Annotated in this window: 92 protein-coding genes, 4 pseudogenes and 1 riboswitch; of the genes and pseudogenes, 34 read left to right on the top strand and 62 right to left on the bottom strand. The window is 69.2% G+C overall.

The genetic code is table 11. The features are described 5' to 3' along the window. Positions 1–118: 118 nt before the first annotated feature. The 3 genes from OC490_RS44110 to OC490_RS44120 all read right to left on the bottom strand — a co-directional run bounded on the left by OC490_RS44110 (position 119) and on the right by OC490_RS44120 (position 1,659). On the bottom strand, positions 119–319 hold the full coding sequence (locus OC490_RS44110; protein WP_262063703.1) for a hypothetical protein: 201 nt from the start codon (positions 317–319) through the stop codon (positions 119–121). Positions 320–460: 141 nt separating this feature from the next. Further along, entirely contained in the window at positions 461–1,024 is a 564-nt protein-coding gene (locus OC490_RS44115) for a DUF6082 family protein (protein WP_262063704.1), read from the bottom strand. Positions 1,025–1,260: 236 nt separating this feature from the next. Further along, entirely contained in the window at positions 1,261–1,659 is a 399-nt protein-coding gene (locus OC490_RS44120; protein WP_262063705.1) for a winged helix-turn-helix transcriptional regulator, read from the bottom strand. 89 nt (positions 1,660–1,748) lie between these two features. On the opposite strand from OC490_RS44120, the gene OC490_RS44125 reads away from it, so the two are divergent. From OC490_RS44125 to OC490_RS44135, 3 genes are all read left to right on the top strand, one after another. Further along, entirely contained in the window at positions 1,749–2,603 is an 855-nt protein-coding gene (locus OC490_RS44125; RefSeq protein WP_262063706.1) for an NAD(P)H-binding protein, read from the top strand. Between the two features lie 134 nt (positions 2,604–2,737). Then, complete coding sequence (rarD, locus tag OC490_RS44130) at positions 2,738–3,745, top strand: EamA family transporter RarD (RefSeq protein ID WP_262063707.1); 1,008 nt, start codon at positions 2,738–2,740, stop codon at positions 3,743–3,745. Positions 3,746–3,790: 45 nt separating this feature from the next. Then, positions 3,791–4,273: a VOC family protein gene (locus OC490_RS44135; protein ID WP_262063708.1), complete on the top strand. Its 483-nt coding sequence runs from the start codon at positions 3,791–3,793 to the stop codon at positions 4,271–4,273. A gap of 43 nt (positions 4,274–4,316) precedes the next feature. Here the strand turns inward: OC490_RS44135 and OC490_RS44140 are convergent, their stop codons facing one another. Continuing rightward, positions 4,317–5,690: a tetratricopeptide repeat protein gene (locus tag OC490_RS44140; protein WP_262063709.1), complete on the bottom strand. Its 1,374-nt coding sequence runs from the start codon at positions 5,688–5,690 to the stop codon at positions 4,317–4,319. A gap of 206 nt (positions 5,691–5,896) precedes the next feature. Here OC490_RS44140 and OC490_RS44145 point away from each other — a divergent pair, with 206 nt between their 5' ends. Both OC490_RS44145 and OC490_RS44150 read left to right on the top strand, forming a co-directional pair. Next, positions 5,897–6,451 (top strand): DUF6668 family protein, encoded by a 555-nt coding sequence (locus OC490_RS44145; protein WP_262063710.1) that lies wholly within the window; start codon positions 5,897–5,899, stop codon positions 6,449–6,451. 62 nt (positions 6,452–6,513) lie between these two features. Next, entirely contained in the window at positions 6,514–7,137 is a 624-nt protein-coding gene (locus tag OC490_RS44150; protein WP_262063711.1) for a flavodoxin family protein, read from the top strand. Here the strand turns inward: OC490_RS44150 and OC490_RS44155 are convergent. From OC490_RS44155 to OC490_RS44165, 3 genes are read right to left on the bottom strand one after another with little or no spacing between them, the layout of a single operon-like run. Continuing rightward, a complete protein-coding gene (locus OC490_RS44155) occupies positions 7,127–7,999 on the bottom strand; it encodes an ABC transporter permease (protein WP_262063712.1) in 873 nt (290 codons plus the stop codon). The two genes, OC490_RS44150 and OC490_RS44155, sit on opposite strands and share 11 nt — an antisense overlap. Next, positions 7,986–8,969, bottom strand: a complete 984-nt coding sequence (locus OC490_RS44160) for an ABC transporter ATP-binding protein (protein ID WP_262063713.1) — start codon at positions 8,967–8,969, stop codon at positions 7,986–7,988. The genes OC490_RS44155 and OC490_RS44160 overlap by 14 nt, the downstream gene beginning before the upstream one ends. A 37-nt stretch (positions 8,970–9,006) precedes the next feature. Next, on the bottom strand, positions 9,007–10,236 hold the full coding sequence (locus OC490_RS44165) for a LolA family protein (protein ID WP_262063714.1): 1,230 nt from the start codon (positions 10,234–10,236) through the stop codon (positions 9,007–9,009). Positions 10,237–10,550: 314 nt separating this feature from the next. Here OC490_RS44165 and OC490_RS44170 point away from each other — a divergent pair, with 314 nt between their 5' ends. Next, complete coding sequence (locus tag OC490_RS44170) at positions 10,551–11,075, top strand: hypothetical protein (RefSeq protein ID WP_262063715.1); 525 nt, start codon at positions 10,551–10,553, stop codon at positions 11,073–11,075. Between the two features lie 7 nt (positions 11,076–11,082). Here OC490_RS44170 and OC490_RS44175 read toward each other — a convergent pair whose 3' ends face one another. Next, positions 11,083–12,093, bottom strand: a complete 1,011-nt coding sequence (locus OC490_RS44175; RefSeq protein ID WP_262063716.1) for a polyprenyl synthetase family protein — start codon at positions 12,091–12,093, stop codon at positions 11,083–11,085. A gap of 206 nt (positions 12,094–12,299) precedes the next feature. On the opposite strand from OC490_RS44175, the gene OC490_RS44180 reads away from it, so the two are divergent. The 3 genes from OC490_RS44180 to OC490_RS44190 all read left to right on the top strand — a co-directional run bounded on the left by OC490_RS44180 (position 12,300) and on the right by OC490_RS44190 (position 16,720). After that, positions 12,300–13,805, top strand: coding sequence for a peptide MFS transporter (locus OC490_RS44180; protein WP_262063717.1), 1,506 nt, complete (start codon positions 12,300–12,302; stop codon positions 13,803–13,805). Positions 13,806–13,821: 16 nt separating this feature from the next. Continuing rightward, on the top strand, positions 13,822–15,816 hold the full coding sequence (locus OC490_RS44185) for a CocE/NonD family hydrolase (RefSeq protein ID WP_262063718.1): 1,995 nt from the start codon (positions 13,822–13,824) through the stop codon (positions 15,814–15,816). A 231-nt stretch (positions 15,817–16,047) separates the two neighbouring features. Then, positions 16,048–16,247, top strand: a riboswitch (cyclic di-AMP (ydaO/yuaA leader). A gap of 5 nt (positions 16,248–16,252) precedes the next feature. Next, positions 16,253–16,720, top strand: a complete 468-nt coding sequence (locus OC490_RS44190) for a transglycosylase SLT domain-containing protein (protein ID WP_262063719.1) — start codon at positions 16,253–16,255, stop codon at positions 16,718–16,720. A 92-nt stretch (positions 16,721–16,812) separates the two neighbouring features. Here OC490_RS44190 and OC490_RS44195 read toward each other — a convergent pair whose 3' ends face one another. The 5 genes from OC490_RS44195 to OC490_RS44215 all read right to left on the bottom strand — a co-directional run bounded on the left by OC490_RS44195 (position 16,813) and on the right by OC490_RS44215 (position 22,000). Next, a complete protein-coding gene (locus OC490_RS44195) occupies positions 16,813–17,619 on the bottom strand; it encodes an HAD family hydrolase (protein ID WP_262063720.1) in 807 nt (268 codons plus the stop codon). 106 nt (positions 17,620–17,725) lie between these two features. After that, the gene (locus OC490_RS44200) at positions 17,726–18,754 is read right to left on the bottom strand and encodes a LacI family DNA-binding transcriptional regulator (RefSeq protein WP_262063721.1); all 1,029 of its coding nucleotides are present in this window, start codon (positions 18,752–18,754) and stop codon (positions 17,726–17,728) included. 50 nt (positions 18,755–18,804) lie between these two features. Beyond that, complete coding sequence (locus OC490_RS44205; protein ID WP_262063722.1) at positions 18,805–19,683, bottom strand: carbohydrate ABC transporter permease; 879 nt, start codon at positions 19,681–19,683, stop codon at positions 18,805–18,807. Continuing rightward, positions 19,680–20,669, bottom strand: coding sequence for a carbohydrate ABC transporter permease (locus OC490_RS44210; protein ID WP_262063723.1), 990 nt, complete (start codon positions 20,667–20,669; stop codon positions 19,680–19,682). Before OC490_RS44210 ends, OC490_RS44205 begins: the two co-directional genes overlap by 4 nt. After that, on the bottom strand, positions 20,666–22,000 hold the full coding sequence (locus OC490_RS44215) for an ABC transporter substrate-binding protein (protein WP_262063724.1): 1,335 nt from the start codon (positions 21,998–22,000) through the stop codon (positions 20,666–20,668). Before OC490_RS44215 ends, OC490_RS44210 begins: the two co-directional genes overlap by 4 nt. Before the next feature lie 177 nt (positions 22,001–22,177). Between OC490_RS44215 and OC490_RS44220 the strand changes: the two genes are divergently transcribed. The 4 genes and pseudogenes from OC490_RS44220 to OC490_RS44235 form a co-directional block, all read left to right on the top strand. Then, positions 22,178–24,178, top strand: coding sequence for a beta-galactosidase (locus OC490_RS44220; protein WP_262063725.1), 2,001 nt, complete (start codon positions 22,178–22,180; stop codon positions 24,176–24,178). A gap of 72 nt (positions 24,179–24,250) precedes the next feature. Then, positions 24,251–25,402 carry an arabinogalactan endo-beta-1,4-galactanase gene (locus tag OC490_RS44225; protein ID WP_262063726.1) on the top strand — a complete coding sequence of 384 codons (1,152 nt, stop codon included), beginning with the start codon at positions 24,251–24,253 and terminating at the stop codon, positions 25,400–25,402. Positions 25,403–25,530: 128 nt separating this feature from the next. Next, a pseudogene (locus OC490_RS44230) lies at positions 25,531–26,200 on the top strand (Scr1 family TA system antitoxin-like transcriptional regulator). Beyond that, a pseudogene (locus OC490_RS44235) lies at positions 26,197–26,358 on the top strand (DUF397 domain-containing protein); the annotation flags it as partial. The pseudogenes OC490_RS44230 and OC490_RS44235, both read left to right, overlap by 4 nt. 144 nt (positions 26,359–26,502) lie before the next feature. On the opposite strand, the gene OC490_RS44240 reads toward OC490_RS44235, so the two are convergent. Beyond that, positions 26,503–26,973, bottom strand: a complete 471-nt coding sequence (locus OC490_RS44240; RefSeq protein WP_262063727.1) for a pyridoxamine 5'-phosphate oxidase family protein — start codon at positions 26,971–26,973, stop codon at positions 26,503–26,505. A gap of 90 nt (positions 26,974–27,063) precedes the next feature. Next, positions 27,064–27,579, bottom strand: a complete 516-nt coding sequence (locus OC490_RS44245; protein ID WP_262063728.1) for a hypothetical protein — start codon at positions 27,577–27,579, stop codon at positions 27,064–27,066. Positions 27,580–27,663: 84 nt separating this feature from the next. Here OC490_RS44245 and OC490_RS44250 point away from each other — a divergent pair, with 84 nt between their 5' ends. Together OC490_RS44250 and OC490_RS44255 are read left to right on the top strand one after the other, a co-directional pair. After that, positions 27,664–28,302: a hypothetical protein gene (locus tag OC490_RS44250; RefSeq protein ID WP_262063729.1), complete on the top strand. Its 639-nt coding sequence runs from the start codon at positions 27,664–27,666 to the stop codon at positions 28,300–28,302. 3 nt (positions 28,303–28,305) lie between these two features. Beyond that, positions 28,306–28,980, top strand: a complete 675-nt coding sequence (locus OC490_RS44255; RefSeq protein ID WP_262063730.1) for a formylglycine-generating enzyme family protein — start codon at positions 28,306–28,308, stop codon at positions 28,978–28,980. A gap of 31 nt (positions 28,981–29,011) precedes the next feature. On the opposite strand, the gene OC490_RS44260 is transcribed toward OC490_RS44255, so the two are convergent. Both OC490_RS44260 and OC490_RS44265 read right to left on the bottom strand, forming a co-directional pair. Beyond that, positions 29,012–30,262, bottom strand: a complete 1,251-nt coding sequence (locus tag OC490_RS44260; protein ID WP_262063731.1) for an FAD-dependent oxidoreductase — start codon at positions 30,260–30,262, stop codon at positions 29,012–29,014. Between the two features lie 27 nt (positions 30,263–30,289). Then, complete coding sequence (locus OC490_RS44265) at positions 30,290–31,543, bottom strand: ATP-grasp domain-containing protein (RefSeq protein ID WP_262063785.1); 1,254 nt, start codon at positions 31,541–31,543, stop codon at positions 30,290–30,292. Positions 31,544–31,758: 215 nt separating this feature from the next. On the opposite strand from OC490_RS44265, the gene fahA reads away from it, so the two are divergent. The 3 genes and pseudogenes from fahA to OC490_RS49670 form a co-directional block, all read left to right on the top strand. After that, the gene (fahA, locus tag OC490_RS44270; protein ID WP_262063732.1) at positions 31,759–32,973 is read left to right on the top strand and encodes a fumarylacetoacetase; all 1,215 of its coding nucleotides are present in this window, start codon (positions 31,759–31,761) and stop codon (positions 32,971–32,973) included. A gap of 174 nt (positions 32,974–33,147) precedes the next feature. After that, on the top strand, positions 33,148–34,086 hold the full coding sequence (locus tag OC490_RS44275; protein ID WP_262063733.1) for a M56 family metallopeptidase: 939 nt from the start codon (positions 33,148–33,150) through the stop codon (positions 34,084–34,086). Positions 34,087–34,249: 163 nt separating this feature from the next. Further along, a pseudogene (locus OC490_RS49670) lies at positions 34,250–34,459 on the top strand (HEAT repeat domain-containing protein); the annotation flags it as partial. Between the two features lie 27 nt (positions 34,460–34,486). Here the strand turns inward: OC490_RS49670 and recQ are convergent. Next, complete coding sequence (gene recQ / locus OC490_RS44280) at positions 34,487–36,517, bottom strand: DNA helicase RecQ (protein ID WP_262063734.1); 2,031 nt, start codon at positions 36,515–36,517, stop codon at positions 34,487–34,489. 253 nt (positions 36,518–36,770) lie between these two features. On the opposite strand from recQ, the gene OC490_RS44285 reads away from it, so the two are divergent. Then, positions 36,771–37,319 (top strand): hypothetical protein, encoded by a 549-nt coding sequence (locus OC490_RS44285; protein ID WP_262063735.1) that lies wholly within the window; start codon positions 36,771–36,773, stop codon positions 37,317–37,319. A gap of 58 nt (positions 37,320–37,377) precedes the next feature. Here OC490_RS44285 and nuoN read toward each other — a convergent pair whose 3' ends face one another. From nuoN to OC490_RS44355, 14 genes are read right to left on the bottom strand one after another with little or no spacing between them, the layout of a single operon-like run. After that, positions 37,378–39,033 carry an NADH-quinone oxidoreductase subunit NuoN gene (gene nuoN / locus OC490_RS44290; protein ID WP_262063736.1) on the bottom strand — a complete coding sequence of 552 codons (1,656 nt, stop codon included), beginning with the start codon at positions 39,031–39,033 and terminating at the stop codon, positions 37,378–37,380. Then, entirely contained in the window at positions 39,030–40,601 is a 1,572-nt protein-coding gene (locus OC490_RS44295) for an NADH-quinone oxidoreductase subunit M (protein WP_262063737.1), read from the bottom strand. The genes nuoN and OC490_RS44295 overlap by 4 nt, the downstream gene beginning before the upstream one ends. Positions 40,602–40,606: 5 nt before the next feature. Beyond that, on the bottom strand, positions 40,607–42,502 hold the full coding sequence (nuoL, locus tag OC490_RS44300) for an NADH-quinone oxidoreductase subunit L (RefSeq protein ID WP_262063738.1): 1,896 nt from the start codon (positions 42,500–42,502) through the stop codon (positions 40,607–40,609). Positions 42,503–42,516: 14 nt separating this feature from the next. Next, complete coding sequence (gene nuoK / locus OC490_RS44305) at positions 42,517–42,816, bottom strand: NADH-quinone oxidoreductase subunit NuoK (protein ID WP_019074282.1); 300 nt, start codon at positions 42,814–42,816, stop codon at positions 42,517–42,519. Further along, a complete protein-coding gene (locus tag OC490_RS44310; RefSeq protein ID WP_262063739.1) occupies positions 42,813–43,658 on the bottom strand; it encodes an NADH-quinone oxidoreductase subunit J in 846 nt (281 codons plus the stop codon). The genes nuoK and OC490_RS44310 overlap by 4 nt, the downstream gene beginning before the upstream one ends. Then, positions 43,655–44,257, bottom strand: coding sequence for an NADH-quinone oxidoreductase subunit NuoI (nuoI, locus tag OC490_RS44315; protein WP_262063740.1), 603 nt, complete (start codon positions 44,255–44,257; stop codon positions 43,655–43,657). The genes OC490_RS44310 and nuoI overlap by 4 nt, the downstream gene beginning before the upstream one ends. Further along, entirely contained in the window at positions 44,250–45,617 is a 1,368-nt protein-coding gene (gene nuoH, locus OC490_RS44320; RefSeq protein WP_262063741.1) for an NADH-quinone oxidoreductase subunit NuoH, read from the bottom strand. Before nuoH ends, nuoI begins: the two co-directional genes overlap by 8 nt. Then, a complete protein-coding gene (locus OC490_RS44325) occupies positions 45,614–48,118 on the bottom strand; it encodes an NADH-quinone oxidoreductase subunit G (RefSeq protein WP_262063742.1) in 2,505 nt (834 codons plus the stop codon). The genes nuoH and OC490_RS44325 overlap by 4 nt, the downstream gene beginning before the upstream one ends. Continuing rightward, positions 48,115–49,461, bottom strand: coding sequence for an NADH-quinone oxidoreductase subunit NuoF (gene nuoF, locus OC490_RS44330; RefSeq protein WP_043682568.1), 1,347 nt, complete (start codon positions 49,459–49,461; stop codon positions 48,115–48,117). Before nuoF ends, OC490_RS44325 begins: the two co-directional genes overlap by 4 nt. Next, positions 49,461–50,315: an NADH-quinone oxidoreductase subunit NuoE gene (nuoE, locus tag OC490_RS44335; RefSeq protein WP_262063743.1), complete on the bottom strand. Its 855-nt coding sequence runs from the start codon at positions 50,313–50,315 to the stop codon at positions 49,461–49,463. The genes nuoF and nuoE overlap by 1 nt, the downstream gene beginning before the upstream one ends. Further along, positions 50,312–51,649 carry an NADH-quinone oxidoreductase subunit D gene (locus OC490_RS44340; RefSeq protein ID WP_262063744.1) on the bottom strand — a complete coding sequence of 446 codons (1,338 nt, stop codon included), beginning with the start codon at positions 51,647–51,649 and terminating at the stop codon, positions 50,312–50,314. Before OC490_RS44340 ends, nuoE begins: the two co-directional genes overlap by 4 nt. Next, positions 51,646–52,386: an NADH-quinone oxidoreductase subunit C gene (locus tag OC490_RS44345; protein WP_262063745.1), complete on the bottom strand. Its 741-nt coding sequence runs from the start codon at positions 52,384–52,386 to the stop codon at positions 51,646–51,648. The genes OC490_RS44340 and OC490_RS44345 overlap by 4 nt, the downstream gene beginning before the upstream one ends. Beyond that, entirely contained in the window at positions 52,383–52,937 is a 555-nt protein-coding gene (locus OC490_RS44350) for a NuoB/complex I 20 kDa subunit family protein (protein ID WP_007383964.1), read from the bottom strand. Before OC490_RS44350 ends, OC490_RS44345 begins: the two co-directional genes overlap by 4 nt. Positions 52,938–52,951: 14 nt before the next feature. Then, complete coding sequence (locus OC490_RS44355; RefSeq protein WP_007383963.1) at positions 52,952–53,311, bottom strand: NADH-quinone oxidoreductase subunit A; 360 nt, start codon at positions 53,309–53,311, stop codon at positions 52,952–52,954. Positions 53,312–54,056: 745 nt separating this feature from the next. Here OC490_RS44355 and OC490_RS44360 point away from each other — a divergent pair. Together OC490_RS44360 and def are read left to right on the top strand one after the other, a co-directional pair. Beyond that, on the top strand, positions 54,057–54,860 hold the full coding sequence (locus OC490_RS44360) for a C40 family peptidase (RefSeq protein WP_262063746.1): 804 nt from the start codon (positions 54,057–54,059) through the stop codon (positions 54,858–54,860). 194 nt (positions 54,861–55,054) lie between these two features. Further along, positions 55,055–55,681, top strand: coding sequence for a peptide deformylase (def, locus tag OC490_RS44365; protein WP_262063747.1), 627 nt, complete (start codon positions 55,055–55,057; stop codon positions 55,679–55,681). 30 nt (positions 55,682–55,711) lie between these two features. On the opposite strand, the gene OC490_RS44370 is transcribed toward def, so the two are convergent. Beyond that, positions 55,712–56,995: a geranylgeranyl reductase family protein gene (locus tag OC490_RS44370; protein ID WP_262063748.1), complete on the bottom strand. Its 1,284-nt coding sequence runs from the start codon at positions 56,993–56,995 to the stop codon at positions 55,712–55,714. A 97-nt stretch (positions 56,996–57,092) separates the two neighbouring features. Between OC490_RS44370 and OC490_RS44375 the strand changes: the two genes are divergently transcribed. Both OC490_RS44375 and OC490_RS44380 read left to right on the top strand, forming a co-directional pair. After that, a complete protein-coding gene (locus tag OC490_RS44375; RefSeq protein ID WP_262063749.1) occupies positions 57,093–57,599 on the top strand; it encodes a GNAT family N-acetyltransferase in 507 nt (168 codons plus the stop codon). Between the two features lie 120 nt (positions 57,600–57,719). Beyond that, entirely contained in the window at positions 57,720–58,034 is a 315-nt protein-coding gene (locus OC490_RS44380; RefSeq protein WP_200711435.1) for a PASTA domain-containing protein, read from the top strand. Between the two features lie 47 nt (positions 58,035–58,081). Here the strand turns inward: OC490_RS44380 and OC490_RS44385 are convergent, their stop codons facing one another. From OC490_RS44385 to OC490_RS44400, 4 genes are all read right to left on the bottom strand, one after another. Beyond that, positions 58,082–58,786 carry a demethylmenaquinone methyltransferase gene (locus OC490_RS44385; RefSeq protein WP_262063750.1) on the bottom strand — a complete coding sequence of 235 codons (705 nt, stop codon included), beginning with the start codon at positions 58,784–58,786 and terminating at the stop codon, positions 58,082–58,084. Between the two features lie 73 nt (positions 58,787–58,859). Next, a complete protein-coding gene (locus tag OC490_RS44390; protein ID WP_262063751.1) occupies positions 58,860–60,227 on the bottom strand; it encodes an acyltransferase family protein in 1,368 nt (455 codons plus the stop codon). Then, entirely contained in the window at positions 60,227–62,626 is a 2,400-nt protein-coding gene (locus OC490_RS44395; protein WP_262063752.1) for a bifunctional polysaccharide deacetylase/glycosyltransferase family 2 protein, read from the bottom strand. The genes OC490_RS44390 and OC490_RS44395 overlap by 1 nt, the downstream gene beginning before the upstream one ends. 19 nt (positions 62,627–62,645) lie before the next feature. Beyond that, positions 62,646–62,954, bottom strand: a complete 309-nt coding sequence (locus OC490_RS44400) for a hypothetical protein (protein ID WP_200711439.1) — start codon at positions 62,952–62,954, stop codon at positions 62,646–62,648. Between the two features lie 401 nt (positions 62,955–63,355). Here OC490_RS44400 and OC490_RS44405 point away from each other — a divergent pair, with 401 nt between their 5' ends. Further along, the gene (locus OC490_RS44405; protein ID WP_262063754.1) at positions 63,356–64,402 is read left to right on the top strand and encodes a chitinase; all 1,047 of its coding nucleotides are present in this window, start codon (positions 63,356–63,358) and stop codon (positions 64,400–64,402) included. Between the two features lie 39 nt (positions 64,403–64,441). Here OC490_RS44405 and OC490_RS44410 read toward each other — a convergent pair whose 3' ends face one another. The 5 genes from OC490_RS44410 to OC490_RS44430 all read right to left on the bottom strand — a co-directional run bounded on the left by OC490_RS44410 (position 64,442) and on the right by OC490_RS44430 (position 69,461). Further along, positions 64,442–64,846 carry an imidazolonepropionase-like domain-containing protein gene (locus tag OC490_RS44410; RefSeq protein ID WP_262063755.1) on the bottom strand — a complete coding sequence of 135 codons (405 nt, stop codon included), beginning with the start codon at positions 64,844–64,846 and terminating at the stop codon, positions 64,442–64,444. A gap of 7 nt (positions 64,847–64,853) precedes the next feature. Next, the gene (mqnC, locus tag OC490_RS44415) at positions 64,854–66,053 is read right to left on the bottom strand and encodes a cyclic dehypoxanthinyl futalosine synthase (protein WP_262063756.1); all 1,200 of its coding nucleotides are present in this window, start codon (positions 66,051–66,053) and stop codon (positions 64,854–64,856) included. A gap of 95 nt (positions 66,054–66,148) precedes the next feature. Continuing rightward, a complete protein-coding gene (locus OC490_RS44420) occupies positions 66,149–66,730 on the bottom strand; it encodes a hypothetical protein (RefSeq protein ID WP_262063757.1) in 582 nt (193 codons plus the stop codon). A gap of 7 nt (positions 66,731–66,737) precedes the next feature. Next, positions 66,738–68,552 carry a serine/threonine-protein kinase gene (locus OC490_RS44425; protein ID WP_262063758.1) on the bottom strand — a complete coding sequence of 605 codons (1,815 nt, stop codon included), beginning with the start codon at positions 68,550–68,552 and terminating at the stop codon, positions 66,738–66,740. Positions 68,553–68,612: 60 nt separating this feature from the next. Further along, a complete protein-coding gene (locus OC490_RS44430) occupies positions 68,613–69,461 on the bottom strand; it encodes a menaquinone biosynthetic enzyme MqnA/MqnD family protein (protein ID WP_262063759.1) in 849 nt (282 codons plus the stop codon). 287 nt (positions 69,462–69,748) lie between these two features. On the opposite strand from OC490_RS44430, the gene OC490_RS44435 reads away from it, so the two are divergent. Both OC490_RS44435 and OC490_RS44440 read left to right on the top strand, forming a co-directional pair. Then, the gene (locus OC490_RS44435) at positions 69,749–69,952 is read left to right on the top strand and encodes a cold-shock protein (RefSeq protein ID WP_003998944.1); all 204 of its coding nucleotides are present in this window, start codon (positions 69,749–69,751) and stop codon (positions 69,950–69,952) included. Positions 69,953–70,109: 157 nt separating this feature from the next. After that, positions 70,110–70,799: a class I SAM-dependent methyltransferase gene (locus tag OC490_RS44440; RefSeq protein ID WP_262063760.1), complete on the top strand. Its 690-nt coding sequence runs from the start codon at positions 70,110–70,112 to the stop codon at positions 70,797–70,799. Here the strand turns inward: OC490_RS44440 and OC490_RS44445 are convergent. From OC490_RS44445 to OC490_RS44470, 6 genes are all read right to left on the bottom strand, one after another. Further along, positions 70,776–71,312 (bottom strand): hypothetical protein, encoded by a 537-nt coding sequence (locus tag OC490_RS44445; RefSeq protein WP_262063761.1) that lies wholly within the window; start codon positions 71,310–71,312, stop codon positions 70,776–70,778. The two genes, OC490_RS44440 and OC490_RS44445, sit on opposite strands and share 24 nt — an antisense overlap. Next, complete coding sequence (locus OC490_RS44450; RefSeq protein ID WP_262063762.1) at positions 71,290–72,564, bottom strand: hypothetical protein; 1,275 nt, start codon at positions 72,562–72,564, stop codon at positions 71,290–71,292. The genes OC490_RS44445 and OC490_RS44450 overlap by 23 nt, the downstream gene beginning before the upstream one ends. After that, positions 72,564–72,866 (bottom strand): DUF6317 family protein, encoded by a 303-nt coding sequence (locus OC490_RS44455; RefSeq protein WP_262063763.1) that lies wholly within the window; start codon positions 72,864–72,866, stop codon positions 72,564–72,566. The genes OC490_RS44450 and OC490_RS44455 overlap by 1 nt, the downstream gene beginning before the upstream one ends. Further along, complete coding sequence (locus OC490_RS44460) at positions 72,866–73,354, bottom strand: SAV_915 family protein (RefSeq protein ID WP_262063764.1); 489 nt, start codon at positions 73,352–73,354, stop codon at positions 72,866–72,868. The genes OC490_RS44455 and OC490_RS44460 overlap by 1 nt, the downstream gene beginning before the upstream one ends. Before the next feature lie 235 nt (positions 73,355–73,589). Next, a complete protein-coding gene (gene kstD, locus OC490_RS44465; RefSeq protein ID WP_262063765.1) occupies positions 73,590–75,362 on the bottom strand; it encodes a 3-oxosteroid 1-dehydrogenase in 1,773 nt (590 codons plus the stop codon). Between the two features lie 105 nt (positions 75,363–75,467). Beyond that, complete coding sequence (locus OC490_RS44470) at positions 75,468–77,381, bottom strand: AMP-dependent synthetase/ligase (protein ID WP_262063766.1); 1,914 nt, start codon at positions 77,379–77,381, stop codon at positions 75,468–75,470. Positions 77,382–77,732: 351 nt separating this feature from the next. Between OC490_RS44470 and OC490_RS44475 the strand changes: the two genes are divergently transcribed. After that, positions 77,733–78,581, top strand: coding sequence for a MaoC family dehydratase (locus tag OC490_RS44475; protein WP_262063767.1), 849 nt, complete (start codon positions 77,733–77,735; stop codon positions 78,579–78,581). A gap of 207 nt (positions 78,582–78,788) precedes the next feature. After that, on the top strand, positions 78,789–80,081 hold the full coding sequence (locus OC490_RS44480; RefSeq protein ID WP_262063768.1) for a DUF6716 putative glycosyltransferase: 1,293 nt from the start codon (positions 78,789–78,791) through the stop codon (positions 80,079–80,081). A 4-nt stretch (positions 80,082–80,085) separates the two neighbouring features. Here the strand turns inward: OC490_RS44480 and OC490_RS44485 are convergent, their stop codons facing one another. The 6 genes from OC490_RS44485 to OC490_RS44510 all read right to left on the bottom strand — a co-directional run bounded on the left by OC490_RS44485 (position 80,086) and on the right by OC490_RS44510 (position 84,162). Continuing rightward, on the bottom strand, positions 80,086–80,745 hold the full coding sequence (locus OC490_RS44485) for a TetR/AcrR family transcriptional regulator (RefSeq protein ID WP_262063769.1): 660 nt from the start codon (positions 80,743–80,745) through the stop codon (positions 80,086–80,088). Positions 80,746–80,772: 27 nt separating this feature from the next. Further along, entirely contained in the window at positions 80,773–81,072 is a 300-nt protein-coding gene (locus OC490_RS44490) for a DUF4229 domain-containing protein (RefSeq protein WP_262063770.1), read from the bottom strand. 106 nt (positions 81,073–81,178) lie between these two features. After that, complete coding sequence (locus OC490_RS44495; RefSeq protein WP_262063771.1) at positions 81,179–81,703, bottom strand: GNAT family N-acetyltransferase; 525 nt, start codon at positions 81,701–81,703, stop codon at positions 81,179–81,181. 10 nt (positions 81,704–81,713) lie between these two features. Further along, positions 81,714–82,877, bottom strand: coding sequence for an aminofutalosine synthase MqnE (gene mqnE / locus OC490_RS44500; RefSeq protein ID WP_262063772.1), 1,164 nt, complete (start codon positions 82,875–82,877; stop codon positions 81,714–81,716). 41 nt (positions 82,878–82,918) lie between these two features. Then, positions 82,919–83,374, bottom strand: a complete 456-nt coding sequence (locus tag OC490_RS44505) for an Lrp/AsnC family transcriptional regulator (protein WP_262063773.1) — start codon at positions 83,372–83,374, stop codon at positions 82,919–82,921. Between the two features lie 101 nt (positions 83,375–83,475). Next, positions 83,476–84,162 (bottom strand): UbiX family flavin prenyltransferase, encoded by a 687-nt coding sequence (locus OC490_RS44510; RefSeq protein ID WP_262063774.1) that lies wholly within the window; start codon positions 84,160–84,162, stop codon positions 83,476–83,478. A gap of 91 nt (positions 84,163–84,253) precedes the next feature. On the opposite strand from OC490_RS44510, the gene OC490_RS44515 reads away from it, so the two are divergent. Then, the gene (locus OC490_RS44515) at positions 84,254–84,859 is read left to right on the top strand and encodes a rhomboid family intramembrane serine protease (protein ID WP_262063775.1); all 606 of its coding nucleotides are present in this window, start codon (positions 84,254–84,256) and stop codon (positions 84,857–84,859) included. On the opposite strand, the gene OC490_RS44520 is transcribed toward OC490_RS44515, so the two are convergent. Genes OC490_RS44520 through OC490_RS44530 form a run of 3 tightly spaced genes read right to left on the bottom strand, consistent with a single transcriptional unit; the run spans position 84,850 to position 87,822 of the window. Further along, entirely contained in the window at positions 84,850–85,422 is a 573-nt protein-coding gene (locus tag OC490_RS44520; protein ID WP_262063776.1) for a Uma2 family endonuclease, read from the bottom strand. The genes OC490_RS44515 and OC490_RS44520 overlap by 10 nt on opposite strands. Positions 85,423–85,468: 46 nt before the next feature. Next, on the bottom strand, positions 85,469–86,371 hold the full coding sequence (gene mqnP / locus OC490_RS44525) for a menaquinone biosynthesis prenyltransferase MqnP (protein WP_262063777.1): 903 nt from the start codon (positions 86,369–86,371) through the stop codon (positions 85,469–85,471). Next, positions 86,368–87,822, bottom strand: coding sequence for a menaquinone biosynthesis decarboxylase (locus tag OC490_RS44530; RefSeq protein WP_262063778.1), 1,455 nt, complete (start codon positions 87,820–87,822; stop codon positions 86,368–86,370). Before OC490_RS44530 ends, mqnP begins: the two co-directional genes overlap by 4 nt. A gap of 330 nt (positions 87,823–88,152) precedes the next feature. On the opposite strand from OC490_RS44530, the gene OC490_RS44535 reads away from it, so the two are divergent. Both OC490_RS44535 and OC490_RS44540 read left to right on the top strand, forming a co-directional pair. Beyond that, on the top strand, positions 88,153–88,452 hold the full coding sequence (locus OC490_RS44535; protein ID WP_262063779.1) for a PLD nuclease N-terminal domain-containing protein: 300 nt from the start codon (positions 88,153–88,155) through the stop codon (positions 88,450–88,452). 87 nt (positions 88,453–88,539) lie between these two features. Then, complete coding sequence (locus OC490_RS44540) at positions 88,540–89,967, top strand: purine-cytosine permease family protein (RefSeq protein WP_262063780.1); 1,428 nt, start codon at positions 88,540–88,542, stop codon at positions 89,965–89,967. On the opposite strand, the gene OC490_RS44545 is transcribed toward OC490_RS44540, so the two are convergent. Continuing rightward, positions 89,943–90,596: a hypothetical protein gene (locus OC490_RS44545; protein WP_262063781.1), complete on the bottom strand. Its 654-nt coding sequence runs from the start codon at positions 90,594–90,596 to the stop codon at positions 89,943–89,945. The genes OC490_RS44540 and OC490_RS44545 overlap by 25 nt on opposite strands. Before the next feature lie 61 nt (positions 90,597–90,657). Between OC490_RS44545 and OC490_RS44550 the strand changes: the two are divergent. Then, positions 90,658–90,744 (top strand): annotated as a pseudogene (locus OC490_RS44550) (Hsp70 family protein); the annotation flags it as partial. Between the two features lie 114 nt (positions 90,745–90,858). On the opposite strand, the gene OC490_RS44555 reads toward OC490_RS44550, so the two are convergent. Beyond that, entirely contained in the window at positions 90,859–91,746 is an 888-nt protein-coding gene (locus tag OC490_RS44555; protein ID WP_262063786.1) for an SDR family oxidoreductase, read from the bottom strand. A gap of 13 nt (positions 91,747–91,759) precedes the next feature. Beyond that, positions 91,760–92,098, bottom strand: a complete 339-nt coding sequence (locus tag OC490_RS44560; RefSeq protein ID WP_262063782.1) for an ArsR/SmtB family transcription factor — start codon at positions 92,096–92,098, stop codon at positions 91,760–91,762. 88 nt (positions 92,099–92,186) lie between these two features. On the opposite strand from OC490_RS44560, the gene OC490_RS44565 reads away from it, so the two are divergent. Beyond that, positions 92,187–93,161, top strand: coding sequence for a zinc-binding alcohol dehydrogenase family protein (locus tag OC490_RS44565; RefSeq protein WP_262063783.1), 975 nt, complete (start codon positions 92,187–92,189; stop codon positions 93,159–93,161). Positions 93,162–93,188: 27 nt separating this feature from the next. Here OC490_RS44565 and OC490_RS44570 read toward each other — a convergent pair whose 3' ends face one another. Together OC490_RS44570 and OC490_RS44575 are read right to left on the bottom strand one after the other, a co-directional pair. Beyond that, a complete protein-coding gene (locus OC490_RS44570) occupies positions 93,189–93,302 on the bottom strand; it encodes a DUF397 domain-containing protein (RefSeq protein ID WP_262063787.1) in 114 nt (37 codons plus the stop codon). After that, positions 93,265–94,209 (bottom strand): helix-turn-helix domain-containing protein, encoded by a 945-nt coding sequence (locus tag OC490_RS44575; protein ID WP_262063784.1) that lies wholly within the window; start codon positions 94,207–94,209, stop codon positions 93,265–93,267. Before OC490_RS44575 ends, OC490_RS44570 begins: the two co-directional genes overlap by 38 nt. Positions 94,210–94,326: 117 nt before the next feature. On the opposite strand from OC490_RS44575, the gene OC490_RS49450 reads away from it, so the two are divergent. Beyond that, positions 94,327–94,953 (top strand): hypothetical protein, encoded by a 627-nt coding sequence (locus tag OC490_RS49450; protein WP_315986732.1) that lies wholly within the window; start codon positions 94,327–94,329, stop codon positions 94,951–94,953. The last annotated feature ends 179 nt before the right edge of the window (positions 94,954–95,132 follow it).

Below are 95,132 nucleotides of genomic sequence, written 5' to 3' on the forward strand. Positions count from 1 at the left end.
AGGCGACCTCGCCGCACTGCTCACCGGCGGCGACACCTGGACAGTCACCGGCTGACGGTTCCGCTCCGGACATGCGAAAGGGCCTGGACGTCTCGCCCAGGCCCTTTGTCCGTTCCGGTCACGCGTCGGGGATGTCCCGCTTCGCGCGGAGCAATGTGTCACGGGTAATGACGACGATTCGCTCATAGTCTGCCCGGGCGGCGTCGGCCGGGAGAAGGGCATCGAGTTCTTCGGTGCGATCCGTACCAATAACGGCAAAATTACCGTCACTGAGTTCGAATAGATCGGGGCAGGTCTCGTTGGTGTGACTGCCTCTCATGCGAGGCGGGTCTCCGAGGCGACGGATGATAACAGCTGCAGAATGTTCGCTGAGCACTCGGAGAGCCTTCTGTTGGTCGGAACGGTTATTTTTCCGGCCATTTTAATTGTGCCACATCACATCGGGTGGTGATGCCGCACGTCAGGGGCACGGCGGCTCCCCTAAATGCCCGACAACCCACCATTCATCTGGATCATCGGCGAGTTCTTCCATAATGGTGTCAACGGCTTCACCCACCCGCCGTTCCACGGAGTCGGCCGGAAGACTTCTGCGATGCTCGCCCGTTCGGTCCCAATACTCCGCAAAAAGGGAATTCCTACAGAGAATCCTCAGGTGACCGAGGAGTTCCCTCCAGTCGAACGTCCCTATGCGATAGGACAGGAGGAGAGACGCGTACTGACGGTTGGCGAAGATCATCTGTCGACGCTTGGCCTCGGAGATCCCGCCCAGCGTACTCCGCGCATCGGCCAGCGAAGGGTCGTCCATCGTCCGGTCCATCTGTTCCATGGCGATGCGGTATTCCTGGATCAGGTTGGCGCGGCGCACCTCCTCGGTCATACGCGCCAACTGCCGCAGAAGTTCTGCGAAGAACTCGTCCTGATTCCTGCGCCGGGCGGCACCGCGGGCGAAGGGAGAACGCAGCCGGGCCAGCCCCGCCACCATTGCAGAACCGATACTTCGCGCGGCCGAATTCCGTGTGGGCATGTGACGGCATCCCCCTGATCTGACGGCCCGCGATCCGACCAGGGGGAACGCAGGCTGGGCACAGCAGTCGCGCACCCCACCCCAAGCGTGCCCGGGAACTCAAGGCGGCGTGGGAGGCGGAGAGGGGGCGCATGGATGGTTGGGTCTCACATGTCGACCAACGCCCTGACACCCGTGTGCCCCCTGGCGCCGTGCACATGCCCTCAGTCACCCGGGGCACACCACGTCGCTCCTGCTCAGAGCGCCCTCTTCCGCGCGTCGTAAACCTCCCGCGCCTTCTCCACCTCCCCCATCCGCGCCTCCGTCCACAGCGCCAGCCCCCGCACCTGTTCCGCCGCCTCGCGGCCCAGGTCGGTCAGGGAGTAGTCGACCCTCGGCGGGATCACCGGCTGCGCGTCGCGGTGGACCAGGCCGTCGCGCTCCAGGGTCTGGAGGGTCTGGGCCAGCATCTTCTCGCTCACCGGTTTCACCTGCCCGACCGCCCGGCGGAGTTCACTGAAGCGGTACGGGCGGTCAAGGAGCTCGATGAGGACCAGGACGCCCCAGCGGGACGTGACGTGTTCCAGGATCAGGCGGTACGGGCACATCGTCTCGCCGCCGGTGTACTTGCCCGCCACCTCGCTGCTTACTGCCATGCCAGTACCTTACTTCAAAGTGGGTACTTTCGCAGAGTTAGCGCACCACCTAGGGTTAGTGCCATCGCACCCCACAAGGAGCCGTCATCATGAGCATCGTCGTCACCGGAGCCACCGGACACCTCGGCCGTCACGTAGTGGAACAGCTGCTGGAGAAGGTTCCGGCCGACCAGATCACCGCCGTCGTGCGCACCCCGGAGAAGGCCGCCGACTTCGCGGAGCGCGGCGTGAAGATCGCGGTCGCCGACTACAACACCCCGGAGACCTTCGACTCCGTCTTCGCCGCCGGCGACAAGGTGCTGCTGATCTCCGGCAACGAGTTCGACAAGGGCCGGGTCGAGCAGCACAAGGTCGTCATCGCGGCGGCCAAGGCGGCCGGTGTCGCCCTCCTCGCCTACACCAGCGCCCCCGGCACCCTCACCGCCGCCCTGGCCGACGACCACCACGGCACCGAGGAGGCCCTGCTCGCCTCCGGGCTGCCGTACACCCTGCTGCGCAACGGCTGGTACAACGAGAACTACACCGAGCAGCTCGCCCCGGTCCTGGAGCACAACGCCGTCGTGGCCGCCGCCGGTGACGGCCGGATCTCCTCCGCCTCCCGCGCCGACTACGCCGCTGCCGCCGTCGCCGTACTGACCGGCGAGGGCCACGAGAACAAGACGTACGAGCTGGGTGGCGACGAGGCGTGGAGCCTGGCCGAATACGCGGCCGAGCTGAGCCGGCAGACCGGCAAGGAGATCGCCTACAACAACGTCCCCGGCGAGGTCCTCATCGGCATCCTCACCGGCGCCGGGCTGCCCGAGCCGTTCGCCGCGATCCTCGCCGGTGTCGACGCCTCCATCGAGAAGGGCGAGCTGGTCATCGCCACCGGTGACCTGTCCCGCCTCTCCGGCCGTCCGACCACGCCGATCACCGAGTCGATCGCGCTCGCGCTCAAGGGCTGACACCGCCCGCGCACGGGAGCTCCCCCGCTTGTCATGACCGTATGGCGATACGGGCATGACAGACGGGGGCGCTCGGCGCTACCTTCGTGCAGGTTGCACCGACGCAGCCGGGCAGGCGCGCGAAGGAGGGGCCCGTGAGCGGGAAGCCGAGCAGGCCGAAGGGCGAACAGCACCGCATAGGGCTGCTGAACGGCTTCGCGGCGTACGGCATGTGGGGACTGGTCCCGCTGTTCTGGCCGCTGCTGAAGCCGGCCGGCGCCGCCGAGATCCTCGCCCACCGGATGGTGTGGTCGCTCGCCTTCGTCGTCGTGGCACTGCTCGTGGTCCGGCGCTGGGCCTGGATCGGTGAACTGCTGCGCCAGCCGCGCAAGTTGGGGCTCGTCGCGATCGCCGCGGGCTTCATCACCGTCAACTGGGGCGTCTACATCTGGGCCGTCAACAGCGGCCACGTCGTCGAGGCCTCGCTCGGCTACTTCATCAACCCCCTCGTCACCATCGCGATCGGCGTCCTGCTCCTGAAGGAACGGCTGCGCCCGGCCCAGTGGGCCGCGGTCGGCGTCGGTCTCGCCGCCGTGATCGTGCTGACCGTCGGCTACGGGCAGCCGCCGTGGATCTCCCTCTGCCTCGCCTTCTCCTTCGCGACCTACGGGCTGGTCAAGAAGAAGGTGAACCTCGGCGGCATCGAGTCGCTGGCCGCGGAGACCGCGATCCAGTTCCTGCCCGCGCTCGGCTATCTGCTGTGGCTCGGCGCGCACGGCGAAGCGACGTTCGCACAGGAGGGCGCCGGGCACGCCGCGCTCCTCGCCTCCACCGGCATCGTCACCGCACTCCCCCTCGTCTGCTTCGGCGCGGCGGCGATCCGGGTGCCGTTGTCGACGCTGGGCCTGCTGCAGTACCTGGCACCGGTCTTCCAGTTCCTGCTCGGCATCCTCTACTTCCACGAGTCCATGCCACCCGCACGCTGGGCGGGCTTCGCGCTGGTGTGGCTGGCCCTCGTCCTGCTGACGACGGACGCGTGGCGCACGGCGCGCAGGGGCAGGGCGGCAGCGACGGCAGCTGCGACAGCGGTCCTCCAGGACAAGGCCGCGGGCGCGACCGCGAGTACGAACCCGGTGGACACGGTGGACACGGTGGAGGCGTAGTCCGGCGAACGCGTCCTGTCAGTGCCGGGTGCCACAGTGGAAGGCATGACACAGACTCCCGAGCCGACAGGCACCCCCGCCCCGGTCCACTGGAAGCTCGTCATCGATGCCGCCGACCCGCACGCGCAGGCGGACTTCTGGGCCGCCGCGCTGCACTACGAGGCCGAGGACAACAGCGCGCTCGTCGAACGGCTCCTGGAACTCGGCGCGTTGCCCGCCGCCGCGACCGTCGACTTCCACGGCCGCCCGGCCTTCCGCGACCTGATGGCCGTACGGCATCCCGACGACCCGTACGACAAGGAGCGCGGCACCGGGCTCGGCCGGCGGCTGTTGTTCCAGCGGGTGCCGGAGGCGAAGACCGTCAAGAACCGGCTGCACATCGATCTGCATCCGGGCGAGGGACGGCGGGAGGCCGAGGTGGCACGGCTGACGGGGCTGGGGGCGAGCGTGCTGCGCCAGGTGTCGGAGCCCGCCGGTGCGTGGGTGGTGATGGCGGACCCGGAGGGCAACGAGTTCTGCGTGTCGTAGGCCTTTCCCGCAGCCGTTCCCGCAGCCTTTCGCGCCCGGGGGTTCAGTCGGCGGCCCGGCGGGCGCGTTCGGTGAGGCGGCCCATGCGGGCGCGGGCGGACTCCAGTTGCTCGATGTCCTCGACGGCGGGGCCGTCCTCGGTGGTGAGTTCGGTCCACAGGTCGATCAGGGCGCGGCCGAGGGACAGGCCCTGTCCGGGATCGCGTACGGCACGCCAGGCGGTGGCCGCGCTCTGGACGCTGCCGTAGGCGCCCTCCGCGTCGTGGGCGCGGTGGCGGATGTGGGCGAGGTCGAGGGAAAGGTGGAAGGAGCGGACCGGGTCACCGGCCAAGTAGGCGATGTAGGCGGTGAGTTCGCGCAGCCGCTGCACTTCGAGGTGGTCCGGCCCGAGGGCGCCGGCCGCCTCGTCCACGGTCCGCTCCGCGAGCCCCGCCGCCTCCTCGATCCGCCCCGCCTTCACGGCCTCGTTGATCCGCGCCATCGGCTCCGCGAGAAACGCGACGCCTTCTCCGGCGGTCACCACCGGATCGTCCCCGAGCACGGCCTCGGCCACCGCGTCGAACCCACGCGCGGGCGTCGGCTTGGGATCCGGTTCGGGAGCGGTGAGCACCAGGTCGGGGATAGGGGCCGGGGTGGATACGGGTACTGGCGTGGGGCTGAGGCTGGAGCTCGGTGCGGACGTGGGGATGGCCTGCGGTGAAGCGTCCATGCTCGGCGGCGGACCGAACTGCCCCGTCGGGGCCTGGACCGAGCCGAGCGGTGTGCCGGTCTGCGCCGACTCCGGCACGGCGGCCAGCGGGAACGTGGGTGCCGACTCCCCCGCCGACTCGGGCACCGCCCGCAACGGAAACGTCGGGACCACCTGCCCCGCCGCCCCTCCCTCGTACTCCGACACCGGCACCGGCACCGCCCGCAGCCGATGCGTCGCCGGGTCGTCGCCCGACCGACGGTCCTCAGGAAGCGCAGGTGAGAGCGAGGGCGGAAGCGCAGGCGGGAGCGCAGGCTGCGGCGGCGGATAGCCCGCCGGAGCACCCGTACCCGAGGGCGCCACAAGCTCACCCCGCACAGCCACCTCCCCAGTTCCCGCACCCGCTGCCGTCCCCGTCGCCCGCGGCTCCGCCGTGAAGTGCGTAGAACCGTCCAGGTCTATCTGGAGGGGGACGACATAGCCGATGCGGTCGTCGTGGATCGTGGCGTGGACGGGGTGGCCGGTGGCCGTGGCGATGCGGTGGAGGTGGGTCAGGACCACCTGCTGGATCTCCTCGCCCGGGGGCACGGTGACCGGCACGCCGCCGATCGACGCGCCGCCCGCGCCCGGGCCGTCCACGGGGACGCGTACCTCGAAGGGTGACGCCGCGGGTGCCGAGCGTGCCGCTCGCTTCTGTTCCCGCTTCTTCTCGCGGCTGAGTCGAGACATCGGTTCCCTCACTCGCATGCGCCGGAGAGCCGGCCGGCGCTCCCCAGCGTCAAGATCCGTTCGTACGCGTACTGTTGAGTCTCGCCGTTCCCTTCCGGTTCTCAGGTCACCGCGACGTCACAGCCTCGTCCCAGGAGTTCCCGGACCCGTCGCGCCCGTTCGGAGGCCGTGAGGATCCGGCGGGGCCACGAGGGAGGAACTCGGTCATGCAGACAGGCGGACGGCGGGGGCCGGAGATCTGGCTCCGCGGACCGGTGGACGACGGTCCACGCGCGGGCACACCTGCGGCGCCCGAGCGCATCTCCAGTATCCCCGCTTCCCGGCGCCGCTTCTCCTGGGTCGCCACCCACGGCGGCGCCGGCGTCACCACCCTCACGACGGTCTACGGCGGCCAGGACTGCGGACGCGACTGGCCCGGGCCCGAGGACCCGCCGTCGGTGCTGCTCGTCGCCCGTACGCACGCGGCCGGGCTGGCGTCCGTCTCGCGGGCCGTGGAGGTGTTCCGGCGCGGGGCGGCGCCGGCCGGGCTGGACCTCGACGCGGTGGTCCTCGTCGCGGACGCGCCGGGGCGGCTGCCGCGCGAGCTCGCCGCGCATGTCAGGGCGATCGAGTCGGTGATCGACGTGTACCGGGTGCCCTGGGTGCCGGCCTGGCGGCTCGGCGATCCGAGCGGTGAGCCGCCCCGCGAGACCGAGGCCCTGATCCGGCTCACGGGGGCGGACCGGCACCCGCATCCGCACCCTCACCCCATGGACAAGTAATTGCGCGCGCATATAATGCAGACGGCTATAACAATCGCGCGCCGACTACCTCTGGGGGACCCATGACCCGCCGTTTCCTCTTCGTCCTGGGCAGCGCCCGCACCGACGGCAACAGCGAGCTGCTCGCCCGCCGGGCCGCCGAGCAACTGCCCCCGGACGTCGAGCAGCAGTGGATACGCCTCGCCGAGCACCCGCTCCCCGACTTCGTGGACATCCGGCGCGACGGTCCCGTCCAGGCGCCCACCGACGACAACGTCAAGCGGCTCCTCGACGCCACCCTCGCCGCGACCGACATCGTGATCGCCTCGCCGGTCTACTGGTACTCCGTGTCCGGCCTCACCAAGCGCTACCTGGACTACTGGTCCGACTGGCTGCGCGTCCCCGGCGCGGACTTCAAGGCCACGATGGCCGGCCGCACCCTCTGGGGCGTCTCCGTCCTCGCCGACGAGGAAGAGGCGGTCGCCGACCCGCTGGTCGGCACGCTCAACAACTCGGCCGCGTACATGAAGATGTTCTTCGGCGGGGTCCTGCTGGGCAACGGCAGCGCACGCGGCGACGTGCTGAAGGACGAGCGGGCGCTGTCCCGCGCGAAGACGTTCTTCGCACAGGACGCGGCCCTCGCGCGCTTCCCGCACGAGACGAACGGATACCTGACCGGCCGCAGTGCCGTGGCGCTTATGCCGTGATGTCCTTCGCCGTGAACCTCGCCCACGCCGCCGACCCGAACACCGCCGCGTAGAGAACCTGCAGGCCGAGGTTCTTCACCAGGTCGTCCCAGTAGACCGGCTCGCGCATGAGGTCGGCGAAGGACAGCCAGTAGTGGGAGAAGAAGTACGGCTGGAGCGCGTGCAGTTGGGGGATCTGGTCGAGGATCTGGACGGTGATCAGCAGGCCCACGGTCGTCGCCATCGCCGCGATGCCACTGCTCGTCATCGTCGAGATGAAGAGCCCCAGGGCCGCTATGCCGATGAGGGAGGCGGCGACCACCAGCGCGATCAGCAACGCCCGGCCCAGTCCGTCCGCGAAGCTGATCTGGGTGCCGGAGATCGTCGTCAGGTCGCCCAGGGGGAAGAGCAGCGCCCCGACCGTCAGCGCCGAGAGCGCCACGACCAGGGTCGCCACCAGGCAGAACGTCATCACCGTCGCGTACTTGGTGAGCAGCAGGCGGGTGCGGCCGGCCGGGGCCACCAGGAGGTAGCGCAGAGTGCCGCCGCTGGCCTCGCCCGCGATCGCGTCGCCCGCGACGACCCCGATCGCCATGGGCAGGAAGAACGGGAGGGTCGCGGCCAGGGCGGTGAACACCAGGAACAGGCCGTTGTTGGTGATCTGCGCGATGAACGCCGGCCCTCCCCCGCCGTCCCCGCGCCCGGGCCCGGACCCGTCCTGGGTCTCCAGTTTGACCGCGATGCCGACCAGGATCGGCACGGCGGCCAGGACGCCGAGCAGTGCGAGGGTGCGCCAGCGGCGGAACGTGGTGACCAGCTCGCTGCGCAGCAGTCCGAAGGTCCACAACGGGCTGACTCTGCGCAGCACTTCAGCCTGCGACATCGAAGCCCTCCCCCGTGAGCGCCACGAACGCGTCCTCCAGGGAGGCCCGTTCGACGCCGAAGCCGCGGACGCGGACCCCGGCGGTCACCAACGCCTTGTTCACCTCGGCCAGTTCACGGTCCGGCGGCTCGGCCGTCACCCGCTCCTCGGCTACGACCACGTCGGCCAGCCCCTGTTCCTTCAGCACCCGTGCCGCGTCTCCGGTGTCCGGGGTCGTCACGACCAGCCGCCCCCTCGCCCCGGCCGCCAGCTCGGTCACCGAGCCCTGGGTGATCAGTCTGCCCTGGGCCATGACCGCCGCGTGGGTGCAGACCTGCTCGATCTCGTCCAGGAGGTGGGAGGAGAGAAAGACCGTCGTGCCGTCCGAGGCCAACTCCCGGATCAGGGAACGGATTTCACGCATGCCCTGCGGGTCGAGGCCGTTGGTCGGCTCGTCCAGGACGAGCAGCTTGCGGGGCTGGAGCAGTGCGGAGGCGAGGCCCAGCCGCTGCTTCATGCCCAGGGAGTACGCCTTGGCCTTCTTGCCGGAGGCCGCCGTCAGTCCGACCCGGTCGAGGGCGGCGGCGACACGGGTCCGCCGGGTGCGCGGGTCGGCGGTCGGGTCGGCGGCGTCGTAGCGCAGGAGGTTGTCGCGGCCGGAGAGGAAGCCGTACAGGGCGGGGCCCTCGATCAGGGCGCCGACGTGCGGCAGGACCGTGCGGACGGATCTCGGCATGGGGCGGCCCAGGACGCGGGCCGTGCCGGAGGTGGGTTCGATCAGGCCCATCAGCATGCGGATGGTGGTGGTCTTGCCGGAGCCGTTGGGACCGAGGAAGCCGAAGACGCTACCCGCCGGGACGGTCAGGTCGAGACCGTCCACGGCGAGCTGTCCGCCGCGGAAGCGCTTGGTGAGGCCGCGGGTGGCGATGATGCCGTCACCCGCGTCCACCACCTGCCGTGATCCCGGCTCTGCGGCGGACGGTTCGTCCATCGGCTCCCTCAATTCCCGTGCTCCACAAGGTACTTGCCTACTTCGCCGCGTCGGCCGCCTTCACCAGCGCGCTCTTGGTGACCGCGCCGACGTAGACCTTGCCGTCGTCGGTGACCAGGGCGTTGATCAGGCGGGTCGAGTAGACCGTGCCCGAACCGAAGGAGCCCTTCACCTGGTCGCCGAGCGAGCTGAGGAAGCCGCCGAGGTCTCCGCCGCCGGACGAGGAGCCGCCGGACGGGATGCCCTGGCCGCCGGTCTCGAAGACGGCGATGGAGTTCCAGCCCTTGCCGATGACCGTCGGGTCGTCGGTGCTCTTGCCGAGGCCCTTGTCGGCCTTGCCAGGCTTGTCGTTCTTGCCGAACGGGGCGGAGTGGTCCGGGGTCGCCTTCGCCGGGCTGTCCTCCGTGGTGACCTTCGCGCCCTTGGGCACCTTGAAGTCGAAGGTGGAGGCGGCCGGCTTGGCGAGGCTGAGCTGGGTGAAGCCGACGTCGACGACGGCCGCGCCACCGCTCGCCGGGGTGAGCGTGAACTTGAGCGGCAGACCGGTCTTCGCGTCCACCGCGATGCTGATCGTGCCGACCGTCGTGCCGGACTGCTTGGGCTTGATCAGCAGCTTGTAGGCGTCGCGGCCCGCGACGTGCTCGGTGCCGTCGACCGTGACCGAGGTGGTGTCGTCGACCGACTTCAGCGCCTCGTCGGTGAGGCCCTTGGGCGTGGCCTTGGTCTCGTCGCTCTTGGACGCGTCGGCGGAGGTCGTGGCGTGGTAGACCTCGTTCGACTGGCTGTCGTAGCCCCAGACGTCCTTGCCGTTGTGGATGAGGCTGTACTCCGCCGCGTTCTCCAGCAGGGAGACCTTCTGCTTGTCGGGGCCGTCGGCCGCGACGCGCAGGGTGTGGCTGCCGGTGGCCAGCTCGGTGAGCTTGCCGGTCGGGTCGGCGGAGGAGCCGTCGCCGGACTTCGTGGCGCCCGACAGCATGCTGCTCTCCAGGCCGCCGAGGTCGGGCAGGCCCAGGTCCGTGCTGATCTTGACCGTGCCGGACAGCTGCTGGACGTCCGACTTGGCGACCTTGTCGAGGAGCTGCTGTGCGGTGATCTTCGGGAGATTCGGGTCGCCGGAGTCGGCGAGCGCGGGGACCAGTCCGATGGTCGCCGCCGCCACCCCCACCACGGTGACCGGGACGATGTACCGCGCCGCCCTGCGCCGCCCGGACCGGAGCTCGTCAGCCTCTCCGGTGTCCGTGCTGTCGTCGGTTTCGTACGGTGCCATGTCTGCCTTACCTCCGTCGTCGGCGGCGGCCGGTCCGTCTTCTGCGCGTCCCACCCTGTGCCGCCATTCTCACCCGAATCGGTGAGGAGTGGTGATTTCCGTGTTCTCCATCTGACCAAATCGGCGAGGGATAAGCGTCAGACCGGGGAGCCAACTCCGCGTACACCTGGGGTATGACACACGGAGGCGACGCCTCCCCGAAACCCCTAGGGGAAGGCGCCGCCCGCACAGGTCAGTTGACCTGCATCGAGTAGAAACCGTCTTGAATCCGTACATATGAGTGGCAGCACATCGCATCGACCGAAGGGGTCGCCATGCACGCCACCCAGCACCTCACCGGATACGCGGTCACGGGCGCCGCGATCCTGACCCTCACGCTCGCCGGATGCGGAAGCGGCGGCAGCAGTGGAAGCGGCGGCTCGGCCGGCACACCGGCCGCGGTCACCACGGCGACGACCCTCATGACCGCCAAGGTCGACAAAGTGGGCACCGTCGTGACCGACAGCAAGGGGTACGTCCTGTACCGCTTCGACGCCGATTCCGTCCACCCGACGAAGGTCACCTGTTACGGCACCTGCGCGGTGGTCTGGCCCGCGGCGACCGTCAAGGGTTCCGTCACCGTCAAGGGCATCGACAAGAGCCTCGTCTCGACAGTGAAGCGCTCCGGCGGGACCTCGCAGCTCACGCTGGCCGGCTGGCCCCTCTACCGGTACGCCAAGGACGACAAGCCCAAGGAGGCCTACGGCCAGGGCGTGGACGGCACCTGGTGGGCGGTGACGCCCACCGGGGCGAAGGCCACGACAGCCACCGCCTCCAGCACGGGAGGCAGCGGCTACTGAACGGGACTCAGCCCGCCCGGTGCACCACCGCGTCGCACATCTCCAGGAGGGCGACCTTGGCGTCGCACTCGGGGAGCGGGGCCAGGGCCGAGCGGGCGTCCTCCGCGTAGCGGACGGTGTCGCGGCGGGCCTGTTCCAGGGCCGGGTGGTCGCGGAGCCGGGAGATGGCCTCGGCGAGGCGGTCGTCGTCCGTGAGGTCGGAGTCGAGGAGTTCGCACAGGGCGATGTCCTCGGCCAGTCCGAGGCGGTCCGCCCGCTCCCGGAGCCGTAGCACCGGCAGGGTGGGGATGCCCTCGCGCAGGTCCGTGCCGGGGGTCTTGCCGGACTCGTGGCCGTCCGAGGCGATGTCCAGGACGTCGTCGGCGAGTTGGAAGGCAACGCCGAGCCGCTCGCCGTACTGGGTGAGGACGTCCACGACCGTGTCGTCGCAGCCGGACATCATCGCGCCGAACCGGCAGGCGACCGCGACCAGGGAGCCGGTCTTGCCGCCGAGCACGTCGAGGTAGTGCTCGACCGGGTCGCGCCCGTCGGAGGGGCCGGCGGTCTCCAGGATCTGGCCGGTGACCAGCCGCTCGAACGCCTCGGCCTGCACACGCACCGCCTCGGGCCCGAGATCGGCCAGGGTGTGCGACGCGCGCGCGAAGAGGAAGTCGCCGGTGAGGACCGCGACCGAGTTGCCCCAGCGGGTGTTGGCGCTGTCCACGCCTCGGCGCACGGCCGCCTCGTCCATCACGTCGTCGTGGTAGAGCGTGGCGAGATGGGTCAGCTCGACGACGACCGCGGAGGGGACGACCCCCGGCGCGTAGGGATCGCCGAACTGCGCGGCGAGCATGACGAGGAGCGGCCTGAACCGCTTCCCACCCGCGCGCACGAGATGCTGGGCGGCCTCCGTGATGAAGGGCACCTCGCTCTTGGTGGCTTCGAGCAGACCCTCCTCGACTGCCGCCATTCCGGCCTGGACATCGGCTTCCAGAGCCTGGTCCCGCACGCTCAGCCCGAACGGCCCGACGACGGTCACGAGGGGTCTCCTGTCTGCTGGTGTCCCTGGGCGGTCACACGGATTGTCGATAGGTCGCTGCCTTCACTCAAGTCAGCGTATCCGGTCGGCTTTCGATCACAGGTGCCACCCACCACAGTCCAGGCCGGGCGGTATCGGATCACGACCGGTATGTTTTTGATCACCTGATAAGAACGGATAACTATCTATTTAGGTGGAAGCCGCGGATGGTGTCCCGAACCGCACTCGAGGCCGAGCCCGCCGACCAGCCGCCTCCCGAGGACGACCACGCCTTCTTCGGCCAGCCCAAGGGGCTGCTCACGCTCTCCGGTCTTGAGGTCTGGGAGCGCTTCTCGTTCCTGGGCATGCAGGCCATCCTCGTCCTCTACTTCGCGGATACCGTCGCGCACGGCGGCATGGGCATGTCGTCCGGAACGGCCGCATCCGTATCCGCAGCCTACGGAACCCTGGTCTATCTCGTCTCGGTCGCGGGCGGCTGGCTCGCCGACCGCATCCTCGGCTCGTACCGCGCGGTGCTGTGGGGCGGCGTCCTCATCGCCTGCGGGCACTACGCGATGGCGGTCCCCACGGGCACGATGACCTGGGTGGGCCTCGGCCTGATCAGCGCCGGCACCGGCCTGCTCAAGCCCAACGTGGCCACCATGGTCGGCAGGCTCTACCGCACCGACGACGAGCGCCGGGACGCCGGTTTCGCGCTCTACTACATGGCGATCAACATCGGCGCCTTCGCGGGCCCGCTGATCACCGGCTGGCTCGGCGATCACGAGGGCTGGCACTGGGGCTTCTCGGCCGCCGCGGTCGGCATGACCTTCGGACTGATCCAGTACGTCGCCGGCCGCCGCCACCTCGCCGGGCGCAGGAACACCGCCGAGTTCGCGCTCGCGCCGGACGCGCTGCACCGCGCGGTGCGACCGATCGTCGTAGGGATCGTGGTCGCCGCCGTGCTCGCGACCGGCCTGGCCCTCGCCGGATGGCTCACGATGGGCCGCTTCGTGGACCTGCTGACCGTCGTCTCGGTCATCGCCCCGGTCGTGTACTTCGCAGTGATGTTCATGAGCCCGCGCGTGACCCCCGAGGAACGCGGCCGACTGCGCCCGTACATCATGCTGTTCCTGGCCTCCACGGTCTTCAACTTCATTCTCTTCCAGGCCTATTCGACGATGATGCTGCTGGCCGCGTCGAACGCCGAGACGACCATCCTGGGCTTCGACTTCCCCGCGAGCTGGTACGCAAGCGCGCTCGGCGCCTTCGAGGTCGGGCTCGCGCCCGTGGTCGCCGCGCTCTGGGTCCGCATGGGCCGGAGCCAGCCGCACGCCTCCGACAAGATCGCGATCGGGGTCGTCCTGGGCGGCCTCTCCTTCCTGCTGATGGTCCTGCCGACCAGCGGGCACAGCGGCGACGCCTACCGGATGTCGGCCTGGTGGATCGTCGGCTCGTACTTCCTGCTCGGCCTCGGCGACATCCTCCTGGAGACCTCCGGCATGTCGGCCACCACGAAGCTCGCCCCGGCCGCCTTCTCCAGCCAGACCATGTCCCTCTGGTTCCTGTCCCTCGCCCTCGCGAACGGCATCCAGGCCCAGACGGTGAAGCTCTACGACGACGTCTCCAAACCGGCCTACTTCGGCGTCAACGGCGCGATCGCGGTGGCCGCCGGCCTCGCGGTGACGGCCGCCGCGCCCTGGCTGCGCCGCACCATGCACCCGGTCCACTGAACCCAGGGGTCCCCTCATGCGCATCCGTACGTCCTTCCCCCACGAGACGACCCACGAGGACATCCGCATCCCCCTCGCGGACGGAACACGCCTCTACGCGCGCGTGTGGCGCCCGTTGACGGACGAGCCCGTCCCCGCGCTCCTCGAATACCTCCCGTACCGCCTGACCGACTGGACCGCGCCCCGGGACGCCCAGCGCCACCCCTGGTACGCGGGCCACGGCTACGCCTCCGTCCGGGTCGACGTCCGGGGCCACGGCAACAGCGAGGGCGCGCCCGGCGACGAGTACGACGCGCAGGAACTCGCCGACGGCGTCGAGGTGGTCAACTGGCTTGCCGGGCAACCCTGGTGCACCGGCAAGGTGGGCATGTTCGGCATCTCGTGGGGCGGCTTCAACTCCCTCCAGATCGCCGCCCTCGCGCCGGAGCCGTTGAAGGCGATCGTCACCGTCTGCTCCACGGACGACCGCTACGACAACGACGTGCACTACATGGGCGGTTCGGCCCTCGCCGTCGACCTGCACGCCTGGGCCGCGACCATGCTCGCCTTCGTCGCTCGCCCGCCGGACCCCGAGTACGCGGGCCTGATCTGGCGCGACATGTGGCTCAAGCGCCTCGAACGGATCGACCCGTTCATCCACACCTGGCTCGCCCACCAGCTCCGCGACGACTACTGGAAGCACGGCAGCGTCTGCGAGGACTACGGCGCGATCAGCGCGGCCGTCCTGGCGGTGGGCGGCTGGCACGACCCGTACCGCGACACGGTCCTACGGCTCGTCCAGCACCTCCCGCCCGACCGGGTACGCGGCCTGATCGGCCCCTGGTCCCACCAGTACCCCGACCGGGGCCTGCCGCCGGGCCCCGCGATCGGCTTCCTCCAGGAGACCCTGCGCTGGTGGGACCACTGGCTGAAGGACAAGGACACCGGCGTCACCGCCGACCCGCTCCTGCGCGCCTACGTCAGCGACTCGCACCCGCCCGCCACGGTCTACGACACCCTGCCGGGCCGTTGGGTCGGCGAGCCCTCCTGGCCCTCGCCGCACGTGAAGACGACGACGTACGGCCTCCGGGGCGCGCCCGTCCTGGTGCGCTCCCCCATGCACACCGGTGTGGACGCGGGCCGTTTCTTCCCGTTCGGGAACGACGCCGATCTGCCGCCGGACCAGCGGGACGAGGACGCGCGGTCGGCGTGCTTCGAGTTCGAGGTGCCGGCCGAGACGTGGGTGCTGGGGCGGCCGAGGGTACGGCTGCGGCTGACGAGTGAGGTGGAGCGCGGGCAGGTGATCGCGAGGCTGTGCGATGTCGCCCCGGACGGCTCCTCGACGCTGGTCACCCGGGGTGTGCTGAACCTGTCGGCGCGGCACGGGCGGGACCGGGCGGTGCCGTGGACGCCGGGTGCCACCGAAGACGTGACCTTCGAGCTGAACGGCATCGGGCACGCGTTTCCGCCGGGGCATCGCATCCGGCTCGCGGTGTCGTCGGCGTACTGGCCGTGGATCTGGCCGCAGCCGGGGTCGGGTGCGGGGTTCACGCTGGATCCGGAGGGGAGTGCGATGGAACTCCCGGTGCGGGAGCGGGAGTTGACGGGCGATATTCGCTTCGACGAGCCCGAGGAGGCCGCGCCGATCGGGGTCAACCACGCGGCCACGCTGGACGAGCCGCGGCCCGAGCGGCTGGTCGTGCGGGATGTCGCGAAGGGCGAGTGGCGGCTGGAGGTGGACCCCCGGTACGGCGGCACGCGTGTGTATCCGGACGGGCTCGAGTTCACCGAGGACGCGCTGGAGACGTACACGATCGACGAGTCGGATCCGTTGTCCGCCCGCACGCGGTCCGACTGGACGATCCGGCTGCATCGGCCGGAGCCGGGATGGGACACGACCGTGCGGACGCGGTCGGAGATTACCTGCGACGAAACGTACTTTATTACCTTGAATGAGGTGATCTGCACCGAGGGCAGCGAAGTGATCTTTCACCACACTTGGGAGAAAAGGATTCCGAGAACTGCCAGTTGAGGACGAATGCCCGATTTGCCGTTCTTAATCTCGCCGTGAGTTGGGTCACGCGTTCCTGTGCATGGCCTATGGTCCGGCACGCTGGCGTTTCCCCTTGCGGCGATTGACAGTTGACCCTTGGCTCGCGCAAAGGATCAAGTGCCCCATACGCCTCAGACCAAGGTCAATAGGGGTTAGGTGTGATTCCGCCACTTGTTCCGGACATGTGCTCTCGCATAGTTTCCCGGCCTGTCGAGCGGAACGCCGAATCCTGCCGCCGCCCGGCATCCCAGTCACGAACTTCTCGCACGGCAGGAGCGGGGGACCCAGGTAAGTCGCCGGACCGGTCACGCACCGGGACGGCTTGGGGTTAAGTCACGTCCGTGAGGGCGTGGCCGGGCACCTCCCAGCCCGAACCCGACAGCTCACCTCGCAGGCGACGGAGAGGAACCTCGTCATGCCTGCATCCGCTCAGTCCCGCCGCGCCCGACTCGTCCGCCGCGTGGTCGTCGCCGGCACCGGTGCCGCGATACTCGCCCTGCCGATCGTCGGGGCGACCACCGCCTCGGCCGCCACGACCTCGTCGACCACGGTCGCCGGGTACCCCAACACCCTTGACGGGTGGATCCGTGAGTCGCTCGCGATCATGGCGCAGAAGGGGATTCCGGGGACGTACAACGGGATCTACCGCAACGTGATCCGTGAGTCGTCCGGCAACCCGTACGCGATCAACAACTGGGACTCCAACGCGGCGGCGGGTACGCCGTCGAAGGGGCTTCTCCAGGTCATCGACCCGACGTTCAACGCGTATCACGTTGTCGGGACTTCGTTCGACCCGTATGACCCGGTCGCGAACATCACGGCTGCTTGCAACTACGCGGCGGCGGTTTATGGGTCGATCGACAACGTGTACGGGGCTTACTAGAAACGTTGGACCAGCCACGACGGGTTGTTTGTTCGACTCTCGCGCCGTCGTGGCTGGTCGCGCAGTTCCCCGCGCCCCTGAAGGGGCGCGTTTCAGTTGAAGAGTCTTTCAAGGACCTCGGCGATTCCGTCGTCCTCGTTCGACTTTGTCACCTCGTCCGCCACCGCCTTGAGTTCGGGGTGGGCGTTGGCCATCGCCACCCCATGTGCCGCCCAGTCGAACATCGGGATGTCGTTCGGCATGTCGCCGAAGGCGATGGTGTCGGCGGGGTGCAGACCGAGGTGTTGGGCGGCCAGGGCCAGGCCTGTCGCCTTGGTGATGCCGAGTGGCTGGAGTTCGACGGTGCCGGGGCCCGACATGGTGACCGAGGCCAGTGAACCGACCACCGAGCGCGCCGTGGACGCCAACTCGTCGTCCTCCAGGGCCGGGTGACGGAGCAACACCTTGCTGATCGGTTCGGACCACAAGTCGTCGCGCCTGCCCACCCGCACCGCGGGGAGCGTGGGGTGCGGCATCAAGTAGCCGGGCTCGATCAGTGTGAGGCCGTCCACTCCGTCCTGGTCCACCGCCGCGTACACCTGGCCCACTTCCGCCTCGATCTTGCCGAGTGCGGTCTCCGCCAACTCCCTGTCCAGGGTGACCGACCAGAGCAGACGGTCCGCGCCGGCGTCGTACAACTGCGCGCCCTGTCCGCACACCGCGAGCCCCCTGCTGCCGAGGTCTTCGAGCAGCGGGCGCACCCTCGGGGCGGGCCGGCCGGTGACGACGAGATGCCGGGCGCCGGCCGCCGTCACCCTCGCGAGTGCGATGCGGGACCGGTCGGAGAGCGTGTCGTCGCCGCGCAGCAGCGTTCCGTCCAGGTCGGTGGCGATCAGTGCATATGCGAGGGGTGCGGCCATGATCAGAGAATACGGATGGAACGCCCCACCGACTCGACACGAACCGGACGGCTGCTGCCTTCACATACGTCTACCCGCGTTCCGGTTGGTTTGACAGTTACGGCGGTTATGCCGACTCCCGGATCACCAGTTCGGTGGGCAGGATCACGCCCGCCGTGTCCTCGCCGGCGATCTGCGCGAGCAGCATGCGGACCATCTCGGCGCTGATGCGGTCGTAGGGCTGGCGCATGGTCGTGAGGGCGGGGGTGATCGCCGTGGCCGCCGCCGAGTCGTCGAAGCCTCCGACAGCGATGTCATCCGGGACCGAACGGCCGGATTGCTGAAGGGTGTTGACGACTCCCAGGGCCATCAGGTCCGAGGCTACGAACACCGCGTCTATGTCGGGGGCCTGTGTGAGGAGTCTGCGGGCTGCCTCCTCGCCTCCCGTGCGGCGGTAGTCGCCCTCCACGACGAGGGTCGGGTCGTGCGGGAGGCCTGCCTCGGTGAGGACGTCCCGATAGCCGGCCAGGCGGTCGGGGCCGCCGGGGGCGTCGAGCGGGCCGGTGACCATGGCGATGCGGCGTCTGCCCCGGGAGATGAGGTGGCGGACCATCTCCTGGGCGCCGTCGCGGTCGGCGGCGGCCACGTAGCTGTACTTGGAGGCGGGGCCGAGCGGTTTGCCGCAGGCCACCAACGGGATGCCCGCGTGGCGGAGTTCGGCCGCCACCGGGTCGCCGCTGTGGTTGGAGACGAGGAGGACGCCGTCCACGTGGCCCGAGGTGATGTAGCGGGTGAGGCGGCGGCGGTCGTCCTTGGAGGAGGCCAGCATCAGGAGCAGGGGGATGTCGTGGCGGGCCAGGTGTTCGGTGCAACCCCGCAGCAGGACATTGAAGTTGGGGTCCTCGAAGAACTTCTCCTGCGGTTCGGTGAGGAGGAACGCCACCGAGTCCGACCGTCCGGTGCTCAGGGAGCGGGCGTGCCGGTTGACGACGTAGCCCGTCTTCCTGATCGCCGTCTCCACGGCGGTGCGGGCGGCCGGTGAGACGTAGTGGCCGCCGTTGAGGAACCGGGAGACGGTCCCCCGCGAGACGCCTGCCTCCCGGGCCACGTCGTGGATGGTGGGCGGTTTGCGGCGTCCGTTCGGACTGGTGGTCATGTTCCTCGTTCTGCCGGTTCAGTGGGGGGAGTTGGAGCGCGGTACCTGTCTCACGCCTTGACCGAGCCGCTCAGCAGGTCCAGCGACCAGAAGCGCTGGATCACCAGGAAGAGCGCGATCAGCGGCAGGATCGCGAGGAAGCAGCCCATGATGACCAGGGTGTAGAGGGCGGGTTGGGAGGCGCCCTGGTTGAGCAGGGTGTAAAGGCCCAGTGTGATCGGGAACTTGGTGTCGTCCGCGAGCATCACGTACGGCAGCAGGAAGTTGTTCCAGATGCCGACGAACTGGAACAGGAACACCGTGATGAGCCCCGGCATCATCATCGGCACCGCGATCCGCGAGAAGATCCGCCACTCGCTCGCGCCGTCCATGCGGGCGGCTTCGAGGAGTTCGGCGGGCACCGAGGCCGCCGCGTAGATCCGGACGAGGTAGACGCCGTAGGGGGAGAGGATCGACGGGAGGAGCATCGACCAGTACGAGTCGGCCAGGCCCAGCTTGGAGAGGAGCAGGTACTGCGGGACCGTCAGGACGATGCTGGGGACCAGGACGCCGGCCAGCATCAGCTTGAAGACGAACTCCCGCCCCTTGAAGGCGAATCGGCCCAGTGCGTAGCCGCCGGCGGCCGAGACCGCGGCGGAGAGCAGGGCGCCGCCGCCCGCGTAGAAGAGGGAGTTGACCATCCACTGCCAGTAGATGCCGTCCCGGTAGGAGCTCAACTCCTTGAGGTTGTCGAGGAATCCGGTGCCGGGGGCGAAGGTGAAGGTGGAGAAAAGTTCGCCGTGGCCCTTGCTGGCCGCGATGACCACCCAGGCCACGGGGATCAGGCAGTAGAGCGAGCCGAGGATGAGCACCAGGGTCGGCACCCAGGCGGTGCGCTTCGGCTTGCTGAGGCCCTGGTCGGCGTCGGCGGTGAGGGTGAGGGGGGTCATGCCCGGTCCTCCCGGGTGTAGCGGTCGGAGACGCGCAGCAGGGTGAAGGAGAGTGCGAAGGTCGCCAGGGCCAGCACCACGGCGGTGGCGGAGGCGCCGTAGATGTCCGACCGGAGGAAGGCGGCGTCGTAGATGGCCATCAGCGGACTCCAGGAACCGGAGATGCCGTTGGTCAGCGGCTTGAGCGCCATGGGCTCGGTGAAGACCTGGAGCGTGGCGATGACCGAGAAGAAGAACGTGAGCACGAGGGACGGCATCACGATCGGGATCTTGATCCGCAGCGCGATCTTCAGGTCGGAGGCGCCGTCGATGCGGGCGGCCTCGTAGATCTCCTGCGGGATCGAGCGCAGGGCCGTGTAGATGACGATCATGTTGAAGCCGGTGCCGCCCCACACCGCGATGTTCGCGAAGGACAGGTACAGGTTGCCGCCGTCGAACAGGTCAGGCTGCGGGAGGTTGAACTCGCGCAGGATGTAGTAGAAGGGGCTGACCGTCGGGAGGTAGAGGAAGCCCCACATGAGGGCGGCGATGATGCCGGGGACGGCGTACGGCAGGAAGATCGCCAGCCGGGCGAACTTGGCGCTGCGGGCCTGCGGGGTGTCCAGCATCAGCGCAAAGACCAGGGCCAGACCGAGCATCGTGGGGATGACGATCAGGCCGTAGCCGAAGGCGCGCAGGACGCTGTGGCCGAACTCGGAGTCGTTCAGGACGTCGGTGTAGTTGCCGATGCCGTTCCACACCTGCTGACGGGCGCCCTTGCCGAGGCCGATGCCCTTGACCTGGACCTTGTGGAGACTGAGCCACACCGCGTACCCGATCGGTACGACGGTGAAGGCGGCGAACAGGAGCACGGCCGGTACCAGGAACCAGTACGGCGCGCTGCGGCCACGGCGGCGGAGGCGGCGGGGGCGGACGGAGGTGGCGGTGCCGTCCGCCAAGGGCCCGGCCGTCGTCCGGTCGGAGCCCTTGAGCGGAGTGCTGGTCATGCCTCGGTCACCTTGAAGCCCTGCTTCTTCATGTCGGTGAAGGTCGCCGACTGCATGGTGGCGAGCGCGGTGTCGAACTGGGCCGCCTTCTTCGCCTTGGTGGCCTTGCCGAACGCGTCGCTGAAGGTGTCGTAGGCGACCTGGACGTTCGGGCCCCAGGCGGAGGCGGCCGTGGTCGCGGCGATCTTCGCGGCCGTGTCGTAGAAGTCGGTCTGGTTCGGGAAGAACGCGGGCGGGGTGAGGACCGAGCCGGACTGGCCCTTGGTGGCCGCCGGGTAGATGGCGACCTCCTTGACCAGGGCGGCCAGCGCCTCCGGGTCGGTGTTCAGCCAGGCCGCGAACTTGGCCGCGGCCTCGGCGTGCTTGGAGTCGGTGGAGACACCGGTGGAGGAACCGCCCCAGCTGCCGGTGACGCTCTCGCCCGCGCTCCACTGCGGCAGCGGCGCCATCCGCCATTTGCCCTTGGTGTCGGGGGCGGAGCTGACCAGCACACCGGGCGCCCACACGGCGGAGACCCAGGCGATGTTGGTGCCCTTGTTCAGCGCGTTGTTCCAAGCCGGCGTGTACATCGGCTGGTTCTCGATCACGCCCTCCTGGACCAGACCGCCCCAGAAGTCCGCGACCTTCTTGGTGGCCGCGTCGTCGATGCCCACGGTCCACTTGCCGCCGTCGCCCACGGTCCACCACTTGGCACCGGCCTGCTGCGCCAACCCGGCGAACAGACCGGGGTCGTTGGAGGAGAACGTCGTCAAGTAGGCGTTCGGAAGTGCCTTCTTGGCGGCGCGGGCGGTCTTGGCGAAGTCGTCCCAGGTGGCGGGGACGGTCAGGTTGTGCTGCTTGAACAGGTCCTCGCGGTAGAAGAACATCAGCGGGCCGGAGTCCTGCGGTATCGCGTACACCGCGTCGGTGCCGAGCGTCACCATGGCCCAAAGGCCCTCGGCGAACTCGGACTTGGCGGACTTCGCGTACTTCGAGATGTCGGCGAGGACGTCGTTCGACACCAGCGTCGGCAGCGACTGGTACTCGACCTGGATCAGGTCGGGGGCGTTGCCCGCCTTCTTCGCGGTGATCAGCTTGGAGACGATGTCCTTGCCGGCGGCCTGCTTGGAGACGGTGACCGTGATGTCCGGGTTCTTCTTGTTCCAGATCGCGGCGACCTTGTCCATGTTCGGCGCCCAGGACCAGTAGGTCAGCTTGACGGGCCCGCTGCTCTTGCCGGAGTCGTCGTCGGAACCGCCGCAGGCGGCGAGGGTGCCGGTGAGGCCGACAGCTGCTGCCCCGGCAAGGATGCTGCGCCTGCTGAACTGGTGGCGGTGGATCGACATCTTCATCTCCCCTGACTGAGTGCGAGCCTGTCCACGGCTCTGTGACCGTGCACAGTAGAGAATTGTTTCGGACCCTTGTCAATGGGTGTCGCCTGGGGTTACCTACTTGTTGCTGATGGGTGCGACCCGCGACCACCTATGTGCACGATCACAGAAATAGCCATCAACTTCGGGAGCGAACCTATGCCGTCCCCCGCCCCGCACGACCGTCTGCCGCTCGCCTTCGGAGGTGACTACAACCCCGAGCAGTGGCCGCGGGAGGTCTGGGAGGAGGACGTACGGCTGATGCGGGAGGCCGGTGTCACGGCGGTCTCCCTCGGCGTCTTCTCCTGGGCCCGGATGGAACCGCGACCGGGCGAGTACGACTGGGAGTGGCTGGACACGGTGATCGGCCTGCTGCACGGGGCGGGCATCGCGGTGAACCTCGGCACGCCGACCGTCGTACCGCCCGCGTGGTTCTACCGCGCGCACCCTGACGCGCTACCGGTGACACGCGAGGGCGTGCGCCTCGCCTTCGGCTCGCGCGGCGCGATCTGCCACTCGAACCCCGACTACCGTGCCGCCGCGGCCACGATCACGCGCGTGCTGGCCGAGCGCTACGGCAGCCACCCGGCAGTCGTCCTGTGGCACGTCCACAACGAGTACGGCGCCCCGGTGCTCGCCTGCTACTGCGATGTCTGTGCGGCGGCCTTCCGGGGGTGGCTGCGGGAGCGCTACGACACCCTCGACGCCCTCAACCACGCCTGGGGAACGGCGTTTTGGGGCCAGCAGTACGGCGACTGGGAGGAGATCACCCCGCCGCGCGCGACCCCGTCCGTATGCAATCCCACCCAGCAACTCGACTACCACCGCTTCGCCGACGCGCAGGCCCGCGCCAACTTCGTGGCCGAACGGGACATCCTGCACCGGCTCTCCCCCGGCGTGCCCGTCACCACCAACTTCATGGTCGCGCCGAGCCAGGGCCAGACCGTCGACTACTGGGCCTGGGCGAAGGAGGTCGACCTCGTCACCAACGACCACTACCTGATGACCGACGGCCGCCGCACCCACGTGAACCTGGCGCTGGCTGCGGACCTGACCCGCTCGGTGGCGGGCGGCGGCCCCTGGCTGCTCCTGGAACACGCCACGTCCGGGGTCAACTGGCAGCCGTACAACCCCGCGAAGCGCCCCGGCGAGATGGCCCGCAACTCACTCGGGCACGTGGCACGGGGCTCCGAGGGCGCGATGTTCTTCCAGTGGCGGCAGTCGCAGTCGGGCGCGGAGAAGTTCCATACGGCGATGCTGGCGAACTCCGGTACGGACAACCGGGGTTGGCGCGAGGTGACGGACCTGGGCCGACGCATCGCCGGTCTCGCCGATCTGAGGGGTACGCGGACCCGGGGTGACGTGGCGATGGTGTGGTCGTGGGACTCCTGGTGGGCGCAGAGCCTGGAGTGGCGGCCGAGCCAGGACCTGGACGCGCGGGAGCGGTTGGATTCCTTCTACGAGGCGCTCTACGACCGGCACTTGACGGTGGACTTCCTGCCGCCGACGGGGTTGGGGGACCTGGATCCGTCCCGGTATCCGCTGCTGGTGGTACCGCAGTTGTACTCCGCGCCGGCGGGGGTCGGCGCCGACCTGGAGCGGTACGTGTCGCGGGGCGGGACGGTACTGGTCTCCTTCTTCTCCGGGATCGTCGACGAGAACGACACGCTGCATCCGGGCGCGTATCCGGGCGCGCTGCGGGACGTACTCGGCCTGACCGTCGAGGAGTTCGACCCGTTGCTGCCGGGTGAGGTGGTGTCGGTCCGGGGGACGGACGGCGCGCTGTACGAGGCGGATCTGTGGTCCGAGGTCGTGATCCCGGGTGCGGGCTGCGAGACGGTCGCGGTCTTCGCGGACGGTCGTACGGCGGGAGGGGCGGCGCTGACGCGGCACGCGGTGGGGTCGGGGGCGGCGTGGTACCTGGCGACACGGCTGACGGGTGCCGACCTGGCCGCCGTGGTGGACCTCGCCCTCGCGGACGCCGGGATCACGCCGGTCGATCTGCCGCGCGATGTCGAACTCGTCGTACGGGAGGGCGAGTCGGGGACGTTCCGCTTCGCGGTGAACCACACCGGGAGCGAGGTGAAGGTGGTGCTGCCGGACGGAAGTTGGGCGGCGGTACCGGCGGGCGGGGTGGAGGTCTTCCGGGACCCGCGCTGAACCTCGGCTCAACTCGCTTGTTTCTTCTGTCTCTTTTGCCTCTAGGGGCACTTACCGAAGGGAAGCTCTGTGATGCGCAGACGCAGTGTTCTTACGGCGGCGGGTGCCGCAGCGCTCGCGATACCGGTGCTGGGCGCGGCGCCCGCGGTGGCCGCGACGCCCGCGGACCGGCGCCGGCTGGAGATCCGGGGGATGGACATCTCCTCCCTCCCCAAGGACGAGGCGTACGGCGCGGTGTATCGCCGAGCGGACGGCCGCAGGGACGACCCGATCCGCATCCTGGCCGACGCGGGCGTCACCCACGCCCGCCTCAAGGTCTGGGTGAACCCGGCCGACGGCTACAACAACAAGAAGCACATCCTCCCGCTGGCGAAGCGGCTGCGCCGGGCCGGGATCGGCATCTGGGTCGACTTCCACTACTCCGACACATGGGCGGACCCGTCCCACCAGACCAAGCCGGCGGCCTGGGCGGACCTGGATGTGGCGGGCCTGACGAGGGCGGTCTACGACCACACGGCCGACGTGCTGGGCGCGCTGCGCCGCCAGGGCACTCCGGCCGACCTGGTGCAGATCGGCAACGAGATCAACGGCGGCCTGCTCTGGCCCACCGGCAAGAACTGGGGTGACGACGCCGGGGGTTGGGGCAACCTGACGACATTCCTGAAGGCGGGTCTGACGGCGGCGCGCGACACCACCCCCCGCATCCGCACGATGCTCCACATCGCCTCGGGCGGCGACAACGGCACGTCGCGCTGGTGGTACGACAACGTGGTGGCCGACGGCGTCGACTTCGACATCATCGCCCAGTCGTACTACCCGTTCTGGCACGGCGCCCCGGCGGCTGCGGCGGCCAACTTGGCGGATCTGGCGGCGCGTTACGACAAGCCGGTGCTGATCGCGGAGACGGCGTATCCGTTCACGCTGGAGAGCGAGGACGCGACGAACGACATCATGTACGACCCCTCGCAGCTGACGGAGGGGTACCCGGCCACCCCGGCGGGGCAGGCGGCGTGGCTGCGCACGGTGGCGGACCTGATGGTGGATGTGCCCGGCAACAAGGGCCTGGGCTACTGCTACTGGGAAGGCGTATGGACGTACCGGGCCGGTGACGGCTGGGACCCGACCGACCCGACGTCCGGAAACGCGTGGGAGAACCTGGCGCTGTTCGACTTCCAGGACAGGGCACTGCCGGGGTTGAGGACGCTGGGGCGGTACCGGTCGTAACACCTCCGCGTGACGAGTCCAACCCGTACGGTGACTGTCCGGTGCTTGTCCAGTGATGTCCGGGCTGTCGACAGGGGCCGTACGGGTAGGGGGCGTTGCAGCACGGCCGTACGACGGAGGAGCGCGGGATGAGCCTGGACAACGAGGTGGACGAGCCGGGTTGGGAGGTGGATCCCGACGACGAGTGGGGGTTGGCGGTCCTCGCGACGGTGGGGCGCCAGTCGAAGCTGCGGCGCGAAGCGGTGGGGATGCGGGCCGCGGACTTCGCGGTGACAGCGGGGTACGGCGAGGACCTGGTCTACAAGATCGAGGCAGGGAAGCGGATCCCTCGGCCCGAGTATCTGGACAAGTCCGAGGAGAAGTTGGACGCGCACGGACTCATCTCGGCGATGAAGGAGGATGTCGCCCGGGTCCGGTACCCGAAGAAGGTGCGGGCCCTGGCGAAGACGGAAGCCCAGGTGGCCGAACTTCAGTTCTACGACCCCCTGAACGTCCACGGGTTGCTGCAGACGCCGGGATACACGCGCGCCCTTCTTCTGATGAGTCGCGCCGCGCGTCTGGCACGCAAGACCATCTTCAAGCGGGACCCCGGGCCTGTACTCAGCTTCGTCCTGGAGGAGTAGACGCTTCGCCGACGGCTCGGCAGTGGGACGCTCACCGGCCGTGGCAAACGGTCGGCCGGTCTCCGAGCCCAGGCAGCTCCGTATCCATGAACTGCGGTATCGCATCATCCGGGCTCAGGCCCTCACACCACGTGAGTCGAGGGCCTTCATCGAGCAACTGCTGGGGAAACCATGATCCGTGAGCCCGAACCGGCCTGGTTCAAGAGCAGCTACAGCAGCGGCAAAGACGATTCTTGCGTCGAGGTGGCCACCACCCCCGCCGCGACCCACATCCGCGACTCCAAGCACGACACCCGGGGCCCCCGTTTCTCCGTCACCGTCGCCACATGGACGAACTTCGTGACATACAAATCCGAAGCCCACCCCACCCCACACCACACCACCCCGCACCCCTTCCCCAGAAGCGTGACACTCCACCCCAAAGCGTCACACTTTTGCGGTCATCAACCAGTGGCGGTGACCCCTTCGAGACGCGCCCTAGACCAGCCACTTCCCGTCTCGCATCAGGGTCCGGCCGACCATCTCGGGAACCGTTCCCCACGCCTGCAGCACCTGCGGGGTGACCTGGAAGAAAACGTACGAGGGGTGGTCCTCGCGAGGGTCCCAGCCGTCCTTGGCGGCGAAGGCGTCGCCGACCCCAGCCGGAAGCTCTTCGCGGGTCAGCATGCGCGCGGTGCCGTGGATCAGGACCACGTCCCGGCTATGGCCGAAGCTGAGCCGTACCCGACCCGAGGAGCACAGGTTGCGCCCAGTCGGGTTGGTGTCGCGGGTGGACAGCCACACCGCCTCGCCGTCCCACCAGAAGGCCAGCGGAACGAGGCACGGCTCGCCGGTGGCGTCGGCGGTGGCGACCCATACGTCGTTGTCCCGCGCGAGTCGTTCAAGCGCCTCGCGCTTGCGCTGCTCCGAGCCACGGGGAGCGCCGGGATGAGAGTCGACTGCCGTCATGTGGGGAGGTTATGCCGTGCGGCGCCCGGCCACATCCGACGGCGGACCTACGTCGCACGGCGGATGGCTGCTCCGGCCGCGCCTCGCCTGTCAGGTGTCGTCGGAACTGCTAGCGAGAGACCCGCCCATCCAGAAGGGCAACGCCTCTTGGTCTTTGCTCAGTGAGCGTCGCATGGCGTTGACCAACTGCACCTGTGCCTGCGCGGGCGCCCTGTTGGCCTGGGCGAACTCCTCCTGGCTCAACGGATCACGCGTCGGGTCGCGTGCCGGGTCACGCGCCACCTTGTTCAGGAACCCGTCGATGGCCTTGGCGAAGTTGTCGATCTCGGCCGCGACGGCCGCGGGGGCGACCAGGCTGGCACGGGTCAGGGTCGCGCTCCACTCGCTCCAGTCGTAGTCCCATCCCTGCCGACCGGCATGGGCGCGGCTGATGGTCATCGTGAACTTGGCGTAGTGGCTGATCAGTTCCTGGTAGGCGAGCAGCTGCTTGTCCCGCAGCCACTGACGGTCCTGGGCCCGGTGCGTGACGATGCCGCCGACCAGGACCCCGACCGTGGCGGACAGCGCCCCGACGCCCGTTGTCACCAGTGTGTCCAGCAGCGCCACTCCAGGCCCCGCATTCCCCGTAGCTCGAACATCGACGGCCCGAACCTACTGGCGGCCAATCACCGATGACAATGCTCAACTGTCATGGCGCACAAGCCAAACCCGATCAGCACGGCCCTCGACATGCATCATCGAGCCATGTTCACCCCCGAACAACGCAACGGCACCCGCACCCAACTCCTAGCCCACACCGACTCGCACACCACCGCCACCGCCACCGCCACCGTTATTGCCACCGCCACCGCCACCGCCACCGGCACCGCCACCGCCACCGGCACCGGCACCGGCACCGGCACCGTTATTGCCACCGGCACCGGCACCGGCACCGGAACCGGCGACCGCTGGTATCTGGGCACCGGCATCATCCGCGTCTTCCTGCTCCCAACATGGGCGGAACTGGACATCGCCTTCGCCCCGGAGCGAGAGTTCGGCGCCCAGGGGAGCCAGCGTGGCAAAGACTCTTCGGCACCCCAGCGGGCAGTCGGCCGCGCACGGCGAGAAGGTGACGTGTCGGGGGGTGTCCGCCCGCAGCGGTTGGCGCGTCAACACGGCCGCCTTGGTAGGCACCCGATTCCGCGCCGTTCCGAGGACGGACACCCCCCGGCGCGGCACCGACCCACGACAAACCCCAGGCGAACCACCCGCGCACCCACGCACCCACGCACCCGCACACTCCCGACCACCGCAACCCGCCTCCGCCCGACGCTCCTGGAGCTGACGTAACGCATGGGCACCACCACGCACATCGAGCTGACCCCCGTACCGTCCGGGCAGGTCACCCTCTCCGACCGCCGTACGGAACGCAGTTGGACGGTCGACCTCGCCACCTTCGAGCTCGGTACCCTCCCCGTCACCCAGGCGCAGTACGCCCAGGTCACCGGCGAACACCCCAGCACCGCACACGGCAGCGACCGCCTCCCCGTGGAGACCGTGTCCTGGCTGGACGCCGTACTCTTCTGCAACTCCCTCTCCAAGACAGAAGAGTTGACTCCCGCATACGACATCCGGGGCGAAGCCGTCGTACACGACCCCTCCGCCGGCGGCTACCGCCTCCCCACCGAGGCCGAGTGGGAGTACGCCTGCCGCGCCGGGACGACCGGCCCCCGCTACGGGCCGCTCGACGACATCGCCTGGCACCGCGGCAACTCCGAGGAGCGGCCCCACGAACCCGGCGGCCGACTGCCCAACCCGTGGGGCCTGCACGACATGCTGGGCAATGTGTGGGAGTGGTGCTGGGACCTCTACGACCCGGAGGTCTACGGCACCTATCGGGTACTGCGCGGCGGCGGATGGTTCGACGAGCACTGGAGCTGCCGTGCCTCCGTACGGCGCCGAAGCCATCCGACCTTCCGCGTGGACGACGTGGGCTTCCGCGTCGCCCGGTCACCCAGAACCACCTGAAAGCCCGTCACCTCCCGTAAACTCCCGCCAACTACCCGTGCGCCGCCGCCAGATGCTTCGCCAGCCGCGGTGACGCGAACTCCGTGCCGCACACGAACCGCATCACCGGACCGTACGACGACGCGGCCGGCAGCCCAGTGAAGTACACCCCCGGCACGGACGACACATACCCGGCACCGAGCTTCGGCGTACCCCGGCTCACCGCGAGCTGGGTGCGCAGCTCGTGGCCCAGGAAGTCCATCGCCGCGATGTCGACCCGATAACCCGTCGCCGATATCACGTGGTCGGCGCCCAGGCGCTCGGTACCGCCGCCGTGCGTGCCGACCGTCAGGACCGGACTGCCCGCCTCCGCGTCCGCCCGTACGATCCGGTCGACCTCGCTGACCTGCACCTTCCCCGCGAACCGCTCGCGCAGCCACCACGCGCCGAGCGGACCGAGCACCCGGCGCACCAGGTAGTGACGGGTCTGCTCGGGGAGATAGCGGTACGGCTGCGGGTAGTAACTCAGCGCCCACAGCGACCACGCCCGCCCGAACGGCGACTCGGGACGCAGCTTCGGCTGGTCCCACGGCGCCGCGCCGAACGCGACCCGGCCGCGCCCACGCGAGACGATCCGGACCTGCGCGCCCGCCTCCGCCGCGAGTACCGCCGTCTCCAGCGCGGACTGGCCGGCGCCGACGACGATCAGTTCCTTGCCCTTGAACCCGCTGAGGTCGTGGTGCTGGGAACTGTGCGAGACGGGACCGGTGGGTGCTGGCCCGTCGGCCGCCGCTGCCGCCAGCTCGGGCGGAAGGTGGGCCAGGCCGTGGAGGCCGGTCGCCACCACGACCGCCCGTGCCGTGAACAACTCCCCCGAATCCAGCTTGAGTTCGAAGCCGCCACCCTTGTTCCGGTTCGCGTTGCGGTCCACGTTCCGGTCCACGTTCCGGTCCGCGTTCCGGTCCACCGACACGACCCGTACCCGCTCCAGCTCGGGCACCAGCTTCTGCTGGAACCACTCGCCGTAGCCGATGAAGGTCTCGACGGGGATGATGTCCTCGTCGGTGACCAGGCGGGGGATGCCGGCCGCGTCGCAGTAGTCGACGAGGTTGTGGCCGGGTTGCGGGGCGTCGAAGTTGGAGGCGGCCGGGGTCGACTTCAGGAGCATTCCGGCCGGCATGTGGTCGCGCCAGCTGACCATGGGCTCGCCGAAGACACGGACCGGAATGCCGCGCGCCCGTAGATGCGCGGCGGTGGACAGGCCGAACGGGCCGGCGCCGATGATTGCTACCGGTTGAATCACGAAGTCCCTCCCCAGGACGTCAATTCGTCACTTCGTGCTGGTGCTGGTGCTGCTGCTGCCGCGCCGGTTGGTGCGCCACAGCTGATACAGGTGCTTCGCGCCGGGCCGCACGAAGCGAGCGAGCATCGTGAAGAACGGCCGCAGGTCGTCACCCGCGAGCCAGGCCAGCTCGGTCCCGCTCGCCTTCGGCGGCGCGTGCGGCGTCGTATAGCCGCTGCGTCGGTAGGCGAGGAGGGCGGGCAGGTCGATGTTCTCCACGATGTACCGGTGGCCGGCGCGCTGTTCCCCCTCCGGGACGGAGCGGCCGGTCAGGTCGAGGTGCATGGCGCGGACGACGTCCACCCCCGACTCGTTCTCGAAGAGCCGGAACTGGGCGCCCATGCGGGGGTTGAAGTCGAGCAGTTTGTACTGACCGTCGCGCCGGTCGAAGCGCAGGTCGAGGTCGATGATTCCGGTGAAGCCGATCTGTTTGATGAAACGCGCGGCAAGATCCGAGAGTTCCGGATTGTCCACGACATATGCATTTGCCGTCATCCCCGCGTGCGGCGGCCAGGAGCGCACCTTGACGCCGGTGAACAGGGCGAGCGGGGTGGAGTCCTGGTCGAAGTAGGCGTGCACGATCCAGTCCTCGGCCTCCTCCCTCGGCAGGTACTCCTGGAGGATCACGCCGGGATGCTCGCCCCAGTCACGGGCGAGCGCGAGCAGTCCCTCGCGGGTGGCGATCTTCGTCGTGCCGTTCACCGCGGGCTGGGAGCGTCGTACGAACGCCTCCCGGTTCTTGGCCACGATCGGGAAGCGGGCCTTCTCCGCGAAGTCGACGATGTCGTCGTAGGACTGCGGAAAGGCGGCCGTGGGGCTGGGTATGCCGTGTTCTACGCAGAGTTCGTGCAGCCCCTGCTTGCTGGCTAGGTGGCGCGGCAGCTTCGGATCCACGCGCGGTAACAGGAAACGGTCGGTGAGCGCGTCCTGGTGCTCGGCGATCAGGACGGCGGCTTCCTCGTCGGTGGGAATGAGGACGGCGGGACGGCCGATGCGGCGCCCGATGCGCAATAGTCCCTCCACGAGTCGTTCGGGTTCCTCGGTGCCGGTCGTCGGCCAGACGAACGCACGCTCCAGGTAACGGGATACCGCGGCCGGTGTGTAACGGTCCTCCGTGATCGCATACATCGGCACGCCGAGACGGCCCAGACTGCGGATCGCGCCCACCCCGCCGTGATGCAGCGGATAGGCGCCGAATTTCACGATCAGGCCCGGCACCTCGCGGTCGGCCTCGAAAGGCATGCTGGTGCGTTTGGCCACGGGTCCCCCCACGTGTCCCCCCTACGGACCGGACCCACCCCGTCCGTGTCCCCCAAAGGACGCTAAGCCGGAATTGCCCACTCCGACAAGGCCTATTCGGACATTGCGAACTCTTTAGACACTGCCGATCCCTGCAACTCACCCGTAACGTGTGGCGCGGCCACATGCGAGTACGTACGAGAGTGAGGCAGCACGCCATGCCCCCCTTCGATCTTCCCGAGGGCGATCCCTTCGGCCCGCACAACCTTCCCTACGGCGTCTTCTCGCCCCTCGGCTCGGACGAACGGACCGTCGGCGTCCGGTTCGGCGACCAGGTGCTCGACGCGGGCGCCGCTGCCGCCGCGCTCGGCTCGCCGTATGTCTCGCTCCTCGCGCACCCCACGCTCGACCCGCTGCTCGCCGCGGGCCGTACGGCCTGGTCGGACGTCCGGCGCGCGCTGACCGCGTGGGTGACGGTGCCGTCCCACCAGGAGACGATCGCCCCCTTCCTCCACCCGCTCTCCGCGGTGACCCTGCATCTGCCCTTCGAGGTCGCGGACTACGTCGACTTCTACGCCTCCGAGAACCACGCCCGGAACGTCGGCCGCATCTTCCGCCCCGACGCGCCCGACTCCCTGACCCCCAACTGGAAGCATCTGCCCATCGGTTACCACGGCCGCTCCGGCACGATCGTGGTCTCGGACACGGAGGTCGTACGACCGTCCGGGCAGCGCAAGTCCCCGTCCGACCCGGCGCCCGTCTTCGGCCCGTCGATCCGCCTGGACATCGAGGCAGAGGTCGGTTTCGTGGTCGGCACGCCGTCCGAGATGGGCCGGCCGGTCGCCCTCGCCGACTTCCGCGAACACGTCTTCGGCCTGTGCCTCCTCAACGACTGGTCCGCACGCGACATCCAGGCCTGGGAGTACGTCCCCCTCGGCCCGTTCCTCGGCAAGTCCTTCGCCACCTCGGTGTCGGCGTGGATCACCCCGCTGGACGCATTGGAGGACGCGCGGATCGCGCCGCCCGAACGCACACACGAACTCCTTCCCTATCTGGACGACTCGGCGGAGGAGCCCGGCGGCTACGACCTCCGCATCTCGGTCGCGATCAACGGCCATACGGTGTCCGAGCCGCCGTTCTCCACCATGTACTGGACGGCCGCGCAGCAGCTCGCCCAGATGACGGTCAACGGCGCCTCCCTGCGCACCGGCGACCTGTACGGCTCCGGCACGGTCAGCGGGCCGACGGAACGCGAACGCGGTTCGCTGCTGGAGCTGACCTGGAACGGGCGGGACGTCCTCGAACTCCCGGACGGCAAGCGGACGTTCCTGGAGGACGGGGATGTCGTGACCCTGTCGGCGTGGGCACCGGGCGCGAACGGGACACGGGTGGGGCTCGGCGAGGTCACCGGACGGATCGCGGCGCGGGGCTGAGGTGGGTCGCGGGTGCGTCCGGTGCTCGCCGTACACCTGACTCCGGCCTCCCGGACAGTCATACTGACGGCGGGCGGGCCCACAGCTCGTGCGCTCGCCCTCGGGTACAGCCGCACCCGCAGCCCCCGTTCTTCCCTCTGTCTGTGCCGTTGACCAGGATCCGGAGCCCGTGGCATGACTGTCTGCCTGCTCCTGCTGAGCGTCGTCGCCCTCTCGGCCGCCGTGCCGGTTCCACGCGCGCTGACCCGGGCCGTGTGGCCCGAGCGGGAACCCGTGGTCGGCCTGTGGGTGTGGCAGTGCCTGGTCGCCACGGTCCTGCTGTGCTGTCTCGGCGCCCTCGTGCTCGGCGCGGCGGCCGTCTTCCACACCGTCCGCGACCATGTCTTCGCCCCGGCTCCGCCCGCCGTCACCGCGGCCTACGACCTCTCCGCCGCCCCCGTCTGGGCCGTCGCCCTCACGCTGTCGCTGGCGTGCGGCGCGGCCTGGACGACGGCGATGCTGGCCCGCGAACTCGCCGAGGCCCGCCGTCGGCGCGGCCTGGCCCGCGCCCTGCTGCGGGAGCGCGCCCCCGACCTGCCCGCCGGGCTGCCCCCGGCGCGCGGTCCCCTCCTCGTCCTGGAGGACGAGTACCCGGACGCCTGGTGGATGCCGGGCCATCCGCCCCAGCTGGTCGTCACCACGGGCGCCCTGCACCGCCTCACCGGCCACCAGCTCGACGCGGTCCTCACCCACGAACGCGGTCACGCCCGCGCCCACCACGACTGGCTGCTGCATCTGTCGACGGCGCTGGCCTCCGGCTTCCCGCACGTCCCCCTGTTCGCCCACTTCTGCGACCAGACCCACCGGCTGGTCGAGCTGGCCGCCGACGACACGGCGTCCCGCCGATGCGGCCACCTCACCACGGCGCTGGCACTGATCGAACTGAACAACCACCGCGGTGTCCTCTCCTGCGCCTCCAGCCACCGCCTCCTCGGCGAACGCGTCGACCGCCTCCTGGACCCCCGCCCGAGGCTGGGCCGCCGCCGCCGCGCCCTGACAACGACCGTGGCGGCAATGATCCCCCTGCTGCCCCTCCTGATCGTGTTCGCACCGGGGCTGACTGCACTGAGCTGACAACCGTGACCCACCGGACATGGCCTGCTGCCCCGCCCCTCGGCTGAGACCCCTAGGCCGATACCCGGGGCGGCTGCCAGCCGCCGGGCCGTCGCCCTGACGACAGTCGGCAACAGCACCCGACCGACAGCGTCGGCGCGACCACGTCGGCTCGTCAACCGACCGCGCCCCCGCGACCCCACCTGTAAGCCCCGCCTCGGCCCCGGCCACTCCCGTCCAGGCCAAGACCCCGGTCGACCCGAACGCCGACGTACGCAAGGCGGCCGTCCTCGCCCTGACCCGGCACCGCACGACCGACGCCCGCGCGGCCCTCGCCACGGCGACCGCCGACTCGGACGCGGACGTCAGGGCGTACGCGACCCGCGCGCTGTAGCGGGCGGCGGGTCGGAGGGGCCGCCCCCTATATCCAGTCCTCGGGCTCCGGCTCCGCGTCCATCTCGGGCCAGTAGTCCGCGCCGGGGTCAACATCCTTTGCCGCCCGGCCCGCTGCGGGTGCCGACGCCTGCACTTGCGCGGGCACCTCCGCCGCGGCCGGCGCCCCGCCCAACGAGGCCAGCACCCCGATCACGCCCTCCCCGTACGTCGCCAGCTTCTTCTCGCCGACCCCGCTGATCTCCCCCAACTGCCCCACCGACGTGGGCCACACCGTCGCGATCTCCCGGAGCGTGGCGTCATGGAAGATGACGTACGCCGGAACTCCCTGCTCCCGAGCCTGCTCCGCACGCCATGCGCGCAGGGCCTCGAACGCGGGTTGCAGCGACTCGGGCAACTCCACCGCCGCGGCCTTGGCCTTGCGCTCGCCCCGGCCCGAGGACGACGACCCCGACCGCGCACCCGCCGGCTTCTTCGGCTCCTTGCGCAGCGGCACCTCCCGCTCGCGCCGCAGCACCGTGCCGCTCGCCTCGGTGAGCACCAGCGTGCCGTACTCCCCTTCGACCGCGAGCAGCCCCTGTGCCAGCAACTGCCGTACGACGCCCCGCCATTCACCCTCGGCCAGGTCCTCACCGATGCCGAACACGGACAGCTGGTCGTGGTCGAACTGGATCACCTTGGCCGTCCGCCGCCCCATGAGGATGTCGACGATCTGCACGGCGCCGAACTTCTGGCCCCGCTCACGCTGCAGTCGCACCACCGTCGACAGCACCTTCTGCGCGGCGACCGTGCCGTCCCAGGTCTCCGGCGGGGTGAGGCAGGTGTCGCAGTTGCCGCAGGCCGCCGCGTCGGGGTCCTGCCCGAAGTAGGCGAGCAGTTGGCCGCGCCGGCACTGTGCCGTCTCGCAGAGCGCGAGCATGGCCTCCAGGTGGGCGGCGGCGCGGCGGCGGAACGCCTCGTCGCCCTCGCTGGACTGGATCATCTTGCGCTGCTGTATGACGTCGTTCAGGCCGTACGCCATCCAGGCCGTGGAGGGTGATCCGTCACGCCCCGCACGCCCCGTCTCCTGGTAGTAGCCCTCCACCGACTTGGGCAGGTCCAGGTGGGCGACGAACCGTACGTCCGGCTTGTCGATGCCCATGCCGAAGGCGATGGTCGCGACGACGATCAGGCCGTCCTCGCGCAGGAACCGGGACTGGTGTGCCGCGCGGGTGCCCGAGTCGAGGCCCGCGTGGTACGGCACCGCCTCGATGCCGTTGCGGGACAGGAACTCGGCGGTCGTCTCGACGGACTTGCGCGACAGGCAGTACACGATGCCCGCGTCGCCCGCGTGCTCCTCGCGCAGAAAGCTCAGCAGCTGCTTCTTGGGGTCGGCCTTCGGCACGATCCGGTACTGGATGTTGGGCCGGTCGAAGCTGGCCACGAAGTGCCGGGCGTCCGGCATCTTCAGCCGCTGGGTGATCTCCTTGTGCGTGGCGTCCGTGGCCGTCGCCGTGAGCGCGATCCTCGGGACGTCCGGCCAGCGCTCGCCCAGGAGTGAGAGGGAGAGATAGTCCGGGCGGAAGTCGTGGCCCCACGAGGACACACAGTGCGCCTCGTCGATCGCGAACACCGAGATCTTGCCGCGCGAGAGCAGGTCCAGGGTGGAGTCGAGCCGCAGCCGCTCCGGCGCGAGATAGATCAGGTCCAGCTCACCGGCGAGGAACTCGGCCTCGACCACGCGCCGCTCGTCGAAGTCCTGCGTCGAGTTCATGAACCCGGCGCGCACGCCCAGCGCCCGCAGCGCGTCCACCTGGTCCTGCATCAGCGCGATGAGCGGAGAGACGACGACTCCCGTACCCGCTCTGACCAGGGACGGAATCTGGTAGCACAGCGACTTGCCGCCACCGGTCGGCATGAGGACCACGGCGTCGCCGCCGGCCACCACATGCTCGATGACCTCTTCTTGCGCGCCGCGGAAGCTGTCGTAGCCGAAGACGCGGTGGAGCGTGGCCAGTGCCTCGCTCTCGCCGTGTGCCGTCGGCGTCCGTACTTCGGTCGTCACAACCGTCCCGCCCATCCCGTGCATCGCTCGTCCCCCGTACGTCGTCCCTCGACCACTGCGTCCACGATAGGGCTCCGCGCTGACAGCGTCGGAGTTATCCACAGGCCGGTGGCGGTGACCGGGTGTGGTCAGTCGAATGGCTCCCGTCACATGGCGCGACCGTTACGGCCGGAACATGCTGCTCGGGCGGGCCGGGGGAGGTCCGCCACGCCACCGAACGGACGGCGCGCCGTGCGCGGGCGCCTCCCGAAGTCCAAGGAGCCCCACCATGTTCCCTCGGCCGCTGTCCCCTCGGCCCCCGTCCTCCCGGCCCCTGCGGGGTGTCGTCAAGGCCGCCGTCGCGGTGGCGACTGCCGCGGCCTTCGCGCTGACGGCCGCCCCGGCCCACGCCGCGTCCGACCCCGACCCGTCCGTGTGGACCACGCTGAGCAAGACGTACCAGGCCACCTCGAAGTACGGGTACGAGGCGTTCGCCGCGGGCGGCGGATACGTACGCACCGACACCTGTGTCGCCGACCCGACCGAGGGCGGCATGGGCTACCACTACGTCAACCCGGCGAACATCGATTCACTCGATCCGGCGAAACCGGCGGCCCTGCTGTACGCGGACGGGTCCGACTTCGTCGAGGGACGCCGGCTGGTCGCCGTGGAGTGGGTGGTGAAGGACACGGGTCAGGCCGCGCCGACGCTGTTCGGGCAGACCTTCCAGAAGGGCCTGCTCCCCGGCTACTTCACCCTCCACGCCTGGATCTACAAGCCCAATCCCAAGGGCCTGTTCGCACCCTGGAACCCCGAGGTCGTCTGCCCGAAAGCCTGACCGCACACGCACGAAGGCCCCGGCCCCCGCGAAGGGAACCGGGGCCTTCGGCCTGTACTCAGCGGGCGAAGACCCCCGCCTGGTTCGCCAGGTCCAGGAAGTACTGCGGGGCCACACCGAGGACGAGCGTGACCGCCACGCCGATCCCGATCGTCGCCATGGTCAGCGGGGACGGGACCGCGACGGTCGGGCCGTCGGGCCTCGGCTCGCTGAAGAACATGAGCACGATCACGCGGATGTAGAAGAACGCAGCGATGGCGGAGGAAAGCACACCGACCACGACCAGCGGGGCCGCGCCGCCGGCCGCCGCCGCCTTGAACACGGCGAACTTCCCGGCGAAACCGGCCGTCAGCGGAATGCCCGCGAAGGACAGCAGGAACACCGCGAAGACGGCCGCGACCAGCGGCGACCTGCGTCCGAGCCCGGCCCACTTGGACAGGTGGGTCGCCTCACCGCCGGCGTCCCGTACGAGGGTGACGACCGCGAAGGCGCCGATCGTCACGAACGAGTACGCGCCCAGGTAGAAGAGGACCGACGAGACGCCGTCCCTGGTGGTCGCGATGACACCCGCGAGGATGAAGCCCGCGTGGGCGATCGACGAGTACGCCAGGAGTCGCTTGATGTCGGTCTGGGTGATCGCGACGATCGCGCCGCCCAGCATCGTGATGATCGCGACGCCCCACATGACGGGCCGCCAGTCCCAGCGCAGGCCCGGCAGCACGACGTAGAGGAGCCGGAGCAGCGCTCCGAAGGCGGCCACCTTGGTCGCGGCGGCCATGAAGCCGGTGACCGGGGTCGGCGCGCCCTGGTAGACGTCGGGCGTCCACATGTGGAACGGCACCGCGCCCACCTTGAACAGCAGCCCCATGACGATCATGGCGCCACCGATGAGCAGCAGCGCGTCGTTGCCCATGGTGTCCGCGAGGGCGGGGTTGATGTTGGTGATGGAGCCGTCGACGACCTGCGCGATCGTGGCGTACGACATCGAGCCCGCGTAGCCGTAGAGCAGCGCGATGCCGAACAGGGTGAACGCGGAGGCGAAGGCGCCGAGGAGGAAGTACTTGACCGCGGCCTCCTGCGACAGGAGCCGCTTGCGGCGGGCCAGGGCGCACAGGAGGTAGAGCGGGAGGGAGAAGACTTCCAGGGCCACGAACAGGGTCAACAGGTCGTTGGCGGACGGGAAGACCAGCATGCCGGAGACCGCGAAGAGCAGGAGCGGGAACACCTCCGTGGTGGTGAACCCGGCCTTGACGGCGGCCTTCTCGCTGTCGCTGCCGGGCACGGACGCGCCCTGCGCGGCGAAGGAGTCGACGCGGTTGCCGTGCGCCTCGGGGTCGAGGCGCCGCTCGGCGAAGGTGAACAGGCCGACAAGGCCGGAGAGCAGGATCACGCCCTGGAGGAACAGGGAGGGTCCGTCGACCGCGATCGCGCCCATCGCCGCGATGTGTGCCTTGGTGGTGCCGTACCCGTCCGCCGCGAGTGCCACGACCGCCGCGAAGGCGGCGCAGAGCGCCACGACGGACACGAACACCTGGGCGTAGTAACGGGACTTGCGCGGGACGAACGCCTCGACCAGTACCCCGATGAGCGCCGCGCCGAGGATGATCAAGGTGGGCGACAATTGCCCGTACTCGATCTTCGGCGTGGGGATCTTCGAGATCGGGTCCGCGGCTGCCGCCGTTGTCCACAGGCTGTGGACGGCTGTTGCGCTCACTTGGCCGCCTCCACCGAGGGCTTGGGATCCTTCTTGTGTACGTCGGACAGGGTCTGCTTGACCGACGGGTTCACGATGTCCGTGATCGGCTTCGGGTAGACGCCCAGGAAGATCAGCAGCACGATCAGCGGGGCGACGACCAGGAGTTCACGCGGTCGCAGGTCCGGCATCGTGGCGACCTCGGGCTTCACCGGGCCGGTCATCGTCCGCTGGTAGAGGACGAGGGTGTACAGCGCGGCCAGGACGATCCCGAAGGTCGCGATGATCCCGATCGCCGGGTAGCGCGTGAACGTGCCGACCAGGACCAGGAACTCGCTCACGAAGGGCGCAAGTCCCGGCAGCGACAGGGTCGCCAGGCTGCCGATCAGGAAGGTGCCGGCGAGCACCGGGGCCACTTTCTGCACCCCTCCGTAGTCGGCGATCAGACGCGAGCCGCGCCGCGAGATCAGGAATCCGGCGACCAGCATCAACGCTGCCGTGGAAATACCGTGGTTGACCATGTAGAGCGTCGCGCCGGACTGGCCCTGGCTGGTCATCGCGAAGATGCCCAGGACGATGAACCCGAAGTGCGAGATCGACGCGTACGCCACCAGCCGCTTGATGTCCCGCTGTCCGACCGCGAGAAGCGCCCCGTAGATGATGCTGATCAGGGCGAGGACGAGAATGACGGGCGTCGCCCACTTGCTGGCCTCGGGGAAGAGCTGGAGGCAGAAGCGGAGCATCGCGAAGGTGCCCACCTTGTCGACGACCGCCGTGATGAGCACGGCGACCGGCGCGGTGGACTCCTGCATGGCGTTGGGCAGCCAGGTGTGCAGCGGCCACAGCGGTGCCTTCACCGCGAAGGCGAAGAAGAAGCCCAGGAACAGCCAGCGTTCGGTGTTGGTCGCCATGTGCAGCGTGCCGTTGGCCCGTGCCTGCGCGATCTCCGCGAGCGAGAAGTTCCCGGCCACTACGTAGAGGCCGATCACGGCCGCCAGCATGATGAGCCCGCCGACCAGGTTGTAGAGCAGGAACTTCACGGCGGCGTACGACCGTTGGGTGGCCGCCGCCTCGTCGCCGTGCTCGTGGGCCCGGTCCCCGAAGCCGCCGATGAGGAAGTACATCGGGATCAGCATGGCTTCGAAGAAGATGTAGAAGAGGAAGACGTCGGTGGCCTCGAAGGAGATGATCACCATCGCCTCCACCGCAAGGATGAGGGCGAAGAAGCCCTGAGTGGGCCGCCAGCGCTTGCTGCCGGTCTCCAGGGGGTCGGCGTCGTGCCAGCCGGCCAGGATCACGAACGGGATCAGCAGGGCGGTGAGCGCGATCAGCGCGACCGCGATGCCGTCCACACCCAGTTCGTAGCGGACCCCGAAGTCGGCGATCCAGGCGTGGGACTCGGTGAGTTGGTAGCGGTCGCCGCCCGGGTCGAAGCGCACCAGGACGACGATGCCCAGCACGAGCGTCGCCAGGGAGACGAACAGCGCCAGCCATTTCGCGGCGGTGCGCCGGGCGGCCGGGACGGCGGCCGTGGCCACCGCCCCGAGGGCCGGCAGCGCCGCCGTCGCTGTCAGGAGGGGAAAGGACATCGGTATCAGACCGCCCTCATCAGCAGGGTCGCGGCGACGAGGATGGCCGCACCGCCGAACATCGAGACCGCGTACGACCGCGCGTAGCCGTTCTGCAGCTTGCGCAGCCTTCCGGAGAGGCCGCCCATCGAGGCCGCCGTGCCGTTGACGACGCCGTCGACCAGGGTGTGGTCGACGTAGACCAGGGAGCGGGTGAGGTGCTCGCCGCCGCGCACCAGGACGACGTGGTTGAAGTCATCCTGGAGGAGGTCGCGGCGGGCGGCCCGGGTGAGCAGCGAGCCGCGCGGGGCGACGGCCGGGACCGGACGGCGCCCGTACTGCGCCCAGGCGATCCCGACGCCGATGACGAGTACGACCATGGTGGCCAGGGTGACCGTCAGGGCGCTGACCGGGGAGTTGCCCTCCTCGTGGCCGGTGATGGGCTCCAGCCAGTGCAGGAAGCGGTCGCCGATGCCGAAGATGCCGCCGGCGAAGACCGATCCGAAGGCCAGCACGATCATCGGGATCGTCATCGTCCTCGGGGACTCGTGCGGGTGCGGCTCGTTGCCGTTCTCGTCGGGCTGCCAGCGCTTCTCTCCGAAGAAGGTCATCAGCATCACGCGCGTCATGTAGAACGCCGTGATGGCCGCGCCCAGCAGGGCCGCACCGCCGAGGATCCAGCCCTCGGCGCCGCCCTTCGCGAAGGCCGCCTCGATGATCTTGTCCTTGGAGAAGAAGCCGGACAGGCCCGGGAAGCCGATGATGGCGAGGTAGCCGAGGCCGAAGGTGATGAAGGTGACCGGCATGTACTTCCTGAGGCCGCCGTACTTCCTCATGTCGACCTCGTCGTTCATGCCGTGCATGACCGAACCGGCGCCGAGGAAGAGCCCGGCCTTGAAGAAGCCGTGCGTCACCAGGTGCATGATCGCGAAGACGTAGCCGATGGGGCCGAGTCCGGCGGCGAGCACCATGTAGCCGATCTGCGACATGGTCGAGCCAGCGAGGGCCTTCTTGATGTCGTCCTTCGCGCAACCGACGATCGCACCGAAGAGGAGCGTGACGGCGCCGACGACGGTGACGACGAGTTGGGCGTCGGGCGCCGCGTTGAAGATCGCTCCGGAGCGGACGATCAGGTACACGCCGGCGGTCACCATGGTCGCCGCGTGGATGAGGGCGGAGACCGGGGTCGGGCCCTCCATCGCGTCGCCGAGCCAGGACTGCAGCGGCACCTGGGCGGACTTGCCGCAGGCGGCGAGGAGCAGCATCAGGGCGATGCCGGTGAGCTTGCCCTCGGAGGCGTCACCGACGTGACTGAGGACCGGCCCGAAGGCGAAGGTCCCGAACGTCGTGAACATCAGCATGATGGCGATCGACAGGCCCATGTCGCCGACCCGGTTGACCAGGAAGGCCTTCTTCGCGGCGGTCGCCGCGCTGGGCTTGTGCTGCCAGAAGCCGATCAGCAGGTAGGAGGCGAGACCGACGCCTTCCCAACCGACGTACAGAAGCAGGTAGTTGTCGGCGAGGACGAGGATCAGCATCGCCGCGAGGAACAGGTTCAGATAGCCGAAGAAGCGGCGGCGGCGCTCGTCGTGCTCCATGTACCCGACCGAGTACAGATGGATGAGCGAGCCGACACCGGTGATCAGCAGGACGAAGGTCATCGACAGCTGGTCGAGGCGGAAGGTGACGTCCGCCTGGAAGCCCTCGACGGGGACCCAGGTCCACAGGTGCTGCATGAGCGTCCGGTGCTCGGCGTTCTTCCCCAGCAGGTCGGTGAAGAGGACGACACCGATCACGAAGGAGGCGGACGACAGGAGCGTGCCGATCCAGTGGCCGACGGCGTCGAGCCGCCGGCCGCCGCACAACAGTACGACCGCTCCGAGCAGAGGCGCCGCTACCAGCAGCGCAATCAGGTTCTCCACGATTCAGCGACCCCTCAGAGCTTCATCAGGCTGGCGTCGTCGACCGAGGCCGAGTGGCGGGAACGGAACAGCGACACGATGATCGCGAGCCCGACCACGACCTCCGCGGCGGCGACGACCATCGTGAAGAAGGCGATGACCTGACCGTCGAGATTGCCGTGCATCCGGGAGAAGGTGACGAACGCGAGATTGCAGGCGTTGAGCATCAGCTCGACGCACATGAAGACGACGATCGCGTTCCGCCTGATCAGTACGCCGGTGGCGCCGATCGTGAACAACAGGGCGGAGAGATAGAGGTAGTTGACGGGGTTCACTTCGACGCCTCCTCGGTCCGCTTGAGGTTCGCCGGCGCGATCTCGGTGCGCTCAAGGCGCTCCTCGGCGCGCTGTTCCAGGGCCCGCAGGTCGTTCAGCGCCTCGCTGGACACGTCACGGATCTGGCCGCGGTCACGGAGCGTCTTGCTGACCGTGAGCTCGGACGGGGTGCCGTCGGGCAGCAGGCCCTGGACGTCCACCGCGTTGTGCCGGGCGTAGACGCCGGGGGCCGGGAGCGGCGGGACGTGCTTGCCCTCGCGGACGCGCTGTTCGGACAGCTCGCGCTGGGTCTTGGGCCGCTCGGTGCGCTCGCGGTGCGTGAGAACCATGGCGCCGACGGCGGCCGTGATCAGCAGGGCGCCGGTGATTTCGAAGGCGAAGACGTACTTGGTGAAGATGAGGGCGGCCAGGCCCTGCACGTTGCCGTTCGCGTTGGCCGTGCTCAGGCCGTCGAACTGGTTGAGCGAGGCGTTGCCGATACCCGCGAAGAGCAGGATGCCGAAGCCGAGCCCACAGAGAAGGGCCAGCCAGCGCTGGCCCTTGATGGTCTCCGTCAGGGAGTCGGCGGCCGTGACGCCGACCAGCATCACCACGAAGAGGAACAGCATCATGATCGCGCCGGTGTAGACGACGATCTGCACGACGCCCAGGAAGTAGGCGCCGTTGGCGAGGTAGAACACCGCCAGGATGATCATGGTCCCGGCGAGGGAGAGGGCGCTGTGCACGGCCCTCTTCATGAGGATGGTGGACAGGGCGCCGATCACCGCGACCGTGCCGAGGACCCAGAACTGGAAGGCCTCGCCGGTGGAGGTGGAGTAGGCGGCGGCGAGCTGCGGACTCATGCTCCCACCCCCTCTTCCTTGGGCTTCTCGCCCTTGGAGACGGCTACTTGGGGCACCGTGCCGGGTGCGGCCTCCGTCACCAGGCCCCGGTAGTAGTCCTGTTCGTCCATCCCCGGGTAGATGGCGTGCGGGCTGTCGACCATGGTGTCGTCGAGGCCGGCCAGCAGCTGTTCCTTGGTGTAGATGAGGTTGGCGCGGCTGCTGTCGGCCAGTTCGAACTCGTTGGTCATCGTCAACGCGCGCGTGGGGCACGCCTCGATGCACAGGCCGCACAGGATGCAGCGGGCGTAGTTGATCTGGTAGACGCGGCCGTACCGCTCGCCCGGCGAGTAGCGCTCCTCGTCGGTGTTGTCGGCGCCCTCCACATAGATGGCGTCGGCGGGGCAGGCCCAGGCGCACAGCTCGCAGCCGACGCACTTCTCCAGGCCGTCCGGATGGCGGTTGAGCTGGTGCCGTCCGTGGAACCGGGGGGCTGTGGTCTTCTGCTGCTCCGGGTACTGCTCGGTCAGCCGCTTCTTGAACATGGCCTTGAAGGTCACGCCGAAGCCGGCCACGGGGTTCTGGAAACCGGGTGTGGTCTCCTTGGGCTCCTCAGCCATCGGACGCCTCCTTTCCATCCAGAGATCCGTCACTGCCAGTATCCGAGCCACCACTGACAATCAGCTCCCGCTCGCGTCGCGAGGGGCGCCGAGGCACCGGTGGCAACTCCTGTCCCGGCAGCGGCGGTACGGGGAATCCGCCCGCCATCGCGTCGAACCCGGCGGGTTCCTCGGCCAGTCGCGCGTCGTCCTTGGCCTTCTGGCGGAACATGTCCGCGATGAAGGACAGCAACAGCAGGGCGAGTACACCGCCGCCGATGTAGAGGGCGATGTCGGCGAAGTCGTAGTTCTGGTTCCTGAGGGTCCGCACGGTCGCGACGAGCATCAGCCAGACCACGGAGACCGGGATCAGGACCTTCCAGCCGAGCTTCATCAACTGGTCGTAGCGCACGCGCGGGAGGGTGCCGCGGAGCCAGATGAAGAAGAACAGCAGCAGCTGGACCTTGATGACGAACCAGAGCATCGGCCACCAGCCGTGGTTCGCGCCCTCCCAGAAGGAGCTGATCGGCCACGGGGCCCGCCAGCCGCCCAGGAAGAGCGTGGTCGACACCGCGGAGACCGTCACCATGTTCACGTACTCGGCGAGCATGAAGAGCGCGAACTTGATGGACGAGTACTCGGTGTTGAAGCCGCCGACCAGGTCGCCCTCGGACTCCGGCATGTCGAAGGGGGCTCGGTTGGTCTCGCCGACCATCGTGATGACGTAGATGATGAAGGAGACCGGCAGCAGGATGATGTACCAGCGGTCGTGCTGTTGTTCAACGATCGTCGAGGTCGACATCGACCCGGAGTAGAGGAACACCGAGGCGAACGCGGCACCCATGGCGATCTCGTAGGAGATCATCTGGGCGCAGGAGCGCAGGCCGCCGAGGAGCGGGTAGGTGGAGCCGGAGCTCCAGCCCGCGAGAACGATGCCGTAGATGCCGACCGAGGCGACCGCGAGGATGTAGAGCATCGCGATCGGCAGGTCGGTGAGCTGCATCGTGGTGCGGTGGCCGAAGATCGACACCTCGTTGTCGGCGGGCCCGAAGGGGATCACCGCGATCGCCATGAAGGCCGGGATGGCCGCGATGATCGGCGCGAGGATGTAGATCACCTTGTCCGCGCGCTTGACGATCAGGTCTTCCTTGAGCATCAGCTTCACGCCGTCGGCGAGCGACTGGAGCATGCCCCAGGGGCCGTGCCGGTTGGGGCCGATGCGCAGCTGCATCCAGGCGACGACCTTGCGTTCCCAGACGATCGAGAACAGCACGGTGATCATCAGGAAGGCGAAGCAGAACACCGCCTTGACGACGACCAGCCACCAGGGGTCGCGGCCGAACATCGAGAGGTCTTCCGCGGCGAGGTACAGATTGCTCATGCCTCCACCTCCTTGGGGGCCTCGCCCGCGAGCGTGGCCGGGCCGATGCGGACGAGTGCGCCGGGCAGCGCCCCGGTGTCGGAGGCGACGCCCCCGCCGGCGGAGTTCAGCGGGAGCCAGACCACGCGGTCGGGCATCTCGGTGATCAGCAGCGGGAGTTCGACGGTTCCGGAGGCGCCGGTCACGGCGAGCGCGTCGCCGTCCTTGACGCCCGCCTCGGCGGCCGTGGCGGCCGACACGCGCGCGTGGGCGGCGTGCCGAGTGCCGGCGAGCGCGTCGTCGCCCTCCTGGAGCGCGCCCTGGTCGAGCAGCAGCCGGTGCCCGGCGAGCACGGCCTCCCCGGCGGCGGGCCGGGGCAGCACACCCGCGGTCTCCAGCGGTTCGGTGGCGCGCGGTCCGTCCCAGGCACCGAGCCGGTCCAACTCCGCACGCGCGGTGCGCAGATCGGGCAGTCCCAGGTGTACGTCCATGGCGTCGGCCAGCATGTGCAGGACGCGCGCGTCGGTGGGGGCGAGGGTGCGGGTCATCTGTTCGGGCTTGAGCGCGGCGTCGAAGAAGCGGACCCTGCCCTCCCAGTTGAGGAAGGCGCCCGCCTTCTCGGCGACCGCGGCAACCGGAAGGACGACGTCGGCGTGTTCGGTGATCTCGCTGGGCCGCAGTTCGAGCGACACCAGGAAGCCGACCTCGTCGAGTGCCGCACGCGTGCGTGCCGGATCGGGCAGGTCGCCCGGCTCCACACCCGCGACGAGCAGCGCCCGCAGTTCACCACCGGCGGCGGCCTCGACGATCTGACCGGCGTCGCGGCCGTAGCGGTGCGGGAGTTCGGCGACACCCCAGGCGGCGGCGACCTCCTCACGCGCGCGCGGATCGGTCGCCGGACGCCCGCCCGGCAGCAGTGACGGTAGCGCCCCCGCCTCGATGGAGCCGCGCTCCCCGGCCCGGCGCGGAATCCACACCAGCCGGGCGCCGGTCGCGGAAGCGGCCCGTACGGCGGCGGTGAGGCCCCCGGCGACGGCGGCCAGCCGCTCGCCCACGACGATGACCGCACCCTCGGTGCGCAGCGCCTCGGAGGCGCGGGCTCCGTCATCCTCCAGGCCGACCCCGCTCGCAAGCGCGTCCAGCCACTCGGTCTCGGTGCCGGGAGCGGCGGGCAGCAGGATGCCGCCCGCCTTCTCCAGCCCGCGCGTGGCGAACGTGGCCAGCGAGAACACCCGCTGCCCGTGCGTGCGCGAGGCCTTGCGCAGCCTCAGGAAGACGCCGGGCGCCTCCTCCTCGGACTCGAACCCGACCAGCAGAACGGCGGGCGCCTTCTCCAGGGAGGTGTACGTGACGCCCGTACCGTCGAGGTCCCGGCCGCGTCCGGCGACCCGGGCGGCCAGGAAGTCGGCCTCCTCGCTGCTGTGCACGCGCGCGCGGAAGTCGATGTCGTTCGTGTCGAGCGCCACGCGCGCGAACTTGCTGTACGCGTAGGCGTCCTCGATGGTGAGCCGGCCACCGGTCAGGACACCGGTGCGGCCCCGCGAGGCGAGCAGGCCCTGCGCGGCGATCTGCAGCGCCTCCGGCCAGGAGGCCGGGACGAGTTCGCCCTCGGGGTTGCGGATAAGCGGCGTCTCCAGCCGGTCGCGCTGCTGCGCGTACCGGAAGCCGAAGCGCCCCTTGTCGCAGATCCACTCCTCGTTGACCTCGGGGTCCACGGCCGCCAGGCGCCGCATGACCTTGCCGCGCCGATGGTCGGTGCGGGTCGCGCAGCCCCCGGAGCAGTGCTCGCACACGGAGGGCGTGGAGACCAGGTCGAAGGGGCGGGAGCGGAATCGGTACGCCGCCGAGGTCAGCGCGCCCACCGGGCAGATCTGGATGGTGTTCCCGGAGAAGTACGACTCGAAGGGGTCGCCCTCACCGGTGCCGACCTGCTGCAGCGCGCCGCGCTCCAGCAGCTCAATCATCGGGTCGCCCGCGATCTGGTTGGAGAAGCGGGTGCAACGGGCGCACAGCACGCAGCGTTCGCGGTCGAGCAGTACCTGGGTGGAGATCGGGAGCGGCTTCTCGTAGGTCCGCTTCCTGCCGTCGAAGCGGGACTCGGCATTGCCGTGGGACATGGCCTGGTTCTGCAGGGGGCACTCGCCGCCCTTGTCGCAGACCGGGCAGTCCAGCGGGTGGTTGATGAGGAGCAGTTCCATCACACCGTGCTGGGCCTTCTCGGCCACGGGCGAGCTGAGTTGGGTCTTGACGACCATGCCGTCCGTGCACGTGATCGTGCAGGACGCCATCGGTTTGCGCTGTCCCTCGACCTCGACGATGCACTGACGGCAGGCGCCGACCGGGTCGAGGAGAGGGTGGTCGCAGAACCGGGGGATCTCGATGCCGAGTTGCTCGGCGGCGCGGATGACCAGAGTGCCCTTGGGCACACTGATCTCGGCGCCGTCGATGGTCAGCGAGACGAGATCTTCCGGCGGGACCGCCGCCTCCCCTCCACCGGAGGGAGCGCTCGTGGTCACCGTCATGCGTTCACCTCCGTGCGGTCGGCCCAGGCCGTGGACTTGGCCGGGTCGAAGGGGCAGCCCCGGCCCGTGATGTGCTGCTCGTACTCCTCGCGGAAGTACTTGAGCGAGGAGAAGATCGGCGAGGCGGCGCCGTCGCCGAGGGCGCAGAAGGACTTGCCGTTGATGTTGTCGGCGATGTCGTTCAGCTTGTCGAGATCGGACATCGCGCCCTTGCCGGCCTCGATGTCACGCAGCAACTGCACGAGCCAGTACGTCCCTTCACGGCACGGTGTGCACTTGCCGCAGGACTCGTGGGCGTAGAACTCGGTCCAGCGGGTGACGGCACGCACGACGCAGGTCGTCTCGTCGAAACACTGCAGAGCTTTTGTGCCGAGCATGGAACCCGCGGCACCCACTCCTTCGTAATCAAGAGGGACGTCGAGGTGCTCGTCGGTGAACATCGGCGTGGAAGAACCGCCCGGCGTCCAGAACTTGAGGCGGTGTCCGGCGCGCATCCCGCCGCTCATGTCGAGCAGTTGGCGGAGTGTGATGCCGAGCGGCGCCTCGTACTGACCGGGACTGGTGACATGGCCGCTGAGCGAGTAGAGCGTGAAGCCCGGAGACTTCTCGCTGCCCATCGACCTGAACCATTCCTTGCCTTTTTGCAGAATGGCGGGAACTGACGCGATCGACTCGACGTTATTCACCACAGTCGGGCACGCATAGAGGCCCGCGACGGCAGGGAAAGGGGGACGGAGCCGCGGTTGACCACGGCGGCCTTCGAGCGAGTCGAGCAGTGCGGTCTCCTCACCGCAGATGTACGCGCCGGCGCCCGCGTGCACGGTGAGCTGCAGGTCGAGCCCGCTGCCCAGGACGTTCTCGCCGAGGTAGCCCGCCGCGTAGGCCTCACGCACGGCCTCGTGCAACCGCCGCAATACGGGGACGACTTCACCACGCAGATAGATGAAGGCATGCGAAGACCTGATGGCATAACACGCGATAACAATGCCCTCGATGAGGCTGTGCGGGTTCGCGAAGAGGAGCGGGATGTCCTTACAGGTTCCGGGCTCCGACTCGTCGGCGTTGACAACTAGATAGTGTGGTTTTCCATCCCCTTGGGGAATGAATTGCCATTTCATTCCGGTGGGGAAGCCGGCGCCACCGCGACCGCGCAGACCGGAGTCCTTCACATACGCGATGAGGTCGTCCGGCGACATGGCGAGCGCCTTGCGGAGCCCCTCGTATCCCTCGTGCCTTCGGTACGTGTCCAGAGTCCAGGACTCGTCCTCGTCCCAGAAGGCCGACAGCACGGGTGCGAGCAGCTTCTCGGGGCTGTGGTCTTTCAGTTCGGGTGCCAAGGTCATCACTCCCCCTCCTCGGCGACAGGCCCCGCCGGGTGGGCGGGGTCGGAGGCCGACGTGTCCTGCGGCGCATCGTGCGAACTGAGGTGCTCGGTCGTCGGCGACTGGTCCTGCGGCACTGCGGAGGAGCCCCGCGGATGGACCACGCGCGCGGGTGCGGTCTCTCCCCTGGCCAGGCGGAGGCCCACCAGCGACGCGGGTCCCGCACCGCCGCTTGCCTCGACGGCCCCGGGCCGCTCGTCGGGGAAGCCGGCGAGGATCCGCGCGGTCTCCTTGAAGGTGCACATCGGCGCCCCGCGCGTGGGCTCCACGGGTGCGCCCGTGCGCAGGTCGTCGACGAGGCGCCGGGCGCTGGCCGGGGTCTGGTTGTCGAAGAACTCCCAGTTGACCATCACCACCGGCGCGAAGTCGCAGGCCGCGTTGCACTCGATGTGCTCCAGGGTGACCTTGCCGTCGCCGGTGGTCTCACCGTTGCCGACGCCCAGGTGCTCCTGGAGGGACTCGAAGATCGCGTCGCCGCCCATCACCGCACACAGGGTGTTGGTGCAGACCCCGACCTGGTAGTCGCCGCTCGGGCGGCGCCGGTACATGGAGTAGAAGGTCGCCACGGCTGCGACCTCGGCCGTCGTCAGGTCCAGCAGCGTCGCGCAGAACTGCTGCCCTGTGCGCGTGACATGACCTTCCTCCGCCTGCACGAGATGCAGCAACGGCAGGAGGGCCGAGCGGGAGTCCGGGTAGCGGGCGATGATCTCCCGCCCGTCGGCCTCCAGCCGGGCCCGGACGTCGTCCGGGTAGGCGGGCGCGGGCAGTTGGGGCATGCCCAGACTGACGCCCTGCTCCGAAGAACTGGTGGTCACCGGTCGACGCCTCCCATCACGGGGTCGATGGACGCGACGGCGACGATGACATCGGCGACCTGGCCGCCCTCGCACATCGCCGCCATGGCCTGAAGGTTGGTGAAGGACGGGTCCCTGAAGTGGACCCGGTAGGGGCGGGTGCCTCCGTCGGACACGGCGTGCACCCCGAGTTCGCCCTTGGGCGACTCGACCGCCGCGTACGCCTGTCCCGGCGGGACGCGGAAGCCCTCGGTCACCAGCTTGAAGTGGTGGATCAGGGCCTCCATGGAGGTGCCCATGATCTTCTTGATGTGGTCGAGCGAGTTGCCCAACCCGTCCGGCCCGAGCGCGAGTTGGGCGGGCCAGGCGATCTTCTTGTCGGCGACCATGACCGGTCCGGGCTGCAGCCGGTCCAGGCACTGCTCGACGATCCTCAGCGACTGGCGCATCTCCTCCAGGCGGATGAGGAAGCGGCCGTAGGAGTCGCAGGTGTCTGCGGTCGGGACGTCGAAGTCGTACGTCTCGTAGTCGCAGTACGGCTGCGCCTTGCGCAGGTCGTGCGGCAGACCGGTGGAGCGCAGGATCGGGCCCGTGGCACCGAGGGCCATACAGCCGGCCAGGTCGAGGTAACCGACGTCCTGCATACGGGCCTTGAAGATGGGGTTCCCGGTGGCGAGCTTGTCGTACTCCGGGAGGTTCTTCTTCATCTTCTTCACGAACTCGCGGATCTGGTCCACCGCTCCGGGCGGCAGGTCCTGGGCGAGTCCGCCGGGGCGGATGTACGCGTGGTTCATCCGCAGGCCCGTGATGAGCTCGTAGATGTCGAGAATCATTTCACGATCACGGAATCCGTAGATCATGATCGTGGTGGCGCCGAGTTCCATACCGCCGGTGGCGATGCACACCAGGTGGGAGGACATCCGGTTCAGCTCCATCAGGAGCACCCGGATGATCTTCGTCCGCTCGGTGATCTGGTCCTCGACGCCGAGGAGTTTCTCGACGGCGAGACAGTAGGCGGTCTCGTTGAAGAAGGACGTCAGATAGTCCATGCGCGTCACGAACGTGGTGCCCTGCGTCCACGTGCGGTATTCGAGGTTCTTCTCGATACCGGTGTGGAGGTAGCCGATGCCGCAGCGGGCCTCGGTGACCGTCTCGCCGTCGATCTCCAGGATCAGACGGAGCACACCGTGCGTGGAGGGGTGCTGGGGCCCCATGTTGACGACGATGCGCTCGTCGTCGGCCCGGGCCGCGGACTGGACGACCTCGTCCCAGTCGCCACCGGTGACCGTATATACGGTCCCCTCGGTGGTCTCGCGCGCCGAAGCGGCCGAAGCGGATGCTGACTGCGTGCTCACGAGTACGACCTCCGCTGGTCCGGAGCCGGGATCTGGGCGCCCTTGTACTCGACGGGGATGCCGCCGAGGGGGTAGTCCTTGCGCTGCGGGTGGCCCGGCCAGTCGTCCGGCATCATGATCCGCGTCAGCGCCGGGTGGCCGTCGAAGACGATGCCGAAGAAGTCGTAGGTCTCGCGCTCGTGCCAGTCGTTGGTCGGATAGACCGAGACCAGCGACGGGATGTGCGGATCGCTGTCCGGGGCGCTGACTTCGAGGCGGATCAGCCGGTTGTGGGTGATCGAGCGCAGGTGGTAGACGGCGTGCAGTTCGCGGCCCTTGTCATGGAGATAGTGGACCGCGCTCACGCCCGTGCAGAGCTCGAAGCGCAGGGCCGGGTCGTCGCGCAGGGTCTGGGCGACGCGGAGCAGGTGCTCGCGTTCGATGTGGAAGGTGAGTTCGCCGCGGTCGACGATCGTCCTGTCGATCGCGTTTCCGGGCAGCAGTCCCTGTTCCTCCAGGGCGCCCTCCAACTCGTCGGCGACCTCGTCGAACCAGCCGCCGTAGGGCCGGCTGGACGCTCCGGGGAGGCGGACCGAGCGGACCAGGCCGCCGTAACCGGACGTGTCACCGCCGCTGTTGGCGCCGAACATGCCGCGCTGGACGCGGATCTCCTCGCCCTCGCCGCGCTGGCCGGGGAGGTTGGAGGCGCCCGGATCCTGCTCCGGGGCGGCTCCGTTGGTGCCGTTCGCGTCGCTCACCGCAGCAGGCCCTTCATCTCGATGGTGGGCAGTGCCTTGAGCGCCGCTTCCTCCGCCTCGCGGGCCGCCTCCTCGGCGTTCACGCCGAGCTTGGAGGACTGGATCTTCTGGTGGAGCTTGAGGATCGCGTCCATCAGCATCTCGGGCCGTGGCGGGCAGCCCGGGAGATAGATGTCGACCGGGACGATGTGGTCGACGCCCTGCACGATCGCGTAGTTGTTGAACATGCCGCCCGACGAGGCGCAAACCCCCATGGAGATCACCCACTTGGGGTTCGGCATCTGGTCATAGACCTGCCGCAGCACCGGCGCCATCTTCTGGCTGACCCGGCCCGCGACGATCATCAGGTCCGCCTGGCGCGGAGAACCGCGGAAGACCTCCATGCCGAAGCGCGCCAGGTCGTACCGTCCGGCGCCGGTCGTCATCATCTCGATGGCGCAGCAGGCGAGTCCGAACGTGGCCGGGAAGACGGACGCCTTGCGCACCCACCCCGCGGCCTGCTCGACGGTGGTCAGCAGGAAGCCGCTCGGCAGCTTTTCTTCGAGTCCCATGAGTTAAAGGCCCCTCAGTCCCATTCCAGGCCGCCGCGCCGCCATACGTACGCGTACGCGACGAAGACGGTGAGCACGAAGAGCAGCATCTCCACGAGCCCGAAAACACCCAGGGCGTCGAAGGTGACGGCCCAGGGGTAGAGGAAGACGATCTCGATGTCGAAGACGATGAAGAGCATCGCCGTCAGGTAGTACTTGATGGGGAAGCGCCCGCCGCCGGCCGGCGTGGGGGTCGGCTCGATGCCGCACTCGTACGCTTCGAGCTTGGCCCGGTTGTAACGCTTCGGACCGATCAGCGTGGCCATGACCACGGAGAAGATCGCAAAGCCTGCCCCGAGGGCTCCCAGTACGAGGATGGGCGCATACGCGTTCACCGCTCCTCGCTCCTCTCAGTCGGCACTGACTGCTGGCGATGGCGTCGGACTCACACCCACCTCACACACTCGGCAACTCCCGCCCGTCCCGGCGAAGATCGCGAACATGTGAAGCAGGTCACAAGCCCAACCGCTCCGCATCTTATGCCCGTCGCTCTGTGATCTGCGACACGGGGTATTACACAAGCTTTGTGATCTCCACCACCCGACGAAGGATCATCACGTCGAGTGAGCGGCGATCTTCACACGTGAAGCGCCCGAACGATCACCAGACGTGACATTCGCGCTCGTCACCGCAGGCAGCGGGCGGCGTCTCAATATCAAGAGACTTCTCTTGCATGCAAATTGGAGTTGGACGCGACCGCTTGATAGTGGGAGCCCGTTCACACGTCAGAAGGAGTCGGTCGGCACGGTGTGGACGCGTGCACGCGTTCACGAAGTCACCCGTCGGCGGTACCCACGCGAGACGCAAGCATTCCGGTAACCGTTCCGTGACCTGCACCACACTCATGAGAGGCGCATGAGAACCGGGCTTGGCCACCTGTCCCAACCAGTGGTAGTCGTCAGGCAATTCGGACGTAACGACGAAAGACCGTGATCACCGGCCTGATCGGGCAGGTCCGCAATGTCCGTTACGGCGTCAATAAAGAACGACACACCCGAAGTTCGAGGTGTCCGTTGAACAATTGTGGCGCAGCACACGTTTCTTGAAGGTATGGAGGAGTCCCTGATACCGGTTGGTCTCATGTCCCACACCGCTCACATACGCAGCCACCGGAAACCCCGCCGCAGCGCGACGTCGAACATCGCCGTGCGTGCCGGAGTTGCCGGTGGCGTTCTCAGCATGGCGGCGGCGGGCGCGGCCTCGGCCAACGCGGCCGAGACGACGCAGACCCTGCAACTGCCCACCCTGACGGCCGATCTGTCCACCCAGGTCGCACAGTCCGCCGAGGCCACCCAGCAGGCCGCGGCGAACTACCAGCTGCAGGCCGAGCGCGACACGGCAGCCGCAAACGCCGCGAAGCAGGCCAAGGCGGACCTCGCGGACGCCCAGAAGAAGGCGGAGGCGAAGAAGAAGGCCCAGGAGGACGCCCGTAAGGCCGCTGCGGAGCGCGCCACGTCTCGGAGCACCGAGCGGACCACCCTGGCCGCTTCCACGGGCAGCAGCACCTCCACGAGCTCTTCCACGGCCACGGGTTCGGCCGCGGCCGTCGTGGCCTTCGTGAAGGCGCAGATCGGCAAGTCCTACGTCCTGGGCGCCACCGGCCCCAGCGCCTACGACTGCTCGGGGCTCGTCGGTGCCGCCTTCAAGCAGGTCGGCATCAGCCTGCCGCGTGTCTCCCAGGACCAGTCGACCGCCGGTACTCAGGTGTCCCTGAGCAACCTTCAGGTCGGCGACATCCTGTACTGGGGCAGCGCGGGCAGCGCGTACCACGTCGCCGTGTATGTGGGCGACGGCATGTTCGTCGGCGCGCAGAACCCCTCCACCGGCATCGTGGAGAGGCCGCTGTCCTACGACCCGCCGACGGGCGCGGTGCGGGTGCTCTGAGCCCGCGCACAACGCCGTGAGCATGGGACCGTTGCCTCGGGGGCGACGGTCCCCTCGGCGTACCCCGGTCCTGCCGCGCGCTCTCCGGGCGTCCCCACTACCGGAGTTCGCGGTCTCCCTGGAAAGCTCTTCTCTCAAGGTTCTCAAGTTCGGCTGACCACACAGCCGGACGCCAAACCCGAGGAGAGCAACTCATGCCACGTGTCTTCGTCCAGGGAAGCCCCGTCGACTCCTACCCCCGCCCCGCACCCGAGGCCGGGCGCGGCTGCGTGCGCCGCGTCACCGAGGTCGGCGAAGAGGTTCTGCACCGGCCGAGCCGGGACGTCACCGAGTTCGGTCCCGACCTCGCCGCGCTCATCGACGACATGTTCCTCACCATGTACATCGCCGACGGAGCCGGTCTCGCGGGCAACCAAGTGGGCGTCGATCTGCGCCTGTTCGTGTACGACTGCCTCGACGACGACGGCGTCCGGCATGTCGGACACATCATCAATCCGGTCCTCGACCCGCTCGACCCGGCCGGGCGCCGGCTGCTCGACGAGGGCGAGGGGTGCCTGTCGGTGCCGGGGGCGGTGATGGACGTACCGCGTCCGGACCGGGCCGTGGTGCGCGGGCTCGACAAGGACGGCACCGCGCTTGTGATCGCGGGCACAGGCTACTTCGCGCGCTGCCTCGCCCATGAGACCGACCACGTCAACGGTCAGGTCTATCTGGACCGGCTCTCCAAGCGGGACCGCAAGGAGGCGCTGCGGCAGGTGGCGGACCGACGGGACGAGGTGTTCGCCCGCCGGGCCGCCAGGACGGCCGCGCTCAGCGGCTGATCGCGCCCGAGCCCGAAGCCTGCTCCACGGCTATGCCTTCGGCGCCACCTTGCTCAGCCCGTTGATGATGCGGTCCATCGCGTCGCCGCCCGTGGGGTCGGTGAGGTTGGCCAGCATCTTCAGGGTGAACTTCATCAGCAGGGGGTGCGTCAGGCCGCGCTGGGCCGCGATCTTCATGACCTTCGGGTTGCCGATGAGCTTCACGAAGGCGCGGCCCAGCGTGTAGTAGCCGCCGTAGGTGTCCTTGAGGACCTGCGGGTAGCGGCGCAGGGCCAGTTCGCGGCTCGCGGTGGTGGGGCGGGCGTGGGCCTGGACGATGACGTCGGCGGCGATCTGGCCGGACTCCATGGCGTAGGCGATGCCCTCGCCGTTGAAGGGGTTCACCAGGCCGCCGGCGTCGCCGACCAACAACAACCCCTTCGTGTAGTGGGGTTGGCGGTTGAAGGCCATCGGAAGGGCGGCGCCCCGGATCGGGCCGGTCATGTTCTCGGGGGTGTAGCCCCAGTCCTCGGGCATGGACGCGCACCAGGCCTTCAGCACCTCGCGCCAGTCCAACTCCTTGAAGGAGTCGGAGGTGTTGAGGACGCCGAGGCCGACGTTGGAGGTGCCGTCGCCCATGCCGAAGATCCAGCCGTAGCCGGGGAGAAGGCGGTCCTCGGCGCCTCGGCGGTCCCACAGTTCCAGCCAGGACTCCAGGTAGTCGTCCTTGTGGCGGGGCGAGGTGAAGTAGGTGCGGACCGCGACACCCATGGGGCGGTCCTCGCGGCGGTGCAGGCCCATCGCGAGGGAGAGGCGGGTGGAGTTGCCGTCGGCGGCGACCACCAGGGGCGCGTGGAAGGTGACTTCGCGTTTCTCCTCACCGAGCTTGGCGTTGACGCCGGTGATGTGGCCGGTGCGCTCGTCGATGATCGGGGCGCCGACGTTGCAGCGCTCGTAGAGGCGGGCGCCCGCCTTCTGGGCGTTGCGGGCGAGTTGTTCGTCGAAGTCGTCGCGCTTGCGGACGAGGCCGTAGTCCGGGAAGGAGGCGAGTTCCGGCCAGTCCAGCTGGAGGCGCACCCCTCCGCCGATGATGCGCAGGCCCTTGTTGCGCAGCCAGCCGGCCTCCTCGGAGATGTCGATTCCCATGGCCACGAGCTGCTTGGTGGCGCGCGGGGTGAGGCCGTCGCCGCAGACCTTCTCGCGCGGGAACTCGGTCTTCTCCAGGAGGAGGACGTCGAGTCCGGACTTGGCGAGGTGGTAGGCGGTGGCGGAGCCGGCTGGCCCCGCGCCGACGACGATCACATCGGCGGTGTTTTCGGAGAGGGGCTCGGTCACGGCGGGATCTCCCCAAGTTCGGAATCTGCGTGCCGACCGGCACTGGACATGGGCAGTCTATTCAGCGCCACTGATCACCAGGCTGAAGGGCTGCCCCGTGAACCGAGCTCTCCCCGCAGTACGGCTGCGCGTCCCGACCGATGAGGACGCCGTGGCCTGGCACCGGGTCTTCGACCACCCGGACGTCATGGAGTTCCACGGCGGCAGGCCCGCGGAACTGTCCGTCTACGAGGAGCTGACCGCCCGCCAGCGCCGGCACGACGCGGAGCGCGGTTTCTGTCTGTGGACGATGCTCGACGACTCGGACCGCGTCATCGGCTTCACCGGCGCCCAGCCGTGGCCGCAGGACTGGGGACCGAAGGGCGAGATCGAGATCGGCTGGCGGCTGGGAAGGGAGTTCTGGGGTCGGGGGTATGCCACCGCGGCGGCGGAGGCGACCCTGGAGCGGGTGCGGGCGGCCGGGGTGCCGAGCGTGGTGGCGATGGTCCTGGCCCGCAACACCCGGTCCATCGCGGTGACCAAGCGGCTGGGCATGCACCTCGCCGAGGTCTTCACCACGCCCACACGCAAGGAGGAGGGGCACTGCTACCGGCTCATACTGTAACTCAGAGTAACTAACAGCTACAGAACGACACTTGATGCTTCCGGTCGGGACCGGACCGGGGTTACCCTTCCGGTACCGCTGGGGGTGACATCTGTGCGCTTAACGCCCAAAACACCTGAAGTGCGCGTACCGCGGCTCGTCGGCCTGATGGCCGTGGACGCGCGCGAGACAGCCCAGGCTCGCGGCCTGTTCATCAACGCGCCGGACCGGCCCGACTTCCATCTCGCCGTCGTCGACTACGTCGTACGGCAGTACCCGCAGCCCGATGCCGAGGTGCCGCGGGACTCCATGGTCTACGTGTGGTTCGACTTCGGTGAGGGGGACGGCGGGGGCGGTATGCGCGAGCCGCGGATACCGAGGCCGCCGAGCGGCGGGATGCAGCGCGAGCTGGACGAGCCGCCGGGCGACACGTTCTTCGCGACGGTGATCAGCTAGCCGGTGATCAGCCGGCGGAGCCCACACCGTCGGCGGAGCCCGCGCCGTCAGCAGCCCGGGGCGTCCTTGAAACCCCGGTGCAGGGCGACGATTCCGCCGCTCAGGTTGCGGTAGGCGACCTTCGACCAGCCGGCCTTGCGCAGGCGCTCGGCCAGCGCGGGCTGGTCGGGCCAGGCGCGGATGGACTCGGCGAGGTAGACGTAGGCGTCGGGGTTCGAGGAGACGGCGCGGGCGACCGGCGGCAGCGCGCGCATCAGGTACTCGGTGTAGACCGTGCGGAAGGGCGCCCAGGTCGGGTGTGAGAACTCGCAGATCACCACCCGGCCGCCCGGCTTGGTCACCCGGTGCAGCTCGCGCAGCGCGGTGTCCGTGTCCTGCACATTGCGCAGCCCGAAGGAGATCGTCACGGCGTCGAACGTGTCGTCCTTGAACGGCAGCCTGGTGGCGTCGCCGGCCGTGAGCGGCAGCCAGGGGTGGCGCTTCTTGCCGACCTGGAGCATGCCGAGGGAGAAGTCGCAGGGGACGACGTAGGCGCCGCTCTGGGCGAAGGGCAGTGAGGACGTGGCCGTACCGGCGGCCAGGTCCAGGATCTTCTGCGCGGGGCGGGCGTCGACCGCCTTGGTGACCTCCTTGCGCCATCGGCGGTCCTGGCCGAGCGAGAGCACGTCGTTGGTGAGGTCGTACCGTTCCGCCACGTCGTCGAACATCGAGGCGACTTCGTGCGGCTGCTTGTCCAGGGATGCGCGGGTCACATGCCCATTGTGGCAGTACGGGCCGGGCACCCCGAAGGCACCCGGCCCGTAGCGCACGCGTCGAAAAGGAATCTCACGACGGCAGGAGTCTCGGTTTCTTCTTCGCCGCCACGTCCTCCACCCAGCCGCACAGCACGATGAAGAGCGCGATGAGAATCCAGCCGATGCCGAACATGAACCACTGGCTCCCCAGCGGCAGCCACTTCTCGAAGGCCGGCACCTTCCAGAACTGGTCGGTCAGCGGCACCGCCAGCACGAGGGCGATCTCGTGCCAGAGGTAGATGGTCACGGCCCGCGAGTTGAAGATCGTGACGATCCGGTCGAGCTTCTTGAAGCGGGTCAGCCAGGCGAAGTCGATGTTGAAGTAGGCCTTGGCCCACATCAGCAGCATGACGTAACCGGCCGACCAGTAGGTCTGGGCGAGCGGGCTCTCGTCCAGGTCGTAGGTGCCGCCCGCCTCGGCCTGGTGCGTGAAGGCGTACCAGCCGCCGAACACGATCGCGGCGACCGACAGCGTCACCACCAGGAACGGCTTCAGCTTCTGCAGCACCCCGTCGCGGTGGGCGAAGCCCAGGATCCAGCAGAAGAGGTACGTCGACAGGTCCCACAGGGCGTTGCCGAAGCGGTTGTCCGGCCCCGACCACACGAACTTCAGGACCACGATCGGCACCAGCGTCAGCAGCAGCACCGGGATCGGCGCCTTGCGGAAGATCCACAGCAGCGCCGGCGAGAGCAGCACGAACCAGAGGTACGTCCGCAGGTACCAGAGGATCTCCCAGGCCTGCAGCCCCCAGGCGTTGCCCGGCGGATCCCCTACCGGCACCACCCAGAACACGATCTGCCAGCCCGGCATCCAGTCGTGGATCATCATCGCCACGACCACGAAGAAGCCCCAGAACCAGAAGGGCGGCAGCAGCCTCCGCATCCGGCTCTTGACCACCTTGAACGCGGGCCGCTCCAGCGACTTCGCCATCAGCGTCCCGGCCAGCCCGAACATGATCCCCATCGAGGGGAACACCATCCCGCACCAGGCCCACCCGAAGGTGTGGTAGGTCACCACCCGGATCAGCGCGACGGCCCGCAGGGTGTCGAAGTACCGGTCCCGGCCCGCCGGTTCGGCCGCGGGCTTCGACTCGGGAGCCTCCTCGACAACCGGCTCCGGCTCGGCCACCGACTCGGGCTCCGGCTCCGGCTCGGCCACCGACTCGGGCACCGGCTCCAACTCCGGTTCTACGACGGGAAGAGGCGCCGTGGCGTACACCGGCTGCCCGTGGTCGACGTACTGCGGAGGCTGTTGCTGCTGTTGATACGGGTACGGCTGCTGCGGCTGGCCGTACGGCTGGGGCTGGCCGTAGCCGTCATAACCGTAAGGCTGTTGGGGGTACTGAGGTTGCTGGGGCTGGCCGTACCCGCCGTAGCCCTGTTGCTGTTCCCAGGTCATCAGCTCGCCCCCGCCGGTGTGCCGACCTCGCCGGTGCGCTTGAGTTTCTGCCAGCGCAGCCGGCCGCCGGTCAGGGCGGTGATGGAGGAGTGGATGAGGACGAGGTACATCATCTGGCGGTAGGCCAGTTGCTGCAGCGGCATCATCAGCAGGTAGCGGTACTTCTCCCGGTCCAGCCTGAACGCGTAGGCCGCGCACAGGAGTTGGATGCCGAGGACCGCGAACCACATCGCGAGGGACGCCCAGAAGTCGACGAAGATCATCGAGTAGACGGTGAAGACGTCGATCAGCGGGGCGAAGACCGGCGTGATGATCTGGAAGATGACCACCAGGGGCATGCCGACCCGGCCGAAGCGGCCCGAAGGACCCTTGTCCGTAAGGGACTTGCGGTGCTTCCACAGGGCCTGCATGGTGCCGTAGGACCAGCGGTAGCGCTGCGACCAGAGCTGCTTGAGGGAGGCCGGGGCCTCGGTCCAGGCCCTGGCGTGCTCCTGGTAGACGACCCGCCAGCCCTCACGGTGCATGGCGATGGTGATGTCCGTGTCCTCGGCGAGGGTGTCCTCGCTCATGCCGCCGACCTGGAGCACCGCCTCACGGCGGAACGCGCCGATCGCGCCCGGGATGGTGGGCATGCAGCGCAGCAGGTCGTACATGCGGCGGTCGAGGTTGAAGCCCATCACGTACTCGATGTGCTGCCAGGCGCCGATGATCGTGTTGCGGTTGCCGACCTTGGCGTTGCCCGCGACCGCGCCGACCTCGGGGTCGGCGAAGGGCTGCACGAGCTGCCGTACGGTGTCGGGTTCGAAGACGGTGTCGCCGTCCATCATCACGACGATGTCGTAACTCGCGCTGCGCACACCGTTGTTGAGGGCGGCGGGCTTGCCGGCGTTCTCCTGGCGGATGACCCGGACGTTCGTCATGCCGAAGGAGCGGGCCGCCTCGCGGGCGATCTCGGAGGTGCCGTCCGAGGAGCCGTCGTCGACGACGATGACCTCGATCGGGTGGGTGCTCTTCGCCAGCGACTCAAGGGTGTTGGCGATGCACTCCTTCTCGTTGTACGCCGGGACGATGACGGTCACCGGTCCGGTGACGGTCGGTCCCCAGCTGAACCGGCGTTTGTTGCGCTGTCTGTAATGGCGCCGGGCGAGGATCAGCATCATCCCGAAGCGGCTCATCACGGCGACGCCGACGACCGTGAGGCCCGCCGCGAGTCCCGGCACCACCCACTCGGCGACCGTGACGGCGTAGATGAGCGCCTTGCCCTCGTAGAGGGTCATACCGGTGGCCTCGCGGTGGGCGCCCTGGAGGACCGAGGTCCTGCGGGTGCCGTTCTGGGTGCCGCCCGTGCCGCCGACAGCCGAGCCGACCGTCTGGCCGCCGCCCGGGGTCGTGCCGGCGGGCGCTCCCGAAGGTGCCGCGGAGGGCTGTCCGCCGGCCTCGACCGTGCCGGTGCTCGTCCCGGCGGCGGCACCGGTACTCGCGCCCGCACCCGTGCCGTTCGCCGCCCGCTCGGCGGAGGCGTTCTTGGCGATGGCGCCGCTCACCGTGGTGAACGTGTAGCCCTTCGCCTTCATCTTCTCGATGTACGTGGGCAGCGCCTTCATGGTCTGCGAGCGCACACCACCGGCGTCGTGGAAGAGCACCGAGGAGCCCGAAGTCCCGGACGGCGTCGCCCACTTGATGATCTTCGCGACGCCGGGCTGCTTCCAGTCGTCGCTGTCGGTGTCGACGAAGACGCTGGTGTAGCCGGAGGCGCCGAGCTTCTTGTAGACGGGGTAGCTGTAGTTGTCGATGGCGTCCGTCTCCGAGGAGTACGGCGCGCGGAACAGCGTCGTCGTGATGCCGGCCGCGCCCGCGAGCGCGAGCTGCGTCTGTTCCATCTCCCGCTTGATGCGGGCGTCGCTCTGGTAGGAGAGGTCGACGTGGGTGAAGGTGTGGATGCCCACCTCGTTGCCCTGCGCGACCATCTGCTTCACGATGCTCGGATAGCGCGAGACCATCGAGCCCACCAGGAAGAACGTGCCCGGCACGTCGTACTTCTTGAGGATCTTCAGGACCGTGGGCGTGTAGGTGGGGTTCGGGCCGTCGTCGAAGGTGAGGACGATGGTCTTCTTCGGGATGGTCTGGGTGACCGGCGAGCCGTTGCGGAAGGTCAGGATCGGGCCGCCGTTGAGCACCTTGTCGGGAACCTTGCCGGCGCTCGCGCCGTCCCGGACGCGCTGGTCGCCGCCGACTTCCGCACGCAGGTAGCCGTCGAGCAGCATCACGCAGGTGAGGCCGAGGAGAAGCAGCAGGGCGAGGATCACTCGGGGCCGTTGGAGAGCGGCGGCCTTGCCGGCCGCGCGCTCCATCCGAGTGGGGGCGCGTCGGCGCCCACGCGAGGGAGTCGTCGTAGTCATGGCTGCGGTGGCGCTCCGGTCAGTGTGCGGTGGCTGAGGAGGACGGGGCCGCACTCGTGGGGGCGCCCGAGGGGATGTCGGTCGGAGCGCCGGTCGGAACACCGGAGGGCGCTACGCCGCCTCTGCCACCGTTGGGGCCGTAGCCGCCCCCGGGGGCCGAACCGGCCTGGCCGCCGCCGAAGGGCAGCAGCGAGGAGGGGTTGATCGAGATGCCCCAGCCCATGAACGCCATGCCGAGTACGAACGCGTACCCGAGGCAGACGGTGCCCATGAGGAGGCCGATCCGGCGCAGCACCTTTGACCGGCGGCCGGAGTTGTCAACGAACACGGGACCTTCTGCGGACCCGTTGCCGCGTTTGCGGCGGCTACCTCGCGCAGAGGCGCTGTTATCGATGGCGGACTCGGATTGCATTCCCCAGACATTAGGCCGCCTTTATGTGACCAAAACTCTGATTCCCTTGTGAGCCCGCCAAGAAAAATGCCGCAACCTGTGCCTTTCCTTAGAGAACCCAGGAAATGCCATATGAGCGGCCGGTGTCAGTAGTGTCCTCAATTTTCCGCTTCGTCGCCCGACTTGACCGATTCGAGCAACGATACCCGTGGGTTTCCTATGTTTTCTCTGTCTTCGTAAGACACAGCCCCATGTGCTTCATTTAGGCTGCGGAAACCGACTCTGTTTCCATCCTGAGACAGAAATCACCGTCCCCACGCGGAAAGGGTGCATACTCAATGAGGAGTTTCCTGAAACCGGCGGCCGGGCTCACCTGCTTGTTTGCCCTGACGGTCACCGGCTGCTCCTCCAGCTCCGGTGACTCGTCGGATGCGGCATCCAAAGCCACGGAGAAGGCCGAGACCACCCCCTCCGAAAGCGCCTCTCCGACGCCTTCGGCTGCTTCGTCGAGCACGTCCTACGCCCCGTACGTCAGCGTCACCACCGCCTCCGGCATGGACAGTTCGGGGTCCCCGACGACGTACAACCTCGCCTTCGTGATCGCCTCCGGCAGCAGCTGCACGCCGAAGTGGAACGGTACGACCGCGATCGACAACGCGGCCGTGAAATCCAGGATCGCGGCGCTCAAGACGTCCGGCGCCACCGTCCGCGTCTCCTTCGGCGGGGCCTCCGGCAAGGAGCTGGCGGAGACCTGTACCAGCGCGACGGCCCTCGCGAAGGCCTACGGCGAGGCGCTGGACGCGGCGGGATCGACGCAGGCCGACTTCGACATCGAGGGCGACACCCTGACCGACTCGACCTCGGTCGCCCTGCGCTCCAAGGCGATAGCCCTGCTCCAGAAGGAACGCACCGACCTCAAGGTCTCCTTCACCCTGCCCGTGATGCCGTCCGGTCTCGACTCCGACAGCCTGGCGCTGCTGGAGTCCGCGAACGACAACGCGGTCGAGGTCTCCACGGTCAACATCATGACGATGAACTACGGCGAGTCGTACACCGGGGACATGGGCGACTACGCGATCACGTCGGCCACGGCCACGCACACCCAGTTGAAGAAGGTGTTCGGGTTGTCGGACGCGGGGGCGTGGCAGGGGATGGCGCTCACATCGATGCTCGGTGTCAACGATGTGTCGGGGGAGACGTTTTCGCTGTCGGACGCGGCTCAGGTGCGGAAGTTCGCCGAGGAGAAGGAGGTCGCGTGGGTGTCGATGTGGTCGACGTTTCGGGATCAGCAGTGTGAGAGCGGGTCGTCCGATGACGATGCGGCGACTGATTGCAGTGGGGTGACGCAGGCCTCTGGGGCGTTCGGGGAAGCGTTTGCGGGGTGACTGGTTGTTTGCCGACTGACGGCCGTGGGGGCGCTTCCCTCACCGGCGTCTGTGAAGTAGCCGACCCGCACACACCGTTGCGATGCACTCGCCGGTCTCGTCGAATACGGCCAGGTCGGCTCGGCCCTGGTCGGCAACGGTCGGGTGAGTGAGGATCAGGACGTCGTTGCGCTTTGCCGCCGACCGGAGTTCGGCCGAGTCGACGTATTTCTCCAGGACAGCCGTCGCGCCCGTCTTCAGGACGGCGTGGATCCGCTCCCGTGGGCTCGGGGCGTCCGGGAGTGGGCCCTCGTGGATGCGGGCCGGGCCCAGGAGGCCCGGCCAACTCCGCACCCGGGCGCCGGGAAAGCGGGCCTGGATCTCCGCCAGCGTCCCGACGCCCGCGATCCGGGTGCCCTCGACGGCGACGGCACCCCCCTCGTCCGCCGTGTGAATCGTCAGCACAGCAGCCCTAGTTGGCGGACAGGAGCTTCAACTCGGGGTGGGCCGTGCCGCCTTCGATCGCCGTGGACGAGATGTGCGACATGACCCGCTCGTCGACGGGGTCGTTCGCCGGGTCGTCGTGGACGACGATGTGCTCGTAGGTGGTGGTCCGCTGAGCGGGTACGCGGCCCGCCTTGCGGATCAGGTCGATGATCTCCAGGCGGTTGGAGCGGTGCTTGGCGCCGGCCGAGGAGACGACGTTCTCCTCCAGCATGATCGAGCCGAGGTCGTCCGCGCCGTAGTGCAGGGAGAGTTGGCCGACCTCCTTGCCGGTGGTGAGCCAACTGCCCTGGATGTGAGCGACGTTGTCCATGAAGAGGCGGGCGATGGCGATCATCCGCAGGTACTCGAAGAGCGTCGCCTGCGTGCGGCCCTTCAGGTGGTTGTTCTCGGGCTGGTACGTGTACGGGATGAAGGCCCGGAAGCCGCCCGTCCGGTCCTGGACGTCACGGATCATCCGCAGGTGCTCGATGCGCTCGGCGTTGGTCTCGCCGGTGCCCATGAGCATGGTCGACGTGGACTCGACGCCCAGGTTGTGCGCCGCCTCCATGATCTCCAGCCAGCGCTCGCCGGACTCCTTCAGCGGGGCGATCGCCTTGCGGGGGCGGGCGGGCAGCAGCTCCGCGCCCGCACCGGCGAAGGAGTCGAGACCGGCCGCGTGGATGCGCGAGATGGCCTCCTCGACGGAGACCTTCGAGATCCGGGCCATGTGCTCGACCTCGGACGCACCGAGGGAGTGGATGACCAGCTGGGGATACGCGGCCTTGATCGCGGCGAAGTGCTTCTCGTAGTACTCGACGCCGAAGTCCGGGTGGTGTCCGCCCTGGAACATGATCTGCGTGCCGCCGAGTTCGACGGTCTCCGCGCACCGGCGCAGGATGTCGTCGAGGTCACGCGTCCAGCCCTTGGCGGTGTCCTTGGGCGCGGCGTAGAAGGCGCAGAACTTGCACGCCGTGACGCACACGTTCGTGTAGTTGATGTTCCGCTCGATGATGTACGTCGCGATGTGCTCCGTACCCGCGTACCGGCGCTTGCGTACGGCGTCGGCGGCGGCGCCGAGCGCGTGCAGCGGGGCGTCGCGGTAGAGGTCGAGCGCCTCTTCGGCGGTGATGCGCCCGCCCTCGGCGGCACGGTCGAGGACGGACTGAAGCTCGGCCTTCTCGGTCACCGGGAGGGTCCCTTTCGTCAAGGGTTGCGGACGGACCTTGCCAGCCTACGCCAGCGGATTTCCCGCACCGACCTCAGGCCGCGCGCACCCCGACCTCAGGCCGTGTACGCCCCGACCAGCAACCCGAGGAACGCGCCCGCGAGCAGAAACGGGCCGAAACGGACGCCGGCCCGCTGTCTCCCGCCGGGGACGGCCCCGTACACCGCCCGCAGCAGAAACCCCGCGAACGCGCCCAGCATCAGCGTCGGCCACCCGTACCACCCGAGGACGACGCCCGCCCCCACCGCGAGTCTCACCTCCCCGGCGCCCAGGCCACCGCCGCCGGGGTCGAGGCGGGACAGCGCGTAGTACCCGGCGCCGAGCGCGAGCGCCCCGCGCAGTGCGGTCGTCCAGTGACCGGCGTGCTCGGGCAGGACGGTGGCGACACCGAGGAGGGCGAGGGCGACACCCGCGGCGGGGAGCGCCAGGGCGGCGACGGCGGGCAGGAGCGCGAGCGGTGCGAGCAGCAGCCAGACCGCCAGCTCGGGCCTGATCCCGGTGGCGACGGCGAGGGCGACGCACAGCAGGACCACGAGGAGCGCGGTACCGGCACCACGCCGCCCGGCCCGCGCGACCACCGCGCCCGCACCGGCGCCCCACACTCCCGCGAGGGCGATGAGCAGATGGTCGTAGTCCATCGGACCGCTACCCGACCTTGGACAACCGTGCGGTCGGGGAGCCCTCGGCGGAGCTGTCCGACGCGTAGGTGAGGTCGTCGCCGGTGGGGGTGAGGGTGACCGTGTGGGCGGCCTGGTTGCACACGTCGCGGTTGGTCTTCGCGCCCGCGGCGCTCGCGACGAGCCGGGTCTTGGTCACCTGCTTCAGGGTCAGTACGTCGTCGCAGACACCGCCGAGCTGGTCGGTCTGCCGCAGGACGCCCAGCTGCTGCCCGACGCTCGCCTTGGCGACCGTGAGCCGGAAGGTCCCGTCCGGGAGGGTGCCGCCGAGTGCGGTGCCCTCGCCCTCCCAGGTGCCGAGGTAGGCGGCGGGGACGGACTGCAGCGGGGTGGGCACGGGTGAACTCGGCCCGCTGCTCGGCTCCTTGCTGGACGCGGTGCTCGCCACGCCGCTCGGCTCGCCGCTGGACGCGTTGCCCGGCCCGCCGGTCGAGGTCGCGGTGGGGGCGGAGTCCGCGGAGTTGTCCGTGCCCTTGCCGCCCGGGTGGATCCAGTACAGGAAGGTCGGCACGAGGGTCGCCACCGCGAGCGCCCCGGCGACGGCCAGGGCCACGGTGCAACCGACCCTGCGGCCCCGCCCGTTCGCACCCGGAGCGGTCGTGGCGGCGACGGACACGGAGAACTTCCCCGGACGCCTGCCGGTGTCCGGCGGAACGGTGTCGCTCAGCGGCAGGCCGTCGTACGGGGGCGTGTCACGAGGTTCGGGCACAAGAGTGGGCGGCCCCACGGGCGACCCCACCGGCTCCTTCGGCATCACCGGCGCCGGCCCGAACGCCCCGGCCCCGGCGGCCGGCCCGAACGCCCCCGCCTCGACCGTACCGACCCCCGCCCCCACCGAGGGACTGCTGAACCCCACCGGCCCGGACGGCATCCCCTCGGCCACTCCCGCCGCCTCAAGGTTCAGCAGCTGTACGGCACTTCGACTGACCTGCTCGACCAGCGCCCCCGGCAGCCAGCCACCGGCGACCAGCCGGGCGGCCCCTTCCGGCGCGAGCCGCCGGGACACCTCGCCCGGACTCGGCCGCGAGGCAGGGTCCTTGACGAGACAGGCCACGGCCAGCTCCCGCAACTCGCCCCCCATCTCCCCCAGTTCGGGTTCCTCGTGGACGACCTTGTAGAGCAGCGCGGCCGAGGAGTCGCCGGGGAAGGGCGATTCGCCCGTGGCCGCGTAGACCAGCACGGCGCCCAGAGAGAAGACGTCGGACGCCCCCGTCGCGCCCTTCCCGAGGATCTGCTCGGGGGCCATGTAGCCGGGCGAGCCGACGGAGACGCCGGTGGAGGTGAGGGAGGCCGTGCCGTCCGTGGCACGGGCGATCCCGAAGTCGATGAGGAGCGGCCCGTCGAGGGTGAGGAGCACGTTGGACGGTTTCACGTCCCGGTGCACGAGCCCCAGTTCGTGGACGGCCGTCAGCGCCTCGGCGAGCCCCGCGCCGAGCGCCCGTACGGTGGCCGTGGGCAGCGGCCCGCCGTCCGTGACGGCGGCGGAGAGGGAGGGCCCGGCAGCGTAGGCCGTAGCCACCCACGGCACGGAAGCCTCCGGGTCCGCATCCAGCACAGGGGCCGTCCAGGCGCCGCCCACCCGGCGCGCGGCGTCGACCTCGCGGCGGAAGCGGGCGCGGAACTCCTCGTCGAGCGCGAAGTGCGGATGCACGATCTTGACCGCGACCGTACGACCGCCCGCGCTACGCCCGAGATAGACCCGCCCCATCCCGCCGGAGCCGAGCCGTCCGAGCAGCCGGTAGGGCCCCACGACCGTGGGTTCGTCGCTGCCGAGCGGTTGCATGCCGTCCACCCCTCCCCCGTACGACTTCCAGCAGGGTAGTGCGCCGCGCCCGTCCGGTTCCTACGGCTGGAGCAGATCCACGTGCACGTCGGCCGGGAAGCCGGTCGTCGGCCCCACCCGGCGGGCGAACTCCGCGACGGCGGCGAGCTGGGGCGCACCGAAGCGGAAGTCGAGGGTGGTGAAGTACCGCTCCAGGACCTCCTCGTCGAAGTCCTCCCAGCGGGCGGCCTGTTCGGCGACCTTGCCGACCTCTTCCAGGGAGAGGTTGCGGGAGGCGAGGAAGGCCTCGTGGACCTTGCGGGTGATGGCCGGCTCGCGCTCCAGGTAGTCGCGACGCGCGGCCCACACGGCGAAGACGAACGGCAGCCCGGTCCACTCCTTCCACAGCGTCCCGAGGTCGTGCACCTCAAGGCCGAAGCGGGGCCCGTCGAGCAGGTTGGCGCGCAGGGCCGCGTCTCCGATGAGTACGGCGGCCTCGGCCTCCTGCATCATCAGGCTCAGGTCGGGCGGGCAGGTGTAGTAGTCGGGCCGGACGCCGTAGCGCTCGGTGAGGAGGAGCTGGGCGAGCCGGACGGAGGTCCGCGAGGTGGAGCCGAGGGCGACCCGGCGGCCGTCCAGCTGGTCCAGCGGGACCTGCGAGACGATCACGCAGGACATCACCGGGCCGTCGCAGCCGACGGCGATGTCGGGGAAGGCGACCAGGTCGTCCGCGTTGCGGAGGAACTCGACGAGCGTGATCGGCCCGATGTCGAGATCTCCCCGCACCAGCTGCTCGCTGAGCTTCTCAGGGGTGTCCTTGGTCAGCTCGAAGTCGAGAAGCGTGCCCGTCCTCGCGAGCCCCCAGTACAGGGGGAGGCAGTTCAGGAACTGGATGTGGCCGACGCGCGGCCGGGTGCGAGAATTGTCCACAACGTGAGGCTAGACCTCATGAGGTACGCTCCATACTTCGGCCCCACAGTCAAGCCTCTGGCGATCTTCAAACGTCCGAGTGATGTGATCTTGGCCTCTATTGCTTTCGGCTGCCCACATGCTAGGCTCGCCGCCAAGTTGCAGTTTGGTTTCCCTTGCAGTACAGAGCCTGCGGAGCATGTAACCGCAGGCTCTAGTCGTTTTCAGACGTATGCAGTAGTGCGGGACTTGTTTTCACACTTGCAGGGTTCTGGAGCAGGGCAACCCTTTGGGCCCAAGGAGGGCTTATGGCTACCGGAACCGTGAAGTGGTTCAACGCCGAAAAGGGCTTTGGCTTCATCGCCCAAGAAGGCGGAGGCCCCGACGTCTTCGTTCACTACTCCGCGATCAACGCGAGCGGTTTCCGCTCGCTCGAGGAGAACCAAGCGGTCTCCTTCGACGTGACCCAGGGCCCGAAGGGCCCGCAGGCGGAGAACGTCACCCCCGTCTGAGTCACCTGATCGCAGTCATTCGGTCTCGGAGCCTGGTGCTTTGATCCGGAACAGATAGCAGTACCCAAGGAGCCCCGTGCCGCAAGGCGACGGGGCTCCTGCCTTTGTCTCCGCCGGTTGGGCGGGCTGTCGGTGGGGGTCGGTAGGGTCCCGGCCCATGACATCCACCGAAGACGAAGCCGAAACCGAATCCGAAGCCGGCTTCGTGACCACCACCCGGACCTTCTACGACGCCGTCGCCGAGGACTACGCGGAGATGTTCGCCGGGGAGCTCACCGGGCCACGGGACGGAACGGTACTGGCCGACTTCGCCGAGCTGGTTGGCTGCGGCGGGGGCGGACAAGTGGCCGACCTCGGATGCGGACCGGGCCGTACGACCGCGTATCTCGCCTCCCTCGGCCTGGACGTCTTCGGCCTCGACCTGTCCGGGTCGATGCTCGCGATCGCGCGCCGCGAGAACCCCGGACTGCGCTTCCAGCAGGGCTCGATGCTGGAGCTGGACATCCCCGACGGAACGCTCGCGGGGGCCGTCTCCTGGTACTCGTCCATCCACACCCCTGTGGACCGACTCCCGTCCCTGTTCGCGGAGTTCCACCGCGTCCTGGCACCCGGCGGCCATCTCCTGATCGCCTTCCAGGCGGGCGACCGACCCCTCACCCTCGACCGGCCCTTCGGCCACCCGGTACGCCTGGACTTCGAACGGCGGCGACCGGAGGCGATGGCCGAGCTGCTGGAGACGGCGGGGTTCGCGCTGCGGTCACGGACCGTACGGGAGGCGAACACGGAACTCGGGGAGTCGTCAGCGCAGGCGTTCCTGACCGGTCTAAAGGCCGCGACTGTGCTCTAGGGCCTGTCGGGCACCGACCTCGCTGGGGTATTCGCGGACGGTGAGCCATGCGACGGACCAGCTGACGGCATAGGCGAGAATCGCCGGCAGCACGGGAGCCACGATCAGCGCGGGGAGGACGGCGGCACGAGCCAGACCCGGTGCCCGCGTGCTCTGCCCGCGTCTGGCGGCCCGGGCCTGCTGGGGAGTGGGCGGGTCCAGGAGGCCCTTGCGCAGTTCCCGGCGCTGCTTCACCCACCCCCAGACCAGGGCGGCGCAACACATGATCGCCTGCACCACGTCCCAGACCCTACGGACGGTCGGCGGCAGATCAGTGCGGGGAACACCCACGTAGAGCCTGAACTCGATGTAACAGAGGAAGGCCAGTACCGAGAGCCACAGCGCGGCCGTCGCGATCCTGCGCAGCCAGTAGCGCACCCCGCGCTCGTACCACGTGGTGCCCAGCGCGGGCAGAGCCGGGATCCGGGTGGGACTTCCCGTCACCGGGGTGTCAGAAGAGGCTTTTGATGCCATGCCACACGTCATCCTTCAGTCGTACGACGTCGTCCCCGGTCTCCGAGGCGACATTGCCGACGCCGTGCAGCACGCCGCCGACCACACCGTGGTCATGAATGTCCTCGCTCCAGTGCTCGTGGAACGAGTGGTCAAGGACATCCGTCCCGAGGATCGCCGCCCCGACGCCGACCGCCGCCACGGCCACCGCGCCTTCGACGGGCGCCGCCGCCACCGCGAGCGCACCGACGGCCACACCACCAACAGCCGCACCCACATCCACCGTCACCGCGTGCTGCCACGACCACCCCTTGTCATGGTCGTCCTTCGCCTCCACCAACCCGCACGCGGCAGCCGCGGCGACGTCGATGACCGGGACCTCCTTGAGGAACTCCGGGAGTGCCTCAAGCCCCTTGCCCAGCCTCAACGCGTCCGCCGCGTCAGCGAGTTTGACGTTCAGGAGCCGGTCGTACGGCAGCTTGCTGCTGCCGACGTCGGCGCGGGCGACGGCCTCCTCCAGGGAGTCGACCTTCATGACCGCGTCGCGGTAGGCGCCCTTCGCGGGGAGGTCCTTGGGCAGTGAACGGCCGGCTTTCTGGTACGCCTTGCGTTCCGCGCGGAGTTCCTTCTTCGCCGTCTGCTCGGCGGCCTTCGCGTCGTCGAGCTGGGCGCGCGCCTCCTTGGCGCCGGCCCGCGCGTCCTCCGCGTCGTAGGCGTACAGACCGCGCAGCGCGTCGGCGATGGTGATCTTGTCGCCGGTCGGCACCTTGTCAGTGACCTGGGCGTACAGACCGCGCAGTTTGTCCGCGGCGACCAGCCTGGCGTGCTGGGCGGTGTGCGCGACCTCCTTGCGGACCGTGTCGTACTCGGTCATCGCGGAGATCGCCTTTTGGTCGGCCGCGCTGGGTGGGTTCGCCGTGACCATGGGCAGCGGGACGCCCTTGTCGCCCATGGACACGCCCTTGCCCGTCGCGACATGTTCCGCGTTCTGCAGTGCCGTCTCGCACGTGGACAGCGCGTCGGCGAGGGTGCCGAGGATGTCCCCGGCCTCGAACACCAGGCTGGCGAACGCGCCGGCCGTCAGCGCGTCCTCGCTCCACTTCGCGCGGAACTCCTCCGCCGCGTCGCCCTTCCACCCGGCGTCGTCGACGAGCGACTCGACGGCACCGGTCACCGGCCGTACCACGTCGTCGAGTTGGTCCTTGGCGTTCTTGTACGTGGTGGCCATCGTGTGCAGTCCGCCGATGTCACCGCCGATCCAGCTGTCGCCCATCAGCCCTCTCCCACCATCAGGTCGTCGAACACCCCGTGGACGTCGACGTCGTGCCGGTGGAACGAGTCACGTGCGTACGCGACCTTGTCGCCGTGGTCGTCGAGCCGGTCGGCGAAGAGGGCGTGCAGGCCGAGGATGAGGTGGGCGACCTCCTTGATCGCGTCGTCGAGGCCCGCGTCGCCCCCGCTCACCACGGGCGGGGAGACCTGGGGGTGCAGCTTGCGGTAGTCGGTGGCCTGGTCGTGGAAGGTGGTGGCCATCGAGGTGAGGTCGCTCAGCACCGCTTTGAAGTCGGCCGACATCAGCGCACCTCCCGCGCGTAGGCGGCCACGTCGGCCGGCTGCCAGTTGTGCCGCCCCTGCTCCACCCTCGGGTCGAGGACGACGGTGGCGCCCCGCTCCCCCAGCGCCTCGGCGAGCGGCCCGATCGAGGTGAGAACCCACGGCTGGGCCTCGCCGAACGCGGCCACCAGCTTCTCGACCGTGGTGAAGGCGTAGGCCGCGGTGTGCCGCGCGGGATGCTCGAAGAGTTCGTAGACGACGAACGGCACCCGGACCGGCCGCCCGTCGTCGTCGACCGCGTCGACATACCGAGGATGGGCGGGCACGCAGACAGCCGTCTCGTACGGCGGCACCCCGGGGCGGGGCCCCGGCCGCCCGTCCGCTGCCGGACCCGGTGGCGGTGTCGCCTCCGCGTAGTCGAGCAGGCTCGACCGGCGCACCTCGGGCACCCCCGCTGCCGCCGGCCCCTGCGCGTACTCAAGAAGGCGTGAACGGTTCGGCTCCCCCACCGCCGGCTCCTCTTCCCCGTGATTCCCCGAAGGTCGTCGTGGTCGCTGTGGACGCATTCGCGCCATCACAGTAGCCACCGACCGAGGACCCAAATCCGGCTATGTCAGCCCTACCGGCCCGTTGCATGCGCAATGCATACGGCCGCTTGGGCCCAGCCTGGCCATCCCTTGACCGGGTGATGACCAGGGTCATGGCCAGGGTGACGACCAAGCCGTACCGGCAGCCCTACGACCGCTACAGCGCCCCCGCCAGATCCAGCGCCGCCACATACCCGAACGTCATCGCCGGACCGATCGTCGAGCCCGCGCCCGCGTAGCTGTGCCCCATCACCGCCGCGCTCGCGTTGCCCGCCGCGTACAGACCGGGGATCACCGAACCGTCCGCCCGCAGTACCCGCGCCCGTGCGTCCGTGCGCATGCCGCCCTTGGTGCCGAGGTCTCCGGGGACGATGCGGAGGGCGTAGTACGGGGCCAGCCAGAGCGGGGCGAGGCAGGAGTTGGGGAGGATGGCGGGGTCCGTGTAGTAGTGGTCGTAGGCGCTGTCGCCGCGTCCGAAGTCGGTGTCCTTGCCGCTCGCCGCAAGGGAGTTGAAGCGGCTGACGGTGGAGCGGAGGGCTGCCGCCGGGACGCCGATGGAGGTGGCGAGGGCGTCCAGCGTCCACGCCTTGCAGGCCGCGCCCGAGCTGTACCAGTCGTCGGGGAAGGCGAACGTCGGCAGCACGTCCCTGAAGAGGTAGCGGTTGCGGTAGTTCTGGTCGAAGATCAGCCAGGCCGGGATGTCGGGGGCGGCGGCGTTGCGGTCGTACATCGTGTGGACGACGTCGCTGTAGGGGGCGGCCTCGTTGACGAAGCGGGAACCGGCCTGGTTGATCAACAGGCCGCCGGGGAGGGTGCGTTCGGCGAGGCAGAAGTACGGGTCGGCGGGGAGCGGGATGGCGGGGCCCCACCAGGCGTCGTCCATCAGCGCGAGCGAAGCGCCCACCCTCTGGCCCGCCCGGATGCCGTCACCGGTGTTCTCCTTCGCGCCGACCGTCCAGTCCGTGCCGATGGGCTGGCGCTGGTACTGGGCGCGCATGGCCGCGTTGTGCTCGAAGCCGCCGGAGCCGACCACGACCCCGCGCCGGGCGCGGACCAGCCCGGCGGTTCCGTCGCGGGTGACGACGACTCCGGTGACGGAGCCGCTCTCCAAGTACAGGTCGGTCAAAGGGGTGTTGAGCCATACCGGCACCTGCGCGGACTGGAGTCCGGCGCGCAGTCCGGCGGCCAGGGACTGCCCCATGGTGAGCGGCTTCTGCCCGAGCAGGGCCGCCTTCGTCCCCCTGGCGAGGCACTCGGTGGCCACGGCGGCGCCCTTGACGTTCACAGCGGCCAGGTCGAGCCACTTGTAGTCGGCGCTGAAGACGACCATGCCGGCCGGGACGGCCAGGTACGGCGGGTTGAGGTGGGCGAGTTCGGTGCCGAGGATGTTGCCGTCGAGCTGATCGGGTTCTATGGAACGGCCGTTGGGAAGGCCACCGGGCAACTCCGGGTAGTAGTCGCTGTATCCCTCCATCCAGCGGAAGCGCAGCGGGCTGTTCGCCATGACGAAGGAGATCATGGCGGGGCCGTGGGCGAGGAAGGACTGCTGCCGGTCGGCGGGGACGTCGGCGCCGACCACCGCGGCGAGGTAAGTGGCCGCCTTGGCAGGGGTGTCGGGGACTCCGGCGGCCAGGATCACCGGGTTGTTCGGGATCCAGATCCCGGCCCCCGAGCGGGCGGCCGAGCCCCCGAAGGTGGGCGCCTTCTCGACCACCACACAGCTCAGGCCCTGTTTGGCGGCGGTCAGTGCGGCGGTCATCCCGGCCGCTCCCGACCCGATCACCACGACGTCGTAGGTGCCGAGGAGGGGAAGGTCGGCCGCGTGGGCCGAGGAGGAGACTCCGGCGACGGCGAGCGCGGCGACCGCACCACCGGCCAACACGCTTCTTCTGCGCGGGAGTTCCGCATGTGCGTCCGTGCTCGGGGTCATGGCCGCTCCAGCCCGACGGGGAAATGGGCTGGGAATGTCGCGCGGGGGTCTTGTGAAGTCAATAACCAGGTCCACACCAAAACGCCAAATCGCCCCGAACGGCGCTTAGTTCGCGTACAGCGCCTCGATGTCCCGCGCGAAGTCCCGCATGACGACCTCGCGCCGCAGCTTCATCGACGGCGTCAGATGTCCGGCCGCCTCCGTGAAGTCCACCGGGAGGACGCTGAAGCGGCGGATGGACTCGGGCCGGGAGACCAGCTTGTTGGCGTCGTCGACGGCCCGTTGCAGGACCGCTCTCAACTCCTCGTCGTCGACCAGGAGTTCGGCGGGGACCGGGTGCTTGCCGTTCATCTGGCGCCAGTGGGTGATGCCTTCGAGGTCGAGGGTGATGAGGGCGGCGACGTAGGGGCGGCGGTCGCCGACGACGATGCACTGGCCGATCAGGGGGTGGGCGCGCAGCCAGTTCTCCAGCGGGGCCGGGGCCACGTTCTTGCCGCCGGCGGTGATCAGGATCTCCTTCTTGCGGCCGGTGATGGTCAGATAGCCCTCGTCGTCGAGGTGACCGATGTCGCCGGTGGCGAGCCAGCCGTCCTGGGACGCGGAGGCGACCCCGTCGCCGTGCGGGTCCCAGTAGCCCCGGAAGACCTGGCCGCCGGCGAGCAGGATCTCACCGTCCGAGGCGATCCGGACCTTGGTGCCGGGCATCGGCCAACCCACCGTCCCCAGCCGGGGTTTGAGGGGCGGCGTGCAGGTCGCCGCCGCGGTGGTCTCGGTGAGGCCGTAGCCCTCGAAGATCTCGATGCCCGCGCCGGCGTAGAACGCGGCTAGGCGGCGGCCCAGTGGGGAGCCGCCGCAGATGACGTAACGGAGCTTGCCGCCGAGGGCGTTGCGGATCTTGCGGTAGACGAGCGGGTCGTAGAAGGCACGGGCCGTCCTCAGCGGGCCGCTCGGGCCCGAGCCCTTGCCGGACTGGCGGGTCTCCAGGGCCTCGCCGTAGCGGACGGCCGCGTTGGTCGCGCGGTCGAAGACCTTGCCCCGGCCGCCCTTCTCCGCCTTCGCCCGCGCGTTGTTGAAGACCTTCTCCAGCATGTACGGGATGGCCAGCAGGAAGGTGGGCTGGAAGCTGGCCAGATCCGCCAGCAGGTCCTCGGACTTGAGGCTCGCCGCGTGTCCGAGGCGGACCCGGGCGCGGATGCAGGCGACCGCGACCATCCGGCCGAAGACATGGGAGTAGGGAAGGAAGAGAAGCGTGGAGGGTTCTTCGTTCTGCTTGTTCTTGAAGACGCCGTAGAGGAGTTCGATCGCGTTGTCGACCTCGGCGAGGAAGTTGCCGTGGGTGATCGCGCAGCCCTTGGGGCGGCCGGTGGTGCCCGAGGTGTAGATGACGGTGGCGAGCGTGTCGGGCAGCAACACCCCACGCCGTACGGCGACTTCCTGGTCCGGGAGGCCCCGGCCCAGTTCGGCCAGCCGGTCCAGATGGCCCTTCTCGAAGACCCACATGTGGCGCAGGTCGGGCAGCCGGGGCGTCTCCGGGCCGAGCGCCGACGCCTGCGCAACCGTTTCGGCGGCCATCGCCACCGCGCCGGTGTCCTGGAGGATCCAGCGGATCTGGAAGAGGGAGGAGGTCGGGTAGATGGGGACGGTGACCAGCCCGGCCGCCCATGCGGCGAAGTCGAGGAGCGTCCACTCGTACGACGTACGCGCCATGACCGCGATCCGGTCGCCCGGCGCGAGGCCCTCCGCGATCAGCCCCTTGGCGACGGCCTGCACCTGCTCGGCGAACTCGGCCGCCGTGACGTCCGCCCAACTCCCGTCCTCCGCCTGTCTGCTGAGGACCAGGTGGTCGGGGGTCGCCGCCGCGTTCTCGAACGGCACGTCGGCGAGCGAGCCGTGCGTGGCCGGCGGCACGAGAGGCGGTACGGACACCTCGCGCACCACGCCGTCCAGCCGCCGTATCTCGGGCTCCACGAGTACGGGCGCGCCGTCGTAGTCGTAGCCGGACGGGTAGGCGAGGGACATGGCAGCTCCTGAGGCGTGCAGCTTGTACCGCTCTGCTGCATTAGGTACGCATGGCGCGTACCGAGGCGTTCATCCGGGCCCGCGGCAGGGTGTTACCTCGGGTCAGGTCGCAGATCGTACGGGCCTCTCGTGGGGACTTGGTGCGGTTTCGGGGGTGGTACGGGGCCGGGCCTGTGCAACCTCGGCGGGTTCGCAGGGTTTTGTCGGCCATGCGCAGGCCTTGTGCCGGCGGTGCGTCACCCATGCACCCGTCATGGGCCGCCCGGCTCGCCCCACTTGGCCTTACCTGCGGTAACCTTACTCCGAAGTAAGCCGAAAAGAGCCGCCCAGGACACCACCCGGGAGTGGGACATGGCCAACCCCTATCCGCCCCTCACCGACGCCCCCGCGCTCACCCCGCTCCTCCTCCGCGGCGCCCTCCTCTCCCCTTTCAAACGGCCCCGCGCCGACGCCGAGTTCCCCCGCACCCGGCTCGTCCTGCCCGGCGTCCGCGTGGACCTGGCAAAGCTGGCCGCCTACGAGCGGGTGTGCGGCTTCCCCACCGGCGACGACGCCCTGCCCATCACCTATCCGCACGTCCTCGGCTTCCCGCTGGCCATGCGCCTGATGAGCTGCCGCACCTTCCCACTGCCGCTGCTCGGCCTGGTCCACACCTCGGTGGAGATCACCCGGCACACGGCGGTACCGGCCACCGGGGAGTACGAACTCACGGTCTACGTCGACGAGTTGACCCCGCACCGACGCGGCACGGAGGCGACGGTCACGACGGAGATGCGGACCGGGGACACACTCGTCTGGGAGTCACGGAGCACGTATCTCGCCCGGCACCGCACCGAAGCACAGCCGCCCAGGGCGACCGAGGAGCCGCTGCCGCTGCCCACCGTCGCCGAGTGGCGGCTCGGCGAGGACGTGGGCCGGCGCTACGGTGCCGCGTCCGGCGACCGCAACCCCATCCACCTCCACCCGCTCACCGCCCGCCTGTTCGGCTTCCCCCGCGCCATCGCGCACGGCATGTGGACGGCGGCCCGCTGCCTCGCCGCCCACGGAACCCCCGAACGCGCGCTGGCGCGGGCCGAGTTCAGGGCGCCGGTGCTGCTGCCGGGAACCGTGGAGTACGCGGCCCTCGACGACCGCTTCGCCCTGCGGGACGCGGCCGGGCGGGTACACGTGGAGGGGTTCGTGCGCCCGCCCGTTGCCTGAACACCCATGAACAGTGGGCGAACAAAACATGTCCGCCCCCTTTCGGGCGATTGCGAAACTCCAGGCGAGCAAAGGGCCCTTGAGCATTCCGCACAGGGAAACCCCAGCTCACCCAAGGCTCTTTCAAGCGATCGCTCATGCACTCCTCAGGAACGCTTCTTACCCTCGGCTCACTTCGCCGGACCCGCCAGGAAGGGCCCCTGAGCCATGCCCCCCAGACGCATCGCCGTACTCGCCGACTCGGACACCCGCTGGAAGTGGGGCGCGTCCGTGGCCCAGCAGATCGCCCCCGGGCACGCCCTCGACGCGTACTTCCTGCGCGGCCGGTCGACCCCCACCGAGCGGCAGCTCGCCGAGATCGGCATCGAACCCGACAGCCGGCGCGAACTCCCCGCCGCCGAACTGGTCGACGACACGGAACTGGCCGACGCGGACATCGTCGTCATGGCCGTCTCCGGCGGCACGGTCCTCGCCCTCACCCACAGCCTCGGCCTCGCCTGGGCGGGCCGCGAACACCGGCCGATCACCGTCACCGGATACGTCGGCGTCGTCTACGAGAAAATGGTCGACGGACTCCTCACCCGTGGCGGCAGCGACCTCGTCCTCGCCAACTCCGCCTACGACGCACGCCGGTTCGGCGCCGCGTTCGCGAGCGTCGGGGTCGACCCGGACTCGGTGGTGGAGTGCGCGCTGCCCTTCCTCGGCGGCGAGCCCTACCGCCCGTCCACCGAGCGGCCGTTCACCGTCACCTTCGCCGTCCAGCCCTCCGTCCCCAAGAGCAAGCAGGACCGGCTGCGGCTCCTGGAGCGGGCCGCCGCACACGCCCGGCGCCACCCCGACCGCCAGGTCCTGATGAAGCTGCGCAGCCTCCCCGGCGAACACACCACCCACGTCGAGGCCGACCCCTACCAGCTCCTCATCCAGAACCTGGCTGAACCCGCCCCCGCCAACCTCCAGTTGGTCTACGGCAACATGGGCGAGGTCCTCGACCGCACCGACCTCCTGGTGACCGTCAGCTCCACCGCCGCACTGGAGTCGATCCAGCGGGGCATACCCACCGCGATCCTCACCGACTTCGGCGTCCGCGAGGCGCACGGCAACCACTACTTCATCCACTCCGGCTGCCTGGCCTCCTGGGACGAACTCGACGCCGGCGCCCTGCCGTCGCCGGACCCCGCCTGGGCGGACGCACAGGGCATCGGCAAGAGCGACCCCTACGCCGCCGCCCGCGCCCGCGTGGCCGCGCTGCGCGCCGCGGGACCACTGCCGACGCTGCGCCCCTACTACACACCGGAACGCGCCGGTATCTACCTCAACGGCCTGCTGGCCCGCAACGGCTTCGACGAGAAGGGCCGCCCGCTCAACACCCCGCTGGGCGCGGGCGGTTCGGGCCGGGTGAAGAAGGCCGTACGAGGAGTGGCCAGGCGCGGCGCCAAGGCCGTGTACCGGGTGGGGTATCAGCGGGTGGCGCCGACGCTGCGGAAGTGGGGGGCCGTCTGAGACCTCAGGGTCGGTCCTCGGTGCCGGCCGGCGGCGTCCAGGGCCGCCCCTCCATGAGGTTGCCGAGGCCGGCCCACGCGAAGTTCATCAGGGTCGCCGCCGTCTGCTTCGCGGTGACGCCCGGAGTCGTGTTGGACCAGGCGGCGAGCGACTCGGCGGCACCGACCAACGCCTCCGCGAGGCCGGCCACCTCGCGCTCGGCGAGGTCGGGGTCGCGGTGTGCCTCGCGGGCGGTGACCGCGATCAACTCGGTGACGAACGCGACGAGCTCGGCGCGCATCGCGGCCACCTCGGCCGCGAACGGCTCGCCGTGGGTGCGGGCCTGGAGATGCAGCACGGACCAGCCGTCCGGATGCTGGGCGGTGTGGGTGAAGAACGCCCGCAGTCCGTCCCAGAGTTGGCGGTCGGCGGGCGAGCGGGTGTCGACCCCGGCCCGCACCGCCTCGGTGAGCGCCTGCCCCTCGCGCCGGATGCACGCGGTGAACAGGTCTTCCTTCGAGTTCAGGTAGAGATACACCAACGGCTTGGACACGCCCGCGAGTTCGGCTATCTCGTCCATCGACGCAGCCATGTAGCCGCGCTGTCCGAAGGTCCGCACGGCGGCGTCGAGCATCTGCTGCTCACGGACCGCACGCGGCATCCGCTTGGTCTTCACGGCACCCATGGGGGCAAGGGTAGTTCGGCCCAGGGGTCAGGAAGTCTGGCCCTGAGGACCTGCGGCGTCGACGGCCTCGTCCTCCTGGTTGCGGTTGGCGTCCAGGTTCGCCTTCATCCGGTCGACCCGCTCGACGATCTGCACCGAGGCCCGGTCGCGCACCCCGCGCAGCACCACGAAGCTGATCGGCGCCGAGATCACCAGCGCCAGCAGGACGATCCACATGCCGTTGGACTCGCCGAAGCCGCGCGGGAAGACGCCGAGGTAGACGAGGCCCCAGACGACTCCGAGGCAGCCCGCGAAGACCCCGAGGCGCCACAGCGTGTAGCGGAACATCTCAATCCACTCTTCCGTAACGAACAGACTCAACCGAACAGTCCTACTCAGTGAAGCACGCGCCCCCACCGATCTTCGGGCGGGGTGCGCGGCTCACTGCAGGGGCTCACAGCAGCGGCAGCAGCATGAAGACGTCGTCCCGGTCGTCCCCCGGGGCGACGCGGATCGCGCCGGGCACCCGGCCGACCTCCTTGTAGCCGCAGGAGCCGTAGAACCGCTCCAGGCCGTGCCCGCCCCGGCAGGTGAGGCGGATCGCCTCGATGCCGTCGAGACCGCGGGCCGCCTTCTCGGCGGCGGCAAGCAGATCCCGCCCGTACCCCTTGCCCTGGTGGCGGGGGTGGACCATCACCGTGTAGAGCCACAGCCAGTGCAGCATCAGCCGGTGCGTGTTGAACGCGAGGAACACGGTCGCGGCGACCGTGCCCGTCTCGTCCCGGCCGACCAGCAGCCGGGTGCGGCCCTCCGCCATGGAGACGAAGTGCTTGATCAGCTCGGGCCGTATCTCGTCCGCGGTGACCGGTGCGACGAAGCCGACCGAGCCGCCCGCGTTGGAGACGTCCGCCCAGAGGGTGAGGATCTCCTCGCGCAGGGCAGGGGTTATCGCGGGGTCCAGTTCAAAAGTGAGCGCCATCGTGCCGTTCTCACACTCGCATCGGCTGCGGGGACTCGCGCCGCGCCGGGTCCGGGCCGTCGTACTCGCGGATGATCTCGTAGCGCGTGTTCCGCTCGACCGGCTGGAAACCGGCATCGCGGATCAGGTCGAGGAGGTCGTCGCGGGTGAGCTTGTTCGGGGTGCCGTAGTTGTCGGCGTCGTGGGTGATCTTGTACTCGACGACCGAGCCGTCCATGTCGTCCGCACCGTGCTGGAGGGCGAGTTGGGCGGTCTGGACGCCGTGCATGACCCAGAAGACCTTGACGTGCGGGACGTTGTCGAAGAGCAGCCGCGAGACCGCGAAGGTCTTGAGGGCCTCCGCGCCGGTGGCCATCTGCGTACGCGCCTGCAGCCGGTTGCGGACCTTCCCGTCCTTCATGTCCACGAAGTCGTGCTGGTAGCGCAGCGGGATGAAGACCTGGAAACCGCCGGTCTCGTCCTGGAGTTCGCGCAGCCGCAGCACGTGGTCCACCCGGTGCTTCGGCTCCTCGATGTGGCCGTAGAGCATGGTGCACGGGGTCTTGAGGCCCTTCTCGTGCGCCAGCCGGTGGATGCGCGACCAGTCCTCCCAGTGCGTGCGGTGGTCCACGATGTGCTGGCGGACCTCCCAGTCGAAGATCTCCGCGCCGCCGCCGGTGAGGGATTCGAGGCCGGCGTCGATCAGCTCGTCGAGGATCTCGGAGGCGCTGAGCCCCGAGATGGTCTCGAAGTGGTGGATCTCCGTCGCCGTGAAGGCCTTCAGCGAGACGTTCGGGAGGGCCTTCTTCAGCTCGCTCAGGGAGCGCGGGTAGTAGCGCCAGGGGAGGTTCGGGTGCAGGCCGTTGACGATGTGCAGCTCGGTGAGGTTCTCGCCCTCCATCGCCTTGGCGAGACGGACGGCCTCCTCGATGCGCATCGTGTACGCGTCCTTCTCGCCCGGCTTGCGCTGGAACGAGCAGTAGGCGCAGGACGCGGTGCACACGTTGGTCATGTTGAGGTGGCGGTTGACGTTGAAGTGGACGACATCGCCGTTCTTCCGCGTCCGCACCTCGTGCGCCAGCCCGCCCAGCCAGGCCAGGTCGTCCGACTCGTACAGCGCGACGCCGTCCTCGCGGGACAGCCGCTCACCGGAGCGGACCTTCTGCTCCAGCTCGCGCTTGAGCCCGACATCCATGCCCATACCTCTTCCTAAGACAGACTCGGTCAACGGTACGCCTAAGCCTCTTCGGGCAGCTCTCCGACCCGGTTCTCCCACTTCGTGGAGAGCACGATCGTGGTACGGGTCCTGGAGACGCCCTTCGTGCCGCTGAGCCGCCGGATGGTCTTCTCCAGGCCGTCCACGTCAGGTGCCCGCACCTTGAGCATGAACGAGTCCTCGCCCGCGATGAACCAGCAGTCCTCGATCTCGCTGAGGTCCTTCAGCCGGGCCGCCACGTCCTCGTGGTCGGCGGCGTCCGAGAGGGAGATGCCGATCAGGGCGATCACGCCGAGGCCGAGGGAGGCCGAGTCGACGGTCGCGCGGTAGCCGGTGATGACACCGGCCGCCTCCAGCCGGTTGATGCGGTCGGTGACGCTGGGTCCCGACAGGCCGACGAGGCGCCCCAGCTCCGCGTAGGAGGCCCGGCCGTTCTCTCTCAGGGCCTGGATGAGCTGCCTGTCCACCGCGTCCATGCGATCGATTGCCTTCCGGTGATGACGAGTGATGACGATGAAGGTGATGAAGGTGATGAAGGTGATGAAGGTGATGAAGGTGAATTCGTGGGTGCCGTACGTCAGTTGTCGGTGGTGCGGGAACCCCCGAGGTCGCCCTTCCACCGGCGGTACAGATCGTGCTCGACACCCGCCGCGTCCAGGACCCGCCCGGCGACGAAGTCCACCAGGTCCTGGATGTGGGTGGCGCCGGCGTAGAACCCGGGCGAGGCCGGCACGACGGCCGCGCCCAGGTCGTCCAGGGTCACGAGGTGCCGCAGCGTCTGCCCGTTCAACGGGGTCTCGCGTACGGACACCACCAGCCTGCGCCGCTCCTTGAGGGTCACGCTCGCCGCGCGCTGCAACAGGTCCTTGCTCAGCCCGAGGGCGACCCCGGCGACACAGGCGGTCGACGCGGGCACGATCAGCATCCCCTTCGCGGGGTACGACCCCGAGGACGGCCCCGCCGCGAGGTCGCCCGCGCTCCAGTGCCGTACGGCGTCGATGTCGGGCACGAAGGTGCCGGGCTTGCCGTCGGCGCCGCGGGCCAGCCATTCCCGCAGGTCGTCCTGCCAGTGCGCGTCCCTGAAGGAGATCCCCGTCTCGTCGAGGAGGGTGAGCCGGGACGCCCGGGACACGACGAGGTCGACACTCTCGCCCGCGTCGAGGAGCCCGCGCAGCACCGCAGCCGCGTATGGGGTGCCGGAAGCGCCGGACACCCCTACGATCCAAGGCGTACGCGGCGTCTCTCCTGGCTTGACTGGGTTCACGACACCGAGCCTAGCTGGCGTCGCGGAACGGGAACCGGCCAAGGGGGCCGGGGCGTTCTTCTGTGGGGACGAGTGGACCGTGGGGGGTGCCATGTCCGGTACGGAGTTGGAGTGGTCGCGGGGCGACCGCGCGAAGGCCGCGGCCAAGCTGATGGTGGGCTGGGTCGCGCTGTTGTGGCTGCTCGAAGTGGTGGACGTGGTGTCCGGCCACGCGCTCGACAGCCTCGGAATCGTGCCGCGCGAGCCCTCCCAGCTGATCGACATCGTCCCGGCCGCGTTCATCCACTTCGGCTTCGCCCATGTGGCGGCGAACAGTGTGCCGCTGCTGGTGTTCGGCTTCCTCGCCGCGCTGGGCGGCATCCGCAGGTTCGCCGCGGTCTGCGCGCTGATCATCGTCGCGGACGGTCTCGGCGTCTGGCTCATATCCCCGGCCCACACCAACACGGCGGGCGCCTCCGGCCTGATCTTCGGCCTCTTCGGCTTCCTGCTGGTCAGCGGCTTCGTCGAGCGCCGCCCGCTGGGCATCGCCGTCGGCCTGCTGATCGGCGCGGTCTGGGGCACGTCGATACTGCTCGGGCTCGCACCCACGCAGTCGGGGGTGAGCTGGCAGGCGCATCTGGTCGGGCTGGGGGCGGGGGTGGCGGCGGCGTTCGCCTTCCGGCGCCCCGCCCAACAGAGGCCGGAGCTTCAGTCCTGAGGGCGGGCTTTCGGGTCAACCGGAAGGTGCGCGGTCGGAATCGTCAGCTTGCCCAGGGGAGAGTCGACGGTGAGGTCGGGGCCGTAGGGGAGGGTGTCGCGGCCTCGATAGCCGTCCGGGCCGGGGTTCCACATCGTGACGGCGTGGCCCTTGAGAGGGTCGAGGACAAGGTAGTTGGCGATGCCCCGGGAGGCATACCACTGGGCCTTGATTTCGTAGTCGCGGCGGATGCTTTCCGGGGACACGACCTCGGCGACGAACTCGATCAGGTCGAACGGGTAGGCACTCAGGTTCTCGGCCTCCGCCTCGGCGGGAATGACAGCGAGGTCGGGACAGAACTCATTGGCGTCGTCGAAGGGGAAAGCCACATCGCTCACCACGGCCCAGCCCTGGGGCAGTTGATCCTCGACAATCGCCCATAGACGCTGGATGGTTCGTCCGTGGAACGCCCTGACCGGGTTCATCACGATGCTGCCCTCGACAATCTCCGTCAGATAGCCGGGGAACATGCCCTCCAGCTTGCTGAGCTGCGAGTGCAGGCGGTCGATGCCCGAGACGGTCACGCTGGCCTCCCTGGGGTCCTGCCCTCGATGGTAAGCCGGACGCTACTCACACGGTCAGACCCCGAACCAGCAGATCCAGCAGCGCGCACACGAACAGGGCGATCCCGATGAACCCGTTGACGCTGAAGAACGCCCTGTTCAACCGCGAAAGATCATGCGGCCGCACGATCGAGTGCTCGTACAGGAACGCGCCCGCGACGATCAGCAGCCCGAACCAGTAGAAGGCACCGGCGCCGGTCGCCGCGCCGTACCAGGCGAGCAGGGCCGTGGTGATGGCGTGGCAGACCCGCGCGCCCCAGATGGACGCCGGGATGCCGAAGCGGGCCGGGACCGACATGACGCCGATCTCGCGGTCGGTCTCGATGTCCTGGCAGGCGTAGATCAGGTCGAAGCCGCCGATCCAGATGCCGACGGCGAGTCCGAGGATCACCGCGTCCCAGGACCACTCGCCGGTGATCGCCAGCCAGCCGCCGATCGGGCCCATGGCCTGGGCGAGACCGAGGATGGCCTGCGGGAAGTTCGTGAACCGCTTGCCGTACGGGTAGACCACCATCGGGATCACCGCGATGGGGGCCAGCGCCAGACAGAGCGGGTTGAGGAGCGCCGCCGAGCCCAGGAAGACGACCAGGGCGACGAGCGCGCCCGTCCACGCGTGCTTCACCGTCATCGCGCCGGTGACCAGCTCGCGGTGTGCCGTGCGCGGGTTACGGGCGTCGATCTCCCGGTCGATGATCCGGTTCACCGCCATCGCGAACGTGCGCAGCCCCACCATGCAGATGGTGACCAGCAGCAGCCGCCCCCAGTGGATGTTCCCGTCCAGCCGGAACATCGCGGTCAGCGCCGCGATGTAGGCGAAGGGCAGGGCGAAGACGGAGTGCTCGATCATGACGAGGCGTAGGAACGCCTTGGTGCGCCCCGGCTGCGGGATCGCGGCTGATGCGCTGCTCACGAAAGTCCGTACTCCTTCCACCGGCGGTCGACCTTCGCCGCCGTCTCCGGGTCGGACAGCACCATCTCGGGCCAGCCGCCGTCCCGCGTGTAGCCCTCCTCGGGCCACTTCCTCGTCGCGTCGATCCCCGCCTTGCCGCCCCAGAACTGCTGGTAGGAGGCATGGTCGAGATGATCGACGGGTCCTTCCACGACCGACAGGTCCCGGGCGTAGTCCGTGTTGCCGAGGGCTCGCCACGCGACCTCGTGCAGATCGTGGACGTCGCAATCAGCGTCGACGACCACGATCAGCTTGGTCAGGGACATCATGTGCGCACCCCAGACCGCGTGCATCACCTTCTGGGCGTGCTTCGGGTACTTCTTGTCGATGGAGACGATCGCGCAGTTGTGGAATCCGCCCGCTTCGGGCAGGTGGTAGTCCACGATGTCCGGCACGATGATCTTCAGCAGCGGGAGGAAGAACCGCTCCGTCGCCCGTCCCAGCGGTCCGTCCTCCGTCGGAGGCCGGCCTACGACGATCGACTGAAGCAACGGCCGCTTCCGCATCGTGACGCAGTCGATGGTCAGCGCCGGGAACGGCTCCTGCGGCGTGTAGAACCCGGTGTGGTCCCCGAACGGCCCCTCCGGCAGCATCTCGCCGGGCTCCAGCCACCCCTCGATGACGACCTCGGCCTGCGCCGGCACCTGCAACGGCACGGTCTTGCAGTCGACCATCTCGATCCGCTTGCCCGCGATGAACCCGGCGAACAGGTACTCGTCGATGTCACCGGGAAGGGGCGCGGTGGAGGCGTAGGTCACGGCGGGCGGACACCCGAAGGCGATGGCGACGGGCAGCCGCTCGCCCCGCCTCGCCGCCACCTGATAGTGATTCCGGCTGTCCTTGTGGATCTGCCAGTGCATGCCGATGGTGCGCTTGTCGTGCCGTTGGAGCCGGTAGAGCCCGAGATTGCGGATCCCGCTCTCGGGGTCCTTCGTGTGCGTCAGCCCCAGATTGAAGAAGGACCCGCCGTCCTGCGGCCAGGTGAAGAGCGCGGGCAGCGCGTCAAGATCGACGTCGTCCCCCTGGAGGACGACCTCCTGCACGGGCGCGTCCTTGACCTTCTTCGGCGGTACGTGCGTCATCGCGCCGAGCTTCCCGAAGGCGTCCCGCACCCCCACGAACCCCTGCGGCAGCTCGGGCCGCAGCAGCCCGCCGATCTTGTCCGAGATATCGCCGTACGACTTCAGCCCCAGCGCTTTCAGCAGCCGCCGGTCGGTCCCGAAGACGTTCATGGCGAGGGGCATGGTCGATCCGCGGACGTTCTCGAAGAGAAGAGCGGGCCCACCGGCCTTCTGGACCCGGTCGACGATCTCCCCGACCTCCAGATAGGGGTCCACCTCGGCCTTGATGCGCTTGAGGTCTCCCTCGCGCTCCAGTGCCCTGAGCAGGGAGCGAAGATCGTCGTAAGCCATGTGTCCCAGTATCCGGCACGGGCCCGGCGACCCGGCTCACGGGTCGCCGTTGCGGGTCGTACGGTCGGATGCCTTACGCACCAGCCGGAAACGTCCGCATTCGGGACACCTCTGATAGCGCGACCGTCCCAGCCGCACGGCTTTGAACGAGGCGAAAGGCACCCACACCGTCGAGAAGAGGTGCCCCTGACTGCACTGCACGACCACTCGCGCCATCCCCCCATCCTGCGCGCGGTACCGAACAGGACAAGCCGGGGACCGTGATTCTTACCCACCCGCTAACCTGGCCCCGACCGGGGCCGTCTCACCTCTCAGGAGAATCTCGCCACCATGCTCAGGTATCTGCCCTTCCTGCTGGTCCTGGCTCTGTGGATCTACGCCTTCGTGGACTGCCTGAACACGCCCGAGGAGGACGTGCGGGGCATGCCGAAGCTGGCGTGGGTGTTCGTCATCCTGCTCTTCGGGGAGGTCCTGGTCGGCCCGGTCGCCTGGCTGATCGCGGGCCGGGCACGGCGCACCGGGGACGAGGCGTCGGCCGCGCAGGGCCGGTGGATCGCGCCGGACGACAACCCCGAGTTCCTGAAGTCCCTGAACAAGGACGACCTCAAGGACGACCCCAAGGCCGAGTGATACGTGCAGGTTGTACGCCGGTGAGCGGCCCGGTACGGACATTGCGCCTCTGGGCCCGGACCGGCAGGAACCGGACACTTACCTCGCATGACGACTGCTCCCGCCGATACCGCCGGCACCCTCGCCCCCGAATACGGTGACAAGGTCATCGCCGTAGAGACGGCGGGTGCCGAGCCCATCCCCGACGCCGAACGGCACGGCAGCCCGCTCCAGTTGCTCTGGACCTGGGCCTCCCCGAACATCGAGTTCGCGACCGTCTACATCGGCGTGATCTCGGTCCTCTTCTTCGGCCTGAGCTTCTGGCAGGCGACCGCGGCGATCGTCCTGGGCACCGGCCTCGGCGCGATCACGCAGGGCTTCCTCTCCCTGGACGGCCCGCGCTTCGGCGTCCCGCAGATGGTGATCGGCCGCTTCTCCTTCGGCTTCCGCGGCAACATCCTCCCGTCGGCGGCCAACGGCCTGGTGGCGGGCGTCGGTTGGTTCGCGGTGAACAGCGTGAGCGCGGCCTTCGCACTGAACACCCTGACGGGTCTACGTCCCCTCCCGTCGCTGCTCCTCGTGGTCGTGGCCGAAATCCTCATCGGCTTCATCGGCCACAACTTCGTGCACACCTTCGAGAAGTACGCGTTCCCGGCCCTCGCCGTGATCTTCCTGCTGGCCGGCGTGTGGACCTTCAAGGACGCGCACCTGGGCGGTGGCGGCACGGGCGGCGGAATCGGCGGCTTCCTGCTCGCGCTCAGCGCGGCCTGGGGCTACGCGGCGGGCTGGAACCCGTACGCGACGGACTACTCGCGCTATCTCCCGCGCACGGCGAACAAGTTCAGGACCATCCTCTACCCGGCGGTCGGCCTGTTCGTGTCGGTGACGTTCGTGGCGGTGATGGGCGCGGCCTCGGCGACGTTGCTGGCCCCCAAGGACGCGACGCCCACGGCGGCCTTCACCGGCCATCTCCCGTCCTGGCTCGGCAACTTGGTGCTGATCGCGATCATCCTCGGCGCGGTCTCGGCGAACGCCCTCAACGTCTACTCCGGTGCGATCTCGCTCACCGCGCTGGGCCTGAAGCTCCCCGCCTGGCTCAACCGCAGTGTCCTGGTGGTGGTCTCGGGCGTGGCCGGTACGGCGGCGGCGTGGGCGTCACTGTCCGACGCGGGCTCGGCGTACGAGGCGTTCCTGCTGGTGATCGCGTACTGGGTGGCCCCCTGGCTGGGCGTGGTCCTGGTGGAGCGCTGGTTCCAGTCCCGCACCCCCACCGAGGAACTGGCCCCCCGCCTCACCGACCCGACCTTCACCAACTGGCCGGGCCTGGCAGCCCTGTTGATCGGCATCGGGGTCTCGGTCCCGCTCTTCTCCAACCAGGAGGACTACGTCGGCTACGTCCCGAAGCACTGGCCGTCGTTCGGCGACAGCACGCCGATCGTGGGCTTCGTGCTGAGCGCGGTGCTGTACGTGGTGCTGCGTTCGGTTACGGGACAGAAGGGCCGGGTTCAGCCTCAGCCGACCAAGGTCGACGCCTGATTCACGTGCTCGATCTTGATGTACCGGCCGTTCTCCGCGCCGTAGGCCTTCTCGACGATCGGTCGTGCCGTGTCGGGGTCGTCGACCCCGACCAGCACGAACCCCCGCTCGTCCACGCCGACTTCACGCATCCGGAAGGTGCCGTCCCAGCGGCTCATGTCGTCGCCGACCCGCTCGGCCAGCGCGTCGAGCGTCTTCCGGTCGACGTCGGCGTCGTGAAGCCGCACGGTCACGCCCTTCACAACGGACCCGCAGACCTCGGCGTCGAAGATGGCCGAGGGTGGCACCCGCCATACGTCCACGCTCTTGCTGTCCTCGTCGAGGGAGAGACCGGTGTAGACGGCGGCGTAGCGGTCGGCGTGGGCGAGCTTGTCGATGCGGGCGACGACGCGTTCGAGGGGTTCGAGGGGGGAGTTGTCGTCGTAGGCGTCGGGGAGGCTGTCGACGGGGCGGGTGCCGACGCACGCGCGATGGACACCGGTGTCGGCCTTCGGCCGGGCGCCGCTCACGGTCCCGTCGTCGGCACCCAGATTCATGAGCCCGTGCACGGCCAGGGCGACCAGGACCGCCACGGCGACGATCGCGACGACCACGAAGGTCCACAGGTACTTCTTCAGGTGCTTCTCCACGCCGAATCCCCCTCCTACGCCTGACCCGACACTGTGACGCGGCGGGAGCCGGACGCGTTCAGAGCCCACGGTCATCACCAACGCGGAGGGCACCAGGACCACGCCGTCCGCCGTCGCCTTCACGAAGGACGGTGAGGTGCTGGTCGGCGGGTCGGCCGCTGAAACGGGACGCCGCGGCGGTCCAGGAGGCCGCCGAGAGGGCCACCGCCATCATCGGGGCGTTGCTCGACCGGCTGCCTTGGGCATCACGGACGCGGAGCTGTCAGCGGACCCAGGTACCGGTGAGGGCCTGGACGGCGGAGCCGTCGGGGTCGGCGAGGGTCGTGGCGACGAAGTCGCGGGCCCACTGCGAGGTCTGGACGCGGAAGGGCGGGTGGGCGGCGGTCAGGGCGTCGACGATCGGGACGGCCGCCTCGGCCGGCGTCTGGGCGTTGCCGAACGACTGCTGGGTGCGGGCGATGTAGGCCTGAAGCGCCGGGCCGTAGGGACCGGCGGCGGCAAGCAGGGCCGGGACGTCCAGGCCGAGGTTGGCGACGAACTCGCTTGCCACCGCACCCGGTTCGACCACGGTGACGTCGACGCCGACGGTCGCGGCGACCGGCGCGAGCGACTGCATGAAGCCCTCGACGGCGAACTTGGCCGCGCAGTACGCCTCGTTGAAGGGCTGGCCGACGGCGCCGCCGACGCTGCTGACGGTGATCACCCGGCCCTTCGACGCGCGGAGGTGCGGCAGGGCGGCCCGGGTCATCGCCACCACGCCGAAGAAGTTGACCTCCATCGCCGCGCGGACGTCCTCGACGCTGCTCTGCTCGATGGTGCCGACCTGGGCTGCGCCGGCGTTGTTGACCAACGCGTCCAGGCGGCCGTGCTCGGCGACGACCTCGTCCAGGCAGGCGGTGAGGCCGACGGTGTCGGTCACGTCCAGGCGCCTGACCTGGACGCGGTTCGCGACGCCCGCCTCGGCGGCGGCCTTGAGCAGGGCGTCCGCCTTGCCTGTGTCGCGCATGGTGGCGATGGTCGTCCAGCCCGCCCGTGCGGTGCCGACGGCCGTGGCCAGGCCGATGCCGGAGGACGTACCGGTGATCAGAACCGTCTTCGGGGAGGTCATGAGGGTCTTCCTTGCCTGGAGATACGACGGGCCCGCGTGCAGCACATGACCCGACTCATTCTGCACGCAGCACGAGTTCCAGCAGCCCCGGGAACCGGGCACCGAACTCTTCCCTCCGCAGCCGGTTGACCCGCTTGGGCCCCTCGTCCCGCTGTTCCACGATCCCCGCGCCCCGCAGCACGGCGAAGTGATGACTCAGCGCGGCCTTGCCGACGGGCACGTCGAAGCTGCCACAGGTACGGGTCCAGTCGTCGGCCCCCGCCAACTCCCTTACGAGGGTGAGGCGTACGGGATCGGCGAGCGCGGCGAGGGCGGACTGCACGCGGACGTCGTCGGGGTGGGTGTGTTCGGGGGCGGCCCGGTGACTTCCGGTGCTGCCGTCTCGCTGCGCCACGCGGGCCTCCCACTTGCCGAGTGTTCGATGAAAACCATACACTCGCGAGTGTTCGCTTTTCATTGAACAGTCGAGCAGGGAGTCCGGCATGCGCGCGGTCGAAATCCAGGAGTACGGCGGTCCCGAGGTCCTGAAGAGCGTGGAGACGGAGACACCGCGCCCCGGCCCCGGCCAGGTGAGCGTCGACGTGGCGTACACCGGGGTGAACTTCGCCGACCTCAAGGCGCGCGGCGAGGGCTACCGGGTGCCAAGTCTCCCTTTCGTACCGGGACTTGAGGTCTCCGGCCGGGTACGGGAGATCGGCGCCGGTGTCGAAGGTCTCACCGTGGGCCAGGAGGTGGCGGCCCTGACGGCGGGCGGCGCGTACGCGGAGGTGGCCGTCACCGACGCGGTGACGGTCTTCCCCCTCCCCGAGGGCGTGGACCTCCGCACGGCCGCCACCCTCCCCACCGTCCTGCCGACCGCGTACGCCTTGATCCACTCGGTCGGCCGCCTCCAGCCCGGCGAGACACTGCTCGTACAGGGCGCGGCGGGCGGAATCGGCACGGTGGTGGGACAGTTGGCGCGGGCGGCGGGCGCCGGGGCGGTGTACGGGGTCGTATCGAGCGCGGCGAAGGCGGAGTTCGCGCGGGGGTACGGCTACGACGAGGTGTTCGTGGGCGAGTTCGAGACGCCGGTGCGGGCGGCGACGGCGGGGCGCGGGGTCGACCTGGCCCTGGACCCGGTGGGCGGCGACACACTCCGCGCCGGCCTGGCCTCCCTCGCGACCTACGGCCGCCTGGTCTCCTTCGGCAACGCGAGCTCGGCGGAACCCTGGCAGCTGGGCCAGCCCGAGCTGTACCCCGGCGCCCTCTCCGTCTCCGGCTTCTCGATCCTGACCCTGGCACAGACCGACCCGGCGGCCTTACGAGCCCTGACCGAGCGGGCGTTCGCGACGGTGGTCGACGGCACGGTGTCGTTGCCGGTGACAGCGGAGTTCGGGCTGTCGGAGGCGGCGGAGGCGCACCGGGTGATGGGGGCACGGACGAGCACGGGGAAGTTGCTGCTCAGGGTGGCGGAGTAAGCACCCTTCACACACCCCGCGACGACGTCAGCGAAGCGTCGCCGTGAACGCCGACCAGGCCGCGCGGGTGACGACCAGCACCGGGCCCTCGGAGACCTTGCTGTCACGCACCGGGACCACGGCGGGGAAAGCGGGGGCGATTTCTACGCAGTTGCCGCCGTTGTCGCCGCTGTAGCTGCTCTTGATCCAGGTGGCCGGGCCGAGTTCGTGCCTGTCCATGGTGCTCGTAACCCTCCATCACGTCGCTGATCAGAGCGGCGGATTCGCGGGCCGACGGAATGTCCGCCCTGAGCACATCATAGGTCTGGCTGTGGCGCGCGAAGGTGGTCGGATCGTTGTTGAAGTGGCCACGGTCCAGGGATTCCGAATAGACCCACCGCCCGTCCGGCAGCTCGATCAACGACATCGAGTTGCGAGGGCGAATGAGTCCGAAGAGACCCGCCGGGGCCACCTGGATACGGATGTTGGGACGCCGACCGACACTCAGTAGATGGGCGCACTGGTCCCGCATGGTCTCCGGACTACCCACCGCGTTACGCAGACAACTCTCGTCCAGAACAGCGACGTACAACGGGCCCTCGTCGGCGAGGAAACGCGGCTGGCGGCTCAATCGGGCCCGGACGCGCGACTCGATCTCGTCAACGTCCGTGCGACTACGGCTGAACAGGGCATGCGCATAGCCGGGCGTCTGCAACAGGCCCGGAATGACCTGGTCCTGATACTCCCTCAGCACTACCGCCCGCCCATCCATCTCAGCCCGCCGCTCGAACCAATCAGGATGCTGGACCTCGGGGTACCAGTCGATCTGGCGCCACATGCGCAGCAACGCCCCACCCGTACCCAGGATTTCGTCGCACTTCTTCGCGAACGACTCCTGCGGAACCCGTGTGCCCGCCTCGACCTTGGCCACATGGGAACGGTCGCAAGGGATCTGCTTGGCCAACGCCTCCTGGGTGAGCAACTCGGCTTCCCGATAGAAGCGGAGTAAGTCACCGAAGAGCACCGCGTTACTGACTCCGCCCGTGGCCTCCGCATTTCGCTGGGTCACAGAACCGGCCTCCCCTCCGTGGCAATGGCCCAGTGGCACGCGTCAAGCATTGATACGCACCGTTCCCCTACGCGACTCTCAATACACCCAGAGTGATGAAGTGGCCCCGGAGTGAACATGGTTGAGCCAATCTCGAAGCAGATCGAACAGGGAACGCTCGTTTACGACGCCAGTGCGAACAAGGTGGGCGAGTATCGGGGCAAGGCGGGCCCCTACGCGATGCTGCGCCCGGTCGGCGGCGGCCGGGAGTGGGAGGCCAACCCCGGGTCGGTACGTCCCGCGACTCCGGAGGAACGACTGAGCGCGAACGTGAAGGCGGCCAACTCCCGCTCCGGCGAAGGGAATTCGGTGCCCTACGACATCAGTACGCCACCCTCCCCCATCCCCGACTGCCCGTCCTGCGCCGACCTCGCCGCACTCCGCCACGACGCCCGCGCCCGCGCCCGCAACGACGGCACCGCCGAGACCGACGCGAACGTCCTGCTGCGCCGGCACCAGCACCGGGACCACGACATCCGGCACCGGCGAATCTCCCGGTTCATTCCCTTCGCGATCACGCAAGACCCGGGCATGGAACCGGAGTACGAGGCTCACTGCGTCTCCTGCGCCGCAACATCCGGACCATGCCCCGACCCGACAACCGTGGAGAAGTGGCAGCACAGCCACACCCAGGAGACCAGACACACCCGCTACCGCCGCAGCTTCGCGGACTATGCGGTGTTGGAGGCACAGGTTCAGGGGTGAGCGCGGTGGGGGTTGGTTGGCAGGTGAACGTTGGGCCACTCGCTTCTTTGTCAGTGTCGGGCTTCCACGGACCGAGTAAAGGGCGCTCCCTGCGGTCGCGTCGCCTGCGGCGATGACCCTTCGGGTCACCCTTGACTAGGTCCGCTCCAGCCCGTTTGAGAAGCGAGCGAGCGGCCGGG

The sequence above is a fragment of the Streptomyces sp. STR69 genome, from assembly GCF_024519455.1.
Taxonomy (GTDB): Bacteria; Actinomycetota; Actinomycetes; order Streptomycetales; family Streptomycetaceae; genus Streptomyces.

Coding starts and splice junctions, on each gene's coding strand:
- OC490_RS44110 (WP_262063703.1), bottom strand. CDS start 319: ATGAGAGGCAGTCACACCAACGAGACCTGCCCCGATCTATTCGAACTC.
- OC490_RS44115 (WP_262063704.1), bottom strand. CDS start 1,024: ATGCCCACACGGAATTCGGCCGCGCGAAGTATCGGTTCTGCAATGGTG.
- OC490_RS44120 (WP_262063705.1), bottom strand. CDS start 1,659: ATGGCAGTAAGCAGCGAGGTGGCGGGCAAGTACACCGGCGGCGAGACG.
- OC490_RS44125 (WP_262063706.1), top strand. CDS start 1,749: ATGAGCATCGTCGTCACCGGAGCCACCGGACACCTCGGCCGTCACGTA.
- OC490_RS44135 (WP_262063708.1), top strand. CDS start 3,791: ATGACACAGACTCCCGAGCCGACAGGCACCCCCGCCCCGGTCCACTGG.
- OC490_RS44140 (WP_262063709.1), bottom strand. CDS start 5,690: ATGTCTCGACTCAGCCGCGAGAAGAAGCGGGAACAGAAGCGAGCGGCA.
- OC490_RS44145 (WP_262063710.1), top strand. CDS start 5,897: ATGCAGACAGGCGGACGGCGGGGGCCGGAGATCTGGCTCCGCGGACCG.
- OC490_RS44150 (WP_262063711.1), top strand. CDS start 6,514: ATGACCCGCCGTTTCCTCTTCGTCCTGGGCAGCGCCCGCACCGACGGC.
- OC490_RS44155 (WP_262063712.1), bottom strand. CDS start 7,999: ATGTCGCAGGCTGAAGTGCTGCGCAGAGTCAGCCCGTTGTGGACCTTC.
- OC490_RS44160 (WP_262063713.1), bottom strand. CDS start 8,969: ATGGACGAACCGTCCGCCGCAGAGCCGGGATCACGGCAGGTGGTGGAC.
- OC490_RS44165 (WP_262063714.1), bottom strand. CDS start 10,236: ATGGCACCGTACGAAACCGACGACAGCACGGACACCGGAGAGGCTGAC.
- OC490_RS44170 (WP_262063715.1), top strand. CDS start 10,551: ATGCACGCCACCCAGCACCTCACCGGATACGCGGTCACGGGCGCCGCG.
- OC490_RS44180 (WP_262063717.1), top strand. CDS start 12,300: ATGGTGTCCCGAACCGCACTCGAGGCCGAGCCCGCCGACCAGCCGCCT.
- OC490_RS44185 (WP_262063718.1), top strand. CDS start 13,822: ATGCGCATCCGTACGTCCTTCCCCCACGAGACGACCCACGAGGACATC.
- OC490_RS44190 (WP_262063719.1), top strand. CDS start 16,253: ATGCCTGCATCCGCTCAGTCCCGCCGCGCCCGACTCGTCCGCCGCGTG.
- OC490_RS44195 (WP_262063720.1), bottom strand. CDS start 17,619: ATGGCCGCACCCCTCGCATATGCACTGATCGCCACCGACCTGGACGGA.
- OC490_RS44200 (WP_262063721.1), bottom strand. CDS start 18,754: ATGACCACCAGTCCGAACGGACGCCGCAAACCGCCCACCATCCACGAC.
- OC490_RS44205 (WP_262063722.1), bottom strand. CDS start 19,683: ATGACCCCCCTCACCCTCACCGCCGACGCCGACCAGGGCCTCAGCAAG.
- OC490_RS44210 (WP_262063723.1), bottom strand. CDS start 20,669: ATGACCAGCACTCCGCTCAAGGGCTCCGACCGGACGACGGCCGGGCCC.
- OC490_RS44215 (WP_262063724.1), bottom strand. CDS start 22,000: ATGAAGATGTCGATCCACCGCCACCAGTTCAGCAGGCGCAGCATCCTT.
- OC490_RS44220 (WP_262063725.1), top strand. CDS start 22,178: ATGCCGTCCCCCGCCCCGCACGACCGTCTGCCGCTCGCCTTCGGAGGT.
- OC490_RS44225 (WP_262063726.1), top strand. CDS start 24,251: ATGCGCAGACGCAGTGTTCTTACGGCGGCGGGTGCCGCAGCGCTCGCG.
- OC490_RS44240 (WP_262063727.1), bottom strand. CDS start 26,973: ATGACGGCAGTCGACTCTCATCCCGGCGCTCCCCGTGGCTCGGAGCAG.
- OC490_RS44250 (WP_262063729.1), top strand. CDS start 27,664: ATGGCGCACAAGCCAAACCCGATCAGCACGGCCCTCGACATGCATCAT.
- OC490_RS44255 (WP_262063730.1), top strand. CDS start 28,306: ATGGGCACCACCACGCACATCGAGCTGACCCCCGTACCGTCCGGGCAG.
- OC490_RS44265 (WP_262063785.1), bottom strand. CDS start 31,543: ATGCCTTTCGAGGCCGACCGCGAGGTGCCGGGCCTGATCGTGAAATTC.
- fahA (WP_262063732.1), top strand. CDS start 31,759: ATGCCCCCCTTCGATCTTCCCGAGGGCGATCCCTTCGGCCCGCACAAC.
- OC490_RS44275 (WP_262063733.1), top strand. CDS start 33,148: ATGACTGTCTGCCTGCTCCTGCTGAGCGTCGTCGCCCTCTCGGCCGCC.
- recQ (WP_262063734.1), bottom strand. CDS start 36,517: ATGGGCGGGACGGTTGTGACGACCGAAGTACGGACGCCGACGGCACAC.
- OC490_RS44285 (WP_262063735.1), top strand. CDS start 36,771: ATGTTCCCTCGGCCGCTGTCCCCTCGGCCCCCGTCCTCCCGGCCCCTG.
- OC490_RS44295 (WP_262063737.1), bottom strand. CDS start 40,601: ATGTCCTTTCCCCTCCTGACAGCGACGGCGGCGCTGCCGGCCCTCGGG.
- OC490_RS44310 (WP_262063739.1), bottom strand. CDS start 43,658: ATGAGTCCGCAGCTCGCCGCCGCCTACTCCACCTCCACCGGCGAGGCC.
- nuoI (WP_262063740.1), bottom strand. CDS start 44,257: ATGGCTGAGGAGCCCAAGGAGACCACACCCGGTTTCCAGAACCCCGTG.
- nuoH (WP_262063741.1), bottom strand. CDS start 45,617: ATGAGCAATCTGTACCTCGCCGCGGAAGACCTCTCGATGTTCGGCCGC.
- OC490_RS44325 (WP_262063742.1), bottom strand. CDS start 48,118: ATGACGGTGACCACGAGCGCTCCCTCCGGTGGAGGGGAGGCGGCGGTC.
- nuoF (WP_043682568.1), bottom strand. CDS start 49,461: ATGACCTTGGCACCCGAACTGAAAGACCACAGCCCCGAGAAGCTGCTC.
- OC490_RS44350 (WP_007383964.1), bottom strand. CDS start 52,937: ATGGGACTCGAAGAAAAGCTGCCGAGCGGCTTCCTGCTGACCACCGTC.
- OC490_RS44360 (WP_262063746.1), top strand. CDS start 54,057: ATGTCCCACACCGCTCACATACGCAGCCACCGGAAACCCCGCCGCAGC.
- def (WP_262063747.1), top strand. CDS start 55,055: ATGCCACGTGTCTTCGTCCAGGGAAGCCCCGTCGACTCCTACCCCCGC.
- OC490_RS44390 (WP_262063751.1), bottom strand. CDS start 60,227: ATGACCTGGGAACAGCAACAGGGCTACGGCGGGTACGGCCAGCCCCAG.
- OC490_RS44395 (WP_262063752.1), bottom strand. CDS start 62,626: ATGACTACGACGACTCCCTCGCGTGGGCGCCGACGCGCCCCCACTCGG.
- OC490_RS44405 (WP_262063754.1), top strand. CDS start 63,356: ATGAGGAGTTTCCTGAAACCGGCGGCCGGGCTCACCTGCTTGTTTGCC.
- OC490_RS44420 (WP_262063757.1), bottom strand. CDS start 66,730: ATGGACTACGACCATCTGCTCATCGCCCTCGCGGGAGTGTGGGGCGCC.
- OC490_RS44425 (WP_262063758.1), bottom strand. CDS start 68,552: ATGCAACCGCTCGGCAGCGACGAACCCACGGTCGTGGGGCCCTACCGG.
- OC490_RS44435 (WP_003998944.1), top strand. CDS start 69,749: ATGGCTACCGGAACCGTGAAGTGGTTCAACGCCGAAAAGGGCTTTGGC.
- OC490_RS44440 (WP_262063760.1), top strand. CDS start 70,110: ATGACATCCACCGAAGACGAAGCCGAAACCGAATCCGAAGCCGGCTTC.
- OC490_RS44445 (WP_262063761.1), bottom strand. CDS start 71,312: ATGGCATCAAAAGCCTCTTCTGACACCCCGGTGACGGGAAGTCCCACC.
- OC490_RS44450 (WP_262063762.1), bottom strand. CDS start 72,564: ATGGGCGACAGCTGGATCGGCGGTGACATCGGCGGACTGCACACGATG.
- OC490_RS44455 (WP_262063763.1), bottom strand. CDS start 72,866: ATGTCGGCCGACTTCAAAGCGGTGCTGAGCGACCTCACCTCGATGGCC.
- kstD (WP_262063765.1), bottom strand. CDS start 75,362: ATGACCCCGAGCACGGACGCACATGCGGAACTCCCGCGCAGAAGAAGC.
- OC490_RS44470 (WP_262063766.1), bottom strand. CDS start 77,381: ATGTCCCTCGCCTACCCGTCCGGCTACGACTACGACGGCGCGCCCGTA.
- OC490_RS44475 (WP_262063767.1), top strand. CDS start 77,733: ATGGCCAACCCCTATCCGCCCCTCACCGACGCCCCCGCGCTCACCCCG.
- OC490_RS44480 (WP_262063768.1), top strand. CDS start 78,789: ATGCCCCCCAGACGCATCGCCGTACTCGCCGACTCGGACACCCGCTGG.
- OC490_RS44485 (WP_262063769.1), bottom strand. CDS start 80,745: ATGGGTGCCGTGAAGACCAAGCGGATGCCGCGTGCGGTCCGTGAGCAG.
- OC490_RS44490 (WP_262063770.1), bottom strand. CDS start 81,072: ATGTTCCGCTACACGCTGTGGCGCCTCGGGGTCTTCGCGGGCTGCCTC.
- OC490_RS44495 (WP_262063771.1), bottom strand. CDS start 81,703: ATGGCGCTCACTTTTGAACTGGACCCCGCGATAACCCCTGCCCTGCGC.
- mqnE (WP_262063772.1), bottom strand. CDS start 82,877: ATGGATGTCGGGCTCAAGCGCGAGCTGGAGCAGAAGGTCCGCTCCGGT.
- OC490_RS44505 (WP_262063773.1), bottom strand. CDS start 83,374: ATGGACGCGGTGGACAGGCAGCTCATCCAGGCCCTGAGAGAGAACGGC.
- OC490_RS44515 (WP_262063775.1), top strand. CDS start 84,254: ATGTCCGGTACGGAGTTGGAGTGGTCGCGGGGCGACCGCGCGAAGGCC.
- OC490_RS44530 (WP_262063778.1), bottom strand. CDS start 87,822: ATGGCTTACGACGATCTTCGCTCCCTGCTCAGGGCACTGGAGCGCGAG.
- OC490_RS44535 (WP_262063779.1), top strand. CDS start 88,153: ATGCTCAGGTATCTGCCCTTCCTGCTGGTCCTGGCTCTGTGGATCTAC.
- OC490_RS44540 (WP_262063780.1), top strand. CDS start 88,540: ATGACGACTGCTCCCGCCGATACCGCCGGCACCCTCGCCCCCGAATAC.
- OC490_RS44565 (WP_262063783.1), top strand. CDS start 92,187: ATGCGCGCGGTCGAAATCCAGGAGTACGGCGGTCCCGAGGTCCTGAAG.
- OC490_RS49450 (WP_315986732.1), top strand. CDS start 94,327: ATGGTTGAGCCAATCTCGAAGCAGATCGAACAGGGAACGCTCGTTTAC.